This is a genomic window from Pseudodesulfovibrio hydrargyri (genome assembly GCF_001874525.1).
GTDB lineage: Bacteria > Desulfobacterota > Desulfovibrionia > Desulfovibrionales > Desulfovibrionaceae > Pseudodesulfovibrio > Pseudodesulfovibrio hydrargyri.
This window is the reverse complement of sequence record NZ_LKAQ01000004.1, coordinates 615,597-730,939: the sequence shown is the minus strand read 5'-3', so window position 1 is coordinate 730,939 and position 115,343 is coordinate 615,597. Positions and strand designations below refer to the sequence as shown.

The window sequence follows — 115,343 nt, the reverse complement described above, 5'->3', positions numbered from 1 at the left end:
GGGCAAGGACCCGGCGTGCCAGTGGTTTTCCGCCGTGCCCTTCGGCCTGAACGCCCAGGGGTTGAACGCCTGGTTCTACTCCGGCGGCGGCCTGGACCTGTGGGACGAGGTCTACGGCCAGTTCAACCTGATCGGCCGCCCCATGGGCAACACCGGTGTGCAGATGGCCGGTTGGTTCAACCGCGAGATCAACTCCATCGATGATTTCAAGGGCCTCAAGATGCGCATCCCCGGCCTGGGCGGCAAGGTCATCGCCCGCGCGGGCGGCACGGTCGTGCTCCTGCCCGGCGGCGAGATCTTCACCTCGCTCGAGCGCGGCGTGATCGACGCCACCGAATGGGTCGGCCCCTTGCACGACCTGCGCATGGGCTTCTACCAGGCCGCCAAGTACTACTACACCCCGGGCTGGCACGAGGGCGGCAGCTGTCTGGACGTCATGTTCAACAAGGACAAGTTCAACGCCCTGCCCTCGGACCTCAAGGCCATCTGCGAGTCCGCCGCGGCCCATACCAACCTGCAGGCCCTGTGCGACTTCGAGGCCCAGAACGGCGCGGCCCTCAGGGAGCTGGTCGAGAAGCACCACGTCGAGGTCCGCAAGCTCTCCCCCGAGATCCTGGCCGACCTGCGCGTCCTGGCCCGCGAAGTGGTCGCCGAGGAGGCCGCCAAGTCGCCCCTGGCCACCAAGGTCGCCAAGGGCTTCAACGAGTTCCAGAAGCAATGGGGCTCCTGGGCCGACGTCTCGTCGCGCACCTACTTCGACACCATGTCCATCGGGGCGTAAGTCCGGCGCATCGGCGCAAAAACAAGGCGCGGCTGCCCCTTCGGGTGGCCGCCGCGCCTTGTTTTTGCGCCTCGCGCCGGAGTGTCGGCTCCGGATAGCGGCGAATCTGCGCATTTTTCGAGGAAACGTCCGATCCTCACGTAGGAAGACTACGCTGCGGTCGGCCGCCCCCTCGAAAAATGCACATCTCCACCACTCTCCAAAGCCTCGGTACGGCGGTGGGGGCGTGCTGGCGGCACGGCGCTGCGCTGGCGCCGCTTGGGAGTGTGGGGTGGGGACGTTGCTGGCGCAACGTCCGGGAGGTTAGGCTCCCTCGACCTTGGCCGGGGTTCGTTGGGGGAGGAGGGCGGCGGCGGACAGGGCCAGGGAGAGGCCGACACCGGCGAAGCTGAAGACCTTGAGGCCGGTCCAGGCGGCGGCGATGCCCAGCGTGCCTCCGGCGAGCATGGCCAGGAGCATGGTGCGCGGGTTGATCGCCCGTTTGCCCCAGGCCAGGATGGCCACGAACATGGGCGCGACCACGCCGCAGACGTAGATGTCGTTGGCCGCCAGGAGCAGGGACAGGATGGAGCCGCCGGATTTGGCCACGACCAGCGCGCCCAGGCCGATGCCGAGCATGAGCAGGCGGCAGCGGCCCGTGCTTTTGCCGCCTATGAGGTCGTGTTCCAGGATGGTGGCCGCCGTGATCAGGCAGGAATCGGCCGAGGAGACGATGGCCGAGAGCAGGGCGAAGATCAGGGCGGTCCCGGCCCAGGCGGGCATGACCGAGGGCACGACCTGGGTCAGGATGGAGTCCGCGTCCGTCCCGGCCGGGGCCAGGCCGCGGGCGAACAGGCCGATGCAGACGATGAGCACGGCGGACAGGGCGATGCCCGCGCTGCCGAACAGGGCGCCCCGTCTGGCCTGGCGTTCGGTGCGGGCCGAGAAGAGCCGTCCGAAGAGCATGGGGCAGACCACGTAGCTGCCGCCCACGATGAGCATGAAATAGGTCCACTTGGACAGCGGGAAGGCCTCGTTGGTCCATTGCAGGTTCATGTCGGCCAGGGAGACCGGGGAGGCCGTGGCCGTGTAGTACAGGGCCAGGCCGAGCCCGGCCGCGACCAGGCCGTACTGGACCACGTCGCTCTTCATGATCGAGTTCTGGCCGCCGAGCAGGGTGTAGGCGGTGATGGCCGCCGCGCAGGCGATCAGCGCCGTGGAGTAGTCCATGCCGGACAGGGCGGTGGCCGCCTTGGCCGCGGCGATGTACTGGGCGGCCAGGATCGAGGCCCAGGCCGGGACGATGATCAGGGCGGTCAGCCTGCGCGTGGCGGGCGAGATGAATTTTTCGGCCATGTCGGGCAGGGTGCAGACCCCGCTCTTGCGCACCTTGGCCGCCAGCAGGGAGCCGAGCACGAGCAGCCCGGCCGCGCCCGAGCCGAGCCACCAGAAGGCGGGCGTTCCGGCGGAAAAGGCCAGGCCGGTCATGCCGATGGTCGCCGACGCGCCCACGCAGGAGGCCACGATGGACACCCCGACCACGCCCGCGCCGCGATGCCGTCCGGCCACGGCGAAGTCCTCGAAGTCCTTGCGCTTGGCGTATTCGTAAACGCCCATCCCGATGAACAGGGCGAAATAGAGGGCGAGCAGGGTCATGGCGGTCTCCTTACTGGTGGGCGCGGGCCGTGATGGCGTCGTGTATGGCCGCGCCCAGGCGGGCCGTTTCGTCCCGGTTGATGATGTACGGCGGCATGGCGTAGATGAGCTTGCCGAAAGGCCGCAGCCACACGCCGTGGTCCACGAAAAAGCGTTGCAGGTTCGGCACGTTGACCGGGTTCTCCATCTCGACCACACCGATGGCCCCGAGTACCCGGACGTCGGCCACGCCCGGCAGTTCGCGGCACGGGCCGAAACTTTCCTCAAGCCATCCTTCCACCGCGCGGACACGGGCTTGCCAGTCCGTGTCTCTGAGTATGCCCAGGCTGGCCCGGGCCACGGCGCAGGCCAGCGGGTTGCCCATGAACGTCGGGCCGTGCATGAACACGCCGCCGTCTTGCGAGATGGTCCGGGCCACATCATTGGTGGCCAGGACGGCGGCCAGGGTCATGGTTCCGCCGGTCAACGCCTTGCCCACGCACAGTATGTCGGGCGTCACGGAGCTCCACTCGCAGGCGAACAGTTTGCCGGTGCGGCCGAACCCGGTGGCGATCTCGTCCAGGATGAGCAGCACGCCGTGTTCGTCGGCCAACCGGCGCAACCGGCGCAGGTATTCGGGATGGTAGAAGCGCATGCCGCCCGCCCCCTGGACGATGGGCTCCACGATGACGGCCGCGATCTCGGCCTGCCGCTCCCGGAAGATGCGTTCCGTCTCCCGGAAGCGCTCGGGGTCGAACGGCTCGCGGAACGGGCAGTCCGGCACGGGCGCGAAAATCTGTTTGGGCAGCAGGCCGGAGAAAAGATGGTGCATGCCGTTGTCCGGGTCGCACACGGACATGGCCCCGCAGGTGTCGCCGTGGTAGCCGCCGCGCACGGTGAACAACCTGGTCCGCCCGGTCTCGCCTTTGGCCTGCATGTATTGCAGGGCCATCTTGATGGCCGCCTCCACGCTGACCGAGCCGGAATCGGCCAGGAAGACGTGGTTGAGCCCGTCCGGGGCCATGTCCAGGAGGTCACGGCACAGGCCGATGGCCGGGTCGTGGGTCAGGCCGCCGAACATGACGTGGGGCAGGCGGCCCAGCTGGTGGCGGGCGGCACGCAGGAGTTCCGGGCGTCCGTAGCCGTGGATGGCGCACCACCAGGAGGCCATGCCGTCGACCAACTCGCGGCCGTCGTCCAGGACGATGCGCGCGCCACGGGCCGAGCGGACCTTGTTCACGGGCAGCGGTTCCAGGGCCGAGGTGTAGGGATGCCAGATGTGGTCGCGGTCGAAATCGAGTCCGTCGTCCACTGGCCGTGGGCCGGGCAGGTATTCCAGGGCCCGGGCCGCGTGGGCCGTGATCTCGTCCACGGGAGCGCCGGAGAGGTGCGGGATGTCGGCCAGGATGGGCACGCCGCTCAGTTCGGCGATGGCCTTGACGTTGTCCCGGCGCAACCCTTCATCTCCTGCGGTCGGGGGCGTGGCGTTGGTCATGATCACCCCGGCCACGTCCAGGCCGCGCCCGCGCAGGACCTCCACGGTCATGAGCGCGTGGTTGACCGCGCCCAGCTTGTTGTCCGCGACCACGACGACCGGCAGGTCGAGCCGCGCCATCAGGTCGAGCATGGTCCGTCCGTTGCCGAGCGGTACGGCGCAGCCGCCCGCGCCCTCCACCAGCACGGTGTCGTAGCCGTGGGCGAGCCTTTCGACCCCGGCGGCGAGGTCGTCGGGATCGAGCGTCTCGCCCGCAGCCTCGGCGGCCAGGTGCGGAGAGCAGGCCGGGACGAACTTGCGGCAGCACGCCTCGGGGTAGCCGTCCGGGAAGTACGGCCCGGCGAACCGGGCGTAGACCGCAGGGTCTTCGGCCATGAGTCGGCCGTCTTGCCGAGGGCAGCCCGTCTGCACCGGCTTGAGCGCCACGGCATTGCGCCCGGCGTCCAGCAGCGCCCGGAGCAGGGCCGCGGTGGCCAGGGTCTTGCCGACGTCGGTGTCGGTGCCGGTGATGAAGTATCCGTTCATGGAAAATGGCGGTTTCGTGCCGGGAGGCGGTTCCCGGCGCAGGGGCGCAACCTTACACCGCCCTGGGGCTTTGGGCAAGCCGGGCTGAAAGTGTTTGATGCAAACAGCTGTTTATATTGATGTATGACGTGATAGGCAGGCGTCGCGGCCAGAAGAAAAAGCCCCTGTCCGCAAGGGACAGGGGCTTGAATATCCGGGGCGTTATTCGCCGAAGACCACCGAGGGGAGCCAGGTGGCCAGTTCCGGGAAGATGATCACCAGTCCCATGCCCAGGAGCTGGAGCAGGACGAAGGGGATGATGCCCTTGTATATCTGCCCGGTGCGCACGTACGGCGGGGCCACGCCCTTGAGGAAGAAGAGCGAGAAGCCGAACGGCGGGGTCATGAACGAGGTTTGCAGGTTGATGGCGAAGAGGATGGCGAACCACAGGGGGTTGAAGCCGAAGTCGTGCATGATCGGGGCCAGCACCGGGATGTGGATGAAGGTGATCTCGATGAAGTCCAGGAAGAAGCCGATGACGAAGATGATCGTCATGACGATGAGCATCACGGTCCATTTCCCGAAGGCCAGGTGGGTGATGTAGTCGCGGATGACGTGGTCGCCGCCCAGACCACGGAAGACCAGGCCGAACGCGCCCGCGCCCACCAGGATGATGAAGACCATGGATGTCAGCACCGTGGTGGTCATCATGGTCTCGCGCAGCCGTCCAAAGGTGAACCGGCGGTTGACCATGGACAGGACGACCGCGCCGGCCGCGCCCACGGCCGCCGCCTCGGTGGGCGAGGCCACGCCCGCGAAGATGGAGCCGAGCACGCAGGTCATCAGCAGCAGCGGCGGCACCAGGGCCTTGAAGACCCGCCTCCACAGCCCGGCGGCCAGGATCTCGTTCCATTCCTCGTCCGGGATGGTCGGGGCGCAGGCCTTGTTGAAGTGCGAATAGATGATGATGTAGACGCAGTACAGGCCGACCAGGAGCATGCCCGGGATGACCGCGCCCATGAACAGGTCGCCCACGGACACGCCGATGATGTCGCCCAGCAGCACGAGGACGATGGACGGCGGGATGATCTGCCCGAGCGTGCCCGAGGCCGAGATCACGCCCGTGGCCAGCTCGGTCTGGTAGCCGCGCCGCAGCATGGTCGGCAGGGAGATGAGCCCCATGGTCACCACGGTGGCCCCGACGATACCGGTGGACGCGCCGAGCAGCATGCCCACGATGACCACGGACACGGCCAGGCCGCCGCACATGCGCCCGAAGAGCAGGGCCATGGTCTCAAGCAGATCCTCGGCCAGCCCCGAGCGTTCGAGCATGACCCCCATGAAGATGAACAGGGGCACGGCCAGCAGGGTCTGGTTGGTCATGGTGCCCCAGATGCGCATGGGCAGCAGGTTGAAGAAGTCCCAGCCGAAACCGATGATCCCGAAGACCAGGGAGGTGCCGAGCAGGGTGAAGGCCACGGGAAAGCCGACCATCAGGAGCAGGGTCAGGACCCCGAACATGATCAGGGGGAGCGCTTCCATCATCTAGGCACCCTCCCCTTTGGCCGGTGCGGCCTCTTCCGTGGTCCCGGGGGCCGGTTCGTACGGCCTGCCGAGGATCTCCAGGAAGGCCTTGACGCCCATGGACACGCCCTGCAAGGCGACCAGGGCGAAGCCGATGATGATGAAGAACTTGAGCACGTACCTGGCCGGGAGCCCGCCGGGGTCGCCCGATCCCTCGTGGATGGCCAGGGACATGCTGAAGAACTTCCACGAGGTGTCCAGGACCAGGAAGCAGCCGGGCAGCAGGAAGAAGAGCACGCCGAGAAAATTGATCCAGGCCCGGGTCTTGCGGCTGAGGCGCTGGTAGACGACGTCCACGCGCACGTGTTCGTCCTTGAGCAGGGTATAGCCCGCGCCGAGCAGGAACATGGCCCCGAACAGGTGCCATTCCAGTTCCTGGACCGCCAGAAAGGTGGTATTGAACGCGTATCGCATGATCACGTCCCCGGTCACCACCACGACCATGAGCAGGGATAAGTATCCCGCCAGTTTGCCGACCCATTCGTTGAGCCGGTCGACGCTTCGCACCAAGCCGAGCAGAATCGCCATCGAAATCCTTCCTTGAAAAACGGCGACGGATCGCCGGATAACGAATTATATGAAAGCATTGCCCGGTGGCGCTCACGCGGGGCCGACCGCAATGCCCTAAGAGGTTGTGCAAAGAATGGTGCAACCTAGCAGAACCGCCGTGGGTTGTAAAAAGATAGAAAGGGGACCCGGCGGCCGGAAGCCAGACGCGGCGGGGGTTGCCGGGCGGTCCGTTTGGGCTCTCTTTTGCCCGGATTTTCGTTTTGCGCCCTTTGCGAGGGCCTGCGGCAGGGGGAAACCGTGCCCGGAACGGTTTTTCGGGCAAAAGGGCGAAAAAAAGCCCGGCCCGGCGGATTGCCGGACCGGGCGGTCTTTCGCTTCAGGGAAGTTCCTCCCTAGTACTGCAGGTCGTCCTCGGTGATGGCCGTGGCGAACCGCTTGTAGACCCAGGACTGGTAGCCGATGACCAGGGGCACGAAGATCACGGCCACCACGAGCATGATCTCCAGCGTCAGGGGGCTCGACGCCGAGTTCATGATGGTCAGGCTGTTGGCCGGATTCGGGCTGGACGGGATGATCGCCGGGAAGATGCCGACCACGCCGAACAGGGCCGTGCCGCCGATGTACAGGCCGCTGGAGGCCCAGGCCATCCAGTACTTGCCGGCGCCGAGGTAGGTGCGCATGAGCACCAGCCCGGCCACGGGCAGCAGCAGGATGACGAACAGCACCGGGTAGACCAGGTAGTTGGCGAACAGCTGCGTGGACATGGCCGTGTAGGCCAAAAACAGCACGGTCAGGACGACCACGCCGGGCCACAGCTTGGTGGCCACGGACTCGGCCCGCGCCTTGAGCTCGCCGGTGGTCCGGATGCACAGCCACAGTGCCCCGTGCATCATGAAGATGGTCACGAACAGGATGCCGCCCGCAATGCCGTACGGGTTGAGCAGGCCGAACAGCCCGGCCTGGGAGAACCCGGTCTCGTCGAGCGGGATGCCCTGGAAGATGTTGCCGAAGGCCACGCCGAGCAGCAGGGCGGGCAGGAAGGAGCAGACCGCGTGGGCGGTGTCCCAGGCCTTTCTCCAGCCCGGGCTCTCCACCTTGGAGCGGAACTCGAAGGACACGCCGCGCACGATCAGGGTGAACAGAAGCAGCATGAGCGCCAGGTACAACCCGCTGAACATCTGCGCGTAGGCGTAGGGGAAGGCGGCGAAAGTCACGCCGCCGGCCGCGATGAGCCAGACTTCGTTGCCGTCCCAGAAGGGACCGGTGGAATTGAGCAGGGCCCGTTTGTCGGTCTCGGACCGGGCCAGGAAGGGCAGCAGGGTGCCCACGCCCAGGTCGAAGCCGTCGAGGATGAAGTAGACGGCCCAGAGCACGCCCCAGAGGATGAACCAGATCATCGCCAGGTAGTAGTGCAGCGAACCGGTTTCCATCAAAGTAGTCATAGATTTTCTCCTTTATTCGCTGGGATTAGGCCTGGATGGGCGTATTGTCCTCGGGACCCTTCTTGGCCAGCTTGACCATCAGCCAGATGCCGACGGCGCCGAGCAGGGCGTAGAGCAGGGTCATGAGCACCAGGGTGAAGCCCACCTCGCCGGCTCCCACCGGGGAGACCGCGTCCGAGGTGCGCATGAGCCCGTAGACGATCCACGGCTGGCGGCCGACTTCGGTCAGCGTCCAGCCCGCCCACAACGCGAAGTAGGGCAGCGGGATACAGAAGGGCAGCGCCTTGAGGAGGCGGGGATATTGGTCCACCTTGTTGCGCACCAGGAATCCGAACCCGGCCAACAGGATGAACAGGGTGCCCAGGCCGACCATCAGCCTGAAGGAGAGGAAGGACAGGACCACGGGGGGCCGGTCTTCCTTGGGGAAGTCGCTCAACCCCTTCACTTCGGCGTTGAAGTCGTTGTAGGCCAAAAAGCTCAGCACGCCGGGCAGGGGCAGGGCCTCGAGCACGTTGCCGTCCTCGCCCGGAATGAGCAGGAGATACATGGGCGCGTTTTTCTGGGTCTCCCAGTGGGATTCCATGGCCGCCAGCTTGGCGGGCTGGGTGTCGGACAGGTTGTTGCCGTGGATGTGGCCCTCGGCCGCGGTGAACAGGGCGAAGACCAGGGCCACGGAGATGCCCAGGTTGAAGGATTTCTGGAAGAATTCGGTGTTGTTCTTGCGCAGCAGGTGCCACGCGGAGATGCCGACGATGAAGAACCCCGCCAGGAGCAGGGAGGCCGGAACCACGTGGAAGAATTCGAGCCAGGCGTACTTGTTGGTGATGACCGCCCAGAAGTCGGTCAGCTCGGCCCGGCCGTTGCGCAGGACGTAGCCCACGGGATTCTGCATGAACCCGTTGGCGATGAGAATCCAGATGGCCGACAGGTTGGAGGCTCCGGCCACCAGCCAGGCGGTGATGGCGTGGGCCTTGGGCGAGAGCTTGTCCCAGCCGAAGTGCCAGACGCCGATGAAGGTGGATTCAAGGAAGAAGGCCGCCGTGGCCTCGATGGCCAGGAGCGAGCCGAAGATGTCGCCCACGTACATGGAGTACCGGGACCAGTTGGTGCCGAACTGGAACTCCAGGGTGATGCCGGTGACCACGCCGAGCGCGAAGTTCACCAGGAACAGTTTCCCCCAGAACTTGGCCATTTTTTTGTACACCTCGTTGCCGGTGCGTACGTAGGCCGTTTCCATGCACGCGATGAGGACGGACAGCCCCAGCGTCAACGGCACGAAAATGAAGTGGAACATGGTGGCTGCGGCGAATTGCAGCCGGGAAAGCATCAGCACATCCATACAAACCCCCTTGTGGATATTGCTTTGACATACCTCATACCGATAAAAAAATGCTCAACATTCAGAGATGCATATATCCGGTTTGCGAACAAATCAAGAATAATTATTGTTCCTGCTTGTCATTTTTCATGGTCAACGGCTGGCCCGTGGATTCGAGCACGGCCCGCCAGTAGTTCGAACAGGTGCTGATCCGTTTCTTGCCCCGGGTGACCACAGCCATGGGAATGTGCACGTAGCGGCCGTTCCAGCGGGAGATGACCAGGCCGGTGCGGCCGGACATGCCCGCGTGGACCGCATGGATGCCCAGAAACGAGCAGTAGATGCGGTCGTTGGCGTTGGCCGGGACCGAGCGGATGATGTAGCTCGGGTCGATGTATTTGAGCGTGGCCTCGATGCCCTGTTTCCTGAAATGGTCGAGGATCTCCCGCTTCAGCAGGGCGGCGATGTCGCTCAGCTTGACGTTGCCCGAGGCGTCCTGCTTGCCCGAATCCTCCAGAAGATCCTGGCCCGCGCCCTCGGCCACCACGATGACCGCGTTGCCGCTCTTCTTCATGCGTTCGTCCAGGGCGGCCAGGAAGCCGTTTTCGCCGTGGATGTCGAAGGGGGATTCCGGGATGAGGCAGAAATTGACCTCCTGGCAGGCCAGGGAACTCTGGGCCGCGATGAAGCCCGCGTCCCGGCCCATGACCTTGACCAGGCCGATGCCCCAGGGCGCGCCCGTGGCCTCCACATGCGCCCCCCTGATGGCCATGGCCGCGGTCTCCACCGAGGTGTCGAAGCCAAACGAGGGCGAGACGTAGTTGATGTCGTTGTCGATGGTCTTGGGCAGGCCGACCACGGAGATGGACAGCCCGCGCTTTTCGATCTCGGCCACCACTGTGGAGGCGGCCCGCATGGTCCCGTCGCCGCCGATCATGAACAGGATGGAGACGTTCATGCGTTCCAGCGCGTCCACGATGGCCTCCGGGTCCTGGGGCCCGCGCGAGCTGCCCAGCACCGTGCCGCCGAACTCGTGGATGCGCGAGACGAAGTCCGGGGTCAGATCGACGACGTCGTAGCCCTGCTCGGGCACGAATCCGGCCAGGCCGTACTGGATGCCGAGCACGGACGGGACCCTGTATTCATGGTAGGCGGTCATGACGATGGCCCGGATGACGTCGTTCAGGCCGGGGCACAGCCCGCCGCAGGTGACCACCGCGCATTTGGTCTTGCTCGGGTCGTAGTATACCTTGTCGCGGGGGCCGGCGGATTCGAAATAGATGGGCTCGGGCTTCTTGCGGCTCTTGGGTCCGCCCTCCACGGACCTGCGGGAGATGTCCACCAGAACGGCGTCCTCCTCCTCCACGAAATTGCCGAACTTGATGGGGTTGGCGATCTTGGCCGTGCCTACGGTGGAAATCTCGGTGGATTTGGGTATGGGGCTTTCGAAATTACATGCTTTCATTGTCTCGACCTCTCAAATTCAGCAATAGTCCTTTGGCCTAACGTATTATAACGATTTCGTCCTGTGGGCAAACTGTATCTGTGTTTTTTCTCAATACTATAACGGGAAATCGCCGGATCGACGCTTGGCGGCGGGCAGGGAGGCGCATCGGGTCTTGACCTTTGCGGGCAAATCCCTATCTACTGGTTTCGCGATAATGCGCGTTGCCGGAGGATATCGATCATATGACCAGTCAGATCAAAACCCTGCTGCTTCTGGGCCTGCTCACCGGCCTGCTGATGGCCCTGGGCGGCGCCATGGGCGGACGCGCCGGATTGTTCCTGGCCTTCGGGTTCGCCATGCTCATGAACGTGGGCAGCTATTGGTATTCGGACAAGATAGTCCTGCGCATGTACAAGGCGCGGCCCTTGTCCCCGGGCGACGCACCGCACATCCACCGGGTGGTCGGCGAAATGGCCCAGGCCGCGGGCATCCCCAAGCCGCGCATCGTGCTCATCCCCCAGGACGCGCCCAACGCGTTCGCCACCGGCCGCAATCCGCAAAACGCCGTGGTCGCGGTCACGCGCGGGATAGTCGACATCCTGGACCCCGACGAGCTGCAGGGCGTGCTGGCCCACGAACTCGGCCACATCGTCAACCGCGACATCCTCATCCAGACCATCGCGGCCGTGCTGGCCGGGGCCATCGTGTTCATCGCCAACATGCTTCAGTTCACCGCCATCTTCGGCGGCTTCTCTCGCGACGAAGAGAACGGCAACCCCCTGGCCGCGCTGGCCATGGCCTTTCTCGCGCCCATCGCCGCCACCCTGATCCAGATGGCCATTTCCCGGTCGCGCGAATACCTGGCCGACGCCACGGGCGCGCGCCTGTCCAACCCGAACGACCTGGCCGACGCCCTGGCCAAGCTCGACTCGGCCGCCCAGCGGGTGCCGCTTGAGGGCAACCCGGTCACCGAGAACCTGTTCATCGTCAATCCGTTCAGCGGGCGGAGGGCCGCGTCCCTGTTCGCCACCCACCCGCCCATTGAAGACCGCATCGCGCGCCTCAGGGCCATGGCCCAAGGCAGGTAGCATGAATCGTACCGTATCCCTTTTCCTCCTTCTCCTTTCCCTTTTCTCCTTCGCCTCCGTCCCCGCCCAGGCCGCCGACCGCCGCACCCCGGTGGTCCGCGCCGTGGAAGCGGTCAGCCCCTCGGTGGTCAACATCACCGTGACCTCCACGGTCCCGGGCAACGGTTCGCCCTTCGGCGATCCCTTTTTCGACCAGTTCTTCAGGCAATATTATAACCAGCGTCCACGCCGCTCCCAGAGCCTCGGCTCGGGCGTGATCATCGACGGCAAAAAGGCGTTGGTCCTGACCAACGCCCATGTCATCGCCTCGGGCGGCGACATCGCCGTGCGCCTCAAGGACGGCCGGGAGTTCAAGGCCGACCTGGTCGGCTCGGACGCCGACTTCGACCTGGCCGTGCTCAAGCTTGAGAACGCCCACGATCTGCCCCAGGTCTCCATGGGCGACTCGGAGGGCATCTTCATCGGCGAGACGGTCATCGCCATCGGCAACCCGTTCGGCTACTCCAACACCGTGACCACCGGCGTGGTTTCGGCCCTGAACCGGCCCATGAAGACCGACGCCGGGGCCTACGGCAGCTTCATCCAGACCGACGCGGCCATCAATCCCGGCAACTCCGGCGGCCCGCTGCTGAACATCAACGGCGAGCTCATCGGCATCAACACCGCCATCCAGGCCCGGGCCGAGGGCATCGGCTTCGCCATCCCCATCAACAAGGCCAAGCACGTCATCGCCGAGCTCCTCGACGCCGGCCACGTCTCGCCCATCTGGCTCGGCCTGTTCGGCCAGGACGTGGACCAGGCCGCGGCCCGCTATTTCAATCTCAAGGACCTGAACGGCATGCTCGTCACCGAGGTCTATCCCGGCACCCCGGCGGCGGACGCGCTGATCAAGCCCGGCGACGTGCTCGTATCCTTCAACGGCCGGGTCCTGGCCAACAAGACCGACTACCTGACCCGGCTGTTCAGCGTGACCAAGTCCGAGTCCGTCAACCTGACCGCCCTGCGCGACGGGCAGGCGATCCGCCTGCACCTGAGACCCCAGGTCCTGGACAAGGCCATGGCCCTGAAGCTGGTGCGCTCCCACTGGGGGTTCGAACTGGCCGACCGGGGACAGGGAACGGGCGCGGAGGTGACCGGCGTGGTCCCGGGCTCGGCGGCGGCCAAGCTCGGCCTCAAGCAGGGCGACGTCATCCATCAGATAGGCAACCGCAGCCTGCGTTCGGGCATCGACCTGCTCAACGCGTTTCTGCGCAACCGCATGCAGAAGACGGTCATGATGCGCGTCCAGCGCGGGCGCGGCCTGTACACCGTCCAGCTGACCCTCTAGCAAGGAGCTTTCCCATTCCCCCCGACCAACAACGCTACTGGGCCGACAAGTGTGCGGCCAAGACCTTCACCACCCCGTTCCGGCTCGACGTGTTCAACGAGCACGTCCCGGACACGAAGGCGCGCATACTGGACTTCGGCTGCGGCTACGGCCGGATCATGGCCGAACTGGCCTCGGCCGGGTACACCGACCTGACCGGCATCGACTTCTCCGAGCCCCTGGTCGAACGCGGCCTGGCCGAACACCCCGAGCTCAACCTGGCCGCCTACCCCGGCGGTCCCCTGCCGTACGGCGACGACACCTTCGACGCCGCCGTCATGCTCGCGGTCTTCACCTGCATGCTCGAGACCCGCACCCAGGCCGAGGCCCTGCTCGAGCTGAGGCGCGTGCTCCGGCCAGGCGGCGTGCTCTACGTCAACGACTTCCTGCTCAACCGCGACCGCCGCAACCTCGACCGCTACCAGCTCGGCCAGGAGAAATACGGCCTCTACGGCGTGTTCGACGTGGACGACGGCGGCACCCTGCGCCACCATGACCGCAACCACATGGAGGCCCTGTTCTCCGGCTTCACGACCCTGGCCTTCGAAGAGGTCGTCTACGAGACCATGCACGGGCACCAGTCCAACGGTTTCTACGCGGTCGTGAAGATGCCCGGGTAGCGGGCGGGCTGGATAGGGAGAGCATCCGGCGGGCCGGTTGGCGATTTCGGGCGGAAGGGAGTGCCGTTCATTTCAGCAGCTCCAAAACCGAATATCACTGCCTTTTTCGCCGCAGGCGACACAAAAAGTTTGGGAGGGTCCAGGGAACCCTTTTCAAAGGGTCCCCTGGCGGGGTCTGGGGCAGCGCCCCAGCCGCCGGAGGCAACAAAAAAAGGGCTGCTCCGTCAGGAACAGCCCTTTTTTGTCAGCAACGAGCCGGACCTATTTCAGGATGTCCGGCCGGGCGATCTCGACCTGGGCGTTCTTGCTCAGATCGTCCATGAAGGCGGCCACGGCCTCGCGGCGGTAGTTCTGTCCGGCCTGGTCCAGCCAGAACTGCTTCTGGTCCTTCCAGTCGGCGTCCGAGGCCGGGATGCGTTCGTTGAGCCGGGCCACGACCGCGCCGCCGCCGGGCATGGTGTAGACGAGCTTGAGCCAGTCCTTGTCTTCGGCGTCGAAGGCGGCCTTGGCCAGGGGCTGGCTCTGCCCCAGGCCGGGGATGTTGCCCTGGCGGTTGAACGGCTTGGTGGTCTTGATGCGCGCGGCGTATTTCTTGGCCGCCGCCTCGGCGTCGGGACCGGTCAGGGCCGCATGGATCTTGTCGGCCTCGGTCTGGGCCAGTTCCGCGCCCTTCTGGTCCTTGAGGGTGTTGACGATGGTCTGGCGGACCAGCTTGAGGGCCATGATCGAAGGCGCGATGTCCTCGACCTTTTCCACGAGCATGTAGCCGCCGTTGATGGCCACCGGGCTCTTGTAGGCGGTGCCGGGGGCCAGGTCGGACACGGCCTTGGCCGTGTCCGCGGACATGCCGAAGGTCTGGGCCAGGTACTGGGCGGGCATGGGATCGGTGGTCTCGGTCTCGAGGGAGAGCTCGGAGGCGATGTCGGTCAGGGCCATGCCGGACACGAGACGGTCCGTGGCCTGGTCCAGGAGGTCGTTGGCCTTGTCGGACGCCTTTTCCTCGGCCAGGCGGTTCTTGATCTCGTCCCTGGCCTCCTCAAGGGTCTTGGCGGTTCCTTCCTTCTTGTCCTCGACCTTGATGACGTGCCAGCCGAACCGGGTCTTGACCGGCTCGGACACCTCGCCCTTGTCCAGGGCGAAGGCGGCCTTTTCGAAATCCGGGACCATGGCGCCCCGGCCGAACCAGCCCAGATCGCCGCCGTTGGGCGCGCTGGGGCCGTCGGAGTTCTCTTCGGCCAGCTTGGCGAAGTTCGCCCCGGCCCTGGCTTCCTTGTAGATTTTGTCGATGCGCTCCTTGGCCTTCTTCTGGGCGGCCTCGGAGTCGGAGTCCTTGACCGTGACCAGGATGTGCCGGGCGTGGATCTGTTCGGGCTCCTGCAATGCGTCCTTGTTGGCCGCGTAGTATTCGGCGATCTCGTCGTCGGTCACGGCCTGGAACTTGGCCAGGTAGGCCGGGGTGAAGGAGAGGGTCCGCAGGGTGACCTGGGCCGGGATCTGGAAGCGGTCCTGATTGGCCTTGTAGTAGGCCTCGATCTCGGCCTCGTCCACCTTCACGTCCTTGCGGAAGTCCACGGGCAGGACCTCGATGTAGTCGAGGCTGACCTGCTCGCCGATCCAGTCGAAGATCTGGCGGGCCTGGGCCTCGGACACGTCGGCCGAAGCGCCCACGGCGTCCTTGACCCGCTGCATGGTCAGGTCCTGACGGTAGTTGGCCTCGAACTCGGCCGGGGTCATGCGGATTCCTTGCAGGGCGGCGAGGTAGCGCTGCTTGTCGAAGTTGCCGTTGTCGTCCTTGAAGGCGGCCACCGAGGCGATGCCCTGGGCCACTTCCTGGTCCGAGGCGCGGATGCCGAGCTTCTGGGCCTGGTCGAGGAGGAGTTTCTCGCTGATCAGCTGGCCCAGGACCAGCTGCTTGAATTCCGGGGACCTGGTCTGCGCAGGGGGCAGGTCCGGGTTGGACCGGCGGAGGTTTTCCGCCGCGCGTTCATACATCTGCTGGTATTCGGCCCGGGAGATGACCTGGCCGTTCACCGTGGCCACGGTCGGGTCGCCCGAGTTGTTCAGCCCGGACATGCCGAAGGCGAACACGAAGATGAAGATGATGACGGCAAAGAGTATCTTGACGATCCAGCCGGATGCGTTGTTGCGCATTATTTCTAACATTTTTGCTCCGATAGCTATGATGAACAGGTTGCCTCCCCCGAAGGGGAGGCAACGTCGTGCCGATCTTAGGACTTGCCTTCCCGAACGGCGTTCAGGAGGCCACCTGCCTGGATAATCTGTAGTTCCTTTTCGGTCAAATCATTTGTGACCGCAACGGTTGCGCCGTTGCCCGCGACCATGTTCACGGTCCCGCCGGGGGTGATTTCCGAGGCCGGGATGGTCAGGTCGACGCCCTCTTCCAGCCGGTCGTAGTCGGACGGGTCGACCAGCAACAGAGGCAGGATGCCGAAGTTGACCAGGTTGGCCCGGTGGATGCGGGCCAAAGACTTGACCACCACGGCCTTGACGCCCAGGTGGCGCGGCCCCAGGGCCGCATGCTCGCGGCTGGAGCCCTGGCCGTAGTTCTCGCCGCCCAGGATGACGCCCTTGCCGTGCTCCTGCATGCGGGAGACGAACCCTTCGTCCACGCGGGAGAAGATGTACTGGCTGATGGCCGGGATGTTGGACCGCAGGGCCGTGATCTGCGCGCCCGCGGGCAGGATGTGGTCGGTGGTGATATTGTCGCCGACCTTGAGCAGGACCTTGGCCTCCACGGTCTCGGGCAGCTTGTCGAAGTCCTCCAGGGCCACGATGTTCGGTCCGCGCAGGACCTCCACCGAGGAGCCGTCCTCGGGCGGGAAGACGAACAGGTCGCGGATGGACGGCACGTCGTCCGGCAGGGAGACGCGGTCGGGCGCCGGGCCCCAGGTGGCCGGGTCGGTGAACTCGCCGTCCAGGGCGAGCTTGGCCGCCGTCTGGGCCGAGGCCAGGTAGACCTGGCCGTCCTGGGTGCCGGAGCGGCCCTCGAAGTTGCGGTTGAAGGTGCGCACGGACACGCCGGCCGAGACCGGGGAGCCGCCCATGCCGATGCACGGGCCGCAGGAACATTCGAGCAGGCGCGCGCCCGCGTCCAGCAGGGGTTCGATCAGCCCTTCGCGGGAGAGCATTTTGAGGACCTGCTTGGAGCCGGGGGAGATCATCAGGTCGGTCTCGGGCGGGGTCATGTGCCCGGCCAGGATCTGGGCGGTGTTCTTGAGGTCGGAGTAGGAGGAGTTGGTGCAGGAGCCGATGGCCACCTGGTCGATCTTCTTCCCGGCCAGGTCCTTGACCTTGCAGACCTGGTCCGGCATGTGCGGCTGGGCCACCATGGGCTCCAGATCGGACAGGTTGATGGTCACCACCTCGTCGTACTCGGCGTCCGCGTCCGCGACCAGTTCCGTCCAGTCGTCGGCCCGGCCCATCTTGGTCAGGAAGTCGCGGGTGGTCTCGTCGGACGGGAAGATGGACGTGGTCGCGCCCAGCTCGGCGCCCATGTTGGTGATGGTCGCGCGGTCGGGCACGGACAGCGAGGCCACGCCCGGACCGGCGTATTCGAAGACCTTGCCCACGCCGCCCTTGACGGTCAGCAGCCTGAGCAACTCGAGGATGACGTCCTTGCCCTGGGCCCAGCCGGTCAGCTCGCCGGTCAGCTCGACCTTGACCACCTTGGGCATGGGGATGAAGTACGCTTCGCCGGCCATGGCCAGGGCCACGGACAGGCCGCCCGCGCCCATGGCCATGGCCCCGATGCCGCCCGCGGTGGGGGTGTGGGAGTCCGAACCGATGAGCGTCGCGCCGGGCTTGGCGAAATTCTCCAGGTGGAGCTGGTGGCAGATGCCGGTGCCCGCGGGCGAGAAGACCGCGCCGGACTTGGCGGCCACGGTGCGCAGGAAGCGGTGGTCGTCCGGGTTGCGGAAGCCCATCTGCAGGGTGTTGTGGTCCACGTAGCTCACGGACAGGTCCGTGCGGACCCTGCCGATGCCGATGGCTTCATACTGGAGCCAGGCCATGGTGCCGGTGGCGTCCTGGGTCAGGGTCTGGTCGATGCGCAGGCCGACTTCCTCGCCGGGAACCATACTCCCGGAGACGAGGTGCTTCTCGATGATCTTGTGGGTGATGTTCTTGCCCATGGTCTCTCCTACAATGCGTTGGGTCTCTCTCGTGACCGTTCGGGGCGGCCTGTCCGGGTCTCTCACCTCCCGGCCCCGCCCCGTTCGGGATTGGTCCTTGTACCTATGATGCGAACGGCGCGGGGGTCAGAACAGAAAACCGTTCTTGACGCCCTCCGAGGGCTCCATGTCCCCGATGCCGAGCTTGATCCGGTTGATCTTGTTGGTCCGAAACTGGATCTCCACGTCCAGGCGCAGCTTGTCCTGCTGCGCCCGGAAGATCTCCTCGTGGCGGTACACGCCCTTGGCCGGGTCCTCTTCGTCCCGCAGCCGCCGGACGGCGTGCTTGGTCCGCTCCAGTTCCAGGGTCAGCTGCGCCACCTCCGCCTCAAGGACGTTGATGTCGTCGCTCAGCCGTTTGTCACCGGATTTTGATTCGTCTTCTCGTGTCATCCTTCTTCTCGCGTTCCGGTTTGGGTTTCATCTTGCCGGTGGGCAGGGAGTTGTAGAAGTTCCAGAACTCGGGCCAGGTGGCGGTCACCTCGCCGTGATTCTCGAGCACGATGCCGGGCACGGCGAAGGCGGCCAGGGCGCAGCCCATGGACCAGACCGGTTCCGGGCTGAACCAGGTGCCGTCCCACTGCGGGTTGCCGGGCTTGAGATGGATGACGTCGCCGTCGATCTCGTAGCTCGCGCCCATGCGGTCGAGCAGCTCCACGGCCACGTCGTTGTCCGCGCCGGACAACCGGGCGTCGCCCACCTTGAGCGCCAGGGCCAGGGCCAGGGGCATGAGGTCCGGGGACGCGCCCAGCGGGATGTCCGCCGATTCGGGCAACTCGTTCTCCATGACGGCCACCACGTTCTCGGTGGCCACGTCGACGCGCAGGCCGAGCGCTCTGAGCTGTTCGAGCACGCGGTCGGCCTGCTCGTTTCTGGGCCAGGCCCCTTCCAGGTTGATACGGCCGCCGCTCAGGACGGGCAGGGCCAGGAGCATGGCGTTCAGGGGCACGGACAGGGGCAGTTGCGGCTGCGGGTCGATGGCCGGGACGCCGTCGGACACGCTGACCGAGTCCTTGCCGAGTTCCGCCTTGATGCCGCAGGCCGTAAGCACGGCCACGGCCTCGGCCACCCGGTCGCGGGCCTGCGCGGTCAGCCCCTTGACGGTCAGCCCGCCTGGGAAGGACCAGGCGGCCAGGGTCAGGGCGGCCGCGAAGTCCGGGTCGATGCCGCCGGGCAGGGTCACGGATTCGTCCATGGCTCCGCCGCATTCCAGGCGCACGGGCAGGCCGGGGTTGTTCGGGTTCATGGGCACGACCCGCGCGCCGAGCGACGGCAGCACCTTGTTCAGCGAGGCCGCGTCGAGCAGCTGCAGGGAGGGTTTGCCCGTGAACTTGCATCGCCCGGCGTGGCCCAGGGCCAGGCAGAGCAGCATGTAGAAATTGAACTTGTCCTCGCCGACAAAGGCCATGTTGCCCTCGAACTCCAGGGTCCGGCCGCCGTCGTTGCGGATGAAGTCGTCGTCCCAGTGGATGGGCGCGCCGACCTGCTTGAGGGCCTTGGCCAGGTCCTTGTTCGGGGCGTTCATGGTCACCGGGGAAAGGGTCGCCCGCGCACCGGCGGACGCGGCCATGGCCAGCATCATCCGGGTGAAGCGGAAGGAGCGGGGACCGGCGATGCCCGCCGAAACCGGCTCCACGCGCGGGGCGAGCTTGTAGCCCTCGCCTTCGAACTTCTTGCGCGCGTCGGCCAGGGAAAACTGGTTGAGCAGGGTGAAGAGCTGCTTGGTCAGTTTGGCGTCCAGGCCCAACCGGCCCGCCGAGCGGTCGAACGCGCCGCGCAGCAGCTTTTCCAACTGGGGGTCCACCAGGGACTTCTGCCGGGACTTGCGCCAAGCCCCTTCCTTGCGAATCAGAAAGGCGCGCTTCTCGAGCAGGCCCAGGATCTGGTCGTCGATGTCGGCGATGTCGTTGTAGCGGTGGCCGGTGACCACCTCGGACTTGGACGGCGCGTCGTCGTCCACGGGCGGGGCCTCGGGCCTGCGCCCGAAAAAGTCGCGTCCGCCCCGTTTCGGGCCGCGCTTGTCGAACTTGCGCGGACCGCGTTTCTCGTCGCGCTGCGGGCGGTCGTTGTCGTATCGGGGGGTATTGTCGGGAGCGCCCTGTCCGGCGTCCCTGCGGGGGCGGTCCTCGAAGGGACCGTCGTCTTTGCGGATCTTGATCATAGTCTTTCCGTCTTCCTTATGTATGATATGGTTCCCGGCGGACCGGGAAAGGCTTCTCTAGCCCGAAAACGCGCGATATGCAAGGCCCGGTGGGCGGGCTCCGCCACATGGGCTTAAGGTTTCCGTACTGGACAAGCCGGGCCGCAAAGGGCACATTGGAATGAACCGGCCCGGCCTCTCTGCCTGGTCCGGCGAGGTTTCGCAAAGCACTTTAATTCCATGGAGGTAATAGCCATGAGGAAAGTACTGATAGCCGCGCTGCTGGTCTGTTTCGTGGCCGCGGGCTACGGCTGCGCCAACAAGGCCCAGCAGGGCGCCGGCGTCGGCGGCCTGGCGGGTGCGACCATCGGCGCCCTGACGTTCAAGAACAAGCTCCTCGGCGCGGCCGTGGGCGCGGGCGTCGGCACCCTGGTCGGCTACATCGTCGGCAACGAATGGGACAAGCACGACGAGGCCCAGGTCCAGCAGACCCTGGAGACCGGCAGGTCCGACCAGCCGCACGCCTGGACCAACCCGGACACCGGGGCCAGCTACACGGCCACCCCGAGCCCGCCGTACATGGCCGAGAAGAAGGTCTACCGCGACGTCTACATCAAGGACGAGAAGGACGGCGACACCATCATGGCCAAGGCTTGGCGCGACGACCAGGGCGTCTGGCACCTCAAGGAGTAGCCGCCGGACGGTACGACGGCCCACACGGACAAAACCGGGAACCCCGCTGCGGCGGGGTTCCCTTTTTTTTGCGCCCGGCGTCCGTCCGGAATGTTACGGGGCTTTATATTGTCGCCCGGGGTCGGGTATTGCCATGGACGGATTTCGAGAAGAATGGTAGGAGCGATTACGAAAATGCATATTTTCATCGATAATATCGGAATGTGAAAGGCGGGTGATGCTTTTTTTGTCAATACAGTGAGGGAGATGGACTGTGTCGAACGGGATTCAATACAAGGATGTCGAAATTCCGGCCGAACTGGCCGGGCTGATCAACCACATGGCCGATGTGGAGGGCTATCGCGAGGAACTCCATAATCTTGGTAACCAATGGGATTTATTGACTATACTTGGTCAAATGAGCGGGACCGGCACGGATATGACCGGTACCCGGCACGGCTTCCTCCGGCTGACCTCGGAGCTGCTCAGCCAGCTCGGGCTGGAGACGCTCAAGAAGACCGTCCAGGAGATCGCGGGCAAGGCGCAGGTCGCCGTGGACATCGTCATCCGCAACCTGTTCGAGCGCACGGCCGACATTGGCTTTCTGGCCACGGACGACGACATCCGCGAGTTCCTCCGGGTGGAGGCCGGGCTTGAGGCCCAACTGGCCGAGCTCGACCCGGTCTCGGAACAGGCCCGGGAGCTGGAGGCCGTGCGCGAGGGGCACGTGGAACGCATCGCGGCCCGGTTCCAGGAGTACGTGGCCAAGTATTCAGTGTATTTCAACATCATCCTCATGGACACCGAAGGGCGGGTGGTCGCCCAGCTGGACCGGGCCAACGACATCCGCGTCTCGTCCGACCCGCTGGTGGCCGAGTCCCTGACCACGTCCAGTGAGTACGTGGAGGTCTTCCGCAAGAGCGACCTGCTCGCGGACCAGGGGGATTCGCTCATCTACGCCTACCGCGTGACCGAGACCAACTCGGCCGACTCCGCCCCGCTGGGCGTGCTCTGCCTGTGCTTCCGCTTTCAGAACGAGATGGACGGGGTCTTCCGCAACCTGGGCAGCGAGAACGACTGGTCGGTCATGACCCTGCTGGACAAGACCGGCCGGGTCATCGCCAGCAGCGACGGGTACCACATCCCCCTGGGCGCGGTGCTCGACTTCGACGCCGAGGCCAAGTTCAAGGTCACCCGGTTCGCCGGGCGGCAGTACCTGGCCAAGACCTGCTCCACCAAGGGGTATCAGGGCTATTACGGCCTGGGCTGGTACGGCCACGTGATGATTCCGCTGGAGCACGCCTTCAACCAGTCCGGCTCGGATGGGCTGCACCAGCGGGTGGACCAGGCGATCCTCGAGGCGGTCATGAACGACCCCAGGCTCTTTTCCGAAAAGCTGCGCTCCATCCCGCTTCAGGCGGAGCACATCCAGCGCGAACTGGAGCGCACGGTCTGGAACGGCAACGTGCGCGAGAGCGACGCGCAGTCCAAGGTCCTGCTGTGGAACATCTCGGACGCGGGCGCACGGACCAAGATGGTCTTCGAGCAGTCCATCGGCAACCTGCACGAGACCGTGGTCTCCGGCATTCTCAACGACGTGGAGTTCCAGGCCGCCCTGGCCGTGGACATCATGGACCGCAACCTTTACGAGCGGGCCAACGACTGCCGCTGGTGGGCCCTGACCTCGGCCTTCCGCAAGATTTTGTCCCAGCCCGAGATCTCCACCCTGGACGCCGAGACCATCGGCTCCATCCTGGCCTACATCAACGGGCTGTACACGGTGTACACCAACCTGTTCGTCTACGACGCCCGAGGCACGATCCTGGCGGTCTCGGATCCGTCCCAGGCGCGTATCGTGGGCACCACCCTGTCCGACGACCTGTGCCAGTGGACCCTCTCACTGGAGGGCTCCCAGGACTACGCCGTGTCCCCGTTCGAATCCACCCGGCTTTACGACGGGCGGCACACCTACATCTACGGCGCGGCCATCACCGACATCGCCCGGCCCGGCCGGGTGGTCGGCGGCATCGGCATCGTCTTCGACGGCGAGCCGCAGTTCCGGGAGATGCTCCTGGACTCCCTGCCGCGCGGCGAGAAGGGCGAGGTCCTGGAAGGATGCTTCGGCGTGTTCACGGACCGCAAGGGGCGGGTCATCAGCTGTACCGGCGACCGCTTCGCCGTGGGCGACACCCTGAGCGTGGACGACGCCATCCAGCGGCTGCCCCGGGGCAAGGGCACCTCCAGGATCATCGAGTTCGACGGCTCCTACTACGCGGTCGGGGCCCGGGTCGGCGCGGGCTACCGGGAGTACAAGGTCGACGACGGCTACGTCAACGACGTCGTGGCCATGGTCTTCGTGCCCCTGGCCGAGGTCTCGGAAAAGCCCAAGACCGTGGTCCGCCGCCGCGAGATCGGCGTGGGCGTCAGCCATAAGCGGGCCAGCGGCATGGATTGCATCGAACTGGCGACCTTCTACATCGGCGACAAGTGGCTGGGCATCAACGCGGTGCACGTGGACGAGGCGGTCAACTCAGAGGGGCTGACCACCATCCCGGGTTCGCCGGACTATGTCATCGGCAAGTTCGTGTACAACGACGAACTGATCACGGTCATCGACATCCGCACCCAGTTGCGCCTGGCCCCGGTCCGGTTCGACCCCAACGCGCCCATCGTGGTGGTCCGGGCGGATTCGGCCCACATCGGCATCGTGGTCGACGCCCTGGGCGAGATCCCGGAGATCTGCATGGACCGCGTGGACAAGGCCAACTCCATGCTCGATTCGAGCAAGGGATACGTGGACTGCATCATCAAGCCCGAGCTGCACAGCGAGCAGAAGGAACTGCTGGTGGTCATCGATCCCACCCGGCTGGTCAAGGCCCTGATCATCAACGGGGCGGTCAACGGCAACGGCGACAAGGACGGCGCCCGGGCCGAAAGCGGCGTCAACGGCCGGGGGGCGAAAAAGTAGGCCGCCTGAGCGCGCTAAGCACGCCGCGCAGGGTGACGGCTCCGATGACCGCCACGCCCCCTGCCACTGCCCACGGGCCGGGCATTTCCCCGTAGCCCACGGCCACGAGCACGGGGTTGAAGATCGGCTCGAGCATCATGATCAGGATCGCCTCCAGCGCGCCGAGCCGCTTTATGGCCCAGACGTAAAGGGCCAGGGACACCCCCTGTTGCAGGACGCCGAGGTAGAGCAGTCCGAGCCATGCCTCGGCCGGAGGCGGGGCGGTGAACATGAAGGGCAGCCCGGCCAGTGCGGTCAGCCCGTGGCCGAGGATGACCGACTCCACGGGCGAGGCGTCCTTTTGTGAGCGCATGCACAAGGTGAAGACCGCGTAAGAGAGGCCGGTGCCCACGGCCACGACGTTGCCCCACAGCCCGGTGGCCGACAGCCGGTCCAGGAAGAACAGGGCCATGCCGCCCACGGTCACCGCGATGAACGCCCAGTCCGAGGGACGCGTGCGTTCCCCGAGCAGCCACGGCGCGAGCAGGGCCACGTAGACCGGCGCGGTGTAGGCCAGCAGAATGGCGTTGGCCGAGGTGGTCAGCTTGGTGGCCACCACATTGGTCACCAGCAGCCCCGCGTACCCCAACGCCGCAGCCCATTGCACCCGATTGAAGCGAAACGTCAGCCGTCCCCGGAAGAGCATGGCCAGGGTGGCCGCGGCCAGCGCGCTGCGCACCCCGGTGATGGCCATGGGATTCCACTGGACCAGCTTGATGGCCAGCCCCCCGGAGCTCCAGATGAGCGCCGTGGCCGCCATGAGCAGTATGGCCTTGGACTTCTCGGACATAACCGGTTATCTCTGCGGTAAAAAAAAGGCATTGGCAAGCGGGAAGCGCTGAGGCTTGTGATTAATCTCCCAAGCCCTGTTCCGCAGGCCGGAAAAGGGGAGTTGATGGAAGCCGGTTCAAGGAACGGAGGCGGCGTGGACCGCTCCCACGGGCGTACCCTGGCGCAGCGGGCGGTCTTTTGCCTCGGGCACCTGGCCATTGTCCTGTGCTGCGCCTGGCTGGTTTGCGGGGGATTGGAGCGGATCGGCGGCCTGTTCGGCCAAACGTGGGGCTTCACCCAAACGGGCCGGGCGGCCCTGCTGGTCGGCTGCGCCGCCCTGTACTGGCTGCGTCACGCGGTGACCCTCTTCTACCTGCTGGCGCGCCGGGTGGACTGGCCCGAGGTCTCCGGGCTGCTCGCGTTCTTCGTCCTGATCGAGCTGGGCCTGCTGCTTACGGGCGGCGGCCTGTTCACCGACGTCCCGCCCCTGTTTCGTCCCTTGGACTGGTGCGCTCTGGGCCTGGTCCTGATAGGCTCCTACCTGAACACGGCCTCCGAGACCCAGCGCAAACTCTGGAAACGCGACCCGGCCAACCGGGGCCGCTGCTACACCGACGGCCTGTCCAAATATTCCATGCACATCAACTACTTCGGCGACACGGTCATGTTCACCGGCTGGGCCCTGCTGACCGCCGCCCCGTGGGCACTCGTCCTGCCTGCCCTGATGGCCGCCATGTTCGTCGGCTACCACATCCCGGCCCTGGACGCCTACCTCGCCGCCCGCTACCCCGACGAGTTCCCGGCCTACGCCCGGACCACCAAGAAGTTCATCCCGTTCGTCTACTGAGCCGTCATTCCAAGAGCATATACAGCCAGTTTCCCCCCCCATTTTCTCGAGGCGAATCGGGTGCCACAGGCACCCGACAGCCCCCTGAAGCGCCTTTGGGGGCGGCACGCCCCAAACAGCGCCTCTCGACGCATCAAGGCGCGGAAGAGTGGGTCGGATGTGGATTTTTCGAGGGGGGATCCGACCGCAGCGTACTCCCTGTACGTGAGGATCGGAGCCCCCCTCGAAAAATTCGCAGACGGCCCGCTATCCCGCGCCGCCACCCGGTCGCGTTTTGCTGGCAAACGAAAAGGGGAGGTTGCGTCAGCAACCTCCCCTTGAGTGGTCAGCAAAACCGACCGGCGGGACTTACTTCATGTCCTGACCGGAAGCGGCCTTCTGCATCTTGACCTCGACCTTTTCGGTCAGGTTCTCGTAGTAGTCGCGGAGGATGACCAGGACTTCGTCGCGGCCGAAGTGATCCGGAACCTCGGCGCCTTCGGACAGGGCCTTGCGCAGCTTGGTGCCGGACAGGATGACGCGGTCTTCCTTGGTGTGCGGGCAGGTGCGCATGGAGGCCATGCCGTCGCACTTGTAGCAGTAGAAGGTCCAGTCGATGTTCATCGGCTGGCAGAGCAGGGCCTTGCCGGGCTCGGGGCAGGCTTCGGTGACGTAGGGGATCTTCTTGAAGATATCCTGGGCCTCGAACAGGCCGTAGAAGTCGCCGACACCGGCGTGGTCACGGCCGATGAGCATGTTGTTGATGCCGTAGTTCTGGCGGAAGGTGGCGTGCAGCAGGCCTTCGCGGGGACCGGCGTAGCGCATGTCCAGGGGGTAGCCGGCGTTGATGACGTTGTCGGCCACGAAGTAGCCGTCGATCAGGGTCTGGATGCACTTGACGCGCACGCTGCCCGGAATGTCGCCCGGCTTCAGGTTGCCGATCAGGGAGTGGATGACGCAGCCGTCACACACTTCGATGGCGATCTTGGCCAGGAACTCGTGGGAGCGGTGCATGGGGTTGCGCAGCTGCAGAGCGGCGACCTTGGACCAGCCGCGCTTTTCCATCTCGGCGCGGATCTGGGCGGGGGTCAGGTAGACGCCCGGGAAACGCTTGGCGTAGTCGCCCTCGGACAGGACCTTGACCGGGCCGGCCAGGTTGTACTTGCCCTGGGCCATGACCATCTGGACGCCGGGATGGTCTTCCATGGCGACTTCCCAGAACTTGTCGTCGGCGGAATCCTCGCCCTCGCCCTTGTAGACGAGTTCGCATTCCCACTTCTTGTCGGCTTCGGTCATCTCGTACTTCTCTTCGACCTTCATGGTGGCGTAGACCACGCCGTCCTTGGCCTTCAGAGCGACCTCGTCACCGACCTTGACGCTTTCGTCATCGGTGTCGAGAGTGATGGGGACCGGCCAGAAGGTGCCGTCGGCCATCAGGAACTTTTCGCAGACGCCGGCCCAGTCGGCCTTCTTCATGAAGCCGTTCAGCGGGGAGAAGCCGCCGATGCCCATCATGATCAGGTCGCCCTTGGCGCGATCGGAAATGTCGAGGGTCTTCAGGCCAGCGGCCTTTTTGATTTCAGCGTCGAGCTCCGAGCCTTCGAGCAGACAGCAGACGAGACCTTTACCACCGTGAGGTGCTACGAGGTTAGACATGTAAGCCTCCTAAATAGTTTGTCAGTGATTCCATTGCCTTAATTCATGGTGAGCCGCCTCGGCCGCTTGGATGACCATGAGTATTTCCCAATACTAGGGTCCGCCTTTATTGGCTGTTTGTGAAAGTCGTGTCAAGCGCTTTTTTCCGCCCGTCCCGCAACAATTTTCGCCCGATCGGGTGTCGGGAGGCGGCATAGACCTTCTCGGGAGAAAGTCTAGAGAAAAGGCCTATATTGGGCGTATTTTTTCATTGTTTTTTCAGCTGGTTGCACTGTCACCTGAATTACACCATATAAATTGAAAAAAGGCTTGCATTTGTTTGTTCGTTTACACTAAAACCGGTAAAGGTTTCATCAGGTCTTTTTTCACCGGCTGGAGCCGCCCCGCGCCCTGCCCGAACGCCTGTATTCCGGGCCTTGCCGGGCTCCCGCCCCAAAACCCGAGACACGGTTGACTATATACGCTTGTTCAAAAATTCACTTTCACGTTGACAAGGGTGTTTCGTCTTGCTAATCCCAAATTCCGCCCGCTTTAATTCGGACGCCGATTTTTCGTTTTAGGTAGAGGATGTCGGTTATTGTGAATAATAAAACCCTATTTAGGAGGAGAAGTTATGCCGACCTTTGTTAACCCGGAAAAATGTGACGGCTGCAAGGGTGGCGAAAAGACCGCTTGCATGTACATTTGCCCCAACGATCTGATGATCCTGGATCCCGCCGAAATGAAGGCCTACAACCAGGAACCGTCTGCCTGCTGGGAATGTTATTCCTGCGTGAAAATTTGCCCCCAGGGCGCTATTGAAGCCCGTCCGTACGCCGACTTCGCCCCTATGGGTGGTACCTCCATCCCGATGCGCTCCGCTGAAGACATCATGTGGACCATCAAATTCCGTAATGGCAGCGTGAAACGCTTCAAGTTCCCCATCCGCACCACCGCTGAAGGTTCCATCAAGCCCTTCGACGGCAAGCCCGAACCCGGCGACCTGGACTCCGAGCTCCTGTTCACCGAATCCGAGCTGAAGGCCCCCCTGGCCACCGCCATGGAAGAGGCTTCCGTCACCGACGCCGACCTGAAGAAAGAGTGGAAGATGGACGATTACGCCAACCTGGTCTAGTGCCGGTTCGCGAATCCTTGTCTGATTAGACTACTTGAATCACGTTAAATACTAGGAGAAATATTATGCCTCTGCTTCCCATCAAAGAAGCTTCCAAGGGTGTTGCTCTCGCCGAGCCGGAAATCATCGAACAGACCGTTGATATCCTCATGGTCGGCGGCGGCATGGGTAACTGCGGTGCTGCCTTCGAAGCCGTCCGCTGGGCCGACAAAGTCGATCCTTCCCTGAAGATCATGCTCTGCGACAAGGCCGCTCTGGAACGCTCCGGCGCCGTTGCCCAGGGCCTGTCCGCCATCAACACCTACTGCGGTGAGAACGACCCGGACGACTACGTCCGCATGGTCCGCACCGACCTCATGGGCATCGTCCGCGAAGACCTGATCTTCGACCTGGGCCGCCACGTTGACGATTCCGTCCATCTCTTCGAAGAATGGGGCCTCCCCGTCTGGGTCAAGAAAGACGGCAAGAACCTCGACGGCGCCAAAGCCAAGGCCGAGGGCCTGGCCATCCGCAAGGGCGACGCTCCGGTCCGCTCCGGCCGCTGGCAGATCATGATCAACGGTGAGTCCTACAAGTGCATCGTGGCCGAGGCCGCGAAGAACTCCCTGGGCGAAGACCGCTACGTCGAGCGCGTGTTCATCGTCAAGATGCTCCTGGACGCCAACGAGCCCAACCGCATCGCCGGTGCCGTCGGCTTCTCCACCCGTGAGAACAAGGTCTACGTCTACAAGTGCAACGCCGCCGTCGTCGCCTGTGGCGGCGCCGTCAACGTGTACCGCCCCCGCTCCACCGGTGAGGGTATGGGCCGCGCCTGGTACCCCGTCTGGAACGCCGGTTCCACCTACACCATGTGTGCTCAGGTCGGCGCCGAGATGACCATGATGGAAAACCGCTTCGTCCCCGCCCGCTTCAAGGACGGTTACGGCCCGGTCGGCGCCTGGTTCCTGCTCTTCAAGGCCAAAGCCACCAACTACAAGGGCGAGGATTACTGCGAGACCAACCGCGCCATGCTGAAGCCCTACGAGGATCGCGGCTACGCCAAGGGTCACATCATCCCGACCTGCCTGCGTAACCACATGATGCTCCGTGAAATGCGTGAAGGCCGCGGCCCGATCTTCATGGACACCAAGACCGCCCTGCTGAACACCGTCGGCGGCGACCTGTCCGGCCCCGAGTGGAAGCACCTCGAGTCCGAGGCTTGGGAAGACTTCCTCGACATGTGCGTCGGCCAGGCCAACCTGTGGGCCGCCACCAACTGCGCTCCCGAGGATCGCGGTTCCGAAATCATGCCCACCGAGCCTTACCTCCTGGGTTCCCACTCCGGTTGCTGCGGCATCTGGGTTTCCGGTCCGGACGAGCCTTGGGTCCCCGAGTCCTACAAGGTCAAAGCCGACAACGGCAAGGTCTACAACCGTATGACCACCGTCAACGGCCTGTTCACCTGCGCTGACGGCGTCGGCGCCTCCGGCCACAAGTTCTCCTCCGGTTCCCACGCTGAAGGCCGCATCGTCGGCAAGCAGCTGGTCCGTTGGTGTGTCGACCACAAGGACTTCACCCCGACCCTGAAGGAAAACGCCGCCGACCTGGCCAAGGAAATCTACCAGCCCATGTACACCTACCTGGAGAACAAGGGCGGTTCCACCGATCCGGTCGTGAACCCGGCCTACATCACCCCGCACAACTTCATGATGCGCCTGGTCAAGGCCACCGATGAATACGGCGGCGGTGTCGCCACCCTGTACATGACCTCCAAGGCTCTGCTGAACACCGGCTTCTGGCTGCTCGGCATGATGGAAGAAGACTCCAAGAAGCTCGCCGCCCGTGACCTGCACGAGCTGATGCGCTGCTGGGAGCAGTTCCACCGCCTGTGGACCGTCCGCCTGCACATGCAGCACATCGAGTTCCGCGAGGAATCCCGTTACCCGGGCTTCTACTACCGCGGCGACTTCATGGGCCTGGATGACTCCAAGTGGAAGTGCTTCTGTAACTCCACCTTTGATCCCGCCACCGGCGTGACCACTGTCTTCAAGAAGCCCTACGTCAAGATCATCCCCGACGCCTAAGCTGCTTAGGTAATGATCACCCCGAGAGCGCGGGTCCCCGGACCCGCGCTCTCTTTAAATACCGGGGCTAAAATGGTCTGAATCCGGGCCGGGAAAACCGCTCCCGGTCCGGGTTTAGGCCATTTATTGGCTTGAGCCTCAACTTTATTCGGGAGGAGTTAAGAGAATGTCGAATAACAGTATTCTCGTCGTAGGCGGAGGATTCGCAGGAATCACCGCCGCCCTCGAAGCCGCCGAAGTCGGCTACGAGGTGTACATCGTTGAAACCAATCCCTACCTCGGTGGACGGGTTGCGCAGCTGAATCAGTATTTCCCCAAGCTGTGTCCCCCCTCCTGCGGTCTGGAGATCCAGTTCCAGCGCATCAAGAACAACCCCAACGTCAAGGTCATCACCATGGCCGACGTCACGTCGGTTTCCGGCTCGGCCGGCGACTACGACGTGAAGATCACGCAGCGTCCGCGCTTCGTGAACGAAAAGTGTACCGCCTGCGGCGAGTGCGAGAAGGCCACTTCCACCAAGGTGACTTCCGAGTTCGACTTCGGCACCGGCTCCCGCGGTCTGGCGTACAAGACCCATCCCTTCATGTTTCCCATGCGCTACGTCGTGGACGCCGAGAACGCGTCCGAGACCGAGCTGGCGGCCATCAAGAACGCCTGCCCGTACGACGCCGTGGACACCGACGACGCGGCCAAGACCATTGATCTGGCCGTCGGGGCCATCGTCGTTGCCACCGGCTGGAAACCCTACGACGTGTCCAACCTGACCAATCTCGGCGGGGGCAAGCTGAAGAACGTGGTCACCAACATGCAGTTCGAGCGCCTGTGCGCGCCCAACGGCCCGACGGGCGGCAAGATAAAGAGGCCTTCCGACGGCGCCGAGCCCCAGAAGATCGCCTTTGTCCAGTGCGCCGGTTCCCGCGATCAGAATCACCTGAACTACTGCTCGTACATCTGCTGCATGGCTTCGCTCAAGCATGTTCGCTATGTCCGGGAACGTTCCGACGCGGCCGCGACGATCTACTACATCGACCTGCGTACCCCGGGACGATATGACAAGTTCAAGTCCATCACCGAGGCCGACGACAAGCTCAGCCTGGTCAAGGGCAAGGTGGCCGCCATCGTCGAGGACGGCGACGGCAACCCGATCGTCACCGTGGAAAACGCCCTGACCGGCATCAAGACCGAGGAGAAGTACGACATGGTCGTGCTGGCCACCGGCATGCAGCCCAGCTGCGCCGGCCTCCAGGTCCCGGCGGGCGCCATCGATGCCGACGGTTTCGTCATAGACGGCGAGGGCATCATCGCCGCCGGTTGCGCCAAGCAGCCTCTTGATGTCATGAAGACCGCCCAGTCCGGCACCGCCGCCGCGATGAAGGCGATTCAAACCGTGGTAGGGAGGTAACCAATGGCTGAAAAGCTTGGAGTATATATCTGTGGAGGCTGTGACATCGGGGCCAACCTGGATGTCGACGCCCTGGCCCAGTTCTGCGCCGACGGCAAACACTCCTCCGTCGTGGCCGTGGCCAAGTCCAACCCGGTGCTGTGCAGCCCGGAAGGCAAGGCCATGATCGAGGCCGACATCGCCGAGAACGGACTGGACGGCGTGGTTTGCTGCGCCTGTTCGCCCCGCGCCAAGTGGGACGTGTTCAAGTTCGGCGACAAGGTCCAGGTGGAACGCGTCTCGCTGCGCGAGCAGTGCGTCTGGTCCTACCAGGAAGACCCCAAATTCCCCGGCCAGATGGAAGTCATCGCCAAGGATTACTGCAACATGGGAATCACCAAGCTGACCAACAGCCGGATTCCCGCGCCGGAACTGCCCAATGCCTTCAAGACCGTGCTGGTCGTTGGCGGCGGCTTCACCGGCCTGAACGCGGCGCTCAACGCCGCCAGCCTGGGCTACCAGGTGATCCTGGTCGAAAAGAAGGAGACCCTGGGCGGCAAGGCCGCGACCATGTACAAGTCCTTCCCGCTGGGCGCGCCCTATTCCGAGCGCGAGCAGGAGGTCAGGATCAAGGACGTCATCGCCAAGGTCGAGGCCAGCGACAAGATCACGGTCATCACCGGCGCCACCCTGGATTCCCTGGCCGGAGCCCCGGCCCAGTACAAGGCCACCATCGCGGGCAAGGAATACGAGATCGGCGCGGTCGTCATGGCTACCGGCTGGGTGCCGGGCAAGGGCAAGTTCCTGGCCCCGCTCGGCTACGGCACCATCAAGAACGTGGTCACCGCCGCCGAGTTCGAGCACATGGCCCTCAACGGCGAGATCAAGACCGCCGCCGGCAAGACCCCGTCCTCCGTGGCCTTCATCGTCGACACCTCGCTGCTGACCAAGAACATCTCCTACGATGCCTGCGGCGAAGCCTGCGAGGCCCCCGAGGACATGCCCTGCAAGGAGAACGACGAGTCCGAATGCGCGGACGAGTGCGAGACCTTCCAGTACACGGACAAGGAATCCGCCAAGCACCTGGCCTACTCCTCGGAACTGACCTCCCTGGTCGCTCTGAAGCAGGCCAACTACGTGCGCGAACTCGCCCCCGACGCCGTGGCCTACGTGGTCTATGACCACATGATGGTCCCGGGCATCAACGAGAAATACTATCAGGCCGCCCAGGACGATCCGGGCGTCATGCTGACCAAGGGCACGGTCACGGAAGTCTCCGAGGCCGGTTCCTCCGTGGTCATCAAGGCCAAGAACACCCTGCTCGGCGCGGACGTCGAGCTGGTCGCCGACATGGTCGTGGTTCCCACCGCCATCGTCCCGACCACCGCGGCCGATCCGACCATGAACTTCGTCTACCGCCAGGGCCCGGCCTTCCCGGACCTCGAGCTGTTCGACGGGTTCGCGGATTCCAACTACATCTGCTTCCCGTACGAGACCCGCCGTACCGGCGTCTACGCCGCCGGTTGCGTGCGCCAGCCCATGGGGCTGGGCCTCGCGGCCGAGGACGCGGCCGGTGCCGCCCTCAAGGCCATCCAGTGCATCGAGTCCGCCAACCGCGGCGTGTCCGTGCATCCCCGGTCCGGCGACCTGAGCTTCCCGGAGTTCAACTTCACCCGCTGCACCCAGTGCAAGCGCTGCACCGAGGAATGCCCGTTCGGCGCCCTGGACGACGACGAGAAGGGCACTCCGATGCCCAATCCGACCCGCTGCCGCCGCTGCGGTACCTGCATGGGCGCCTGCCCGGAGCGGGTCATCAGTTTCGCCAACTACGGCATCAGCCAGATCGGCCAGGCCATCAAGGAAGTGAAGGTTCCCGACACCCTGGACGAGGGCGGACCCCGCATCATCGTCCTGTGCTGCGAGAACGACGCCTACCCGGCCCTGGACATGGCCGCCATGCGCGGCAAGTCCTGGTCCCCGTATGTCCGCTTCCTGCCGGTGCGCTGCCTCGGTTCGGTCAACGCCATCTGGGTCGCCGACGCCATGAGCAAGGGCGTGGACGGCGTGATGATGCTCGGCTGCAAGTACGGCGACGACTACCAGTGCCACTTCGTCAAGGGTTCCGAACTGTGCAACCGCCGCAAGGAGAACATCGCAGAGTCCCTGGGACGCCTCGGTGTCGAGCCTGAACGCGTCGAGCAGTACGAGGTCTCCATCGACATGTACGACAAGGTACCTGGAATGATCGATGAGTTCGTCGAGAACATCACCACCAACTTCGGCCCCAACCCGTTCAAGGGTTACTAGGAGGTACGGCATGTCCAATACCGTCAAGGTACAACCGGACCTTAAGTTCGTTAAAGAGTTGCAGGCCGTGGGCGGCGACTCCCTGAAGAAGTGCTACCAGTGCGCCACCTGTTCGGTGGTCTGTCCCCTGTCCCCGGCCGACAGCCCGTATCCCCGCAAGGAGATGGTCTGGGCCCAGTGGGGCCTCAAGGACCGCCTGGTCAACGACATGGATATCTGGCTCTGCCACAACTGCGGCACCTGTTCCGACCTGTGCCCGCGCGGCGCCAAGCCGGGCGACCTCCTGTCCGCCCTGCGCAACATGGCCTACCGCAACCTGGCCCCGCTGCCGATCATCGGCAAGTGGATGTCCAGTTCCAGCGGGCTGCTGCCCCTGGCCGTCATCCCGGCGATCATCTACGCGCTGATCTGGATCTTCCAGGCCTCGCGCCTCGGCTCCTTCCTGCCCACCTTCGAGTGGGATCACGCCGCCCATGCCTGGAAAGCGGTTCAGGACGGCGCGGTGGTCTTCGGCGGCCTGTTCGTCGGCGACTACTTCATCGACCCCATCTTCCTGCTGGTCTTCCTGTTCATGCTCTGGGGCTTCTATGCGGGCGTGCGCAACATGCTCAAGGCCTTCGACGCCCAGCCCAAGACCTTCATCGTGGGCCGCAAGAGCGAGCCGAGCTTCCTGTGCTGCCTGATCGATACCGTCCAGTACGAGATCCTTCAGCATACCCAGTTCCAGGACTGCACCGACGAGGAATCCGACGAGCTCGACGTCAAGCGCGCCTCGGGACACCGCTGGCTCATGTTCGCCTTCATCGCCCTCATGGTCGTCACCGGCATCGTCGCCGCGGGCCACTGGGGCGGCTGGTTCTTCCGGCAGATCGGCGTGGAAGGCCTGGGCGGCATCCTGTCCGCCATCGGTCACACTCCCATGCCCTGGTGGTCCCCGGTCAAGCTGCTGGCCTACGTCGGCGCCGGCCTGGGCATCTACGGCCTCATGGCCCTGACCAAGCGCCGGGTGAACCTGGACCAGTCCAAGCAGTCCTCCAGCTGGTACGACTGGTACCTGCTGACCCTGATCTGGACCATCTTCCTGACCGGGCTCTGCGCCTTCGTGTTCCGTCTGCTGGGCGTGGCCCTGTTGGCCTACCCGATCTACTACGTGCATCTTATCGGCGTGTTCATGCTGCTGGCGTACCTGCCCTGGTCCAAGCTGGGCCACCTGGTCTACCGCACCGTGGCCCTGTCCTACGCCAAGAAGATTGGCCGCATCCCCATGGGTGCCGACAAATAGTCGGCCTGGGTGAACATACAAAAGAAGCTTACTTAGTTAAGGAGGCATCAAATGGCTGAAGCTAAGGTATTCCCCATGAACGCGTTTGTGTCTGTGCTGCGCGGCGAGGCCGCCGACCAGGCTCAGCTCGATATGCTGGCTTACATCACCCAGGCTGAAACTCTGGACGCGGACGTCGCCCCCGTGGCGCAGGCCCTGTCCAAGGCCTGGATCTACGAACAGGAACCCGGCCTGACCGCCTACGCCGAGGGCGACATCTCCAAGCTCGGCAACCAGGTCAAGATCGAGGCCCTGCCCGAGTCCGAGGCCGCCCGCGCCAAGGGTGTCCTGGACATCCTGGCCGCGCTCAAGGCCGACAACGCGGCCCTCAAGGCCCAGGTCGAGAAGCTCGAGGCCGAGAAAAAGGAACTGGCCGACAAGATCGGTCCCATGGAAGCCAAGATCAAGACCGTGGACGCGGCCAACGCCGCCGGCGAGCAGAAGGTCACCGTGGCCTCCACCAAGCTCGACGAAATGACCAAGAAGCTCAACGACCTCATGGCCGAAGTGGAAAAGGTCAAGAGCCAGGGCGTGGTCGTGGCCGGTGTGGCCGGTGACGGCGCTGCCGCCGCTCCCGCAGCCGACGCTTCCGCGGATGGCCCGGCCGTCGGCGGCGAGCCCGAGGCCGATTTCGGTCTCGGTTCCGATGCGTTCGGCGGCGATTGGTAGCCCCGGACCATCCGACGCAAAAAACAAGGTCCCGCGCTCTGCGCGGGGCCTTTTTTTGCGCCGTCGGTCCGGGGACGGCGGCTGGCGATAGCGGGCCATCTGCGAATTTTCCGGGGACCGCTTTGATCCTCACGTACTGGGGTACGCTGCGGGCAAAGCGGCCCCCGGAAAATCCACATCTGACCCACTCTCCCCAGCCTCGGTGCGGGGAGAGCCGCGGTTTGGGGGCTTTGCCCCCAAAAGGCGCTCCAGGGGGAGGGGGGAGTGGCTGTTTGGCGTCTGGCGTACCCAAAGGTGCTTCTGGTGGGCTGTTTTGGGCGTTCCGCCCAAAAGGCGCAGTGGGAGGCGGGTGTTTTAAAAAATGTAAAGATGGGGAAAATGAGGGGTGTTTAGGGCGGTCTGGGGTTGTGAAGTGGATTGAAGGGAGGGTGATTGAGTCTCATACGGGGGTTAATGAGGGGAAAAAGTGGAGTTTTGCGTGGCGTGGCGGGGGGATGGGTGAAAATTTCCGGAGCGGTTCTTGCAAATGAACGGGATGGAGAAAAATTTACCCAGGGAGCGAATATGAATATCTCAGGTGATTTGACATCATCCCCGGTCGGATTTCTGGACCAGGTCACCAAGGCCCGCGAGGCGCGGGATGAAGGGATTTCCAAGGATTCCTTTGTCTCCATCGCCGCCGAAGAGGAGAGGCTGCGCCAGGAGGCGCGGCCCGGTTCGGCGGGCATACCGGGCGGGATGTCCGAGGAGGACAAGTCCAAGATCGAGATGCTCAAAAGCCGGGCCGAGGCTATTGCCGCTCAGGGCGAGAACGGGCTGACCTCGGGCCAGGAGGCCGAGATCCGGGATATCCAGAAGCAGATCAGCAAGATATCCAAGATGCCCATGGGCGAAAACCTGGTGGAAAAGGCCAAGGACCAGTCCGAGGCCAAGAAGACCGAGAAGCAGGCCTTCGGCGACCAGGACGACCCGGCCAACAACGGCCGGGGCGGCATGATGCCCGAGGACCCGGACCGGCTCGACATGGCCGATCAGCCCGGCAATCGGATGCTCCGGCAGAACGCCTTCGTCACCTCGGTCAAGACCGCCGGGGCCGGACTGGGCGCATCCGGCTTCAAGAGCAAGTCGTAATCTCGCGGAGCCCGCGCCAAGCCGCCGCATGCAAACCGTTCCGCGCTACTCGAACAGCGTACAGGCATGCCGCTCTCTCAATGGTGGAACGGCGAAAAAAGGCCCTCCCGAACCGGGAGGGCCTTTTGCATTGGGTCATGGGGACGGGGCTATTGCTCCTTTTCGGTGTTCAGGTTTTCCTGGCAGCTGGAGATCAGGCCCGAGTCGCCCGAGCCCTTGCAGGTCACCAGGTAGCCGAGCGACTGGGATTCGTTGCCGAGTTTCTTGTTCAGCCGGATGAGGTCCGGCAGGAGCAATTCCGGTTTGTCCAGGCTTGCATAGGCCGTGTCGGCCACGGCCAGGGCCTCTTTCGGCGCTTTCGCCTCATATTGGATCATCAGAAGCCGGTATTCCAGGAGCAGCGTATCGTCGCGCTGGCAGTCGGCCTCCAGGGTCTTCAGTTTGAGTTTTTTGTTCCGCGCCGCGATGTCGCGATCGAGATAGCGAACATAGGGGACATCCTGGATCAGCGTGCGGCACCGCTTGCCCCGTATGAGGGCCAGGGCGTCCTTGGGCTTGCCCGAGATGGCTGCCAGCTTGGCGTTGTCCATGTCGTCCAGTCCGTTGAAGTATTGGGCGACTTTCCCGGAGCCGAACACCGCCTGGTACGGCTCCGTCAGGAGCGCGTTGCGCGGCCTGCCCGCGTAGTGGGTGCGCACGTACTGCTTGACGGCCGATTCCCGGTCCTTGGCGGCGTAATGCTTCCTGCCTATCTTGTTCGTAGCCTTGCCCAGGTCCGCGAACAGCTTGTCCATGGAGAGCTCGTCCTTGCCGTCCTTGGCCGCCTTTCGGGCTTCTTCCTCGGCCTTTCTGATTTCTTCCTTGAGTTGTTCCTGCCGGTCCTCCCAGTCGGCCACCCGTTGCAGTAGGTTGACCATGCCCATGGGCGAGTACCCGGACAGGATCAGAAGGTCGGTTCCCAGCGAATCGGCATCCTCCTCGTTATCCCTGCTGAAGACCGGGATGAGGGCGTTTTGGCCCAACTTGTCCGCGGCGATGCTCAGGGCGGCGTCCTTGAGAAGGTTGTCCTGGTCCCCGCTGGTCCGGTATTTCACCGAGGCCGTGGTCTGGTAGAGGTCCACCGCGACGCCGAGCAGGGAGCTCCAGCTTTGCAGAGACTGGTGCCCGAGCAGGACGTGGGAATATTCGTGCGCCAGCAGGGCGGCCACTTCGTCTTCGCTCTCCAGGGTGCGGAGCAGGCCGTAATCCACGAAGACGGCGTGGTCCGCCGCAAAAGAGCCGAACTCGGGACTCGGTCGGAGGAAGACGTAGCTCGGCACCGGTTCACCGGGCCAGGCCCGCTGGAGTTTCTCCAATACGGAATTGAGATAGGCCTCGATAGCCTCGTTGCGGGCCACGCCGATGGTCAGCCGCTGGCCCGCAAGGGCCTTTTCGGGAATGGCGATGGTCGGCGCGGGAGCACCCTCCTCCACGTCCGGAGCCTTGGCGGCCACGGTGGCCGGGCCGGTTTCCGGGTCGGCTTCACACGGTTCGGGGGCGGGGTTTCGGAACTGGTCGATGAAGGGGGTGTCGGGCTCGTCCATGCCCACCCAGGACTTGGGGTTGGTGAGTTCCGGCGTCTTGCAGCCGAAGGAGAGGATCAGGACGAGGATGATGAGCGGTAGAGTGCGCAGCATGATTCACCTCGGAGTTGTCAGTTCTCGCCGATGCCCGGGGAACCGAACGGTTTCAGCCCCGGAGGGTTGCCCACGGTCTTCCGGCATTTGTCCGCCGTCTTCTGCGCGTCGGTCGCCACGTCCATGGGGTCGAACCATAATGGCTGCCCGTTGTGCTCGATCATCAGGTAGCCGCCGGGCTCCGCTTTGACCACGGGCACGGGTACGGGCGGCAGTTCGCTGACGGCCAGGTCTCCCCCCAGGGTGAACCCGTTGCCGGATTTGACGAAATAGGCCACCGGGTCGGTCTCGAATTTAGTGATGCATTGCCCCGTTCCCGCCGCCAGGAGCGGCAGGGGCAGCGCCAGGATGACGACGAGCGCGAAAACTGTTCGAATCATTGTTCCCTCCTCGTTGCCGGGGCCGGAGGCCGCCGGTTTATGGATACACACGTATCGGACGGCCCGGCCCCCCCGCTCAAAGCAGTAAAAGCGAGTGGCCGTAAGGCCGGAATACCCAGCTTCTCCCCGTCGGTGCATACCGCGTGGGGTAAAAAGGGGAGACGCCCGTTGGCGCGCCGGAAGACCTCCTAGGCATGCGCGTCCCCTATGCATTTTCTGATATCGGAAGCGGTCAGGCAGGGCGATTGCAATTTTGCCGCAAGGGTGGCGAGTAGCCAATAGCCCAGCCAGTTTGGCGGGGCCAGCTTGAATAGCCCGTAGGAACCGATCATCAAGCATAAAATGAGCACCCAGGACAGGCAGAGGTAACGGAGCCCCAACCTACCGTGATGGACATACATGGCGGCGGACAGGGCGGACATGAGAACGGTAATGGATAGGAACAGAAGGATGTTCTGGGGTGGGTTGGTGAAGTAGCGCGGGCCATAGTTGGTCAGGTTGTCGAGGGCCATGGCATGGTAATAGACGCCGGGCAACTGCCCGTTGACCGGGGTCTGGACCAGATCGTTGGAGCCGGTCAGGGCCGTGCCGATGAGGACCGCCCGGTCCGTGAGCAGGCCCCGGACCTTGTCCAGGTCCTGGGCCCTGACCGTGACAGCGTAGGGAAGCCGCTCCCGCGCCTTTTCCATCGAATCCCGGTCCAGCCCTACCAGGAGGCTTCGCCAGAGCAGCCCGCAGGCCCGAAGGAGCCGTTCCCCCCAGTTCGGGGCCACGAAAAACGCGCCCTCGGGCAAAAGGCCCTGGTCGCGCATGGTCGCCGAGACCGCGCAGCCCCATTGCACGGCCATGGGTTGCCCCCGGGCCGGGTCTACACCCTTGTAACAGCCCAAGGCCCTGTCCCGGGTGTCGCCGCAGAGATGGCGGTAGAGCTGGGGAGCCGGGGTGGGGGCGTCCGCCCTCGCGTCCCACAGGGGGTATTCGGGGGTGCGCCAGGACACCACCGCCGTGTCCACGCCCGGGACGTCGGCGAACAGGTTCGGGGCGTCCGGCCCGGAACGGGCCAGGATGACCGGTATGTCGAGCTTCATCCTCGTCAGCGTGGCGTGGGCCCGCTTGAAGGAGTCCTCGTCGCGCGGCCGGAGCCGTTCGAGCATGATATCCATGAACACGGCCTTGGGCTTTTGCCGCAGGACCCGGTAGAGCAGGGTGGTGTACCGGTCGTAGGGCGGGGGCCAGCCCACTTTCCACTCCTCCAGGGTGGAGTCGTCGATGAGCACCACGGCGATGCGGTCCTGTCCCGGGGAATCGTAAAAGGGCGCGGTGACCCGGTCGACGATCTGTTGGGAATAGGCCATCAAGGCCGCGTCCAAGCCGAGCGGATCGAGATACGACCAGATGATCGCGGTGAAGATCCACAGGGCAAAGGTGCCGAGGGCTATGTTGAAGCGGGGGCGGCGCTCAAGCCCGCGGGCCATTGCGTCCACGGATGGCCAGCGGCGGAGGCTCGTTCCCATCTTTTTTAGAAAACCGGGCCAACTAAAGAGGTCGCTACAGAGGTCGGTAAGTCCCTTGACGGTCGGTAACCGGCCCGGTTCGGACGGGGGGGAACTCGAGGGCGAGGACGTGTCTTGGGTGGGAATGCGAGCAACCTCTTTTAATGTGTGCGATATCTATAACAAGATATGTTCTGCCGCTCAAGCGTTAAAATGCGGATCGCCGCTTTATAATATCAGTACAGTGAAGATGTTGCATTGATGTAACCGATGCAGTGTCCGTTCCGGCCGTAGATGCGTCGCGCGGTCCTGATGCAGAAAAGGAAAATGGCCCGGACTGCGGAAGCAGTTCCGGGCCATTTGCCTGTGTGGCGGGTCGGATGCTGCCTTACTTGTCGCGCGAAACGGCGAACGGGGAGAAGGCCTGCTGCACGGGCATGACCTCCAGGGCGTTGATGTTCACGTGCGCGGGCAGGTTGGTGGTCCAGAAGACGCACTCGGCGATGTCCTCGGGGGTGATCGGGCTGATGCCCTCGTAGACCTTGTCCGCGGACGCCTTGTCGCCCTTGAACCGGACCACCGAGAACTCGGTCTCGCACATGCCGGGCTCGATGTTGGTCACCCGGACCCTGGTGCCGAGCAGGTCGGCGCGCAGGTTCTTGGAGAAGTGGTTGACGAAGGCCTTGGTGCCGCCATAGCAGTTGCCGCCCGGATAGGGGTAGGTTCCGGCCACGGAGCCGAGGTTGACCACATGGCCCGCGTTGCGCTCGACCATGCCGGGAAGCACGGCGCGGGTTATGTAGGTCAGCCCCTTGATGTTGGTGTCGATCATGGCTTCCCAGTCGTCCAGGTCGCAGGCCTGGGCGGGCTCCAGGCCCAGGGCCAGGCCCGCGTTGTTGACCAGGACGTCGATGTTCGCGAACGCGGCGGGCAGGGATTTGACGGCCTGCTCGCAGGCCGCGCGGTCGCGCACGTCAAAGTCCAGGGTATGCACCTCGGCCGGAGCCAGCTCGGCCTTGAGGGCTTCGAGGCGCTGGACGCGGCGGCCGGTGATGACGAGATTCCAGCCCTCGGCCGCGAAGCGGCGGGCCATGGCCTGGCCGAATCCGGCGGTGGCGCCGGTGATCAGTATGGTTTTTGCCATTGTTGAGCTCCTTTGTCTGTCTGAACACATGTGCGCAGGGTTGCGCACCGGGAAATCGGCCCCGATTCTGGCACGGTCGCGGCCGGAAGTCACGAATTCACAATAAAACCCACTTTTGCCTGCGCAATCACGGGATTGCAAAGAACAAAATTCATCATTTTTTCAATTTCGCCAAATTTTCACCTGACTATCCATAACTTAAGCGAGCATTAGACTTTTTTTGCCAAATAAGGTAAGTAGTGCCTGAATCCCAAAAGGGCCGTCATTTCAGACGATTGAAATGTCGAAAGGGGGGCTTTCACTCCGGTCCCGGTGGATGATTTCTACTATTTAATTAGGTAAATATGGCAAATCTCACTCTTGACGACATCTGTGTCCGCTTCGGCGGGTTGCAGGCCCTGACCGATGTGGCCTTTTCCGTGTCCGAAGGCGAGGTCGTGGGGCTGATCGGCCCCAACGGGGCGGGCAAGACCACGGTGTTCAACGTTATCACCGGGGTGTACAAGGCGTCCAGCGGTTCGGTCTCCTACGACGGCACCAGGATCACCGGGCTGCGGCCCTACCAGGTCCTGTCCATGGGCATCGCCCGGACCTTTCAGAACATCCGTCTCTTCCAGAACATGACCGCCCTGGAGAACTGCATGGTCGCCCAGCACAGCCGCTCCCGGTCGGGGGTGGTGGGCGCGATCCTGCGCAGCCCGGGCCAACGGCGCGAGGAGGAGCGGATCATCGAGAAGTCCCAGAAGGCGCTCGATTTCATGGGGTTGGGCCGGCGCACCGACGAGGTGGCCTCGAACATGCCCTACGGCCACCAGCGCAGGCTCGAGATCGCCCGCGCCCTGGCCAGCGAGCCGCACACCATCCTGCTGGACGAACCCGCCGCCGGGCTGAACCCGGCCGAATCCAAGGAGTTGATGGAGTCCATCGGTCGGATCACCGATCTGGGCATCAACGTGCTCATGGTCGAACACGACATGAAGGTCGTCATGGGCATCTGCAACCGCATCGTCGTCCTTGACCACGGCGTAATGATCGCCGAGGGGAGGCCTGAGGAGATTCAGAAAAACCCCGACGTGATCGAGGCATATTTGGGCCAGTAGAGAGAGGCTGGCAGAACCGCAACGAATGGAGAGAGTGTTTATGAAACGTTTACTGGTACTCGCAGTTGCCCTGCTCGCTCTGGGCCTGCTCCTGGCGGGCTGCGGCGGCGAAGAGAAAAAAGCCGAGCAGGTCCTCAAGATCGGCACCATGTCCCCCTTGACCGGCCCCTACGCCGCCGACGGCAACGACATCCGCCAGGGTGCCGAGATCGCCGTGGAAGTCGTCAACGAGGCCGGCGGCATCCCCGGCTTCTCCAAGATCGAAATCGTTTCCGAGGACACCGCCTGCGACCCGAAGCAGGCCGTCGCCGCAGCCAACAAGTTGATCAACGAAAAGGTCCCCGCCGTTGTCGGCGCGTACTGCTCCAGCTCGACCATCCCCGCTTCCGAGACCCTGGCCGAGGAGAACATCTTCATGCTGACCCCGGCCTCCACCAACCCCAAGGTCACCGAGCGCGGCCTGAAGTACATGTTCCGCACCTGCGGCCGTGACGACCACCAGGCCCCGGCCGCGGTCAAGTTCATGAAGGACGTCGAAGGCGTGAAGACCATCTTCATCGTGGACGACAAGACCACCTACTCCCAGGGCCTGGCCGAAGGCGTGGCCGCCGCCGCCGAGGCCGTCGGCATCCAGGTTCTCGAGCACGACCACGTCAACCAGGGCGACAAGGACTACTCCGCCGTGCTGACCAAGGTGAAGGCCGCCAACCCGGATCTGTTCTACATCTCCCTGCAGAATTCGGCCACGGGCGCGCTCATGGTCATCCAGGCAAAGCGCATGGGCATCGACGCCATCCTCATGGGCCAGGACGCCGTGTACCATCCGAAACTCATCGAGATCGCCAAGGGTGATTCCGAGGGCATGTTCTGCACCTTCGGCGCCATCGACAAGGACGCTCCCAAATACAAGGAGTTCCAGTCCAAGTACAAGGCCAAGACCGGCAACGAGCCCGGTGCCTACTCCGCCTACGCCTTCGACTCCGCCACCGCGTACCTGACGGCCGTCAAGGCAGCGGGCACCACCGAGCCCGCCAAGGTCCGTGAAGAGCTGCTCAAGCTCGACTTCACCGGCGCGTCCAAGCAGATCAACTACCAGGAGAACGGCGACTCCGGCTCCAACTACACCGTGTACAAGATCCAGGACGGCAAGTTCGTGCCCTACTGGAACTCCCTGACCGGCGAAAAGCTCTAGGCCTCAACCCGTCTAACCAACCGGGACCCCGCTTGAGCGGGGTCCCGGATACTGGAACAACATGGACTTTTTTCTGCAACAGCTGATCAACGGCATCACGCTCGGCGGGGTCTACGCCCTCATCGCCCTGGGCTACACCATGGTCTACGGCATCATCCAGCTCATCAACTTCGCCCACGGCGAGTTCTTCGCGGCGGGCGGGTACATGGGCGTGATCCTGATCTCCTATCTTTCCTCGCAGGGGGTGAACCCCTACGCCTGCCTGGCCATCTCCCTGGTCCTGTCCATGGGCTACTGCGCCCTGCTGGCCATGGCCGTGGAACAGCTCGCCTACAAGCCGCTCAGGCAGGCCTCGCGCCTGGCCGCGCTGCTGTCCGCGCTGGGCATGTCCATCTTCCTGCAGAACGGCCTGATGCTCACCCAGGGCGTGTACGACCGGCCCTATCCCACGGAGATAACCTCCGGCGGATTCGAGATCGGGGCCGTCTCCATCTCCTACATGCAGATTTTCATCGTGGCCCTGACCGCCTTCCTGCTGGTCGGCCTGAACATCCTGGTCTTCAAGACCCGGATCGGCCGGGCCATGCGCGCCACGGCCCAGGACAAGGTCATGTCCGCCCTGGTCGGCATCAACTCCAACCGGATCATCGCCCTGACCTTTGCCGTGGGCGCGGGGCTGGCCGCCGCGGCGGGCATCATGGTCGGGCTGTACTACGGCTCGGTCAACTACACCATGGGGTTCGTGCCCGGCATCAAGGCGTTCGCCGCGGCCGTGCTCGGCGGCATCGGCAACATCACCGGCGCCCTGGTCGGCGGGCTGATCATCGGCATGGTCGAGATCTTCGCCGCCGGATACATCTCCGGCGAGTACAAGGACGTGTTCGCCTTCATCATCCTGATCGGCGTGCTGTACTTCAAACCCACCGGCATCATGGGAGAGAACGTTGACGATACGCGAGTCTAAACGACTGTGGCTGGCCTGCGGCGTCGGGCTGGGCTGGTTCCTCCTGCTGCTGTGGCCCCTGCTCGGCATCAAGCCGGACACGCTGGAATTCGCCGCGACCTTCAAGGTCTTCGGCTACGTGGCCGTGGCCGCCGTGTTCATCATGTTCTTCTACCAGGTCAAGGAGGCGGGCTACCTCGACGCCGTGGGCAGGCCCGCCAAACAGGCGACCAACGCGCTGGGCAGGGCCTACGACAAGGCGCCCACCTGGCTGCTGCTCGGGATCGTCCTGGCCGCCGCCATCGTCTATCCCCTGGTCACCGGCCGCTACGCCCACGACGTGGCCATCAGCGTGCTCATCTACGTCTGCCTCGGCCTGGGCCTGAACATCGTCATCGGCCTGGCCGGACTGCTCGATCTCGGGTACATCGCCTTCTACGGCGTGGGCGCGTACACCTACGCCATCCTGAGCATCAACTACGGCCTGTCCTTCTGGCTCTGCCTGCCCATCGCGGCGGTCATAGCGGCCATCGCAGGCTGCATCATCGGCTACCCGACCCTGCGCATGCGCGGCGACTACCTGGCCATCGTCACCCTCGGTTTCGGCGAGATCGTCCGGCTCATCCTGAACAACTGGATGTCCCTGACCAACGGCCCCAACGGCATTTTGTCCATCCCCCGGCCCGAGCTGTTCGGCTATGAATTCCGCTCCCTGTCGAGCATGTACTACATCATCCTCGGGCTGGCCGTGGTGACCATCCTGGCGGTCTACCGGCTCAACTATTCGCGCATCGGGCGCGCCTGGGAGGCCATCCGCGAGGATGAGACCGCGGCCGAGCTCATGGGCGTGAACACCTTTCTGCTCAAGCTGCTGGCCTACGCCATGGGCGCGACCTTCGCCGGTTTCGCCGGGGCGTTCTTCGCCGCGCGCATGAAGTTCGTCGGCCCGGAATCCTTCACCTTCCTGGAATCCGCCATGGTCCTGGCCATGGTCATTCTCGGCGGCATGGGGTCCATCCCCGGCGTCATCCTCGGCGTGCTCGCCCTGGTGGCCCTGCCCGAGCTGTTCCGTGAATTCGAACTCTACCGCATGCTCGTGTTCGGCGGGGCCATGACCCTGATGATGCTCGTGCGCCCGGCCGGCATCTGGCCCGCCAAGCGCGTCGGCCGCCGGTCCGAGGAAGCGGATTAAGAAAAGAACCGGGGGAAAACTTTTGAAAAAGTTTTCCCCCCGGACCCCCTTTCCAAACTTTTTGGCGCGCCGCCAGGGAAGAAGGGGGACAGCATGAATCCATATGGCGGCGTGATGGGCGCAAGGCGCAGGCCTGGCTCAGAGAGAATAATACCGACAACCACCCTCCCCGCGAAGCGGCATAAAAAGTTTGGGAAAAGGAGGGGATGGGGGGCCGGGGTAAGGGGAGGAAAGAACCCTTTTCAAAGTGTTTTTCCTCCCCTTACCCCGGCCGCCGGAGGCAACCATACATGACAGAAAAAGCTCCCATCCTCGAACTGAAGAACGTGGTCTCGGCCTATGGGCGCATCCAGGCCCTGAAGGGCATCTCGCTCAAGGTCTTTGAAGGCGAGGTGGTCTCCATCATCGGGGCCAACGGCGCGGGCAAGTCCACCACGCTGATGACCATATGCAACATCGTCAAGGCGGTTTCGGGCGACGTCCTGTACCGGGGCGAGCGCATCAACGGTGTGAACTCGGACATCCTGCCGACCATGGGGTTGTGCCAGGTGCCCGAGGGGCGGCGCATCTTCCCGCGCCTGACCGTGCTCGAGAACCTGGACATGGGCGCGTTCTTCCGCCGCGACGCCGCCGGGGTCAAGGACGACGTGGAGCGCGTCTTCGACCTGTTCCCCAAACTGCGCGAACGGCGCAAACAGCTGGGAGGCACCCTGTCCGGCGGCGAGCAGCAGATGCTGGCCATGGCCCGCGCGCTCATGAGCCGCCCCAAGGTCCTGCTCCTGGACGAGCCGTCCATGGGCTTGGCCCCGCTCCTGGTCAAGCAGATCTTCGACATCGTCAAGATGATCAACGAACAGGGCGTCACCGTGGTCCTGGTCGAACAGAACGCCAACCTCGCCCTCCAGGCCGCCACCCGGGGCTACGTCCTCGAAACAGGCAACGTAGTCATGGAGGATGACGCTAAAGCATTGTTGGCGAATCCGGATATACGCAAAGCGTATCTGGGCGAATAGGCGTCCCTTTTATAGAGATCGTAGGTCCCCCGGAAGCCGTGCGCTTTCGGGGGGCTTTGCGTATGTCCGGCTTCGCAGGGGAGGGGGGCGGCTTCCGATAGCGGGCCATCTGCACATTTTTCGAGGGTCCGCCTGATCCTCACGTACTGGGGTACGCTGCGGTCAGGCGAACCCTCGAAAAATGCACAGCTGACCCACTCTCGAAAGCCTATTCCGAGCGCGGGGGAAGAGCCGCTGTCGGGTGCTGTGCACCCGAATCGCTCCAAGGAAGAAAAAGACGGGACCTCGACTCTTTGTTGAGTTGGAGGTCTTTTCTAGGCGCACTTACCCCGCGAAGCGGCGATAAAAAGTTTGGAAGGGGGAGTCCAGAGGGGGAAACTTTTTCAAAAGTTTCCCCCTCTGGCCGCCGGAGGCATGCCTTTAAAAAGAGGGCGGCCCGGTCCACTGGTGTGGGCCGGGCCGGGCGAAATGGGGTCGTGGGTCGGGTCAGGCGTAGTCGCCGCGGTTGAACTTGAACTGTTCGGTGGCGGCGAGGGTTTCCAACTCGTCGACAATGGACTTGAGTCCGGGGTGGGTGTTTTCGAGGTCCGGTTGTTCGGCCTTGAGGGTGGCCACGTCGTCGGCTATTTCGTCGAGGGTCCCGTAGGCGGACTTGAGCCCGGCCTGGGGGTCGGCGAGGGTGGCGGCGTAGTCGTCCCACTTGTCGAGGATGGATTCCACCTGGCCCGCGACCTGAGCGCCGTCCTCGGAGACGGGCTGCACGGCGGCGACCTGTCCGGCGGCGAGCAGGGGGTTCACGATCAGGGGCGGCGCGACGGGCTGCGATACAGCCTTCTCTCCCCGCGCGACTTCCTGATTGAGAAGATCCCCGAAGTCCGCGTCGGACTGCCGCGCCTTGTTGCGGCGCTGCGCTTGTTCCGATTGGACGCCCTCGATCTGATCAGGACGGATCTTCATGGTTCAACTCCTATCCTGTGGTTTGCCTGAAATGTTGCAAAGACCTTGCCAATGCCAGGCTATTGACAACTGATTGGAAAAGCTTATTCTTTTTACATGAAAGCCCGGCAATTTCTGCCGCCGGGGCGATCCGGCGGGTGCCTGGGCTCCCGGCAACCGTACTGGAGAAGAAAAGGGTTGTCTATCCGGGGCGGGAGAGGCATATAGAAATTAGGCAGGAATCATCGCTCTCCGCATTGGACGGAGGGGTAGACAATACGCAAGGAGGAGAAAACCATGCCCGAGATCAAGAAGATACTGTGTGCGGTCGATTTTTCTGATTACAGCCCCATGGTGGCCGACTACGCGAACATGATGGCCAAGTGCTCCGGGGCCCAGATTCTGGTGCTGTACGTCGCGCCGTCCCTGAGCCAGTACGTGGGCTTCCACGTGCCGCCCAGCTCCATCGAGAGCTTCGTGGGCGAGATCGTCACCGGCGCCGAAGACACCATGAACGCCTTCGTCAAGGAGAACTTCAACGATCTCAACGTGGAAGGCAAGGTCGTCACCGGCTATCCCGCAGAGGAAATCCTGGCCATCTGCGAGGCCGAAAAGTGCGACATGGTCGTCATGGGCACCCACGGCCGCAAGGGCATTGACCGCATCCTGTTCGGCTCGGTGGCCGAAAAGGTGGTCAAGAGCTCCAAGGCCCCGGTCCTCACCGTCCGGCCCAGCTAGTTCCTTTACGGACCGACCTAAACCATATAAAGGAACGGTCTCGACCGTTCCTTTTTATTGCGCCTGCGGCGCCCGGGGGAAGGGGAGAGAGGGCACCCTTTGGAAAAGGGCTTCCCTCTCTCCCCTTCCCCCCGGCCCCCCCAACCCCTCTCACCCTCCTAAACTTTTTGGGCGTTTCGCGGAGGCGAGGGGAAGCGGGGGGGATGTATCAAGGGGAACAAAAGGCACGGCAGCCCGCGTCCGCACGGCCCTGCCGAAGGCACACAAAAAGTTTTGGAGAGTCCAGAGAACCTTTTTCAAAAGGTTCTCTGGCGGGGTCCGGGACAGCGCCCCGGCCGTCGGAGACGCCCGCCGGCGAGGCCATTCTTTGAGGAGAGAGTGATGAGAGAGTTTACCGTTCGTCCGGAGATCATGGATTTCGCACCGTACGTGCCGGGTCTGACCATCGAGCAGATCCAGGCGCAATACGGTCTCAAGTCGGTCATCAAGCTGGCCAGCAACGAGAACCCGCTGGGCACGTCGCCGCTGGTCATGAAGGCCATCGAGCGCAACGCGGCGCGGGCCTTCCGCTATCCGGAGAACCATACGCCGAGGCTGACCCGGGCCGTGGCCGAGAACGTGGGCGTGCCCGAAGAGTGCGTGCTGGTGGGCAACGGCTCGGACGAGATCATCGACATGCTCTTCCGCATGAAGGCCGTGCCGGGCAAGTCCAACGTGGTTTTTTACGAGCACAGCTTCGCCATGTACGGCATGTGCGCCAAGCTGTGCGGCCTGGAGTACCGGGTGGTCCCGCGCGGCGAGGACTGCGCCCTGCCCCTGGACGGGCTGGCCGAGGCCGCGGACGAGAACACGGCCATGGTCGTGGTCACCAGCCCGGACAATCCCACGGGGCTGGCCGCCGGGGTGGAGGATCTGACCGTGCTGGCGGGCGTGCTGCCCAAGGACTGCCTGCTGGTGGTCGACGAGGCGTACATCGAGTTCGCCTGGCCGCCGGAGTCCTATTCGCCGGTCGAGGCCTTCGACCGATTCGAGAACCTGGTCTGCCTGCGTACGTTCTCCAAGGCGTACGGCCTGGCGGGCATGCGGCTGGGGTACGGGATCATGCCCGCAAACCTGGCCGCGCTGCTTCGGAACGCGCGCATTCCGTTCACGGTCAACCTGCTGGCCGAGGAGGCCGGGCTGGCCGCGCTGGAGGACGATACCTTCTTCAACGAAACCTTGAGCGTGGTCATGCACGGGCGCGAGTATTTCACCAGGGAGCTGACCCGGCTCGGGTGCAAGGTCTGGCCCAGCCAGTCCAACTTCGTCATGTTCCGGCCGCCCATGGACGCCAAGACGCTTTTCCAGACCCTGCTTGAGCAGGGCATCATCGTCCGCCACCTGGGCAGCTTCGGCCTGGCCGATTGCATCCGCGCGAACGTGGGCACGGACAGGGAGAACGAGCTGTTCATCAAGGCCGTGGGGGACATCCTCAATGGGTAACCCCCTGATCGTGACCATTGACGGCCCGGCCGGGGTGGGCAAGTCCACCATGGCCAAGCGGCTGGCCCGGCTGCTGTCCATCCCGTACCTGGACACCGGGGCCATGTTCCGGTCCGTGGCCTGGAAGCTCGGCAAAGGGGCCTGGGAATGGCCCGAAGCACGGCTGGAAGAGGCCCTGGCGGACTTCGAGTACGCGCTGTCCGGGGTGGGCGAGGATTCGGTCCTGTCCCTGAACGGCACGCCCATTGGGGACGAAATCCGCACCGAGGAGGTCGGCATGTGGGCCTCGAACGTGGCCACCCTGCCGGTCATCCGGACCTTCCTGAAGCACGCCCAGCAGGCACTGGGGGCGAAGTATTCCCTGGTGGCCGAGGGCCGCGACATGGGCACCGTGATCTTTCCGGACGCCCCGCATAAGTTTTTTCTGGACGCCTCGGTGGACGAACGCGCCCGCCGCCGGTTCCTGCAGCTGCGAGAGATGGACAAGCCCGCCGATCTCGGGGCGCTCAAGGAACAGATCGCCAAACGCGACGACCAGGACCGCAACCGGGCCGTGGCCCCGCTCAAGGCGGCGAGTGATGCGGCCGTCATCGACACCACGGACATGGACCGCGATCAGGTCCTGGCCGCCTTGAAAGAAGCCGTTGCCTAGGATACATCCTGTTTCGAAGCAACGTGAGGAGATATTTTAGTCATGCTTGATCTCAAACTGATGCAGAAGAATCCGGACCTGGTCCGGCGGAGCCTCGAGAAACGCCACTCGAAAATCGACGTGGCCGAATTCACCGAACTGGACGAGCGGCGCAAGCGGCTCATCGGCGAGGTGGAGTCCCTCAAGGCCGAGAAGAACGCCGTGGGCCCGGAGATCGCCAAGCGCAAGAAGGCGGGCGAGGACGCCTCGGACCTGCTCGAAAAAATGGGCAGGGTGGCCGAGCGGACCAAGGAGCTCGACCGCGAACTGGCCGAGGTGGAGAAGGCCGAACAGGACTGGATGATGGCCGTGCCCAACATCCCGCACGAGTCCGTGCCCGAGGGCGCGGGCGAGGAGGACAACCCGGTCCTGCGCTACTGGGGCGAGAAGCCGGTCCTGGATTTTACGCCCAAGGAGCACTGGGAGATCGGCACCGCGCTCGGCGGCCTGGACTTCGAGTGCGCGGCCAAGCTGGCCGGGGCCCGGTTCTCCATCAGCTTCGGCTGGTGCGCGAGGCTTGAGCGCGCCCTGGCCCAGTTCATGCTCGACACCCAGACCGGCAGCCACGGCTACACCGAGGTCCTGCCCCCGTTCATCGTCAACAAGAAGACCATGACCGGCACGGGCCAGCTGCCCAAGTTCGAGGAGGACCTGTTCAAGCTGACCGACGAGCGCGAATTCTACCTCATCCCCACGGCCGAAGTGCCCTTGACCAACATCTACGCCGACGAGGTCATCCCCGAGGAGAAGCTGCCGGTCAAGTTCTGCGCCCAGACCCCGTGCTTCCGGTCCGAGGCCGGTTCCTACGGCAAGGACACCAAGGGGCTCATCCGCCAGCACCAGTTCTACAAGGTGGAGATGGTCAACTTCGCCCATCCCGATCACTCCTACGAGGCGCTGGAGGACATGACCCGCTCGGCCGAACGCATCCTGGAGCTGCTTAACCTGCACTACCGGACCATCGCCCTGTGCACCGGCGACATGGGTTTTTCCGCGGCCAAGACCTACGACATCGAGGTCTGGCTGCCCGGCCAGGGCAAGTACCGCGAGATTTCCTCCTGCTCCAACTGCGAGGACTTCCAGGCGCGCCGGGCCAACATCCGGTTCCAGCCCAGGGACTCCAAGAAGAAGCTCTACCCCCACACCCTGAACGGCTCCGGCCTGGCCGTGGGCCGCTGCCTGGTGGCCGTGCTCGAAAACTACCAGCAGGCCGACGGCTCCCTGGTGATTCCCGAGGTGTTGCGTCCCTACATGGGGGGGCTGGAGGTGGTTACGCCTTAACAGGCGTGGTGTTTTCAAGACGACATGGGCCGGGAGAGCGAGTGCTTTCCCGGCCCTTTTGTTTTGGGGGAGGGGAGTAGCACTGGGGAATGGCCGCGCATCCGCGTCCGGACTATCGGCTGTCCGCCATATTTATGGATTTCGCCTTTACGGCGACTTCCTTTTTTGCTGGCGCAGAAAAAAGGAAGCAAAAACTGCGCTGTGGTGCTAGTGCGGCGGAAGCGGACCCAAGAGTCCGTAGGCGGCTTTCGCTGGCCGGATCGATTGTCTGCCGCGCAGACGCGATCCAGCCGACGCTTCGCCGCCTGAGACGGGCTCTAGGGTCCGCTTCCGATTGCAACCCTCCGTCTGTTAGAATCGCACTGCCGCGTTCGGCATGGCGTAAGGAACGGCAGGAACTCCATATGGCGTCATGGAGCGACTCGGACGCTTGCGTCCGACAGCGACTCTCACAGCCCCGCGTCGAGGTACACACTCCCGCGTCCCGCCGTCACTCTTCCTCGCACCGACTTAGCCCTTGAACGAAAGGTTAGAAGCTGACCGCGAGGGGCGGCGGCTCTTCGAATCGCCGCGAGCGCAGCGAGCCTCGATTCGGGAGCCGCCCCGAGCGGATCAGCTTCTTGCCTTTCGTTCTCCGGGCGGCCGCCCCACACTCCAAGGCCCATTTTTTCGTCTATTTTTTTGGGCCAGCAAAAAAATGGACCCCGCCGGGAGGGCATGGAGCAAGTGCTGGGGCTTTAGCCCCGCACAGCGGCTCTCAAGCGGCGCAGCCGCGCATTTTATCCCACGAAAAAAGCCGCCCCAAGGGGCGGCCTTCCTTATCTCTTCATCTCTTCTCTTCGCTTTCCGCAGAAGGTCTACACGAGACCTGAAAGGTCGTACGTGTCCGCCTTCTCGATTTCCACGTCGAGGATGTCCCCCAATTTCAGCCGGGTGTCGGGCGGAGCGCCGACATAGGTCACCCCGTCCACTTCCGGGGCCTGGAACCAGGCGCGGCCCACGTACAGGCCGGGCCATTCGTCCGACTCCCGCTCGATGACCACGGGCACGGTCTCGCCCACGTACCCTTCCAGAATCTCGGCGCTGATCCCGGCCTGGAGCTCCATAAGCCGGTCTTTGCGCTCAAGCTTGATCTCGTCCGGGACCTGGTTGTCCATGGCCGCGGCCGGGGTGCCCTCCTCGGCCCAGTAGGGGAAGACTCCGAGGTGGTGGAACCGGGTGCGGCGCACGAAGTCCATGAGCGCTTCGAAGTGGGCGTCCGTCTCACCGGGATAGCCGACGATGAAGGTGGTCCGCAGGGCCGCGTCCGGGAAGAAGGACCGCACCCGGTCCACGACCTTGTCCGGGTCGCGGGCGAACGGGCGGCCCATGGAGGCGAGCACGTCCGGGTGGGCGTGCTGCAGGGGGATGTCGAAATAGGGCAGGAAAGGCGCGCCCGTGTCGCGCAGCAGGCCGAGCAGGGACTCGGTCAGCCCCGCCGGGTAGAGGTACATGATGCGCAGCCATTGCAGGCTCGGGATGGCGGCCAGTCCCTTGATCAGGGCGGGCAGGTCGTTGCCCTGGCCGAGGTCCGAGCCGTAGGCCGTGGAGTCCTGGCCGACCACGATGATCTCGGACACCTGATCGGCCAGAAGCCGGGCCTCGTCCAGGAGGAAATCCACGGGCCAGCTCTTGTGCGGGCCGCGTATGGACGGGATGGTGCAGAACCGGCAGTTGTGCGAGCACCCCTCCGAGACCTTGAGAAAGGCGTAGGACGGGCCGGTGGACAGGTTGCGCGGGGTATCGCCCGGGAGGTTCAGGGCCAGGGCCTCGGCGGCCATGGCGGGCCACAGCCCGATCTGCTCGGTGTTCAGCCACAGGTCCACCTCGGGCAGGCCGCTCATGAGGTCCTGGCCGTAGCGCGAAACCAGGCATCCGGCCACGCAGACCACCGGCTTGCGCCCGGTTTCCGTGGCGACATCGGAGGCCTCGCCGACCACGTCCAGGATGGTGCCGATGGACTCCTCGATGGCGGGCTGGATGAAGCCGCAGGTGTTGACCAGCACCAGGTCCGAGCCGTCCACGGAGTCCGCCGGGACCATGTTCGATCCGAGCGCGCCGAGCAGCCGTTCGGTGTCCACCCGGTTCTTGGGGCAGCCCAGGCTGACGGTGTATGTTCGCACGGGAGTGGCTGAGGGTTTCGCCATGTCATTTCCTTTGATAACGTTTCCTGAATGGGGTAGTCTCGTACTGGTGGAAAGTCCAGCCGGGCTCGCCACATGAGCACAGGAAGGGGAGGAAGGTCAAATGATCGAAGGATCAGTCGTGGACAATAAACGATACATTATCGGGGTTATTGGCGACATTCCCGCCCTGCTCGCCCTCTGGGAGATGTTCAAGGACCAGAGCAACGACGAGACCCTCCGGGAGATCGGCGTGGTGGCCGTTGCCCTGCCGGGCGAGAGCGTGCTGCCCCAGGCCACGGACACGGGCCGCATCATTCCCACCTACGCGGGCTACAAGACCATGCTCGAGAAGCACCCCGAGATCAACATGGTCATCGAGGCCACGGGCCGCCCGGGCCTGATCTACGAGCTGCGCAAGTACCTGCCGCCGTCCGTCACCCTGGTGGAGCGCGGCGCGGCCAAATTCTTCATCAACCTCCTGGCCTCCAATCAGATGTGGGTGGCCTGCAAGGTGGACCTGCTGCACACCCAGACCATGCTCAAGACCATCATCGACCAGATGGACCAGGAAATCCTGTTCCTGGACCGGGACGGGCTGGTGGTGGGCATGAACCAGGCCGTGCTGAACCGCTCGGGTCTGCCCAAGCGGGTCCTGATGGGCAGGCATTACTGCGACATCTTCACCCGGTCCGGGGAAGGGGAGTGCGAGGAGTGGGACGACCCCTTTGTTAAGACCATGCGCACCCGCGCCCAGGCCGAGGCGACCACCAGCCTGGTGGATTCGGACGGGCGGGTCCAGTACTACCGGGTCTACACCAGCCCGGTGGCGGACGAGGACGGCGCGGTCAACCACGTGGTGGCCGTGCGCCGGGACATCACCCAGCGCAGGGCCATGGAGAACCGGCTGCAGCAGGCCGAACGGCTGGCCTCCATCGGCGAGCTGTCCACCTACATGGCCCACGAGATCCGCAACCCGCTCTTCTCCATCAGCGGCTTCGCCAATTCGCTCATGCGCGACAAGGACGTGGGCATCAAGGCGCGCGAGAAGCTGGCCATCATCCTGGACGAATCCCGGCGGCTGGACGAGGTCCTGCGCAGCCTGCTCAACTTCACCCGGCCCACCGAGGCCCAGGTGGCCGAAGTGGACCTGAACGAGGTGGTCCTGGCGACCATGAACGTCATGCAGTTGCCGTGCTCCAACCAGAACGTGGCCGCGCACATCTCCCTGGACGACGGCATGGCCAAGGTCCACGCCAACCCGGACCTGATCAAGCAGTGCCTCATCAACCTGGTCAAGAACGCCCTGGAGGCCATGGACTCGGGCGGCGGCAAGATATTCGTGACCACCTCCATGAACCAGGACATGGCCATGCTCGCCGTGGAGGACACCGGCGAGGGCATCCCCCTGGACATCCGCGACAAGATATTCAGCCCGTTCTTCTCCACCAAGGACAAGGGGGTCGGCCTCGGCCTGGCCCATATCCACAAGATCGTGGGCGAGCTGGGCGGCCGGGTGGACCTGGTCTCCATGCAGGGAGTCGGCACCAAGGTGACCCTCTACCTGCCGCCCATTCTGGCGGTTGAAGATTCGGACGACTCCGCGTAGGTTCTTCCCCCTGAAACAAACCACCGCAGGGGGACATATCCAATGGACACCATCGTTCTGGCGACCAACAACCAGGGCAAGATCAGGGAGCTTTCGGTCATGCTCGAGCCCTTTGGCGTGGCCGTGAAGAGCCTGGCCGAATTCCCGGAGATCGGCGACATTCCCGAGACCGGCGAGACCTTTCTGGACAACGCCTTCATCAAGGCGCGCACCGTGGCCGAACTGACCGGCCTGGTGGCCGTGGCCGACGATTCGGGCATCGAGATCGACGCCCTGGGCGGCCGCCCCGGCGTCTACTCCGCGCGCTACGCGGGCGAGCAGCACGACGACCGCGACAACAACGAGAAGATGCTCGCCGAGATGAAGGACGTGCCCGAGGACAAGCGCACCGGCCGCTACCGTTGCGTCATGGCCGCCTCCGCCCCCAACGGCGCGGAGATCACCGCCGACGGCTCCTATGAGATCACGGTCGGCCACGGCTACAAGGGCAAGGGCGGCTTCGGCTACGACGTCATCGTCATCGACCCCGAACTGGGCATGCACGTGGCCGAGCTGGACCCGAAAGTGAAGAACGGCAAATCCCACCGGGGCAAGGCCATGAAAAAACTGCTGGAGCAGTGGCCGGATTTCTGGGCGAAGGCCAGCAAGTAGGCGTGTGATTGGATTGTGATGCCTCCGGCGGCTGCTCGCCGCAGGGCGTCTCCGACGGGCAGGGCGCTGCCCTGCACCCGCCAGGGAGCAAGGCCCCCTGGACCCCCATGTCGCCTTCGGCGAAGTGCGTGCGAACGCCCCTCGCCGTGCCGGTTTGCGATTTGCGCAAGAAAAACGAGAAACGCCGTGCCATGATCGAATCATGGTGCGGCGTTTTCCTTGCGCAAATCGCGGGTTGTTTTTTTGGGGGGGGCGGCGGAGAGAAAGGGCCATCATTGTCGAAAGATCATAACCAGTTGTATTAAATATCTAGGCTAAAATCGACGAACCTCTTTGTGCCCGTGTCCAGTACCAGCCTCAAGGGTTATCTTGCTTACACTACTCATGTTGAGTATGAGGCTGTTGATGCTTTTGAAATGATGAACTGACAACACACTGGCGGTCCCATGATTACTTTTCTCAAGTCCATGCTCTTCTTCCCTATGATGTTCTTGCGCGGCATCCTTCAATGGGTTCTCAGGCTGTTCGCGGGACTTATGCTTCTTGGTGGAATCGGGATGCTTATCGCTGTCTACGGCTTCGATGCCAATCTTCAGTGGTATATCCCATGGATCATCTTGGGCTGGGCGTTTGTCTTCTTCTTGGTGGGCTGGTTCTACGATATCATCCTGCTGAAATTGAATCCTCATCCTGATACAGTTCTCTTTTTGGACTAGCCAACCTGCGGGATGGTATGGATTTCGATCTAACGAAAATTTCACTCCTTAACGTTATAACGGCTGTTGGTTCAACGGGTCTGGTATCAGCCATTTTCACTCATCCATAAGGCTGGCTTCGTGACAGAGGAAAGGACAAGAGGGCTAAAATGCAAGCTGCTTCATATGCTGCGCTCAGGTTGGCGATAATCATGGAGATATGTCATTTGGGGGGAAATTTGGCATAGAGCGTTCTTTGTGCAACGCCTGATTTTAATCGATTCAAAGGGATTGAATATGACACTGTTAGGAACGGCCAAGACCGCGTCGGCAAAGAAGATGATGCTGCTTGGCGGCGGCGAACTCGGTAAGGAAGTGGTGATTGAGGCGCAGCGTCTCGGCATCGAGACTGTTGTGGTTGATCGCTATGAGGATACCCCCGCCATGCAGGTGGCGCACCGCTCGTATACCATGTCCATGTTGGATGGCGACGCGCTCCGCCGGGTTATTACGGACGAGAAGCCGGACTATATCGTGCCCGAGATCGAGGCCATTGCCACGTCCACTTTGGTCGAGCTGGAAAAAGAGGGCTTCAATGTCGTCCCTACCGCCAATGCGACCAAGCTGACCATGGATCGCGAAGGCATTCGCCGTCTTGCCGCCGAAAAGGTCGGCCTGACCACCTCGCCGTACCGCTTCGCCGACACGGAAGAGGAATACCGGACGGCGGTGGCTGAAATCGGTATCCCCTGCGTGATCAAGCCGGTCATGAGCTCTTCCGGAAAAGGGCAATCCACGGTGAAAAGCGAGGCCGATATCCAAAAGGCCTGGGACTATTCCCAGTCCGGCGGCCGTACCGGCGAAGGGCGCATCATTATCGAAAAATTTGTCCCTTTTGACTACGAGATCACCCTCCTAACCGTGCGCCACGTCGATGGAACGACGTTTTGCGAGCCGATCGGGCACCGGCAGGAAAACGGGGATTACCGGGAATCCTGGCAGCCGCAACCCATGAGTGAGGCGGCCCTGGCAAAAGCGCAGGAATATGCGCGCAGGATCACGGACGCCCTGGGCGGGCGCGGCCTTTTCGGGGTCGAACTCTTTGTCAAAGACGATGATGTGATCTTCAGCGAAGTGTCCCCCCGCCCCCACGATACCGGATTGGTGACGGTCATCTCTCAGGATTTAAGCGAATTCGCCCTGCATGTGAGAGCCGTTTTGGGCTTGCCGATTCCGGGCATCCGCCAATACGGACCCGCCGCTTCGAGCGTGATTTTATCCAACGGCACATCGGACAAGCCCGCCTTTGACGGCGTTGATGTCGCCCTTCGCGAGGCGGATACAAAGGTCCTGATCTTCGGAAAAGGCGAATGCGCCGGAGTCCGCCGTCTTGGCGTCGCCCTGGCCCTTGCCGACGATGTCGAGAGTGCCGTGGAGAAGGCGAAAAGGGTTTCTTCCGCTGTAACTATTTCGTATTAGCGGCAAGTTAAACCGATCTCACTCAAATCGTCCACTTGAGAAAAGGGCCTTGATCGACAACGTGTCGGTCAAGGCCCTTGTTTTGATGCGCTGGTAGGCCTGTCCCGATTTACGGTTTTGGGCGGCAAGCCTAGAGGTCGGCCCCGCAAGCCTGTCCCGACGCGAACGCCCAATGCAGATTGAAGCCGCCCAGGTGGCCGGTCACGTCCAGCGTTTCCCCGATCACAAACAACCCCGGCACGTCGCGGGCCTCCATGGTCTTGGAGGAGATGCGGGCCGTGTCCACGCCGCCCACCGTGACCTCGGCCTTGGCGTAGCCCTCGGTGCCGGACGGGGTGATGGTGAAGCGGTGGATGGCCTCGCAGGCCGCCTCGATCTGGGCCTTGGACAGCTGGCTGACCGGGGTGTCGGCCAGGGGCGCGTCCAGGAGCAGGGGCGGCAGCCGCTTTGGCAGGATGCGGGCCAGCAGATTGCGTAGCTGCTGGTTGGAGGAGCGGTGTTCCTCGATGATGGCTTCCAGCCGTTGGCCGGGCAGGAAATCAATGGTCACGGGCCGGTTTTCGCGCCAGTAGCTCGACGCCTGGAGCACGGCCGGGCCGGATATGCCCCGGTGGGTGAAGAGCAGGGGATCGGTGAAGCGCGCGCCTTCGGTTTCGACTGTGGCGGGCAGGGCGTTGCCCGCCATCTCCACGCACATGGGTTGCCGCTTCTTCGGGAAAACCAGGGGCACCAGGCCGGGCCGGGTGGCGGTGAGCGCGAGCCCGAACTGTTCGGCCAGCCGGAAGCCGAGGTCCGTGGCCCCGACCTGCGGCCAGGACGGCCCGCCCAGCGCCAGGACCAGCTTGTCGGCGATGAGCCTTTGGCCGCCCGCCTCCACGGTGAACGGCCCGTTGCCGGACACCGTGTCGATCTCGCAGCCGGTCAGGATTTCCACGCCCGCCCGCTGGCAGCGTTCGACCAATGCCCCGGCCACGCGGCCCGCACCCTCCAGGGTGAAGAGCTGGCCGTGGTCGCGCTCCTCATAGGTGATGCCGTGCTCGCCCAGGAAGCCGACCACGTCCCACGGCGAGAGCCGGGCCAGGGCGGATTTCACGAAATGCGGGTTGGCGCACAGGTAGTGCCCGGGCGAGGCGTCCAGGTTGGTGAAGTTGCACATGCCGCCGCCGGACACGCGCACCTTGCGCGCGGTCTTCACCCCGTGGTCGATGACCACCACCCGGCGGCCGCGCGCCCCGGCGGTCATGGCGCACCACAGGCCCGAGGCCCCGGCTCCGAGTATCACGGCGTCCAATCGTTCCATGCGCCGGTTCTACGGCAAGGGGGCCGGATTGTCACGGAACCGAGTTGACAAAAAACAGGGTGGGGCTATGCTTTCAAAACCTGTAAAAACTCTACCTTGGAGGAAGCAAAATGGCAGCCAAGAAAATACTGATGCTCGTCGGCGACTTCGTGGAAGACTACGAGGCCATGGTTCCCTTTCAGATTCTGCTGATGGTCGGCCACACGGTGCACACCGTCTGCCCGGGCAAGAAGGCGGGCGAGACCGTGGCCACCGCCGTGCACGACTTCGAGGGACACCAGACCTACTCCGAAAAACCGGGCCACAACTTCGGCGTGACCACCACCTTCGAGGAGATCAAGGCCGAGGACTACGACGCCCTGGTCATCCCCGGCGGCCGCGCCCCGGAGTACCTGCGCCTCAACCCGGACATCATCAAGTGCGTGCGGCACTTCGCGGACGCGGGCAAGCCCATCGCGGCCATCTGCCACGGCCCGCAGATTCTGACCGCCGCTGACGTGATCAAGGGCAAGACCTGCACCGCCTACCCGGCGGTCAAGCCGGACATCGACGGCGCGGGCGGCACCTGGTGCGAGGTCAACGCCACGGCCTCCAACGCCTGCGCGGACGGCAACATCGTCACCGCCCCGGCTTGGCCCGCCCACCCCGAGTGGATGCGCGCCTTCCTCAAGGTGCTCGGCTCGACCATCGAGCCCTAGCCGGTCCCCGCAAGAACGAAAACAGGCGGCCCGGGGAACTCTCCGGGCCGCCGCTGCTTTTCATCCGCAGAGGATTCTGGTATGTGCATGAACACAACCGCTTAAATACGTGGAGGATGCGAGTATGATAGGGTATTTCTGGTTTTTCCTGGGGCTGTTCCTGACCATCGCCTCGCTGGTCATGATCAAGGTCAGCACCCCGAACGAGCGCTAGTTTTCGCCGCGCACGCGGCATGAGGGGAATCGGCAAAACCGGTTCCCCTTCGTTTTTTGGGGCCTCCCCGCGCCGAAGGCGCCAAAGAGGGATGCAAGGGTGCGAACCCTTGCCCGCCGGAGGCGAAATCACCCGACAACGCCGCGCAGCGGCTTCCAATCCCGACTTTGGAGACGCCATGATCATCTATTCCTGGAACATCAACGGCTACCGGGCCGTGCTCAAGAAGGATTTCCGCGACTGGCTGGACGGCTGCGGCGGCGACGTGGTCATGCTGCAGGAGACCAAGGTCGAGCCGGACCAGTTGGACCCGGACGACCGCGAACCGGACTCCTATTCCAACCACTACTGGAACTGGTCCAGGAAAAAGAAGGGCTATTCCGGCGTGGCCTGCTTCGCCAATCCCGAGCCGCTGTCCTGGGACACCGGCCTGCCCGACGAGCGCTTCCGCGACGAGGGCCGGGTGCTGCATCTCGAATACCCGGACTTCCACCTGTTCAACATCTATTTCCCCAACGGCCAGATGTCGGACGAGCGCCTCGATTTCAAGATGGGCTTCTACGACAGCTTCCTGGAATACGCCGAGGAGCTGCGCAAGACCAAGCCCATCGTGGTCGGCGGCGATTTTAACACCGCGCACAAGGAAATCGACCTCAAGAACCCCAAGGCCAACAGCGAACGGTCCGGGTTCCTGCCCGTGGAACGCGCCTGGATCGACAAGTTCATCGAGCACGGCTATGTGGACACCTTCCGCCTGTTCGAGGACGGGCCGCACCACTACTCCTGGTGGTCCTACCGCTTCAACGCCCGCAAGAACAACGCCGGGTGGCGCATCGACTACTTCTTCGTGTCCGAGGAACTCAAGGACAAGGTCGCCCGCGCCTGGATCGAACCCGACGTCCCGGGCTCCGACCACTGCCCCATCGGCATTGAGATAGACGTTTAAGAGTGCCCCCGGCCCCCCATCCCCTCTTCCTTCCTAAACTTTTTGGGTGCCTTCGGCAGTGGCGCGCGTTCGTGGGGATGCGTGCTTGTTGTTCAAGTGATGGTTTAATTATTTGGCGACGAACTCGGCCAGAGGTGTGTGGATGGCTCCCTCGGGTGCGAGGGCGCTCTGCCAGAAGGTGAAGAGGGAGACGGTGAAAGACGGCCATTTGTGGGCGGCCGCCGAGTCGAGGACCGGGGTCCAATCGCCGGGAGCGGGCTTGCGTACCCGGCCAAGGGTCAGGTGCGGGCGGAAGGGTTTCTTTTCGCGGGGGATGCCGACGGCGGCCAGCGCGTCCTCGATGGACCGGGCCAGGGTCGCGGCCTGGTCACCGCCCTCGGCCAGACCGAGCCAGAGGACCTTGGGGCGTCTCGCGTCCGGGAACGCGCCCGCGCCTCCGGCGCGCAGGGTGAACGCGGTGAAATCCACGGCGGTCAGGGCCGCTTTTACGGCCGGAATCCGCGCCTCGTCCGTCTCGCCCAGGAATTTCAGGGTCAGGTGCCAGGCGTCGGGCCTGGACCAGTTTACGCTGGCATCGGTAAGTCCGGAAAGTGACTTAATTAGTGGATTGAGAGATTGTCGGTAAGCGCCCGGTAATCCAATGCCGATGAACAGCCTGGGCACGGTTATCCGTCCTTTTCGTCCAGGGCCTGGCCGAAAATCGTCAGGTCGCCGAGCACGTCGGCCAGAGCCGCGCTCAGCTCCTCGGGCAGCCCATCGGCTTCGGCGATCTCCAGCAGTTGGTCCGGGTCGATGCCGTTTCTTTCGGCCAGCGCACGCAGTTCGTCGAGGGTGGTTTCGTCCATGGCAGGGAGCATAGGCGACAACGTCACCCCGCGCAACGGACGAAACCATGTTTAGGGCACATGCTGTTCGAGGTAGTCGATAACATCGTTGATGGTGCGCCATGCCTCGGCGTCCTCTTCCTTGACCTCGATGTTGAACCTTTCCTCCAAGACCATCAGATACTTGAACCGCTCCAGGGATTCGGTGAGGAGTTCCCCGGCCAACTCGGCCTCCGGGGAGATGGCCTCCCATTCCAAGGCCGCTTCCCCGGCGAGTTCTTCCCGGATGATGTTGAAAATTTCTTTCCGTTCCATGCGATTTTTCCTCTTTCGGGTTGCGTGCCTTCGGCGGACGGATGCGGCGAATCCGGCTTCCGCGCCTGTATTTCCCCCTACCCCCGAAGCCGGGTCTTGATCAAGGCGGGCGTTCCTTCGGGACGTGAAAAAGGCCGGGCGCATGGCCCGGCCTTTTTATGTGTTATGTGTATGGATGGGGCGGCTAGATGTCGTACCCGAAGGAGTCGACCACCAGCTTGGTGCGGGCCTTGGAGGCGGCCATGCGGGTTTCGAGGTCCTTGGCGTACTGGTCGAGGTCCAGCTGGATCTGGGCCACGCCGGTGTCCATGGCGGCCTTGGCCACGGCCGGGGCCAGCCAGGTGAGCACGCGCGGGTCCAGCGGTTTGGGGATGATGTAGTCGATGCCGTATTCGAGCTTGTCCACGCCGAAGGCGTCGCAGATGTCCTGGGAGACCGGCTCCTTGGCCAGGCGGGCCAGGGCGTCGGCGGCGGCGATCTTCATCTCCTCGTTGATGGTCTTGGCCCGGCAGTCGAGCGCGCCCCGGAAGATGAACGGAAAGCCGAGCACGTTGTTGACCTGGTTGGGGAAGTCGGACCGGCCGGTGCCCATGATGATGTCCGGGCGCACTTCCTTGACCGCGTCGTAGGTGATCTCCGGGTCCGGGTTGGCGCAGGCGAAGATGATGGCGTTGTCGGCCATGGTCTTGACCATGTCCTGGTTGATGGCGTCCTTGACGGACAACCCCAGGAACATGTCGGCCCCGACCATGCAGTCGGCCAGGGAGCCTTTGTCCTCGGCCTGGGCGTAGGCCTTCTTGAACTCGTTCAACCCCTCGCGCCCGGCGTGGATCAGGCCGCGCGAATCGAACATGAAGATGTTCTCGCGCTTGACGCCCATGTGCACGTACAGGTTGGAGCAGGCGATGGCCGCAGCGCCCGCGCCCGAGACCACGATCTTGATCTCCTCGATCTTCTTGCCCGAGATTTCGAGTGCGTTCATGATGCCGGCGGCCGAGATGATGGCCGTGCCGTGCTGGTCGTCGTGGAAGACCGGGATGCCCATTTCGGCCTTGAGCCGGGTCTCGATCTCGAAGCACTCGGGGGCCTTGATGTCCTCGAGGTTGATGCCGCCGAAGGTGGGCTCCAGCAGCTTGCAGAACGCGACCACCTCGTCCGGGGTCTTGGCATTGATGTTCAGGTCGTAGACGTCGATGTCGGAGAAGATCTTGAACAGGACGCCCTTGCCCTCCATGACCGGCTTGCCCGCTTCGGGCCCGATGTTGCCCAGGCCGAGCACGGCGGTGCCGTTGGACACGACCGCGACCAGGTTGCCCTTGTTGGTGTAGTCGTAGACCTTTTCCGTGTCCGCGTGGATGGCGCGGCAGGCCTCAGCCACGCCCGGGCTGTAGGCCATGGACAGGTCCTTCTGGTTCCTGCACGGCTTGATGGAGATGACCTCCAGCTTGCCCTTGCGTTTGCTGGAGTGGTAGTTGAGCGCTTCTTCCTTGGTGAACAATGCCATGATCAGGCCTCCCTTGATTCAGTTATGGCCCAGTCGTTGAAGAGCGGAAAAGTGGTGCGCGGACCGGCATGGCCCGTGGCTGACAACCTCCCGACAGACTGGTGTGACCGCAATACAGATTTTTCATAGTTACGAAGCTTTTTCAATCCCAGTCAAGCAGTATTTATCCTTGCACGGCAACGTGTTGTGGCGGACTCGCGGTCAGCTGGTTGAGCGCCCAGTCAAATCAGGGGGTTGGCTTGTCAGCACTGGTGCGGGGTGAAAAGGGGATCGCCTTACGGCATGAGAATGGCCGGGATCTCCAGCCGGTGTTCGGACCAGAAGCGGACCGCGCCGGGGTGCAGGGGGATGGACAGGTTGTCGATGCCGGTCTTCAGGCCCATGTTGCGGGCCGCGCCGTGCATGCGGCGCAACTCCTCGAGCCGCCTGGGTGTGAATACGGCCCGCAGGCTGTCGTACACGGTCCGGTTGTCCAGGCCGGGGCGGGCGCACCACAGGGCCGCGTCCTGGAAGGTGTTCACGGGCTCGGTCTGGCCCGGATAGGTCCCGGCCGGGATGGTGGCGTGCGAATAGAAGGGGTAGAGCCGGTAGAAGCCGGACGCCGTGGCCGCCTCGTGCAGGTCCAGGATGCGCACCGGGACCGAGGCCGCCGCCTCGATGACCGCGGCCGTGGGATAGCCCGCCAGGGTCCAGAATCCGTCCACCTTGCCGGCCGCGAAATCGGCCGCCGCCTCGCCGTAGCCCTCGGGCCAGTGCCGGAATCGGGTCCACAGCTCGAGGTGCCGGAAAAAGCGCTCCGCGGACAGGGCCGCGCCCGAGCCTGGATTGCCCACCGCAATGGTCTTGCCCCGCAGATCCTGGACCGCGCGGATGTCCGAGTCCGCGCGGACCACCAATTGGGCCGGTGCCCCGTACAGAAAGGCCAGGGCCCGGACCTTGGCGTATCGCTTGTCAGGGCAATGCAGCTTGCCGGCGCGGCCCAAAAAGGCGTCGCCCGCATTGACGATGGCCATGTCCGCCTCGCCCGCGCACAGTGCCAGGAGATTGGATACCGACCCTCCTGACTGCTTGGCCAGCACGCCCAGGTTGGGCACGTCCTCGGAAATGACCGCCGCCATCTTGTTGGCGAAATGGTTGAAGGTCCCGCCGCGCGGCCCGCCGTTGAAGGTCAGGGTCCGTGCCTTGGCCGGGGGCGCCTCCTTGCGCGCCTTTTCCGGCGCTTCCGAAGGACAGCCCGAAACCGCCGCCAGGGCCAGGCAGCCCAGTATGAGCAAGATGGAAGACGGACGCGGCATCGGACCTCCAGGGCCAAAGGCTCGGACGCGCCGGACAACGCGGCATCGTCCTGGGTGGGCGCTGTTTGCCATGCGCCTCCTTGTTATGACAACGCCCCCGGGGGCTGCTGGCAATTATTATAACGGCCCGTGGCGATCGTTTTATGGGCCGGGGAATGCCTCGGGATTCCGGCTGTCGGCGAGTCGTCGAGATTTACGGATGAAGGCGGCAGCGATCGGCGGGGCGGACTGAACGCGTGGAGTGGGTTTCGCGGCGTTTCGGGACGGTGGAGAAAGAAAGCACTCTTTCAGGTTCACGTCATCCGCGAAGCGGTCCAAAAGTTTGGTAAGGACGAGGGGTGAGAGATCGGGGGCAAACAAGCAAAGGGGGTGCCAAAGCGCTTCCCGTAAGTGTTGAAAAAATCCCCCAAGTTCATGGGAGGATTTTGGTTGAGCAACGGAGCGGTGATTTATCCTTGCGCGTGAAAATTTCTATCAGGTGTCGAGGAAGTTTATTACTTCTTGTCTGTATATTTTAAACGCAGAATATTTCTTATGCATGAAATAGCATCCCAGGCAGAATAAGATTAGAAACCCTATTACGTGCATCGTCCCCGCGCTCTGTCGTAAAACGCCACTGACAAACAAAGAGATAATGAGTGTCAGGGATAATGACACAAAGACAAGGCAACCGGCATTCGGTAATCCTGAAGCGTATGTCTGACTAGTTGTCAAATTAGTCATCTTGATTACGGATGGAGAATCTTTTGTCACACGATAATGTATTTTTACTTCGTGCCCATTGCGTAATGGAATAGTGGCAGGTTCTTTGAAGTACATTTCATTTCCATCATCCGCCTTAACCCAAAATTCAACATAATCAGTGTGTGTGGTCCTGATGGGAGAGTATGTGCTCTCGAAGCGGCTAGCTGTACCCTTTCCCCTTATTGATAGTCCCCAACCTCCGGAAACTGTTGTTTTGGTCGTTTTCTCAAGATCACAAATTTTGCCTTGGACGATGTCGAATTGGGCTTCCTTGTTCCCGTATTTTATTGTTTTCATATCCGTCCCATTCTCGGTTCGCGTGGGGGCTGCCAATACTCTGTATTTTTTAAGCCTTTCAACAACCAACTATACGTCTCTAATAGGTTAATTCCTCGGATGTCAATACGGGGAGACCACTCCCCCGTTCCACGGGGGGGCGGGGATGTGCGCTTTGGCAATCTGGGAGAAAACTTTGCCCATGAGAATCCCCCCCTGTTCGCGCTAACGTACAGGGGGGAGGTCTCGTTTTGGGTGTTCATCAACAGTTATGGAAAGCGCCTTGGTTTGCCGCCTGCCTTGTGCCTGTGGACCATTGCTTCCGGGCTCAGGCCGGGGCCATGCCGAGGAGGCGTTTGAGGGGGTTGATCCAGATGAAGCTGAGGAACCATGCGTAGATGAACACAGCCACGGTGATGGCGCAGAAGGAGATGAGGATGTTCTGCGTGGGGGCGTCCAGGGAGAAGGCCGGGACATAGGCGAAGATGAACGGGGCGAGGTAGAGGAACTTGGCGAACTTGAACGAGGTGAAGGCGGTGCGCCACATGTTGGCTCCGGCGATGGTCGCTCCGGCGAAGGCGGCGATGCAGACCGGCGGGGTGATGTTGGAGTCCTGGGACAGCCAGTAGACGATCATGTGCGCGGCCACCTCGTTGACGCCCAGGTGGGTCAGGGCCGGGACAGCGACCACGGCGGTGATCAGGTAGGCGGCGGTGACGGGCACGCCCATGCCGAGCACGAGCGAGGCCAGGGCGATGAGCAGGATGGTCAGGACGAGGTTGCCGTGGGCCAGTTCGATGACGATGTCGGCAAAGGTCAGGACCAGGCCGGAATAGGTCAGCACGCCGATGATGACGCCGATGACGCCCACGGTGGCGCCGATCTTGAGGGAATTGATGGTCCCCTCGCGCGCGGCGGCCACGAATCCGCCCAGTTCGTTTTTCAGCCCGGCCGCGGTCTGTCTGCGCCAGGCAAACAGCCCGGCCGAGACGATCAGGCCGTAGAGGAGCAGGATGCGCCCGGACAGGAACGGCCTGACGGCAGCGGCGGCCTGGGGCCCGCCGGTCTTGGCGACGAGTTTGACGATCCAGGGGCACAGGACCATGAAGGTCATGATCACGAGCAGGGTGGGGTCGATGCGCTGGCCCTCGTCCTTGAAGGACAGGCCGATGCAGGCGGCCAGGCCGACGATGGCCGAGTAGCCGGGGGAGTAGCCCGCGAGCATGAAGATGGTGATCAGGATGAGCGGCAGGGTGTAGAGCCATTCCTTGCGCAGGATCTCCATGGCCCCGACCGCGTAGCGCTCGCCCACGATGTTGTTCTTCTTGGCCTCGTAGTGGACCATGACGAAGACCGAGAAGAAGTACATGATCGCCGGGAAGATGGCGATGAGCATGATGCGGGAGTAGGGCAGGCCGGTCATTTCGGCCATGATGAAGCCGCCCGCGCCCATGATCGGGGGCATGAACATGCCGCCGATGGAGGCGGCGGGTTCGATGCCTCCGGCCACGTGGGGTTTGAACCCGGCCTTTTTCATCATCGGGATGGTGAAGGTGCCGGTGGACACGGTGTTGGCTATGGCCGAGCCGGAGATGGACCCGAACAGGCCGGACGCGATGACCGAGACCTTGGCCGGTCCGCCCACCTTATGGCCCACGGCGGCCAGGGGGAAGTCGATGAAGAACCGCTGGGCCCCGCATTTTTCCAGGAAGGCCCCGAAGAGCACGAACAGGATGATGTAGGTGGCCAGGACGTTGGCCATGATGCCGAACACGCCGTCCGAGCGGTAGAAGATGGACGTGCACAGGTCCGGGAAGCTCGCGCCCGCGTGGGCGATGAGTTCGGGCATGTGCGCGCCGTACATGCCGAACAGGAGCATGAGCACGCCGATGAGGACGAAGATGTTGCCGACCACGCGGCGGGCCAGCTCGATGCCGAGCAGCACGCCGATCATGGCCATCCACTTGTCCATGTCGGTCTCGATGCCGGTGCGGTAGTTGATGGCCTCGAAGTTCAGGATCCAGTAGCCCACCGAGACCAGCGAGGCGAGCATGAGCAGGTAGTCGATCATGCGCGGGATCAGGCGCCTGGACTTGTAGAGCAGGAAGACGAGGATGTACGTGATGATGACGTAGATGCCCCGGTGATATTGGGTTGCCGCCGGTTCGAAGATGGCCGACCAGGAGTAGAACAGGACCATGGCCACCGACAGGAAATCAAAGAGGAATCGCTCGAATCTGTTTAATTTGTCGTACATTGCGCGCTCTCGGCCGCCCTGAAGGGCGGCGGTTGAAAAATGTGCCGCGCCGTATGGCCGGATCGTATGCCGGACGCCCGTGACGGGAGACCGGACCCGGGTCCGTGCGGGGCGGATCGGTTCGATGCGCGCGGGCCCGGCTGGGACCGGGGGTCGCCGGGAACGCGCGAAACGGGCGGGCCGCGCGGCCCGCCCGTGCACGATTGCGGGAGCGGGGGCCTACTTCAGGACGCCCATTTCCTTCCAGAACTTCACCGCACCGGGGTGCAGGGGAGTCGCTTCGGGATTCACGCCCTTGAGGCCGTCGGCCACGCTCATGGCCTTGAAGGTCTTCTTCTGCTCGACCATGTGCTTGAGGCCGGCCTCGGACCAGACGGCCTTGAGCAGCTGGTAGACGTCCTCGGCCGGTACGTCGGCGTTGGCCACGAGCAGCGCGGAGTCGAAGAAGGAGGGGGTGTCGTGATCCACCCCGCGGTAGGTGCCCGCCGGGATGGTCAGTTTGCCGAAGTAGGGGTAGGCCTGGAAGTAGCCGGAGTTTTCCGCGTCCGCGCCCACGTCGACCAGGTCGATGTCGTTGGTCTGGGCGGCCATGATTACGGCCCCGGACGGATAGGCGGTCAGCAGCCAGAAGGCGTCGAGCTGTTCGTTGCCGAAGGCCTGGGCCGCGTCGTTGTAGCCCATGGCGTTGCGCTCGATCTTGTCCCAGATGCCCAGGTGGGTGAAGAACCGCTCGCAGTTGGCGAACGCGCCGGAACCGGCGTTGCCCACGCCGACCTTTTTGCCGGCCAGGTCCTTGGCGGACTTGATGCCCGAGCCCTTGCGGATGACCAGCTGGGCGGGCGCGCCGTAGAGGTAGCCCACGGTCAGGACGTTTTCATACGTGTTCGGGTCGCCGGTCAGCTTGCCGTTGCGGCCGAGGTAGACCTCGCCCGCGTACACGGTGCCGAATGCGCAGCGGCCCGCGTTGACCGTGCGCAGGTTCTCGGTGGAACCGCCCGAGGACTGGGCCTTGATGGAAAAATTCGGGTTGTTCTTGATGGGGCCGAAGACCTGGATGGCGTTGGCGACGATCTGGAACGTACCGCCGGCCGGGCCGCCGCCGAACACGTAGCGTTTTTTTGCCTGCGCGTTGAAGGACATGCCGAAAACTAGGGCAAGGGCAAAGACCAGGATGTAAATCCGTTTCATGTTTCCTCCTAAGGAACCACAGAAGTTAATAAGGACCGCAACTTTTTTTACCGTCAGCATGTGCATGCGCGGTAAAACACACCCCCGGGGGAAGGCTATTCCACCCGGTATCCCGTTGTTGCACAGAATGACAAATATTTCAACGCAATTCTCGGATACTGTGGTTCTCACTGCCTGATTTAATTATCTTTTATATAACCGGTTCTTATGTTTCCGGCGGTCGCGGCCCCGGCGGCCGGGGATCGCCGGACGGGCGATACGCCTTTTGACATCCCCGGGCGGTGTGGTACATGCCTCGTCGTCAACGCCCAAGGAGGGTTTCATGCTGGACAAGCTCGTGGTGGTTTTGTTCCGCCCCAAATACCCGGAGAACATCGGTTCCGCGGCACGCGCCTGCCTGAACATGGGCGTGTCCGAACTGGTGGTGGTCGATCCGTACAACTTCAACATGGACAAGGCCCTGCCCCTGGCCACGGCCCACGCCCGGCACATCCTCGAGTCCGCGCGCATCGTGGACACCCTGGAACAGGCCGTGGACGGATGCACCGCCGTGTTCGGGACCACGGCCCGCACCGGGGGCTGGCGCAAGGGGATCATGGCCCCGGACACCCTGGCGGGCGTGGTCGACGAGCGGCTGCGGACCGGCGGCCGGGTGGCCGTGGTCTTCGGCCCGGAGGACAAGGGGCTGACCAACGAGGAGACCTCCATCTGCTCGGGACTGGTGACCATTCCCACCAGCCGCGAGGGCACCTCCCTGAACCTGGCCCAGGCCGTGGTCGTGGTCCTGTACGAGTGTTTCAAGCGCTCCCTGGCCGAGCCGTTCGCCCCCGACGGCCCGCCCGAGGAGCGGCCGACCACGGTCAAGGAGCAGGAGGCGCTTTTCGGCAACCTCCAGGAGACCTTGCTGGCCATCGATTTCCTCAAGGACGACAACCCGGACTACTGGATGCTTCCGGTGCGCCGCTTCTTCAGCAAGATCAATTTGAAGCGCAACGAATTCAATTTGCTCATGGGCGTCTGCCGGCAGGTGCGCTGGTTCGTGGAAAAGTATGGCCCCCAAGGCGGGGGCGGCGCGCGATAGCGGCCGCCGGATCACGGCCCGCCCCGCGAAAACGCCCTGCCGGAAGAGATTCCGGCAGGGCGTTTTCGCGTTGTGAGGAAGGGCCCCGCCCTATTGGTCGGGCGGGCAGTTGCGGCGGGCCAGCGCCAGCTTCTCGCGGGTATCCTCGGCGGTCTTTTGGGTGCGCTGCTTGAGCAGGTCCTTGGCCTTGGCCGCGCTCATGGGCTCATGGAAATAGAACCCCTGGACCGAGTTGCAGGAAAGATTGAGCAGCGAGCAGAGCTGGTCAGGGTTCTCCACGCCCTCGGCCACCACGTTGAGGTCCAGGGAATGGCCCAGGGCGATGACCGCCTTGACGATCTCCATGTTCTCCGGGTCGGTGCGCATGCGCGAGATGAAGGTCCGGTCGACCTTGAGGGTGTCCACGGGCAGCTGCTGGAGCTGGGACAGGGACGAATAGCCGGTGCCGAAGTCGTCGATGGAGAAGCGCACCCCGGCCTTTCTGAGCCGGTTGAGGATGCGCAGGGAGGACTCGGGGTTGCCCATGATGGAGGACTCGGTGATCTCCAGCTTGAGGCAGGAGGGCGGCAGTCCGTATCGTTCCAGGGCCCGGACCACGATCTTGTCCAGGTCGGTGCGCGCGAACTGCTTGCTGGACAGGTTCACGCACATGAAAATGTCGTCCGTGCCGTCGGTTTCGTTGCGCCACCCGGCCAGGGTGCGCAGGGCCTGCACCAGGACCCACTCGCCCAGTTCGATGATCAGGCCGGACTCCTCGGCCATGGGGATGAACTCGGCGGGCGGGATGGCCCCCCGGTCCGGGTGGTCCCAGCGGGCCAGGGCCTCGAAGCCGATGATGTCCGACCCGGCCAGGTCCATGATCGGCTGGTAGGCCACGTGGAATTCGTCGTTGGCCAGCCCCCGGCGCATGTCGTTTTCCAGGGTGAGCAGGTCCACGGCGCTCTCGAGCATGCGCTCGGTGAAGACCTTGAAGCGGTTGCGCCCGGATTCCTTGGCGCGGTGCATGGCGATGTTGGCGTGCTGGAGCACGTCCGCGGCCTTGCCGTCCAGCACCGGGCTCAGGACGATGCCGAAGCTGGCCGTGGTCCGGACCTCGTTGCCGTTGAAGCGGAAGGGCTCGGTCAGCCGCTTGCGCACGCGCTTGATGATCCGGATGGCCTCGCCCGGGCTGGACAGTTCGTCCAGGAGCAGAACGAACTCGTCGCCGCCGAATCGGGAGACCGTGTCCAGAAGGCGCATCTCGCCGGTCAGGCGGATGGCCGTCTCGGTCAGGACCATGTCCCCGAAGCGGTGGCCCAGGGAGTCGTTGATGATCTTGAAGCGGTCGAGGTCCAGGAAGACCACCGCGAAGAAATAGTTCTCGCGCCGTTTGGCCCGGCGCATGGCCTGGCTCAGTCGGTCCAGGCACAGGGTCCGGTTGGCCAGGTTGGTCAGAGGGTCGTGCAGGGCCTGGTGGCGCAGCTGCTCCTCCATGGCCTTGCGGTCGGTGATGTCGCGGAAGCTCAAGCGCATGCCCAGCGGCTTGCCGCCGATGCCGGACACGGACCGCCCGACCACGCCGAGCCAGCGGGTTTTGCCGTCCGCGGTCAGGATGCGGAAGTCCAGCGAGTCTCCCCGGTCCGAGTCGGCCTCCACCAGGTAGGCGTCCCAGGCGTCCTGGTCGTCGTTGATGATGATCTCGCGGATCAGGCCGGGGTCTTCGAAGAACCGCTCCGGCGGGTAGCCGGTGATCCGAAGGCAGGCCGGGGAGCAGTAGTTGACGGTTCCGTCCGTGCCGACCCAGACCTCCCAGTCATAGCCGAAGTCCGCGATGGTCCGGTAGCGCTCCTCGCTTTCCTGGAGTACGCGCACGAGCTTTTCCCGTTGGCCCTGGATCCAGGCCTTTTTCTTTTCGATGACGCCGGCCTGGCGGATGACGTACAGCGAGAGCAGGGCGCTGAGCAGCAGGATGCCCAGAAAGATCAGGGCCACGTGATCGCGGTACACGCCGATATCCGAATGCACGTCGTCGATGTACAGGCCGGTGCCGAGGACCCAGCCCCAGGGGGCGAACAGGCGTACGTGGGAAAGCTTGCGGGCGATGCGGTCGGGCCGGTCCTGCCACTGCCAGTAGTAGTCCACGAAGGCGTCCGGGTTCTTCCTGGCCGCGAGCACGAACTCCATGAAGACCCGCTTGCCCTCCTTGTCCCGGTAGTCGGTCAGATCCTGGCCGTCCAGGTCCGGGCGGTAAGGGTGCATGACCATGCGCGGGGTCAGGTCCGTGATCCAGAAATAGTCCTTGGCGTCCGGCCCGTAGCGTGTCTCCCGGACGAACTCCGCGCCCAGTTCCTTGGCGTAGTCCAGAGTGATCTCGCCCCGTTCGGCCATCTCGTTCAGGTGGTTCAGGGTCCCGGTCACGGTGTCCGTGATCTCCACGACCTTTTCCTTCTGGGCGTCGAGCAGGGCCTCTTCGATGGACGGCAGCAGGTACAGGAAGATGGAACCGGCGAAGAGCAGCAGCATCAGCGCCGAGGGCAGCAAGACCCTGGTGGGGGCGTATTTGAGATAGTGCGCGGTCTTTTCCTGCGCCATGTTCATGGGCCGTCCTGTTCGCAGTGTCTGGTGATCGCACTCTCCATATAGCGTAGAACGGAGAAAAAAGGAAACCGATTAGAGCGGTTGTTTTCGTCTCGGCCGGATCGGCCCGTCGGAGGGGCCGGAATCAGCGGGGAGAGAGCTGGGCGCGGACCACGGTGACCTGGTTCCGGCCGCCGTTCTTGGACGCGGTCAGACCGGACTGGAGGCGTTGCAGGAAACTCTCCAGGGTGTCGTCCTCTCCGGCCTGGGCCACACCCAGGGAGAGGGACACGCGGATCTTGCCGCCGAAGATCTTGTGGCCCACGAGCACGCGCAGCTTTTCGGCCACGATGGCGGCGCGGTCGATGTCGGTGTGCGGGCAGAGGATGATGAACTTGCCGCCGTGCCAGCGGAACAGGAAGTCGTTGTTCCTGAGCTTGTCGTTCAGGAAATGGGCCATGTTGGCCAGCAGGCGGTCTCCGGTCGAGTAGCCGTGGGCCTGGTTGATGGACCGGAAGTCGTCCAGGTCGAGCATGATTCCTGACAGGTCAAGGGCATAGCGCCGCACGTTGCCCAGTTCCTGGGCCGCGATTTCCTCGAACTTGCCCCGGTTGTAGGCCTGGGTCAGGGAGTCCAGGACCGCCAGCCGCTCCATCTGCTCGGCCATCTCGTCGGCCCGGGCCGCGTCCTGGCCCATGCAGGCCATGACCTTCTTGTACACGAGCAGCGCCTGGGCCGCGAGGACGAAGAAACCGGCCACCATGCACAGGTAGGCCAGCTGCATCAGCCGGGCGTGGTCGCCGCCCGGATCGAGGCGCAGGGTGTAGACCATCCCGAAACAGACACACAGCAGCGCGGCCAGGGCCAGCAGGCTCGCCGCGTACAGCGCCTTGTAGCGCGCCTTCAGTCTGTGGGGAGCGGGGTGGTCCATGGTCGTGCCGGGCGCCGGGCTATTTCAGGGCGCCCTCAAAGGTGTAGTAGAGACTGCCCGTGTTCGAGTCGTTGTCGTAGTCGAGCTCGATGGAGAAGTCGGGCCACATCCAGCCGTAGCGGAAGCCGATGCCCCGGCCCGCGCCGTAGCGCTGCATGAGCATGTCCTTGAGGAAGAACTGGTTGACCCTGCCCTTGTAGGCGATGCCCACGCGGTAGAGCTTGTCCTTGTTGAAATAGTAGGCCACGGACGTGATCTCGGCCTTGCCGAAGGTCTTGGGCTCGTCGCGTTTGAAATAGGTGTCTTCGAAGCCCGGCTCCTGCACCGGGGCCAGCCCGGGAGCGTCGGACAGGAGGGTGCCCCAGGCCAGGCCTCGGAAGCCGGTGGGGTGGGCCACCTGGACATAGTCGGAGGCCATGGCCGGTACGGCCGCGGCCGCCAGCACGATCAGCATTGTCAGGGCGCGCAGTATGTTCATAGCCTGTATCTTCTCTTCTGGAGTAGGGGTACGGGAGCATCCAGACTGAGCGCATTGTACGGATTTACAGGTGAAAAGCAAGAAGGAGGAGCTCCCTTCCGTCGCCGTGGCGGGACGTCACGGCCTCCGCTTTCCGGGGCGTCTGCGGATTGTCAGTCCGCGACCGGTTGTGCTATCGGATGGCATGCGAAGGAGACGCCCATGAAACGATTGGCAGCATTCGTCCTAATCCTGGCCCTTTTCGCCTGCGGCGGCCCCTCCCCCGAGGCCGAACGGATCGACGCCCTGGAGGCCGAGGTCAAGGCCCTGCGCCAGGAGGCCGGGGAGCGCGATCAGGCGTTTCGCGCGGAGCTTGCCCAGGTGCGCGAGAACCTCGAGCACATTCGCTCGATGCTCGAAAAGGGGGCCGTCCCGGATGGGGCGGCCGGGGACGCCGACTCCGGCGCGCCCACGGACAAGGAGCTGGACGACAAGGCCAAGTCCTTTGTGGGCGAGAACCTGGACCGGCTCATGGAGCTGACCCGCAAACTTCTGGACAAGATGGAATCCGAGCTGGACGACAAGCCCCAGTCAACCGAGGAACCGCCCGTCAAGGGCGACCAAATCTGATGGAGACGATTCGATGAAGGCATATATGAAACGGGTACTGCCGGCGGCCTTGCTCCTGGCCTTGACCGTGGCCGCGGGCTGCGCCTCGGGCAACGCCATCAAGCTGAAATACGCCCTGATTTCCACCGACACCCCGTGCGTGGGCGAGATCACGGTCTTTCGCTTCGAGGACAAACGGCCTACCTCGGTGCTCGGCAAGACCACGGACAACGAGACCATCACCTCCCTGTCCGACGTGGCCGAGTGGGCTGGCTGGGCCCTGTTCGACGAACTCGAGAACGCCGGGTGCAAGGTCAGGTACCGGACCGCCATCACCGCCCCGGACGACGAGTTGCTGGTCACCGGCCAAGTCCTGGAGCTGGCCCTGAACCAGACCGGCGTGACCACCTACAAGGGCCGCGTCTCGGTGCGCATCGTGGTCTCGCGCGGCGATGCGACCCTGCACGCCGAAAAATATACCAGCGAGGTCGAGGACGTGGTCGTGCCCGGCTACTCCTCGGAGTCCGACATCCTGGCCGAGGCCCTGCGCGGGGTCATGTACGAGGCCATTCCGGCCATTGCCCAGGCGGCCAGGAAGTAGCCCGGACCCGTCCGTCGCCCGGTCCGCCGGGTCCCGTTCAGCCCCCTTTGAGGAGCACCTATGTTTGCCGACAAGGATATCTGCAAGCGCTGCGGCGCGTGCCGTGACGAGTGTCCTTTCGACCTCGTCGTCGAGGACCGCGAGGGCTTCCCCAAGCTCCGCCCAGCGGCCAAAAAGACATGCATCAACTGCGGCCACTGCGTGGCCGTCTGCCCGGTGGGGGCAGTGACCCTGCCCGAGATGCCCGCCGTGACGCCGGGCCTGGCCCCCGGCCAGTGCGGCCCGTTCGACCGCGGCCTCAGGCTGACCCCGGCCCAGGCCGACCAGTTCCTGTCCGGGCGCCGCTCGGTGCGCTCCTACCGGGACAAGCCCGTGCCCGAGGAGGTCCTGGCCCATCTTTTTTCCGTGTCCTCGTTCGCGCCCAGCGCCAAGAACGGCCAGCCAGCCCAGTGGATCGTCACCCGCACGCCCCAGGCCACCCGGAGGCTGGCGGGCATGACCGTGGAGTACATGGCCACCAACTCGATCATGCCCGGCGTGGTCAAGAACTGGGCGCGCGGTGTGGACAAGATCCTGCACGGCGCGCCCCACGTGGCCGTGGCCCACGCGCCGGAGGACGGTTTCAACCCGGCCGAGGACTGCGCCCTGGCCGCCGCCTACCTGGAACTCGCGGCCCACGCCCACGGTCTGGGCGCCTGTTGGGCCGGTTTCCTCATGGAGGTGGCCGAAGGCTGCTGCAACATCCGCAGGGAATTGGGCATTCCGGAAGGCCACGGCGTTTATGCCGCATTGATGTTGGGATATCCGAAGTATCGCTACAAGCGTATCCCCACGCGGCGCACTGTCGAGATTGATTGGCTGGATTAGCGGGGGGCGGCTTCCGATAGCGGGCCATCTGCACATTTTTTCCGGCCGCGCCAATCCTCACGTAGACGGCTACGCTACGGTTGCCGCGGCCGGAAGAAAATGCACAGCTGACCCACTCTCGAAAGCCTTGTGCTAGCGCGAGGGCGAGAGCCGCTGTCGGGTGCTGAAGCACCCGAGTCGCTCCAGGGTTTGGGCGGTGCGTCCACCTTACAGAAAGGCAAGTGCCTCGCTCGACTTAGTGTCGGGCGAGGCACTTGCCTTTTCCCCCCCCTCTTTGGAGCGATTTCGGGGCGGCACGCCCCGAACAGCGGCTCTCCGCGCTAGGGATAGGCCCGCTATCCCGAGCCGCTTAATCTTCGGGCGCAATAAAAAAGGCCCCGTGACGGGGCCCTTACTCGCGTGTTCGCTCGAACTAGATATCGAGTAGCGCCGCTTTAATGTTCTTTCGCCCGAACTCTTTCGCCCTCGATTCGTCCCACATGAAGATGTCGATGCGCTGGTGGTAGCGCTTGTTCATGAGGTCGTTGATCTCGAAGATGCCGAGGCCCTCGATGCGGACCTTGCGGCCGAAGACCCAGCCCTGGTCAAAGAGGTCGCGGGATACGGCGATGGTGCCGGAGCGGACCTTGCGCATGGAGGCGGCGATGAGCGGATCGTCGTCGCACTGTTCGGTGGAGGGGTTGTAGGCGGTCACGGTGACCGTGCGCACCGGGGACATGTTCTTGGCCTTCTGCAGGAGGCGGGCCTCCTCGACCATGATCTTGCGCGCTTCGGCGGTCTTCTGGACCAGCTCCAGGCGGTGGGTCAGGTCGTCGATCTTCTGCTGCTTGACGAACACAACCACGGCCATGATCACCATGGCCGCGCACAGGACCGGGGTGATGGTGTAGTTGAATAATATTCGCATGAGTGTTGCTTCCTTGTTGTTTTAGGTCCGAGGCATATAATGACCGCCCAAAACCTTGTCAACGCCCATGCCATTTCGATGCAGGGCGCGTGCCTTGCTTCTGTAATACATTGAATCAAAACAATAAATATTTGTATGGTTCACCTGGTGGGGTGGGTGCGCCCAGAGAGACGCCTGGAATAACAGCCCCTTGCGGGAGGTCATCTTTTCTCGGTAAAAGTATTACTTGATATAGAAAACCACTTTGAATATAGTGAACTCGAAAAATGAAAAGACAGTAAATTTCATTAAGGAAACAAATGGGTTCAACGACATTCAGAGTGCTTCCCGTGGACCGGGGGGAAGCCTGCCTGCTGACCACCCGGCGCGGGGCCTATCTCTTTGACGGGGGCGGTCTGGGCCGGGATCTGCCCAGGCTGCTCAGGGAACGGCGGGTGGGCAAATTGCGGGCCGTGGTGTGCACGGCCGCCTCGACCGACCGGCTCGGGGGGATTCTCGATCTCATGGACGAGGGCTACCCGGTGAGCGAATACTGGCTGCCAGAGGGACTCCGCGCCCTGGCCCGGGCGGCTCGGGGGTTTGACGGCGGGTTCCCGGACTGGCTGGTTCGCTGCGGTTGGCCCGTGCCGGTGGACGCCTCCTTTCCCGTGCCCGGCATCCGGCCGCCCGTGAGCACCGGTCAACCCCTGGCGGCTGCTGCGGAACTGGCCCTGCTCGGCGTGGCGGCGTGCACCGGCCGACTGCCTGACAAGCCACGTCCGATGACGCCGTCCGCGGTCTTTCCGGCTGTGGCGGGACTGCTTCTGGACCAGGTCGCGGAAGGGGGCGGGGGCGGCCTGTTGCCGCTTTGCCTCGACGCCCTTGCCCGTGGGGCGGCGGGCAAGGACGAGGATCGGGCCGTGCTCAGCGGCAGGCTGCTGGCCGACCGGGCCGAGGGGCTGACCGTGTCCCGGCACCGGGCCGCCCGCGAGGTGGCCGGAACCCTGGCCCTGGCCGTGGCCGCTGAGGGGCTGCTGGCCCGGGGCGGGGCCAGGGTGCGCTGGTTCCGCCAGACAGGGCGGCTGGAGGAGCATCTGGTGCCTCGCCACCCGGTCATGTGCCTGAACGGTCTGCCCGTTGCGGGGGAACCCGGTCCGGCGGGTCGTATCTCGGCGGCCGGGCTGTTCCAGGCCGTCCGGCGGCTGAACGCGCCCGGCAGCGGCCTGGCCTTCCGGTTCGGCGACGCGGACTGCGGCGTGCTGGTCTGCGGCACCTCCACCCTCGCCTTTCTGGGCAGGCGTGCGTTCCTTCCCCTGACCCGGCCCACGGTGGTCGCCGCCCCGCAGCAGGGCGGCCTGGGCGGGGAGCAGGCCTACGGGCGGATCCGGTCCGAGGCTCCTCAGGACGACGTGTGGGTACGCTCGCACGTCTCCTTTACCCGGCGGGTGGCAGAGGGGTTCCGGCGTCAGCCGGTCCGTTGCTGCCTGAGCGACTGCCGGGACCGGACCGTGCAGGAGATTCTGCTCGCCTTTGATCGGGGGCGGTGGAAACGGCTATCGGGCGCGGCCTGTACCTGCGATTAGCCGATCCTTCTCTGTTACAGACGCGTACGGGCCGGAAAACCACTTTCCAACCCCTTTCCCGGGTGTTAAGCTTACTATTCTAATGGAACCGAAGGGGGAGCAATGACGCGGGATTTGTTCGACACCGAGCAGTTCCTGGCCAGCCTGGCCTATGACAGGGACCTGGCCGTGGAGCTCATCGATGCCTTTCTCGAGGACTGCCCGGGGCGCGTGGCGGAATTGACGGAGGCGCTGGCCGCCGGAGACATGGCCAGGGGGACCAAGCTGGCCCATTCGCTCAAGGGCATGTGCGGCGTGGTCCGCGCGGACGCCCTGGGCCGGCTGGCCCTGGAAATGGAATACGCCGGGCGCAACGGGAAACCGGAGGTCCTGCGAGAGCGGCTGGACGACTTCAACAACAGCCTGGAGCAGGCCAGGGAACTCATGGTCCGCTTCCGGGACGACGGCCAGGCCGGAGTCTGAAACGAAAAAGGCCTGTCCACCATGCGGTGGACAGGCCTTTTCTTGCGTGTACGGCGCGGTTATTCCGCGTCTTTCTTCTCTGCGGGAGCGGCCTTGGCGGCGTCTTCGGCGGGAGCGGCCGGAGCCTCGGCCTCGGGGGTCTCGGCCTTGGGCGCTTCGGGCATGGAGAAGTCCATGGTCACGTTGTTCATGGCCGCCTCGATGTCCTTGGTGATGTCCACGGTCTCGCTGGACGCGATCACGGCCTGCTTGCTCAGGATCAGGGCCAACCCCTTTTCCTTGCGGTAGTTCTCGAGAATCTCGTTGAATTTGGCGTCGACCATGGCGACGATGCGCTGCTGCTCGGCGTTCATGGTGTTCTGCAGCTCGCCCATGGCCAGCTTGTAGGCGGCCACGGTCTCTTCGGTCTGGTTGGCCTGCATGGCCTTGTAGGCGGCTTCGGCCTTCTGCTGCAGGGGCTTGCCCATCTCCTGGAGGTGGGCCATGGCCTCGGTGGCCAGTTTGTTTTCCTTGAAGGCGGCGGCCTCGTCCACGACGCCGATCTTCATGGACTGCTCCTGGTTGCAGGCGCTCAGGCCCAGGGCCAGGATGGCGACGACGATCAGGGGAAGAATCCGTTTCATTACTATATCTCCATTGTTTCGTTTGGTGTCACTCTGAGTTCAAAGTCGCGCAAGCCTACGCGCGCCGCCGGTATCTGGCAAGGGAAAGATCGGTTGCGAGGGCTCCCCGCCCGGCCGCTCCGCCGCCGTGGCCCCCGGCCGTGCCGGGGACGGCCGGGACCGCCCTCCGGCAGGATGTGCCGCGCTCCGGCCGACCCTTTCCCTTTGGAAACATGAAGTTTTCTTAATGGCACACCCCTTGCTCTTTATCCTTCCGAGAAGGCGTCGGGAATTTATTGCCGGGAATGGGTATCCCGGTGGTTCCCGCGAATCCGGCCAGCGCCGGATCGGAGGAAGTATGAGTTTTGGAAGCATGTATGTGGGCGCCACGGGCGTGATAGCCCATAGCCAGGGCATGCAGGTCCTGGCCAACAACCTGGCCAACGTGGACACCATCGGCTACAAGCGCTCGAACATCCTGTTCGGCGATCTGATGAGCCAGCAGATGGCCTCGGGCAGCGCCAAGTACGATTCGGACGCCATGCGCATCAGCCAGATAGGCATGGGCGTGGGCGTGTCCGCCATTCGGGGCATCTTCACGGACGGCCCCCTGTCCTCGTCCACGGAGTCCACGGACCTGGCGCTTGCGGGCCAGGGCTTTTTCGGGATCAGCGACTCCTCGGGCGTCATGCGCTACACCCGGGCGGGCGGATTCCGTTTCAACAACGATGCCTATCTGGTCAACCCCCAGGGATATCGGCTGCAGGGGTTCGCCTACGACCGGGAGACCGACACGTGGGGCACATCCGTGTCCGACATCCAGCTGCCCTACGAGGACATCACCGTGGACGGCCAGACCGCCCGCGTGGTCCGGTCCGAGCCGCTGGCCACCTCCTCCGTGGAGATAGTCACCCAGCTCGACCACTCGGCGACCAGCCAGATTTCCAGTGAAAACAATCCGTTCTTCGCCATGGTCGAGGCGTATGCCGCCAACCAGAGCAACGCGGCCTCGCCGTTCGGCGACGCCCAGCCGCAATACTCCACGGCCATCGACGTGTACGACGAGAACGGCAACAGCCACGAAATGACCATTTATTTCGACCCGGTGTCCACCACGAACCTGTCCAACGCGGTGCCTGGCTACTCCTATTGGGAGTACGTCATCGCCATGCCCGGGGAATCGGACGGCTCGTCCGCCTACGGCACCTCGGCTGCCGGACTGGCCGCCATGGGGGTTTTGACCTTCAACGACAGGGGGGTGCTGGTCAACCAGTCGGCCTATGCCCTGGATCCCACGGCCACGTCGGGAGCGGGCGGCACCAGCCTGTCCTCCTGGGTTCCGGCGACCTTCAGCGAGGACGGCCTGGCACAGTTCGACTACACCTTTGCCAGCGGCGGCGGGACCCGGACCATCAGCTACGATTTCGGAATCAGTTCGAACAACGGGTCCTGGCGGGCCAGTGGCGGGGGCACGGCCGCATCCGTCGGCAACAACGTGGACCTGCTGCCCGAGATGGACGACATGGACCGCGACGCCCGCGTGACCACCAGTTACGACAAGCCGTCCTCCACCCTGTATCATATCCAGGACGGCTACACCTGGGGTTACCTCAATACCGTCAGCGTGGACGAGGAGGGCGTCATGAGCGGTCACTTCTCCAACGGACAGACCGAGGAAATGTTCAAGGTGGCCGTGTACAAGTTCAACAGTCCGTGGGGGCTCAAGCGCGACGGCGGGACCAACTTCATGGCCACCGACGCCTCGGGCGAGGCCATGCTGGGAGAAGCCGGAGACCGGGGACGCGGGACCATCAACCAGAACTCCCTGGAGGAGAGCAACGTGGACATGGCCAAGGAGTTCGCCACCATGATCGTCACCCAGCGCGGCTACCAGGCCAACACCAAGGTCATCACCACCTCGGACTCGGTCCTGAACACGCTCATCTCGGTCAAGCGCTAGCCGCTCATCCATCAACGCCTTGCAGGGCGCTGTCCGGTCGGTCCGGGCAGCGCCCTTTTTCGCGGGCCGCCTTGAATTCCCCGGGCAAACCGGATAGTCAGAGCGAGATTTGCCAACAAGGAGCATTCCGTGACGGATACACGCGACGACCGCAGCCCCGAGGCCATCCTGGACCTGGTCCGGGAGGTGGAGCGGGAGGCCCCGGGCGGGGCCGAAACCCTGTACATGGCCGCCATGCTGGCCGACGCCCCCCTGCCATACGACTTCGCCCTGTCCGTGGAAGGCACCCCGCACAACCCCGCCCTGGTCAATCCGGCCGCCGCCTTTTTCGCGGCCACGGCCCTCATGGACCCGCTGGTGGGGCGCAACCTGGTCGTGGCCGACGCCGACCACCAGGTCTTCGCCCTGCCCGCAGACGTGCGCGAGGCCCTGCGCGGCTCGCTTGGGCATGAGCAGGCCGCCGAGTGGGCCGGACGGGCCGTCTACGCCCTGAACCTGGCCCTGCCCGACGCCGACCCGCAGAACTGGCCCCTGGTCCAGTGGCTCATGCCCCACATCCTGGCCTGCCGCGACATGGCCGCCGAACTCGGCGTGAACACCGCCGCGGCCAACCGGGTCCTGCACCAGGCCGGATTCTCCCTCTATTATCAGCAGCGCCACAAGGAGGCCGCCGACCTCCTCGAAGCGGCCATGGTTGTGGACATAGCCCTCAAAGGCGGTAGCCATCCGGACATCGCCGCCGACCTCGAGGGGCTGGCCTCGGTTTATCTGGCCGGGCGGGACTTCGTCCGGGCCGAGGCCGCGTTCAAGGCCTGCCTGGACCTGCAACGCGCGATCTTCACCGAGAACAATCCGGCCACGGCCCCGGTCCTGAACGGGCTGGCCATGACCAAGCAGGCGCGCGGCGATCTCGCCGGGGCCGAATCCGCCCTGAACGACTGCCTGGCCGTGCTCCGCGCATCCGGCCAGGAGCGCCAACCGGCCGCCGCCTCCTGCCTGCACAACCTGGCCCTGCTCATGGACGCCGTTGACCGTCCCAAGGAAGGACTGAAACACGCCCTGGAGAGCCTGGAGCTGACCACCGAACTGTACGGCGAGCACCATCCGGAGACCGCGTCCAGTCACAACCTGGCCGGGCTGCTCCTGGAGCGGCTGGGCAAGGACCCAGAGGCCGAGGCCCATTTCCGCAAGTGCCTGTCCATCCATAGCGGCGCCTTTGGCGAGGACCACCCCGAGACCGGGCAGGCTTTGTGCAACCTGGCCCTGTTCCTGGACGGACGGGGGCGGACCGGCGAGGCCTTCGACTGTTTCGAGCGCGGTTTCGCCGCCTACGAGCGTTCGCTCGGGCCGGGCCATCCGTACATGGAACACGCCCTGGACAACCTGGTGACCTTTCTGGAACGGACCGCGTCCTCGGATTCGCCCCTGCGCGAACGGGCCCGGGCGCGGCTCAAGCTGATCGTGGAAAAAGCGGGGTAGCCATGCAGCCTATTCTCGCCGTGGGGTTGGGGGAAATCCTCTGGGACGTGCTGCCCGATACGCGCATGCTCGGCGGCGCGCCCGCCAACTTCGCCTATCACGTCAACGCCCTGGGCGGGGCCGGGGTGCCCGTGTCCCGCGTGGGCGACGACGACCTGGGCCGCGAGGCCCTGTCCCTGCTCGTCCGCCGGAGGCTGAACATCGACGCCGTGTCCCTGGACCCGGACCATCCCACCGGCACGGTGGACGCCCGCGTGGATGCGGACGGCGTGGCCACCTACGTCTTTCCGGACGACGTGGCCTGGGATTTCCTGGCCCTGGACCAGTCCGCCCTGACCCTGGCCGCCAGGGCCGACGCGGTCTGCTTCGGCTCCCTGGCCCAGCGCGCCGAGACCTCCCGCCGGGCCATCCACCGCTTCCTGGGCGCGGCGAACAAAGCGCTCAAGGTCTTCGACATCAACCTGCGCCAGGATTTTTACACCCCGGAAATCCTGTCCGCCTCCCTGGACGCGGCCGATGTGCTCAAGATCAACGACACGGAACTCGGCGTCGTGACCAGCCTCTTCTCCCTGCCCCCGGGCGAACGGCCCGCCCTGCGCGCCCTCATGGCGCGCCACCATCTCGATCTCGCGGTCCTGACCCGGGGCGGCAAGGGCAGCCTGCTCCTGTCGCCGGACGCGGTCTCCGACCTGTCCGGCGAACCGGTCGAGGTGGTCGACACCATCGGGGCCGGAGACGCCTTCACCGCCGCCCTGGTGCTCGGCCATCTCCAGCAGTGGCCCCTGGACCGGATCAACCGCTACGCCGCCAAGGTCGCGGCCCACGTCTGTTCCCAGCCCGGGGCCATGCCGGAAATGCCCGAGGCGCTGCGTCTGGCGTAGGCGGCTTGCCGACCTCTGAACAATTCTTAGGGCAATTCTTGCATCCGGTGCGCAGATTGTGGGCGCGTTCTTTGTGGTCATTGAGAAAAAACCAATGATATCGGAGTGTTTTACGTGGCATGGGCTATGCTCTTGTCTGTGCGAGAGCAAGGCCGAGCGGCCTGGAAACGTGAACGGGCCGCGAGGCTGCAAGGAGGATGAAACCATGAAGACCGCTTTTATGAAGACCGCCATATCGCTGGTGCTGATGCTGTCGCTGCTGGCCGGTTGCCAGACCACCCAGGCGCAGAACGGGGCCGGGATCGGCACTCTGGCCGGGGCAACCCTGGGCGCGCTGACCTTCAAGAACAAGGTGTCCGGCGCGGCCATCGGCGCGGGCGTGGGTATGCTTGCGGGCTACATCGTGGGCAATGAAATGGAAAAGGCCGACCGCGCGCAATTGTCCAATACCCTCGAGACCACGCCGTCCGGCTACACCACCGAGTGGGTCAACCCCGATACCCGCACCCGCTACGAGGCCATCCCCGAACCGCCGCGCGAATACCACGACGGCCGCGTCGAACGCGACGTGACCATCAACGCCCGCATGGCCGACGGCTCCACCCAGACCGTCTACGCCAAGGCCTACCGCCAACCCGACGGCTCCTGGCAGCTTGTCCAGTAGCCAGGGACGCAGGATAAACAAGCGGGACCGCTGGTGCGGTCCCGCTTGTTTGCGCCTCCGGCGGCCGGGGGAAGGGGAGAGGGAAACCCTTTGAGAAAAGGGTTTCCCTCTCCCCTTCCCCCGGGACCCCCCATCCCCTCTTCCTTCCTAAACTTTTTGTGTCGCTTCGCGAGGTGGCGTGTGCGCGGGGAGGCACCCGTTTTATGATTGTTTTGACACGCTGCCTTCTCTATTTGTCTTGGCCGACTTCCTTCCTGGCTGCGTGGGCTACCGTCCCGGCGCGAACCCTTCGGGACACCGTCAGGCCGCATCCGCCCAGTCCTCACGCGTTCCGCCCGCGCCGCAGGCGCAGCCGTGGGATGCAAGGGTGCGAACCCTTGCCCGCCGGAGGCGAAATCACCCGTCAAATCCGCCGAAGGCGGTATCTTTACTTCTTTTTCCCGAACAGCCGCCCAAGCGCCCAGGGCCGGAATCCGGCCACGCGGCGTTGGACGTAGAGGAGGGCGCAGCCGGCGAGCATGACGGCGTCCCGGAGAAAGGCGTGGAGCGGGCCGGTTGGGGCATTGTCGGTGTTTTGCGGATTGCCGAAGCAGCCGCAGTCGGCGTCGAGGCCGAGATACAGGGCGTAGAGCAGCACCACCATGAACCCCAACAACTGTGCGACAATGACCGCCAACGCGCCGCGCGCGTCGAGGACCAGGCCGAGGCCGGACAGGATTTCCACGCAGGGTATGGCGTAGGACAGGAATCCCGCCATCTTCCAGGAGACCAGACCGTAGATGTTGATGGTCACGGCAAACCCTTCCGGGTGCATGAGCTTGAGGGTCCCGGCATAGACGAAAAGCAGGCCGAGGATAACCCGGACGGCGGTGTAGAGGGCTTTGGAGGCGAGCGGCGCTTTCATGGTGTCCTTTGAGGCTTCTTGCGTGAGCTTCGCGACCATAAAGGGTTCCGCGTCCGAGCGCAAACCCGCGCAGGTGGTCCTATCTCTCTAAGAAAAGTCTAGAAAAGTTCAAGAATTTCAACCGCAACGAATTGCGGTTTGTTGCTGTCTTGGAAAAAACTTTGTGAAATGAGTATGATGAAGTCTGTTTTTTCTTGTTGAAATCCGCGAATTCCGGTACTCCAATGAAAAACAACAAGGACCGCAAGCAAGCCAAGGGAGTGTGACATGACTGGCAAGAAAGTCCTTTCCGTGGCCGAGATCGCCCGCGAGCTCGACCTGCCCGAATCCACGGTGCACTATTGGAAGAACCGGTTCGCCCAGCATCTGCCGAGCGTGGGGCGCGGCCGCCAGAAGCGTTTCAAGCCCGAGGCTGTGGAGATTTTCGCGAACATTTCCCGGCTGCTCAAGGAGGGCCACACGGCTCGCGACGTCATGGACCGGCTGTCGCAGGATTATCCGCTCCAGGCCGACGCCGTGCCCGCGACTTCGGGAGGTGGGCAGCCGAATCTCCAGGCGGTCGGGTCCATGGACCAGGTCATGACCATGGCCGCGGCCATCGGCATGGAAATCGCCAAGTCCGTGGGCGAGGGCATCCGTTCCGTGCTGGCCGCCGAGGGCGGGGGAGCGCCCGACGTGGCCGACATCCGCGAGGGGCTGGAGGAGACCGCCCTGCGCATCTCCACGGCCATGCAGGAGACCGAGGCGCTCAAGGCCGAGAACCGGGAGCTCAAGGAAAAGCTCGCGGTCATGGAGGCCGAGATGGTCCGCTTGCGCAAGGATCGGCGCGAAATGGAAAAATACCTGCTTGACAAGATCAAATCCGTATCTACTTAAAACCTGTTCCCGGGACGCCATTCCCGAACATACTCTCTCTATGAAAAAGTCCCGCCGGGTGCGCGAGAGCCGCGCATCCGGCGGGCGCGCATCTCACCCCATACGGAGGTATCTTTTCATGGGCAAGAAAACGACCCACAAATTCAAGGCTGAGGTCAGCCAACTCCTCGATATCCTTGTTCACTCGCTGTACACCAACAAGGAAATATTTCTCCGCGAGCTGATTTCCAACGCGTCCGACGCCCTGGAAAAGGCCCGGTTCAAGACCCAGGCTTCGGGCGAGACCGACGAGCTGGCCCCGGAAATCCGCGTCACCGTCGATGCCGATGCCAAGACCCTGACCGTGACCGACACCGGCGTGGGCATGACCCGCGACGAGCTGATGCGCAACATCGGCACCATCGCCCACTCGGGCACGGCCGAACTGGCCAAGCTCGCCGAACAGGGCAAGGAATCGCTGGATTCACTCATCGGCCGGTTCGGCGTGGGCTTTTATTCCGTGTACATGGTCGCCGACGAGGTCACCGTGACCACCAAATCCATGGACGCCGACGCCAGGCCCATCGTCTGGACCTCGGACGGCCGCACCGACTACAAGCTCCAGGAGCTGGACGAGGACCGTCCCCACGGCACCGAGATCACGGTCAGCCTGAAGGAGGACCTGGCCTCGCAGTTCACCAACGAGGCGCACCTCAAGCACGTGGTCAAGACCCACTCCAACTTCATCAATTTCCCCATCTACGTGGGCGGCGAGCGGGTCAACACCATCCAGGCCCTGTGGCGCGAGCCCAAGTTCCAGATCAAGGCCGAGCAGTACGCCGAGTTCTACAAGTTCCTGACGTTTGATTCGGAGGATCCCTTCGACACCCTGCACACCTCGGTGGACGCGCCGGTGCAGTTCAACGCGCTCATGTTCATTCCCAGGCACGGCAACGACCCGTTCGGCCTGGGCCGCGAGAACCGGGGCCTGGACCTGTACGTGCGCCGCGTGCTCATCGAGAAGCAGAACAAGGACCTGCTCCCCGAGTATCTGGGCTTCATCAAGGGTGTCGTGGATACCGAGGACCTGCCCCTGAACATCTCGCGCGAGACCCTGCAGGACAACCTGCTCATGCGCAAGATCAGCTCCACCCTGGTCAAGCAGGTGCTCGACCACCTGGCCAAGATGGCCAAGGACGACGCGGACCGCTACAACGAGTTCTGGCGCGCTCACGGCGAGCTCTTCAAGGCGGGCTACATGGACTTCCTGAACAAGGACAAGTTCGCCGGGCTGGTCCGCTTCAACTCCTCGAGCCTCGACGACGACAAGGGGCTGACCTCGCTGGCCGACTACATCGCCCGCGCCAAGGAGGATCAGAAGGAGATTTACTACGCCTACGGCCCGAGCCGAGAGGCGCTCGCCCTGTCCCCGCACCTGGAGGTCTTCCGGCGCAAGCACGTCGAGGTCCTGTACCTGTTCGAGCCCATCGACGAGTTCGTCATGGACGCCCTGCGCGAGTACGAGGGGTGCGCCCTGGTCTCGGCCGAGCACGCGGACATGGCCAAGCTCGACAAGTTCGAGTCCATGGAGAAGGAGGACAAGCCCGAGCCGCTGAGCGACGAGCAGAAGACAGAACTGGACAAGCTGCTTGCGCGCATGAAAGACGTGCTCGGCGACGCGGTGACCGAGGTCAAGGCGTCCACCCGGCTGTCCGAGTCCCCGGTCTGCCTGGCCAACCCGGACGGCAACGTGACCTCGTCCATGGACAAGATCATGCGCGTCATGAGCAAGGACACCTCCATCCCCAAGAAGATCCTGGAGATCAACCCGGACCACGCGCTCATCCGCAACATGCTGGCCATCCTGGAAAAGGACGAGAACGACCCGTTCATCGACCAGGCCGCCAACCAGCTCTACGAGTCCGCCCTGCTGCTCGAAGGCTACCTGACCGACCCCCACGCCCTGGTGGGCCGGGTCCAGGACCTGCTGACCAAGTCGAGCAGCTGGTACGTGGCCTCCGGCAAGTAGATCCGGCACGACATATCGAAAAAAGCGGATTCGGGCATTTCCCGAATCCGCTTTTTTTTTGCGTTCTTGCCCTGAGCGACCACCCCGGCCCAGATTATAACGGTGGAAAAAATTTCGGCGTGTTATGCAGAGGATAAGTGCGCGTGTCCCGTTCATGCCAGGCTTGGGGAAGAGACGGGCATTGCACCTCCTCACGCGAAGCGGCCGGTCCCGGAATCGTTCCGGCCCGGCCGTTTCCTCGCTGTTTTAGCGGTATCAGTACCCCAGCCCGAGGAACTTGCGGCACAGGTCCGTGGCGTAGTGGTCGGTCATGCCGGAGATGTAGTCCACGATGGCCATGATGATGAGATACAGGGAACGGATGTCCTCTCCGGGGATGATTTCTATGTTTTCGCGGTTCAGAAGGGCCAATACTCTTTCGTTAATGGGGCTTTCGCCTTTTGCGAATCTTTCCATATCCACCATGGTTTGTTCCAGGAGCAGACCCAGTGCGTTCTGGGCCCCGATTTCGAGGATGGTTTTTCGGCGTGAGAGAAAGAGCTTGTCGGAGATGCCTTTGTAAACATCATGGACAACGCGGCAAATTCCATCTTGGGATTTCTCCATCAGGCTTGAGTTTCTGTCGAACTCACCGGACATGATGGAGTCGTAGTGTTCCTGGAAAAGCGTTGCGGCCTCTTGCACGGCTCCATTGATGAGCTTGGCACGGATAAGGCTGTTCCGCTGCCGGAAATGGCAATCGTGTATCCACGCATAGCGTTCGCCCGGGCCGGATTCCAGGTTGAGCACCTTGGCGAATTTGTCGGCCATGAACGATTCCTCAAGGATGCCCAGTTCGGTTGCGTCCTCAATGTCGATGATCCTGTAGCAAATATCGTCGGCGGCTTCGGTAAGGTAGGCCAAAGGAGGTCGGGACCAAAGCCCGCCGATTCGGATGAGCCCCAGAGCTTCCGCCACGGTTCTCATGGCATCGGCTTCGGTCTGGAAAAAACTGAACTTGTCCTTTTCCGCCTGCGAGGACGTCCACGGGTATTTGAGGAGGGCCCCCAGGACCGCATACGTCGGGCTCATGCCGGTGTTGTTGAATCCCGTGCTGACCAAGATGCGGACGGACATGGCATTCCCATCGAACCGGGTAAAATCGTTCGCGTATTGTGGCGGCAAAAAGATGGGAACACTCGAACGGGCAAACCATTTCTTAATGGCTTCCTCGCCCCCGTGCCCAAAGGGCGGGTTGCCTATGTCATGGGCAAGGCAGGCGGCCTGCACGGCTTCCCCCACATCCTTGGGGGAGAGGGTGGAGGGCAATTCCCTGCGATCTTCCAGGAACACGCCCACCAACTCGCCCAGGCTCTTGCCTACCGAGGCGACCTCCAGGCTGTGGGTCAATCGGGAGTGGATGTGGTCGTTCTCGTTCAGGGGATGGACCTGGGTCTTGCGGGCCAGCCGTCGGAAGTGGTCGCTGAACAGGACGCGGTCGATGTCGCGTTGAAAGGGACTGCGGACGTCGCTTGATTCGCTTCCGCGTCCGTAGCGCGTGGCGTCGAGCAGCTTGTTCCAATCCATGCGGGGTGCGGAGCCCATGGTCATTCCTCCGGGGGCGTTGATGCGGTTCTTGTCGAGCCTCCACAACTCACCAGATTATCCCGGACCGGTCAACTCCCCGGAGTCACGGCAAAAGATAGGCGCGCCGCAGGCGCATGGATGGAACGCACGGGGGCGAACCCTATCGCTGCTGTCGCTATCTCTAAGGCTCGAAGACTCGCCTAAGAGCGAGCGCTGCCCGCCGGCAAATTCGCGGGACAGCGGATTTGGACGTTGCGGTCCTTCCGCAACGCCCGAAGGGGTGAGCCCCGGGGACGGGGCGAATCAAGGCGAAATCGTCCGACAACGCCGCGAAGCGGCAGTCAGAATCTGATTCCCCAGAACAAGCGGATATCGGCAAAACAGCGGAGCCGGGGCGGGAGTCATCCCGTCCCGGCTCCGTGTGCCGTTGAGTTGTTTTTCTAGAGCGTCGGGTCCATGGCCGAGGTCAGCAGCCTGGCGATGTCCATGACGTCGGGCTCGTAACAGCCGGCGTTCACCTCGGCCTTGAGCCGGGCGATCTTGTCGGCGCGCTCTTCGGCGCTGTCCCGGTGCCGCCCGGTGTCCACCTGGTCGAAGGCGTCTAGCACGCGCTCGGTTTCCATATGGGCCGCGGTCCGCCCGCGGCTGTCGTCATAACCCTTCATTAACCCCTCCCTGGGTTATTGAAGTCAACGGGAAGGGCGGCATGCGCCCTTCCCCAAGGTCTCCCCTCATCCGCTTGCAGCCCCGGCCGCATCCTTGCGACCGCGTCCTCCCGCTTGCCCGCGGAGATGTCTCCCGCCTCCCGGACCTGACCGGGAGTACTGGGTTGCTTCTCTTATCGGACGCGAGGCGTGAATGCTTAGGGTGGGAAGGGTGATTTTTCGTATTAATATTAGTTCGCAATTCCAGATGGATAGCTGGGGCGTAAAAGCCGCATACCCCCAGGGGAAGCCAGGTTTAGCAAGGGTTTGCGGACGGTTGGAGGGCAAAGCCCCGGCAGGTCCGCCACCGGATCGTCACCGGTTCGCCATGACGTGGCGGCGGGCTGTCAGGCATCTTGTCTCTAGACTTTCTCGTGAAAACTGGTCATGGTTTGCATGACTGGTTGAACCTAAGCGGAGGCATACAATGAAATTGATTCGCTGATTCCCGGCACGGGTGCCAAATCGTGAGATACCCTGGAATCAACATCAACCGCCGGACGGGGGATTATGGCCCAGAAGCATTTTGTCCTCGACACCAACGTCCTTATTGAAAATCCCAAATGCATCATCGCCCTGAGAAACGGGGTGGAAAACCAAATCTACATTCCCTACACCGTCCTGGGCGAGCTGGACGGACTGAAGAAAGACCCGCGCATCGGCCACATCGTCTCCCAGGCGGTGCGGGCCATCCTCGAAGACGAAGCCGTCAACATCTTCCCCCCGGACTTTGCCGAGACCCTCACGGACCCCGTGCTGGACGACCGCATCCTCAAGGAAATCCTCCACGTGGGGCCGGAAGAGGCGACGCTGATCACCAACGACCGCATCCTCCAGATCAAGGCCAAGTGCTACGGCATTCCGAGCGAGGAATACCGCGATTCCGATCCGTTCCGGTCCGAGTCCCAGCGCTACACCGGGTTCGTGGAGGAGGGCGAGGAGCCGGTGCGCAACTGTTTCCGCTGGGAGAACGGCACCCCGATCTTCCACGGCCCGGAGGGGCCCAAGGAGATCAGCTACACCCACGAGATATGGGGCGTGAAGCCGCGCAGCGTGTACCAGAACCTGGCGCTGGAACTGATGCTCTGCGAGGGCATCGACCTGGTCTCCATCCAGTCCGAGGCGGGCTACGGCAAGACCTTCCTGTCCCTGGCCGCGGCCCTGTACCTGATGCTGGAGCGCAAGGACAACCCGTACCGCAAGATCTACCTGGTCAAGCCGGTGGTCGAGATCGGGGCCAAGATGGGCTACCTGCCCGGCGACATCGAGGAAAAGATGCTGCCGTACATCAAGTACATCCAGGACCTGCTCATCAAGCTGCACGACATCCGGCCCGCCAACCGCATCTTCATGGACCCGACCAGCGACTCGTTCAAGTTCAACCCCAAGAAGTTCGAGGTCCAGCCCGTGGCCTTTTTGCGCGGCATGAACATCGAGAACGCGGTGGTCATCGTGGACGAGATGCAGAACCTGTCGCGCGGCGAGACCCGAGCCCTGCTGACGCGCATGGGCGAAGGCGTCAAGTGCATCTGCCTGGGCGATACCCGGCAGGTGGACAATCCATACCTCAACGAGTCGAACAACGGACTGAACTGGACAGTCCGCAAGCTCAAGGGGTACAAGAACTATGCGCACATGGTCCTCAAGGGCGACCGCTCGCGCGGCCCCATCACGGACATCGTGCTGAAATCGAAACTGTAATCGGCCCCGGGCAGGGGGCGTCCCCTGCCCGGCCCCGACGGGAGCATACATGCCCAGGCGGTACCTTGCTCTCCCGCTTGCGGCGGGAGTGATCCTTTTTTGTTTCGCGCTGCTCGCGCCCCTGCACGGCCCGGCCCTGGCCGGGGACGGGGACATCGAGATGCTCGCGCCCATGCGGACCGCAGCCTTCCCGTCGCTGGAATCCGCCATCCGTATCAAGGGACCGCTCTATTTCTGCGGCGAGTTCGTGCCCCTGCACCTGCCCGAGGTGCGCGAGCGGTTGGAAAAGGAACTGCTGCTCATGCTCTGGGACCGCGCCCAGGTCATCCTCTGGCTCAAGCGCACGGGCCGCTATTTCCCGCACATCGAGACCGTGCTGCGCGGGCGGGGCATGCCCGACGACCTCAAGTACGTGGCGGTCATCGAATCCGCGCTCAGGCCCGAGGCCGGGTCCAGCCGTGGCGCGCGCGGCATATGGCAGTTCATCGCCTCCACGGCCTGCAACTACGATCTGACCGTGGACCGCTTCGTGGACGAGCGGCGCAACTTCTATTTCGCCACGGGCGCGGCCGTATCCTATCTCAAGGACCTGCACGACCAGTTCGACTCCTGGACCCTGGCCTGCGCGGGCTACAACATGGGCGAGCAGGGGCTGGCCAGGCGGATCGGGACGCAGGAGGTCAGGGACTACTACCACCTCGACCTGCCCGAGGAGACCCAGCGCTACGTGCTCCGCGCCATCGCGGCCAAGCTCATCCTCAACGATCCGGCGCGCTACGGCTTTGACCTGCATCCCGAGGACTACTACAAGCCGCGCAAGTTCGACCGGGTCAAACTGCGGGCCAAGTATCCCACGCCCCTGACCCTGGTGGCCAAGGCCGCGGGCACCTACTACAAGGACATCCGCGACCTCAACCCGCAGCTGCTGGGCGAGGTCATCCCGCCCGGCCAGCACGACCTGTTTCTGCCCGAGGGCGCGGCCGAAGAGTTCGCCGAGCGCTACCATCCGCTCATGGCCAAGTACCGCGAGACCCTCAAGCCCGAGACCTACGTGGTCAGGAGCGGGGACTCCCTGACCGAGATCGCCCGCAGGCACGACATGAGTCTGTACCAGCTGTGCAAGATGAACAAGCTGACCAGGCGGTCGACCATCCACCCCGGCCAGAAGCTGCTGGTCCAGTGATCGCGGTCTTTGCGGAAAAGCCGCCCGGAGGGCAGGGCGTTTTCCGTCCGCGCGCCTCGGCATGACCAAGACAAACGAGAATCCCCCGAGCGTCCTGCCCGGGGGATTCGTCTTCAACGCGTATGGGGAGGCTCCCGTCTTTTGCCTGCCGCAATCTCGGGCGTCAGTGCGACGGGGACGTCCGCGGCCTGACGGTCTTGAGCGCCGCGACCAGGGCGATGGTGGCGGCCACGGAAGCGAGCAGGGCAAGGGAGAAGGCGGCGAATACCCCCAACCGGACCATGAATCCGTTGATCACGACATAGAACAGGATGATCCCGAGGGCGCTGATGGCGTTGCCGCGCACGGCCGCGACCATTTCCGTCCGTCCGCTCTGCTTGTGGAGAAACACCGTCAACGGCCAGGCGACCACCGGAATGGGGGACAGCAGGCCGCTCCAGTGCGGGCCGATCAGATGCGCGAGGGCGGTAACCACGAGCAGCAACGAGGTGGACGCGACCATCCGAAGGGGAATGCCCCACGAGGGGGCCTTGGGGGACGGCGCCGGCTTGGCGCCGGTCCTCTCGGTGCGGCGGATGATCGTCCAGATCAGTATCAGGTCCGCCGGTATGGCCCAGCCTGAAAAGGGTATCTGGAGGGTCAGCAGGGAACAGACTGCGAAAAGGGCCAGCGAGCTCAGGCAGCCCATGAGCACGGAGGCCATCTTCGAGACGTAAAGGTAGAAGAGGTAGGTCAGCAATACGGCCGCCAACCCGGACAATGCGGCCGACGCCGCCCCCTCGGCAAAGGAAGCCCCCTGCTCCACGGCCAGAAAAAACATGATGGGCGCCGACGTCAGGGGCAGGCCCGAGATGATCCCGCCGACAAAACCGCCCCATTTCCTGGCCGCCAACGACACGGCGAGCATCATCGTCGGGGTCACGGTGAGTTTTATCAGCAAAAGCTCAAGAGAGGACATGGCGCCCTGTGATGATAAAAGTATTCGGCATGTTGGATGGCCTGCGCAAAAGCCGTCCGAATTTCTACCCGCCGCGCCTTCCGAATGCAAGCGGCGGTCCCGGAGGCTACGCCTGAACCGGGCAAAGGAAAAGGCCCCGGTCAACGACCAGGGCCTTTATGCTTTGCGCCTCGTGAGAGGATGCTACATCTGAGCGAGCGCCTCTTCCGGGGTCATGGAATCGATGTTCAGGGCGGCGCCCACGGCCGGGCAGGTCAGCTTGCCGTCCCAGGTGTTCAGGCCGAGCGCCAGACCTGCGTCGTCCTTCAGGGCGTCGGTGCCCTTGGCGGCCAGGCGCAGGGCGTAGGGAGCGGTCTGGTTGACCAGGGCGAAGGTGGAGGTGCGGGGCACCGCGCCGGGCATGTTGGCCACGCCGTAATGGACCACGCCGTCGATGACGTAGGTCGGGTTGTCGTGGGTGGTGGCCTTGGTGGTCTCGATGCAGCCGCCCTGGTCCACGGCCACGTCGACGATGACAGAGCCTTCCTTCATCAGGGGCAGCATGTCGCGGGTGATCAGGTTCGGGGTCTTGGCGCCGGGCAGCAGGACCGCGCCGATGACCAGGTCGGCCCGCTGGACCATCTGGCGGATGTTGGGCTCGGTGGACATCATGGTGGTGATGCGGCCCTGGAAAACCTCGTCCAGGTACTGCAGACGCTGGTGGGAGAGGTCGAGGATGGTCACGCGCGCGCCCATGCCCATGGCGATGCGGGCCGCGTTGGTGCCGACCACGCCGCCGCCCAGGACGAGCACTTCGGCGGGGTACACGCCGGGCACGCCGCCCAGCAGGATGCCGCGGCCGCCCTGGGTCTTCTCCAGATAGTGCGCGCCCACCTGGGTGGCCATGCGCCCGGCGACCTCGGACATGGGGGTCAGCAGGGGCAGGGTGCCGTCCGCGGATTTGACGGTTTCATAGGCCACGCCGGTGGTGCCGGAGTCGAGCAGGGCCTTGGTCAGCTCGGGAGCGGCGGCCAGGTGCAGGTAGGTGAACAGGAGCAGGCCCTTGCGCAGATACTGGAATTCGGAAGCCAGCGGCTCCTTGACCTTGATGACCATCTCGGCGCCCCAGGCCTCGGCGGCGGAGACCATCTTGGCGCCGGAGGCGATGTACTCCGCGTCGGCCAGGCCGCTGCCCAACCCGGCGCCGGCCTCGACCAGCACCTCGTTGCCCTGGCGGACCAGGGATTCCACCGCGCCCGGAGTCATGGCCACACGATTTTCCAGCGTTTTGATTTCCTTGGGGATACCGATAATCATCTGATGCTCCTTTGCAAAGCTCTCCGCCCTCTCCGGCGGCTAAACGTTATTTGGTGAAGGTCTCGATCACGGCGTCGGGCAACAACAGCCACTTGCGCCGGGATTTCATGACAACGAACGATTCGGAGGCGTTGATGCCGCCCACCTGGGACAGGTCCCGGTCCAGGAACCGGTAGAGGTCGTCCATGCCTTCCTGGCAGACGATCTCCACGATGATGTCGTAGCGCCCGGTGACCGCGGCCGCCCAGTTGACCCGGGGCAGGGCCCCGATCTGGTCCAGCTTCTCGCCGAGCTGCTCGTGGCTCATCAGGCTGATGCCCACCAGGGCCACGGTCAGCCCTTTGACGCGCGTGGGGTTGACCAGCCCGGCCACCTTGAGCGCGCCCGCCTGCATCAGGTTCTTGAGCCTCGAGCGGACCGTGGGCGCGGTCACGCCCGTGGCCTCGCCGACCTTGCCGGGCGAGAGCTGTCCGTCGCGGGTCAGTTCGGCCACCAGCCGCTTGTCTTGCGAATCCAATGCGTTTTTCATTTTTGTCAGTCCATGTTTTCTTTTTGGAAAGCGTTGTGGGGTTCTTTTTACCTAAAAGTAAAAAAATTGTCAATGATTTTTTGCGAACACGAAATGCGGCGCAAGACGGCCCGTGCCGGGCGCGACCGGACCGGGGATGGGATTCGGCGAGCCTTGGTGAGAAGGAAATCAGGCGGTCAGCGAGCCGATGAGCAGGGCGGTGCCGAACAGGCCGATGGCGGCCGCGCCGCAGATGGACAGCCCGGCGTGGAGGTAGCCGAACAGGCGGCGGTTGCGGCCGGACAGGGTCAGGGCGGCCTTCCGGGCCGAGACCGCGAGCCAGGCGAACAGGGTGGTGGTCAGGCCCATGCCCAGGGCCATGACGATCAGGGCCGCCACTCCGGTCCAGAAGATGTTCAGGCCGATGGCGAAGGCCAGGATGACCGCCGCGCCCGGGCAGGGGATGAGCCCGGTGACGAAGGACACGGCCAGGATGGATTTGAGGTCGCCGCCCTCATCGCCGTCGTGGGCGCAGGCGTGGCTCGCGAGCAGGCCGCCCCGGCGCAGGTCGAGCACGGCCTTGACCAGCAGGAACAGTCCCATGAGGGCGAGCAGCCCGTATCCGGCGGGCTGGATGGCCCGGCTGGCGGCCGCGAATCCGCCCATGCCCGAGGAGAAGATCAGGTAGGCGGCACCCACGGCCAGGGCGGCGGAGCCCATGTGCACGAAGGTGATGGCGTTGCCCATGAGCGCGCCGCGAAGCAGCGAGCCGGGACGGCTCAAAAACCACGAGCAGACCACGGCCTTGCCGTGCCCCGGGCCCACGGCGTGGACCACCCCGTAGACGAAGGACAGGGCCAGGAACATCCACAGGGGCGCGCCCCACGGCTCGTCCTTGAGCCGGGTGCCGAACGCGTTCAGCCGTTTGGTCAGTTCCTTCTGGGTGGAGCGGACCATATGCATGATCCGGCCGGGCAGGCCCGCCTCCTGGTCCGCGCCGGTCCGGTCCGCCGCCACGGACGGCGCGGCGCCGGGCACGGCGGACACGGTCATGTGCACGGCCGACGGCACGATATATTGCCAGTATGTGTGGTCCTTGGCGGCCCGCACGGAGTGGCTGACCGAAACCCCGCCCCGGACGTCGAAGCGGATGCCGTTTTCGGCGTAGATCATGTCCGTGTAGTATTCCTTGTCGAACACGGCCATGCGGAAGTCGGACAGCCGGTCCACGGGCAGGGAAAGCGGCACGTCGAAGTCGTAGACGAACCGGTTGTCGGCAAGCCCGGCCCGAAAGCCCGTCACGGTTACGGGCACCGATTGTCCGCCGGTCTCGATCAGGGTGAAATAGTGGTAGTTTGACAGGTAGGCGAAGGCACCGTCGCGCACGGCCGCCTGCCCCTCCTGCGTGGCCAGGGCGGCCGCGTCCAGCCCGAGCTCGCTGAGGATCGCCCGGGTGAATATCTCATCGAAGAGCCAGGTCTGGTGCACGCTCGACAACCCCGAATCGTCCACGTGGAAGGTCAGGGAGACGTCCACGTAGACGTGCGGGTGGGCCTCGGCCCGTTGCGGGGCCGACAGGCACAGGGCCGTGAAGAGCAGGGCTACCGGGAGCCATGTGGTCAGGGGCGTGCGCATGGTCGGTTCCGGCACAGATAAGGGAGAGCCGGTAAGAAGGCAAGTTCCGCGCTCGCAAATCCGGCAACGCGTTGCTTTTTCAGAGGAGGCGTTATAGATTGCGCCATGCCCCATGGTTCGGTTCCATCCCTTCCGCGACCTCTCCCGCGACCGGTCCTGTTACTCGTCCTCCTGTCGCTCTTGTCGTGCCTTCCGGCCCTGGCCCAGGACCGGGAGCTGCGCATCGTGACCGTGGAACTGGGGGCGTGCGGCCGTCTGGAAGGGGGGCGGCCCGTCGGGTTCTGCTTCGAGCTGGGCAACGCCCTGGCCCGCGAGGCGGGGCTCGAGGCGGAGAACCGGCTCGTGCCCCTGGCCCGTGGCGTGGAGGAGGTGGCCACGGACAAGGCCGATCTGATCATCATCCCGCCCGAGGGCGGTATCGCCGACCTGGCCGAGGACATCGGCCCGGTCAAGGCAATCACCCTGGCGGCCTGGGCCCGGGTGGAGACACCCCTGCGCGACGCCCGGGACCTGGCGGGCAAGACCGTGGCCGTGGTCCGTGGCTCCCGCCACGAACGCGAACAGGCCGGGGAGCTGCACTTCATCCCCTTCCCGTGCAAGAATCACGAGTTGGCCTTCAAGATGCTCATGGCCGGGCGGGTGGACGCCGTGCTCGGGCCGCTGGAGGGACTGGCCGAGGCCGCGCGGCGGATCGGCCTGCGCCGACGGTTCCTGGGAGAGCCCTTGGTCGTGGAACGCGATTTCATGCGCGTCTACGTGTCCACGAGCGTGCCGTCGCCCGTCCGCGACCGCCTGCGCAGGGCATTGAACCGGCTCATCGAGGACGGGACCGTGGCCCGGCTTCGGGATCGTTATCCTATATAACTGTGATGACACGGTGCGGGGAGTCGTGTACAGCCTCTCAGGAGGATGCATGATTCGGGAGTTGTCCCCCATTTCCCTTTTTTCGGAAGACAGATGCGAGCAGACAAACCCAAGAGAAAACGGCCTCTCCTGACCAGCAGGTCCATCTCGCGGGACCTGACCTTCAGCCTGGTGGTGATCGTCATGATCATCGCCACGGCGCTCGGCGGTTTCATCTACTGGCAGCAGTCCCAGGAGATGTGGGACACGGCCGAGAAAAAGGGCGAGGACACCATATCCTCGGTGGCCGAGATCCTGGCCGTGCCCATCTGGAACCTGGACTACGACAACGCCCGGCTCATCGGCTCGGTCTACACCCACGACGACATGGTCCAGGGCATCCGCATCTACGGCTCGCGCAACGAGGTGGTCTTCGCCCACGAGAAGTTTTCGGGCGTGCCCGCGGACTTCAGCAAGGTCCGGCCGATCATCTTCGAGGGCCGCACCATCGGCCGGGCCGAGATCGACTTCACCCTGGCCCGCGAGAAGAAGCGCCTCGACGAGCAGATGTTCGTGTCGATCATCATCATCGTCGTGTCCATCTCCGTCATCCTGGCCATCACCGGCCTGCTTTTGCGCGTCTTCCTGAACAAGCCGCTGATGGTCCTCCAGTCCGGCATTGCCCGGGTGGCCAAGGGCGACTTCTCCTACGACTTCGGCGAGGTCTACCACGCCGAGCTCCTGGAGATCGCCAAACGGTTCCGGCGCATGTCCATCGAGATCGAGGGCCGCGAGAACAAGCTTCAGACCATGAACAAGACCCTCCAGGAAGCGGAGGAGAAATACCGGTCCATCTTCGAGAACGCCATCGAGGGCATCTTCCAGGCAACGCCGGACGGCGTGCTGCGCCGGGCCAATCCGGCCATGGCCCGCATCTTCGGCTACGACTCCCTGGACGAGTTTCTGTCCAACGTCCGCTCCCTGAGCTCCAGGATCATGGTCAACCCGGACCACATGCAGGGGTTCTTCGACCGGGTGCGCGACCAGGGCGAGGTCAAGCGGTTCGAGGCCGAGTACTACCGCCGCGACGGCAAGACCATCTGGGGCTCGCTCAACGCCCGTGCCATCCACGACGAGGAGGGCAACTTCGTGTTCGTGGACGGCATCCTCGAGGACATCACCGACCGCAAGAAGGCCGAGCAGGACCTGGCCGACCTGAACCGCCACCTGGAGCAGCTCGTGCGCGAGCGCACCGAGGACCTGGTCAACAAGGCCCGCGAGCTCGAGGAGGCCAACCAGCGGCTGCGCGAGCTGGACGAGATGAAGTCCGCCTTCCTGTCCTCGGTCTCCCATGAACTGCGCACGCCCCTGACCTCCATCCTCGGCTTCGCCAAGCTCCTGAACAAGGAGTTCACGCGCAACTTCCTGCCCCTGGTCAACCCGGACAGCTCCCTCGCCCGCAAAGGCAAGCGCATCCGCGAAAACCTGGCCATCATCAGCCATGAGGGCGAGCGTCTGACCCGGCTGATCAACGACGTGCTCGACCTGAACAAGATCGAGTCCGGCTCCATGGGCTGGCGCGACGAGGACCTGGACATGAACGAGGTCATCGAGGTTGCCGCCAGCTCGGTCTCCGGCATGTTCGCCCAGACCTCGCTGGAACTGCGCACCGAGATCGATCCCCGCCTTCCGCACATCCGCGCCGACCGCGACCGCATGCAGCAGGTGCTCATCAACCTGCTCAACAACGCCTCCAAGTTCACGGAAAAGGGCTCGGTCACCCTGCGCGCCTTTCCACGCTTCGGCCAGCTCCGCGTGGAGGTGGTGGACACGGGCACCGGCATCCACCCCGAGGACCAGTCCCAGATCTTCGAGAAGTTCCACCAGACCCACACCGACGACACCATGGTCAACAAGCCCAAGGGCACCGGCCTGGGGTTGACCATCTGCCGCGAGATCATCGAGCACTACGGCGGCCGCATCTGGGTCGAGTCCCAAGTGGGCGTAGGCTCCACCTTCATCTTCACTTTGCCTTCCATGGAATAAAAGCGGCTTGCGATAGCGGGCCATCTGCACATTTTCCGAGGGCCCGCCTGATCCTCACGTACTGGGGTACGCTGCGGTCAGGCGGACCCTCGAAAAATGCACAGCTGACCCACTCTCCCAAGCCTATCCATAGTGCGGTGAGTGAGCCGCTGTCGGATAGCTGCGCTCTCCGAATCGCTCCAAAAAATAAGAAGAATCCGTGCGCCCGCACGGCCTTGCCGCAGGCCTCCGAAGAACCATACAACATCGTCGGCCGAATCGTGCAGCGCAAGGTTGTTGCCTTGCAAGGAAAGGAGCGCGAGGCCATCCAGGTCGGCTGCTCCTATGCGGATCGGAACAAGCGGCGACAGCCTCTGGTCGCTGTTTGGTTCGTGGAGGGGCTCGGGCGGCTTTACGGGGAGTTATCCGACCCGATACGATGCAGACGGGACACGCCGGACGAGATGAAGGCGGCGCGGCGGATATTCGATGCCGACAAATGAGACAAGATGAGGCGGCTTTCCCGGTTGCAGGCCCGCCTCGACCATTACACGCAAGGCCCCCGTCCCGATGACTCGGGACGGGGGCCTTTCATTTTTTCATGTCCGGGGACGGCTATTCGTCGTATTCGTACTCGATGTCGATGTGGATGGACTTGTTGTAGCGCTTTTCCAGGTCGGCCAGGATGCCGCGCTTGTTGTTCAGCAGGTAGATGGCCAGCTCCTCCTCGCAGTCGAACTCGACCTCCTCGCCGCCGGGCTTGCGCAGGTCGCGGTGGATTTCCTTGAGGGCCTGCAGGGCCTGCCATTCCATGTTGCGGCGGATGCCGGTGCCCTTGCAGCAGGGGCACGGCTCGGTGGAGATGGCGATGGCCGAGGAGCCCAGCCGCTGGCGGACCAGCTCCATCAGGCCGAAGGACGAAATGCGCGAGACGTCGGTCCGGGCGCGGTCGTTCTTCATCTCCGCGCGCATGACCTTCTCGACCTCGCGGCAGTCCTTGGGGTTCTTCATCTCGATGAAGTCGATGACCACCTGGCCGCCGATGTCGCGCAGCCTGAGCTGGCGGGCTATCTCGCGGGCGGCCTCCACGTTGGTCTTGAGCGCCATCTTCTGGAAATTCTTCTCGCCGCCGATCTTGCCGGAGTTGATGTCCACGGCGGTCAGGGCCTCGGTGGCGTCGAAGACCAGCCGTCCGCCCGAGGGCATGGACGCCTCGCGGGAGTAGATTTCCTGGACCTGCTTGGTCAGGTTGAACCGCTCCAGCAGGGAGAGGTCGCTGTCCTCGTGCAGCCGGACCAGGTTGTTCTTGCGCGGGAAGGCCAGCTTCACGAACTGGTGGACCTGTTCATAGGTTTCCTTGTCGTCCACCCATATCTCGGTGATGTCCAGAGTCAGGTAGTCGCGCACGGCCCGGGCGGCCAGGCCGAGCTCCTTGTACACGATGGCCGGGGCCTTGACCTTCTGGGCGTTGGAGCGGATGTCGGTCCACAGCCGGTTCAGGTACTTGTAGTCGCGCTCCAGCGCGGCCTTGGATTGCCCGATGGCCGCGGTGCGGGCGATCAACCCCACGCCCTCGGTGGTCTCGAATCCTTCCAGGGCGGCCTTGAGGCGGCCCCGTTCCTTTTCGTCCTCGATCTTGCGCGAAACCCCGATCTGGCTGCGGCCCACGGTGTAGACGAAGCTGCGGCCGGGCAGGGAGAGGTAGGAGGTCAGAAACGCCCCCTTCTTGCCGGTGGGTTCCTTGACCACCTGGACCAGGACCTCCTGGCCGGGCTTGAGCACCTTCTGCATCAGCGGGAAGCGCTGGCCCTTCTTGGTGGCCGCGTCGTTGACGTAGTATTCGGGGTGGACCTCGTCGATCTGCAGAAAGCCGTTGCGCTCGGCCCCGTAGTTGATGAACGCGGCCTGCAGCCCGTTGTCGATGTTGTGGATGTAACCCTTGTAGATGTTGCCCTTGGTCTTGGCCTGGTGGACCATCTCAACGTAGTATTCGTTGACCTTGCCCTCTTCGGCGATGACGACCTCGACCTGTTCTCCCGGCAGTACGGAGATGAACATCTTCTGCCGTTTCTTCTTGGTCATAAAAACCTCGTGACGAGAAATGTGTGTGTCTGATCCCGGCGCGCCCTTCAGTCTTCGATGACATGGCCCGTTCCGTGGTAAAAAGTCTGCCCCCGGTCATCCCGGCGGGTAACGTCGCCCATCTTTTCCAGGGCTTCCACGGCCTGGCGGACCTTTTCGGGATCCGCTCCCAGGGCCTGGGCCAGCTGTTGCGCGGTCTGGGGCCTGCGGCCCAGGGAGGCGGCCACGGCAGCGGTCATCCGCTCCAGGCTCATCTCCTTGCCGCCGTCGGCCCGCCGCTCTTGCGTGCGGGTTTCCCCGCCTCCGAGCGCCAGGCGCCACCGGCTTAGAACCGCCCCGTCCACGGGGCGGACCCCCTTGACCGTTCCGGGACGGGTCAGGGTGACCACGTCCACTCGGTCGGGAGCAAGCCGTTGGCAAAAATCCTTCAGCCTGCCGAGGTTCTCGTCGGAATCGTTTATTCCTTCGGCAAGCAAAATTTCCAAAAATATCTTTCCCTTGAATTCATTTCTGAAGGCAAGGAGCCCCTCGGCCACGGCCTTGGGCCTGACGGCCTCGTCGGGCCGGTTCACCCGGGTGAATTCCGCTTCCACCAGGGCGTCGAGGCTGGGCAGGACCACGTCGGCGGCGCACAGTTCGCGGCGCACCTCGGGGTCGGTCATCAGGCTGGCGTTGGTCAGCACGGCCACGGGCGTCGCGGGAAAGAGCCGCCTGGCCCCGAGGATGACGTTTTCCATCTCCGAGTTCAGGCACGGCTCGCCGAGTCCGCCCAGGGTGATCATGTCCGGCGGCTCCAGCCCTTCCTCCTTCCACAGGGAGAGTTCCTTGAGGATGCCGGCCGCCGGGACGTACACCCTGCGTTCGCAGGTCCGTTCCCTGGTGGCCCCCACCTCGCAGTACACGCAGTCCATGGAGCAGATGCGGTCCCCGAGCAGGTCGAGTCCCAGCGAGCGGCCGAGCCGCCCGCTCATGACCGGGCCGAAGACGTATTTGTATGCCATGTCGCGTTGCGTTCCTTGGAAGGAGTCCTTAACTCTTGCCAGCTTATTAAGTACCTGCGCGGTTCTGTCAAGTTCGGCGGGCCGTTTCACGAAATCGGGAATTAATAATTGGTCGGTCCCGGGGCATGGGATAATGTTGCCTTGAGTCCCGTCTTTGCGGAGGAGCCGTACGTGTTGGAAGTCACTCTCGAGATCCTGAGATTTTTCGTTCTCGCCCTGGCGTTGGGACTCTTCATCCACGCCGACCGGTCCGTGTCCTACGGCCGCCGCGGTTTTCTGCTCATCAAGATCGGTTTCCTGCTCATCCTCTTCGGGGTCTTCATGGAGATCACCGACCAACTCGACATCCCGGGCTGGGGCATGGTCGCCGACGTCCACGTGAACTTCTATCTGGCCAAGGTCGTGGGCCAGCTGGCCGGGTCGGTCCTGCTCCTGGTCGGGCTGTGGTTCTGGCTGCCGTCCATCCGGACCATGGACGAGGTTCAGGAGGCCCTGGACCGGGCCCGCAGCGAGCTGGAGGAGCACTTCGTGGCCCGGACCCGCGAACTCGAAGCCGAAGTGGATCGGCGGTGCAAGGCCGAGGCCGAGGGGCGCATTTCCGACGAGCGCCGGCGCATCCTGTTCGAGAACAGCCCCATCGGCATCACCCACGGCTTCGTGGGCGGGCGGTTCGTGGAGCGCAACCGGGCCTACGCCCGCATGCTCGGCTACGACTCCCCCGAGGAAATGGCCCAGGCCCAGGCCCTGGCGGGCGACACCTTTTCCCACATCGTGGACCCGGCGGATGTGGAGCGCATCGTCGGCCAGGCCAGGAATGAGGATTACGTCAAGGACCTGATCGTGCGCATGCGGCGCAAGGACGGGGAGATTCGCTGGATACGCCTGGAAATGGCCATGGCCCGCGACCACCACGGGCGGAATTATTATTTTTACGCATTCGCCCTGGACGTGACCGAGCGCAAGGAGCGGTCCGAGGCCCTGGAGCGGTACAAGCGCCGTCTCAAGGGCATATTCGACTCCCTGCCCGTGGGCATCTTCGTGGTGGACAGGGAGACGCACACCATGGCCTGGGCCAATCCCGAGGCCCTGAGGATGAGCGGCTACACCCTGGACCAGATGATCGGCCTACCCTGCCGCGAGGCGCTGTGCGGGGACGCCTCGTTCTGCCCCTGGGGAGGGATAGAGGAGGGCGTCCCCTGCACGGACGAGAGCTTCCTGACCCGCAAGGACGGCACCCGGCTGCCCGTGCTCAAGAACATGGTCTCCACCGTGGTGGACGGCCGGGAGAGCCTGGTGGTCAGCCTGCAGGACATCTCCGAGCAAAAGCGGCTGGAGGAGCTGCGCGAGGACGTCAACCGCATCGTGACCCACGATCTCAAGGGGCCTATCATCGGCGTGATCAACGGGTGCAGGCTCCTGCTCCTGGAGGAGGAGAGCCTGGACGCCGAACTGAGCGAGATGCTCCACCTCATCGAGAACCAGGCGGAAAAGGCCCTGCAGATGATCGGCCTGTCCCTGGCCCTCTACAAGATCGAGGCCGGAACCTTCACCTACGAGCCCGAGCCCGTCGCCGTCATGGACGTGGTCCGGGAGACCCTCGTCAACCTGGGCGGCAGAATCGAGGACAAGAGGCTGGCCGTGTCTGTCCTGCTCGACGGCGGCCCGGATCCGGGGCTGGGGAGCCCGATGATCCCGGCCAACCCGCTCCTGCTGGAGACCATGGTCGCCAACCTGCTGCTCAATGCCGTGGAGGCCGCGCCCGAGGGCGGCGAGGTCTCGGTCGGCCTGGAGCAGGGCGATCCCGTGGTCCTGACCATGGTCAACGCGGGGGCCGTACCCGAGGCGCTGCGCGAGACCTTTTTCGAGAAGTACTCCACCGGCGGCAAGCCCGGCGGGACCGGCCTGGGGACCTATTCGGCCCGCCTGGCGGCCGGGGCCATGGGCGGCACCGTCGAACTGTCCGTTTCCGACGACGAGGACCGGACCACTCTGCGCGTGACCCTGCCCGGGGCGTGAGCCCGTTTTCCTTGACTTCCGGCCTTGCGGACCGTACTCAGGGCCATCTCTTTCAGGAGGCCTGAGAATCATGATCGAACCGGGACAACTCATTCTGCTCATCAGCCACAAGGGCAAACGCTACCTGCGCAAGCTCGAGGCCGGCGGCGAGGTCCACACCCATGACGGCAAGCTGCTCATGGACGACATCGCCGAGGCCGGCTTCGGCCAGTACGTCCAGACCCACCTGGGCAAGGCGTATCTGGTCCTCAAACCGACCCTGCACGACCTGATCAAGGGGGTGAAGCGCCAGACGCAGATCATGTACCCCAAGGAGATCGGCTACCTGATGATGAAACTGGGCATCGGGCCCGGCTCCACGGTCATCGAGTCCGGCACGGGCTCGGGCGGCCTGACCACGGCCCTGGCCTGGTTCGTGGGCGACACCGGCAAGGTCATCACCTACGAGCGCCGCGCCGACTTCTTCAAGCTGGCGGGCAAGAATCTGGAGCGCGTCGGCCTGTCCCACCGCGTGGAGCAGGTCAACCAGAACATCGAGGACGGCTTCCTGCACTCCGGCGCGGACGCACTGTTCCTGGACGTGCGCACCCCGTGGGAATATCTCCATTCCATCCCCAGTGCGGTCATCCCCGGGGCCATGTGCGGCTTTCTGCTGCCCACGGTCAACCAGGTGTCCGACCTGTTGCGCGGTCTGGAGGACGGCCCCTTCGCCGACCTCGAGGTCCTGGAAATCCTGGTCCGCCGCTGGAAGCCCGTGGCCGACCGGCTGCGTCCGGACGACCGCATGGTCGCCCACACCGGCTTCCTGGTCTTTGCCCGGTATATGGAGCCGCCCGCGGCCAGGCCCCGGCCCGAGGGGGTTGCCGACCCGGACGAGGCTCCGGCCATCGAGGACCTGCCCGACGCCCCGGCCACGGAAGATGTCGGGGACGACGCCGAATTCTGATTCCGAACCCGTTCAGGCCCGCTCCATGGAGCGGGCCTTTTTTCTTTTCTCGCCCGGCTTCGCGCGCGGCGGCTCCGGCCTCGGATTCCACTTTCCTGTAAGTCTGGTGACATACGCCTCTTCGGGGCGTCGTACAGCCGTTTGCACGGCGGTGCATTCATTGTGACAAATGGCCAACATGGGCCGCCCGGCTCGACAACGGGGTCGCGAAGAAGTATGGTTTGCGCCCGCATCCCGTGCGCCGTCCGCCCTGGGCGACACATGCGGAAATGGCCGTCGAACCACACCGCCCACCGAGGACAGAACGCTTGAAGAACCGCCGCACCACCCCTGAGGAACGCCTCCGGAAACGCGTCCGGGAACACGCCGCCCGCCTGCGGGACGGCGACGATCCCGTGGAGTTCTGGGCAACGTTCTGCGAGGCGCTTTTGGCGGAGTCGGCCGAACCCGGTCCGGCCGCCATGCGCGGAGCGGACGGCGGCTCGGCGGCCAGCCTGAGGGCGTCCCGGCTGAACACCCTGTTCCTGAGCCTGCGCACGCCGGTCCTGCTGCTCGACGCGGACTTCGCGGTGGAAGTCATGAATCCGGCGGCCTGCGAACTGACCGGCGCGGCCGACGTGGAGGCGTGGTGCCGGGGCGACCATGCCCCCGTGCCCTTGAAGGAGCTCGCCCCCTGGCTGGAGGGCCCCCTGGAGGCCGAGGGGCTGGGCGTGGAAGGGGTCGAGGCCTGCCGCCTGGACGTGCCCGTGGTCCAGCGCCATGGCGAGCGCCATTTCAGCGTCGCGGTCTCCCTGGCCGCCGATTTCCCCGACCGCCGCACCGGCTACGCAGTGGTTCTGGACGACATCACCGACCGGGTGGAGGGCGAGCGCGAACTGGCCGGGGAGCGCAACCGAGTGGCCCACTACCTCGACGTGATCGGGGCCATGGTCTTCACCCTGGATGCCGCGGGCAGGGTCGACATGGTCAACCGGACCGCCTGCCGCATGCTGGGCTACGCCGAGGAGGAGCTTCTGGGCCGGGACTGGGTGGACATTCTGGTTCCCCCGCCCCAGCGCGACGCAATACGCGACTGCCTGTACCTGGTCCTGTCCGGCCAGGTGGAGGAAGAGGACGAGCGTTCCTTTCCCGTGACCACGCGCGAGGGGTTCAGACGCATGATCCAGTGGCAGAGCCAGGTCCTGACCACCGAGGGCGGCCTGCCCGTGGGCATGCTCCTGTCGGGCACGGACATCACCGAGCAGCGGGTCATCGAGGAGACCCTGGCCGAAAAGGAATTGTGGCTGCGCAGCTCCTTCGTCGCCCTGGGCGAGGCCGTGCTCATCCTGACCCCGGAAATGACTATCCTGGACGCCAACCCGGCGGCCGAGGCCATGTTCGAGCGGTCCCAGGCCGACCTGCAGGGCGAGCCGGTCAGCGGGCTGCACGTCAACGCCGGGCACTACGAGGATTTCCTGGCCCGCTCAAAGGCCGCCTTCGAGGCCGGGGAGCGCGCCCTGTTCGAGCTGCCGCTCAAGCGGCGCAAGGGCGAGATATTTCCGGCCGACCAGTCGGTCTCGCTGATCAAGGGCGACGACGGGGCCACGCTGGGCGTGGTCAACGTCATCCGCGACATCTCGGACCGCAAGTACGCCGAGGCCGAGCTCAAGCGCAGCGAGGAGAAGTTTAGGCGCATCTTCGAGACCATCGAGGAGGGGTACATGGTCACGGACCTGGAAGGGACCGTGCTCATGGTCAACCCGGCCACCTGTCGGCTGCTCCAGTTCGAGGAGTCCGAGCTGGTGGGCCGGAACATCGACACCCTGTACCGGCAGGTCAGCGAGCGCGTCGGATTCCGCGAGGCCCTGCAGGCCAAGGGGGCAATCCGGGGGCTGCAGATGACCGCCCGGCGCAAGGACGGGACCGCCATCGTCATCGAGGCCAATGCCCACCAGGTTCTGAACAACCAGGGCGAGCCCGTGGCCATGGAGGGGACCTTCCGCGACATCACCAGGCGCATCGAGGCCGAGAGGGTCCTGCGCGAGAGCGAGAAGCAGTACCGGGCCTTTTTCGAGAACAACCACGCCATCATGCTCCTGACCGATCCCAAGTCCGAACGGATCATCGACGCCAACCCGGCGGCCGCGGACTTCTACGGCTACCCCATCGAGGTCATGCGGACCATGAACCTGAGCCAGATCAACGCCCTGGGTCGGGACGAGATGTTCTCCGAGATGCGCCGCTCCATGGACGAGGGGCGGACCTACTTCATCGTCCGGCACCGGCTGGCCGGCGGCGAGCTGCGCGACGTGGAGGTCTATTCCGGGCCGATCATGGTCCAGGGGGCCCAGCGCCTCTATTCGGTCATCCACGACGTGACCAAACGCATCGAGCTGGAACAGGAGATGAAGCTGCTGGCCACCACCGACGCCCTGACCGGGGCCAGCAACCGCCACCAGTTCTTCTCCCTGGGCGGGGTGGAGGTGCAGCGGGCCAAGCGCTACGACCTGCCCCTGGCCGTGATCATGCTCGACATCGATTATTTCAAGTCCATCAACGACACCTACGGGCACGCGGCCGGGGACCAGGTCCTCAAGGCCCTGTCCGGCGCGGTCTCGTCGCTGTTGCGCGCGCCGGACATCTTCGGCCGGCTGGGCGGGGAGGAATTCGCGGTCATCCTGCCCCAGACCGGGATCGACGAGGGCGTGGAGGTGGCCGAGCGGCTGCGCTCGACCCTGGCCGGGCTCGCGGTGGAGGTGGGGGAGGACACCGTGACCTTCACGGTGTCCATGGGCGTGACCCGGGTAAGCCCCGGGGACAAGACCGTGGAAGAGGTCCTGAACCGGGCGGACGAGGCCCTGTACAAGGCCAAGCGCATGGGCCGCAACAGGGTCGTGCGCGGCTGACGAGGGAGACGTTCCGCCGGAATTTTCCAAGGGGCCGTCAAGCCCTGATAACCCTTTTCATTGGCCGGTTTTTCCTTGAAAAAACCTTGACGTTTTCCCATGGGTTTGGAATATGGTTCTGAGTTTTACGTGATGATTTTCACTATCTATCAAAGGCCTGTCCGTGAAATGTCCGCCTGCGCCGAGAGGACCGGGTACGCAAGTGGGCCGATTCACGGATTGATGCGGGTTGTTAATGACTTTTGAATCCACGTTGGCCGAACGCAAGGCCGAGCTGTCGCAGAAGTGGGCGGAGTTGGTCCTGAGGACCTATCCCAAGGAAACCCAGAAAGTCTGGACCCGACAGAAGGATCGATTCCAGAACCCGGTGGGGGCGGCCATCATCGAGGCCACCGGGGAACTGTTCGACCACCTGATCGATTGGCGGGATGCCGAGGGTATGGCCAAGAGCCTCGACAAGCTCATCCGTATCAGGGCGGTGCAGGACTTCACCCCCTCCCAGGCCATCAGTTTTGTCTTTTTGCTGAAAAAACTCCTTCGCGACGAGTTTTTCCGGCCCATGAAGAAGGACGGCACCCTGGAGGAGCTGCTCCGGTTCGAGGCCAAGGTGGACAACCTGGCCATGATGTCCTTCGACATCTACAGCAAAAGTCGCGAAGAGGTCTTCCGGTTCCGCGTGGAGGAAGTGAAGCGCGCCCAGAGCAGTCTGCTCAGGAAAGCCGGAATGGTTGCGGACGTTACGGTCGATAAATCGGCCGATTAGGGACGCGCCGGGTGTGGCGCACGGTGCAAGCCGGGCGAAGTATGACAAGGGGGTGGGGGTTCCTTCCGCAAGGCAGGGAATCCTTCTTCGATGCATAGCTTCAAACATCTTTGCGCCGCCCCCTCCGGGGAGTCCCGAAAAGTGGCAGGCCGTCCAGGTAATCCCGGCGGTCCAACCTTCAAGCGAGGTGACGGTAGATGAATGCTCTTTACTCACTTCTGTTCGTCTTTCTCCTGGTGTTGATCCCGTTGTTCGGGGTTGATGCGGCACACATGAGGACTTTCTTCGGTGTCTGCATCCCGACGACGGCGTTCATCATCTTCATTATCGGCTTTGTATACAAAGTCGTCACCTGGGGCCGGAGCGCCGTGCCGTTCCGCATCCCCACAACCGGCGGCCAGTTCCAGTCCTTCGATCCCGAGCTGTTCAAGCAGAACAAGCTGGACTGTCCCCAGACCGGCGCCCAGACCTTCTTCCGCATGGTCCTCGAGGTCTTCGCGTTCCGCTCCCTGTTCCGGAACACCCAGGTGTCCCTGCACCAGGGCAAGGACCATCCGGTCGTCGCCTACAAATCGAGCAAGTGGCTGTGGCTCTTCGCCATCACCTTCCACTACTCCTTTTTCATCATCGCCCTGCGGCACCTGCGCCTGTTCCTCGAACCGATTCCGTTCCTCCCGGTGGGCGCGATCGAGTTCGTGGACGGCATCCTGCAGATCGGCGCTCCGGTCATGTACCTGAGCGACGCCGGCCTGGTGGCCGGCGTGCTGCTGCTGCTCGGCCGCAGGCTGGTTCTCCCCAGGATCAACTACATCAGCTACGTCTCGGACTACTTCCCGCTGCTGCTGATCCTGTCCGTCGCCCTGTCGGGCATCTACATGCGCTACTACGCCAAGGTCGACATCATCGCGATCAAGGAGCTGACCATGGGTCTGGTGACGTTCCACTACGTCGTCCCCGAGTCCATCTCCGCCTCCTTCTTCGTCCACGTCTTCCTGGTCAGCACGCTCATGGCCTACTTCCCGTTCAGCAAGCTCATGCACATGCCGGGCGTCTTCCTGTCCCCGACCCGCAACCTGCCGAACGACTCGCGCGCCAAGCACCACGTGAACCCCTGGAACGACCCCAATATCAAGGCCCACGCCTACGCCGACTACGAGAAGGAATTCGGCGTGCCCATGGCCGAGGCGGGCCTGCCCCTGGACAACCCCGAGAACGGGGTGCCCAAAGACGAGGCCGAGGCCTAGGGTTCACCACCTGGTGATACTTTCTTTATCCGAGGAGATAAGAATATGTCCGACATTCCCAAAGCAGACGAGCTCTTCAAGAGCATAGACTACAATCCGCCGCTCACCGGATGGATGGAAACCCCGGTGGACTTCTCGCCCGGCCATTGGTGCTACCCCGCCAAGCCCGAGAAGATCGCGTACATGGACAAGAAACTGCCCGGCCTGTGGGGCGAGCCGCGCCAGTGGGTCCCGTCCGACGTCGACTGGAAGCTGCCCGCCAACTGGAAGGAGACCGTGGTCAACGGTTTCCGTGAGCGGCTCAAGAAGTTCCGCTCCCTGCAGCTGTTCATGGACATCTGCGTGCGCTGCGGCGCCTGCGCCGACAAGTGCCACTACTTCATCGGCTCCGGCGACCCCAAGAACATGCCCGTGCTCCGCGCCGAGCTGATGCGTTCGGTCTACCGCGGCGAGTTCACCGTGGCCGGCAAGATCCTGTCCAAGTTCACCGGTTCCCGGGTCATGGAAGAGGATGTCCTCAAAGAGTGGTTCATCTACTTCTACCAGTGCACCCAGTGCCGCCGCTGCTCCCTGTTCTGCCCCTACGGCATCGACACCGCGGAAATGACCATGATGGCCCGCGAGCTCATGCACCTGGTCGGCCTGAACACCAACTGGATCATGGAGCCGGTCTCCAACTGCAACATCACCGGCAACCACCTCGGCATCCAGCCCCACGCCTTCAAGGACATCGTCGACTTCATGGTCGACGACATCGAGGAGGTCACCGGCCGGAGAGTCAAGGCCCCGCTGAACGAGAAGGGCCACGAGATCCTGTTCATCACGCCGTCCGGCGACGTGTTCGCCGACCCCGGCATCTACACCTTCATGGGCTACCTGCTCCTGTTCGACTACCTCGACCTGGACTACACCCTGTCCACCTACGCGTCCGAGGGCGGCAACTTCGGCTCGTTCACCAACAACGAGTCCATGAAGAAGCTCAACGCCAAGATGTACGCCGAGGCCGAGCGTCTGGGCTGCAAGTGGATCCTGGGCGGCGAGTGCGGCCACATGTGGCGCGTCATCCACCAGTACATGGACACCATGAACGGCGACACCCAGTGGTCCGGCATGACCACCCCGAAGTCGCCCATCACCGGCACCGTGTTCAACACCGCCGCGGCGACCAAGATGCTCCACATCACGGAGTTCACCGCCGACCTCATCAAGCACAACAAGCTGAAGCTGGATCCCAGCCGCAACGACCATCTGCGGGTGACCTTCCATGACTCCTGCAACCCGGCGCGCGGCATGGGCCTGCTGGAAGAACCGCGCTACGTGCTCAAGCACGTGTGCAACAACTTCTTCGAGATGCCCCCGGCGACCATCCGCGAGCAGACCTTCTGCTGTGCGGGCGGCTCCGGCCTGAACACCGACGAGATCATGGAGATCCGCCTGCGCGGCGGCCTGCCCCGCGGCAACGCCCTGCGCTACGTGCAGGAACAGCACGGCGTGAACCTGATGGCCTGCATCTGCGCCATCGACCGCGCGACCCTGATCCCGCTGGCCGACTACTGGGCTCCGGGCGTGACCATCTCCGGCACCCACGAGCTGGTCGCCAACGCCCTGGTCCTCGAAGAGGGCGAGGTCCGGACCATGGACATGCGCCAGGAACCCCTCCCCGGTTTCGAGGACGAAGACGACGACTGGACGCCCCCGACCAAGGAGGATGCATAAATGAAAATGTACAACGGATTTGCGATCGTCGCCGGGCTGGTCATCTTCTTCGCGATGCTGACCGCTCCCTTTGCGCTCGGCACCATGACCAAGCAATACAAGGAGCCCGAGCTCAAGCTGCCCAAGAACGAGAAGGAGTGCATCGAATCCACCGAGTTCATGCGCACCGAGCACATGCAGCTGCTGAACGAGTGGCGCGATTGGGCCCTGCGTGACGGCAAGAGGACCTATATCAACCACAAGGGCAAAGAGTTCACCATCTCCCTGCAGAACACCTGCATGAAGTGCCACGCCAGCAAGGCCGACTTCTGCGACAAGTGTCACAACGACGCGGGTGTCTCTCCCTATTGCTGGGATTGCCACGTTCAGCCGGAGGGTTTGAAATAATGAAGAACAGCAGAAGAACCTTCATCAAGCTTGCCGGTATCG

The 115,343-nt window shown here is 63.9% G+C and carries 94 protein-coding genes (2 of these 94 cut by a window edge); 53 read left to right on the top strand and 41 right to left on the bottom strand.

Features of this window, described 5'->3' with window-relative positions:
- A protein-coding gene (locus BerOc1_RS07795; RefSeq protein ID WP_071545152.1) for a TRAP transporter substrate-binding protein crosses the window boundary here: on the top strand, positions 1–781 show its 3' portion. It extends 365 nt beyond the left edge of the window; only the last 781 of its 1,146 coding nucleotides appear in the window; the start codon falls outside the window, past its left edge; the stop codon is at positions 779–781.
- Positions 782–1,084: 303 nt separating this feature from the next.
- Here the strand turns inward: BerOc1_RS07795 and BerOc1_RS07790 are convergent, their stop codons facing one another.
- The 7 genes from BerOc1_RS07790 to BerOc1_RS07760 all read right to left on the bottom strand — a co-directional run bounded on the left by BerOc1_RS07790 (position 1,085) and on the right by BerOc1_RS07760 (position 10,713).
- Positions 1,085–2,416, bottom strand: a complete 1,332-nt coding sequence (locus tag BerOc1_RS07790) for a sodium:solute symporter family protein (protein ID WP_071545151.1) — start codon at positions 2,414–2,416, stop codon at positions 1,085–1,087.
- Between the two features lie 10 nt (positions 2,417–2,426).
- Positions 2,427–4,415 (bottom strand): adenosylmethionine--8-amino-7-oxononanoate transaminase, encoded by a 1,989-nt coding sequence (gene bioA, locus BerOc1_RS07785; protein ID WP_071545150.1) that lies wholly within the window; start codon positions 4,413–4,415, stop codon positions 2,427–2,429.
- 201 nt (positions 4,416–4,616) lie between these two features.
- On the bottom strand, positions 4,617–5,939 hold the full coding sequence (locus BerOc1_RS07780; protein WP_207503299.1) for a TRAP transporter large permease: 1,323 nt from the start codon (positions 5,937–5,939) through the stop codon (positions 4,617–4,619).
- The gene (locus tag BerOc1_RS07775; RefSeq protein ID WP_071545149.1) at positions 5,940–6,506 is read right to left on the bottom strand and encodes a TRAP transporter small permease subunit; all 567 of its coding nucleotides are present in this window, start codon (positions 6,504–6,506) and stop codon (positions 5,940–5,942) included. It abuts the gene before it with no gap.
- Positions 6,507–6,880: 374 nt separating this feature from the next.
- Positions 6,881–7,930 carry a cytochrome d ubiquinol oxidase subunit II gene (gene cydB / locus BerOc1_RS07770; RefSeq protein WP_084641240.1) on the bottom strand — a complete coding sequence of 350 codons (1,050 nt, stop codon included), beginning with the start codon at positions 7,928–7,930 and terminating at the stop codon, positions 6,881–6,883.
- Positions 7,931–7,955: 25 nt separating this feature from the next.
- Positions 7,956–9,269 (bottom strand): cytochrome ubiquinol oxidase subunit I, encoded by a 1,314-nt coding sequence (locus tag BerOc1_RS07765; RefSeq protein WP_071545148.1) that lies wholly within the window; start codon positions 9,267–9,269, stop codon positions 7,956–7,958.
- 103 nt (positions 9,270–9,372) lie between these two features.
- Positions 9,373–10,713, bottom strand: a complete 1,341-nt coding sequence (locus BerOc1_RS07760; protein WP_071545147.1) for an ATP-dependent 6-phosphofructokinase — start codon at positions 10,711–10,713, stop codon at positions 9,373–9,375.
- 224 nt (positions 10,714–10,937) lie between these two features.
- Here BerOc1_RS07760 and BerOc1_RS07755 point away from each other — a divergent pair, with 224 nt between their 5' ends.
- The 3 genes from BerOc1_RS07755 to BerOc1_RS07745 all read left to right on the top strand — a co-directional run bounded on the left by BerOc1_RS07755 (position 10,938) and on the right by BerOc1_RS07745 (position 13,769).
- Positions 10,938–11,783 (top strand): zinc metalloprotease HtpX, encoded by an 846-nt coding sequence (locus BerOc1_RS07755; protein ID WP_071545146.1) that lies wholly within the window; start codon positions 10,938–10,940, stop codon positions 11,781–11,783.
- Between the two features lies 1 nt (position 11,784).
- Positions 11,785–13,110, top strand: coding sequence for a trypsin-like peptidase domain-containing protein (locus tag BerOc1_RS07750; protein WP_071545145.1), 1,326 nt, complete (start codon positions 11,785–11,787; stop codon positions 13,108–13,110).
- An 89-nt stretch (positions 13,111–13,199) separates the two neighbouring features.
- Entirely contained in the window at positions 13,200–13,769 is a 570-nt protein-coding gene (locus BerOc1_RS07745; RefSeq protein WP_084641238.1) for a class I SAM-dependent methyltransferase, read from the top strand.
- Between the two features lie 261 nt (positions 13,770–14,030).
- Here BerOc1_RS07745 and BerOc1_RS07740 read toward each other — a convergent pair whose 3' ends face one another.
- From BerOc1_RS07740 to BerOc1_RS07725, 4 genes are all read right to left on the bottom strand, one after another.
- Positions 14,031–15,932 (bottom strand): SurA N-terminal domain-containing protein, encoded by a 1,902-nt coding sequence (locus tag BerOc1_RS07740; protein WP_071545143.1) that lies wholly within the window; start codon positions 15,930–15,932, stop codon positions 14,031–14,033.
- A gap of 65 nt (positions 15,933–15,997) precedes the next feature.
- Positions 15,998–17,920, bottom strand: a complete 1,923-nt coding sequence (locus BerOc1_RS07735) for an aconitate hydratase (protein WP_071545142.1) — start codon at positions 17,918–17,920, stop codon at positions 15,998–16,000.
- Positions 17,921–18,046: 126 nt separating this feature from the next.
- Positions 18,047–18,352, bottom strand: a complete 306-nt coding sequence (locus BerOc1_RS07730) for a hypothetical protein (RefSeq protein ID WP_071545141.1) — start codon at positions 18,350–18,352, stop codon at positions 18,047–18,049.
- The gene (locus BerOc1_RS07725) at positions 18,321–20,120 is read right to left on the bottom strand and encodes a chorismate mutase (protein ID WP_071545140.1); all 1,800 of its coding nucleotides are present in this window, start codon (positions 20,118–20,120) and stop codon (positions 18,321–18,323) included. Before BerOc1_RS07725 ends, BerOc1_RS07730 begins: the two co-directional genes overlap by 32 nt.
- Positions 20,121–20,354: 234 nt before the next feature.
- Here BerOc1_RS07725 and BerOc1_RS07720 point away from each other — a divergent pair, with 234 nt between their 5' ends.
- On the top strand, positions 20,355–20,792 hold the full coding sequence (locus BerOc1_RS07720; protein WP_071545139.1) for a YMGG-like glycine zipper-containing protein: 438 nt from the start codon (positions 20,355–20,357) through the stop codon (positions 20,790–20,792).
- 253 nt (positions 20,793–21,045) lie between these two features.
- Positions 21,046–23,739, top strand: a complete 2,694-nt coding sequence (locus tag BerOc1_RS07715) for a chemotaxis protein CheW (protein WP_084641235.1) — start codon at positions 21,046–21,048, stop codon at positions 23,737–23,739.
- Here the strand turns inward: BerOc1_RS07715 and BerOc1_RS07710 are convergent.
- Positions 23,714–24,568, bottom strand: a complete 855-nt coding sequence (locus BerOc1_RS07710) for a DMT family transporter (RefSeq protein ID WP_071545138.1) — start codon at positions 24,566–24,568, stop codon at positions 23,714–23,716. The genes BerOc1_RS07715 and BerOc1_RS07710 overlap by 26 nt on opposite strands.
- A 105-nt stretch (positions 24,569–24,673) precedes the next feature.
- Between BerOc1_RS07710 and BerOc1_RS07705 the strand changes: the two genes are divergently transcribed.
- Positions 24,674–25,396: a DUF1295 domain-containing protein gene (locus BerOc1_RS07705; protein ID WP_071545137.1), complete on the top strand. Its 723-nt coding sequence runs from the start codon at positions 24,674–24,676 to the stop codon at positions 25,394–25,396.
- 348 nt (positions 25,397–25,744) lie between these two features.
- On the opposite strand, the gene sat is transcribed toward BerOc1_RS07705, so the two are convergent.
- Positions 25,745–27,031: a sulfate adenylyltransferase gene (gene sat, locus BerOc1_RS07700; RefSeq protein WP_071545136.1), complete on the bottom strand. Its 1,287-nt coding sequence runs from the start codon at positions 27,029–27,031 to the stop codon at positions 25,745–25,747.
- A 613-nt stretch (positions 27,032–27,644) separates the two neighbouring features.
- Between sat and aprB the strand changes: the two genes are divergently transcribed.
- The 7 genes from aprB to BerOc1_RS07665 all read left to right on the top strand — a co-directional run bounded on the left by aprB (position 27,645) and on the right by BerOc1_RS07665 (position 37,017).
- Positions 27,645–28,145, top strand: a complete 501-nt coding sequence (gene aprB / locus BerOc1_RS07695) for an adenylyl-sulfate reductase subunit beta (protein ID WP_071545135.1) — start codon at positions 27,645–27,647, stop codon at positions 28,143–28,145.
- A gap of 65 nt (positions 28,146–28,210) precedes the next feature.
- A complete protein-coding gene (aprA, locus tag BerOc1_RS07690) occupies positions 28,211–30,208 on the top strand; it encodes an adenylyl-sulfate reductase subunit alpha (RefSeq protein ID WP_071545134.1) in 1,998 nt (665 codons plus the stop codon).
- 121 nt (positions 30,209–30,329) lie between these two features.
- A complete protein-coding gene (locus tag BerOc1_RS07685; RefSeq protein ID WP_278248082.1) occupies positions 30,330–31,610 on the top strand; it encodes a CoB--CoM heterodisulfide reductase iron-sulfur subunit A family protein in 1,281 nt (426 codons plus the stop codon).
- A gap of 3 nt (positions 31,611–31,613) precedes the next feature.
- Complete coding sequence (locus BerOc1_RS07680) at positions 31,614–33,896, top strand: FAD-dependent oxidoreductase (RefSeq protein WP_071545132.1); 2,283 nt, start codon at positions 31,614–31,616, stop codon at positions 33,894–33,896.
- Positions 33,897–33,906: 10 nt separating this feature from the next.
- Positions 33,907–35,178 carry a quinone-interacting membrane-bound oxidoreductase complex subunit QmoC gene (qmoC, locus tag BerOc1_RS07675; protein ID WP_071545131.1) on the top strand — a complete coding sequence of 424 codons (1,272 nt, stop codon included), beginning with the start codon at positions 33,907–33,909 and terminating at the stop codon, positions 35,176–35,178.
- A gap of 51 nt (positions 35,179–35,229) precedes the next feature.
- Positions 35,230–35,886, top strand: a complete 657-nt coding sequence (locus BerOc1_RS07670; protein WP_071545130.1) for a hypothetical protein — start codon at positions 35,230–35,232, stop codon at positions 35,884–35,886.
- Positions 35,887–36,450: 564 nt separating this feature from the next.
- The gene (locus BerOc1_RS07665) at positions 36,451–37,017 is read left to right on the top strand and encodes a hypothetical protein (RefSeq protein ID WP_071545129.1); all 567 of its coding nucleotides are present in this window, start codon (positions 36,451–36,453) and stop codon (positions 37,015–37,017) included.
- Positions 37,018–37,166: 149 nt separating this feature from the next.
- On the opposite strand, the gene BerOc1_RS07660 is transcribed toward BerOc1_RS07665, so the two are convergent.
- From BerOc1_RS07660 to BerOc1_RS07645, 4 genes are all read right to left on the bottom strand, one after another.
- Positions 37,167–38,693: a M48 family metallopeptidase gene (locus BerOc1_RS07660; RefSeq protein WP_071545128.1), complete on the bottom strand. Its 1,527-nt coding sequence runs from the start codon at positions 38,691–38,693 to the stop codon at positions 37,167–37,169.
- Positions 38,694–38,710: 17 nt separating this feature from the next.
- The gene (locus BerOc1_RS07655) at positions 38,711–39,073 is read right to left on the bottom strand and encodes a hypothetical protein (protein ID WP_071545127.1); all 363 of its coding nucleotides are present in this window, start codon (positions 39,071–39,073) and stop codon (positions 38,711–38,713) included.
- Between the two features lie 188 nt (positions 39,074–39,261).
- Positions 39,262–40,548 (bottom strand): CHASE2 domain-containing protein, encoded by a 1,287-nt coding sequence (locus BerOc1_RS07650; RefSeq protein WP_071545126.1) that lies wholly within the window; start codon positions 40,546–40,548, stop codon positions 39,262–39,264.
- A 406-nt stretch (positions 40,549–40,954) separates the two neighbouring features.
- Entirely contained in the window at positions 40,955–41,710 is a 756-nt protein-coding gene (locus BerOc1_RS07645) for an SDR family oxidoreductase (RefSeq protein WP_071545125.1), read from the bottom strand.
- A 344-nt stretch (positions 41,711–42,054) separates the two neighbouring features.
- Between BerOc1_RS07645 and BerOc1_RS07640 the strand changes: the two genes are divergently transcribed.
- The 5 genes from BerOc1_RS07640 to BerOc1_RS07620 all read left to right on the top strand — a co-directional run bounded on the left by BerOc1_RS07640 (position 42,055) and on the right by BerOc1_RS07620 (position 47,150).
- Positions 42,055–42,810: an ABC transporter ATP-binding protein gene (locus tag BerOc1_RS07640; RefSeq protein WP_071545124.1), complete on the top strand. Its 756-nt coding sequence runs from the start codon at positions 42,055–42,057 to the stop codon at positions 42,808–42,810.
- Between the two features lie 40 nt (positions 42,811–42,850).
- Positions 42,851–44,002: a branched-chain amino acid ABC transporter substrate-binding protein gene (locus BerOc1_RS07635; RefSeq protein ID WP_071545123.1), complete on the top strand. Its 1,152-nt coding sequence runs from the start codon at positions 42,851–42,853 to the stop codon at positions 44,000–44,002.
- Positions 44,003–44,063: 61 nt separating this feature from the next.
- Positions 44,064–44,966 carry a branched-chain amino acid ABC transporter permease gene (locus tag BerOc1_RS07630; protein ID WP_071545122.1) on the top strand — a complete coding sequence of 301 codons (903 nt, stop codon included), beginning with the start codon at positions 44,064–44,066 and terminating at the stop codon, positions 44,964–44,966.
- Complete coding sequence (locus BerOc1_RS07625) at positions 44,947–46,137, top strand: ABC transporter permease subunit (protein WP_071545121.1); 1,191 nt, start codon at positions 44,947–44,949, stop codon at positions 46,135–46,137. Before BerOc1_RS07630 ends, BerOc1_RS07625 begins: the two co-directional genes overlap by 20 nt.
- A 290-nt stretch (positions 46,138–46,427) precedes the next feature.
- Positions 46,428–47,150 (top strand): ABC transporter ATP-binding protein, encoded by a 723-nt coding sequence (locus BerOc1_RS07620; protein WP_071545120.1) that lies wholly within the window; start codon positions 46,428–46,430, stop codon positions 47,148–47,150.
- 486 nt (positions 47,151–47,636) lie between these two features.
- Here the strand turns inward: BerOc1_RS07620 and BerOc1_RS07615 are convergent, their stop codons facing one another.
- Positions 47,637–48,107 (bottom strand): hypothetical protein, encoded by a 471-nt coding sequence (locus BerOc1_RS07615; RefSeq protein ID WP_071545119.1) that lies wholly within the window; start codon positions 48,105–48,107, stop codon positions 47,637–47,639.
- A gap of 276 nt (positions 48,108–48,383) precedes the next feature.
- Between BerOc1_RS07615 and BerOc1_RS07610 the strand changes: the two genes are divergently transcribed.
- From BerOc1_RS07610 to serS, 4 genes are all read left to right on the top strand, one after another.
- On the top strand, positions 48,384–48,824 hold the full coding sequence (locus BerOc1_RS07610; RefSeq protein ID WP_071545118.1) for a universal stress protein: 441 nt from the start codon (positions 48,384–48,386) through the stop codon (positions 48,822–48,824).
- A gap of 381 nt (positions 48,825–49,205) precedes the next feature.
- The gene (gene hisC / locus BerOc1_RS07605; RefSeq protein WP_071545117.1) at positions 49,206–50,306 is read left to right on the top strand and encodes a histidinol-phosphate transaminase; all 1,101 of its coding nucleotides are present in this window, start codon (positions 49,206–49,208) and stop codon (positions 50,304–50,306) included.
- Complete coding sequence (gene cmk / locus BerOc1_RS07600; RefSeq protein WP_071545116.1) at positions 50,299–50,958, top strand: (d)CMP kinase; 660 nt, start codon at positions 50,299–50,301, stop codon at positions 50,956–50,958. Before hisC ends, cmk begins: the two co-directional genes overlap by 8 nt.
- Before the next feature lie 42 nt (positions 50,959–51,000).
- Positions 51,001–52,278, top strand: coding sequence for a serine--tRNA ligase (gene serS, locus BerOc1_RS07595; RefSeq protein WP_071545115.1), 1,278 nt, complete (start codon positions 51,001–51,003; stop codon positions 52,276–52,278).
- Positions 52,279–53,135: 857 nt separating this feature from the next.
- Here serS and rimO read toward each other — a convergent pair.
- Positions 53,136–54,464 carry a 30S ribosomal protein S12 methylthiotransferase RimO gene (rimO, locus tag BerOc1_RS07590; protein ID WP_071545114.1) on the bottom strand — a complete coding sequence of 443 codons (1,329 nt, stop codon included), beginning with the start codon at positions 54,462–54,464 and terminating at the stop codon, positions 53,136–53,138.
- 100 nt (positions 54,465–54,564) lie between these two features.
- On the opposite strand from rimO, the gene BerOc1_RS07585 reads away from it, so the two are divergent.
- The 4 genes from BerOc1_RS07585 (at position 54,565) to purT (ending at position 58,874) form a co-directional block, all read left to right on the top strand.
- A complete protein-coding gene (locus BerOc1_RS07585) occupies positions 54,565–56,049 on the top strand; it encodes a two-component system sensor histidine kinase NtrB (protein ID WP_071545113.1) in 1,485 nt (494 codons plus the stop codon).
- Positions 56,050–56,091: 42 nt separating this feature from the next.
- Positions 56,092–56,700, top strand: a complete 609-nt coding sequence (rdgB, locus tag BerOc1_RS07580) for an RdgB/HAM1 family non-canonical purine NTP pyrophosphatase (protein WP_071545112.1) — start codon at positions 56,092–56,094, stop codon at positions 56,698–56,700.
- Positions 56,701–57,146: 446 nt separating this feature from the next.
- A complete protein-coding gene (locus tag BerOc1_RS07575; RefSeq protein WP_071545111.1) occupies positions 57,147–57,416 on the top strand; it encodes a hypothetical protein in 270 nt (89 codons plus the stop codon).
- A 276-nt stretch (positions 57,417–57,692) separates the two neighbouring features.
- Entirely contained in the window at positions 57,693–58,874 is a 1,182-nt protein-coding gene (gene purT / locus BerOc1_RS07570) for a formate-dependent phosphoribosylglycinamide formyltransferase (RefSeq protein ID WP_071545110.1), read from the top strand.
- A gap of 130 nt (positions 58,875–59,004) precedes the next feature.
- Here purT and BerOc1_RS07565 read toward each other — a convergent pair whose 3' ends face one another.
- Positions 59,005–60,174, bottom strand: a complete 1,170-nt coding sequence (locus tag BerOc1_RS07565) for a BaiN/RdsA family NAD(P)/FAD-dependent oxidoreductase (protein ID WP_071545109.1) — start codon at positions 60,172–60,174, stop codon at positions 59,005–59,007.
- Between the two features lie 110 nt (positions 60,175–60,284).
- On the opposite strand from BerOc1_RS07565, the gene BerOc1_RS07560 reads away from it, so the two are divergent.
- Both BerOc1_RS07560 and BerOc1_RS07555 read left to right on the top strand, forming a co-directional pair.
- The gene (locus BerOc1_RS07560) at positions 60,285–60,872 is read left to right on the top strand and encodes a DJ-1/PfpI family protein (RefSeq protein ID WP_071545108.1); all 588 of its coding nucleotides are present in this window, start codon (positions 60,285–60,287) and stop codon (positions 60,870–60,872) included.
- Between the two features lie 392 nt (positions 60,873–61,264).
- Positions 61,265–62,032 carry an exodeoxyribonuclease III gene (locus tag BerOc1_RS07555; protein ID WP_071545107.1) on the top strand — a complete coding sequence of 256 codons (768 nt, stop codon included), beginning with the start codon at positions 61,265–61,267 and terminating at the stop codon, positions 62,030–62,032.
- 108 nt (positions 62,033–62,140) lie between these two features.
- Here the strand turns inward: BerOc1_RS07555 and thpR are convergent, their stop codons facing one another.
- From thpR to BerOc1_RS07520, 7 genes are all read right to left on the bottom strand, one after another.
- Positions 62,141–62,695 (bottom strand): RNA 2',3'-cyclic phosphodiesterase, encoded by a 555-nt coding sequence (gene thpR, locus BerOc1_RS07550; RefSeq protein WP_071545106.1) that lies wholly within the window; start codon positions 62,693–62,695, stop codon positions 62,141–62,143.
- 2 nt (positions 62,696–62,697) lie between these two features.
- Positions 62,698–62,877 (bottom strand): type II toxin-antitoxin system HipA family toxin, encoded by a 180-nt coding sequence (locus tag BerOc1_RS19075; protein ID WP_165610799.1) that lies wholly within the window; start codon positions 62,875–62,877, stop codon positions 62,698–62,700.
- Between the two features lie 51 nt (positions 62,878–62,928).
- Positions 62,929–63,171, bottom strand: coding sequence for an acyl carrier protein (locus BerOc1_RS19070; protein ID WP_071545104.1), 243 nt, complete (start codon positions 63,169–63,171; stop codon positions 62,929–62,931).
- Positions 63,172–63,355: 184 nt separating this feature from the next.
- Positions 63,356–64,675, bottom strand: a complete 1,320-nt coding sequence (locus BerOc1_RS07535; RefSeq protein ID WP_071545103.1) for a malic enzyme-like NAD(P)-binding protein — start codon at positions 64,673–64,675, stop codon at positions 63,356–63,358.
- A gap of 275 nt (positions 64,676–64,950) precedes the next feature.
- Positions 64,951–65,970 carry a TAXI family TRAP transporter solute-binding subunit gene (locus BerOc1_RS07530; RefSeq protein ID WP_071545102.1) on the bottom strand — a complete coding sequence of 340 codons (1,020 nt, stop codon included), beginning with the start codon at positions 65,968–65,970 and terminating at the stop codon, positions 64,951–64,953.
- A 1,348-nt stretch (positions 65,971–67,318) separates the two neighbouring features.
- Positions 67,319–69,247, bottom strand: coding sequence for a TRAP transporter permease (locus tag BerOc1_RS07525; protein WP_071545101.1), 1,929 nt, complete (start codon positions 69,245–69,247; stop codon positions 67,319–67,321).
- A 219-nt stretch (positions 69,248–69,466) separates the two neighbouring features.
- Positions 69,467–70,435 (bottom strand): TAXI family TRAP transporter solute-binding subunit, encoded by a 969-nt coding sequence (locus BerOc1_RS07520; RefSeq protein WP_071545100.1) that lies wholly within the window; start codon positions 70,433–70,435, stop codon positions 69,467–69,469.
- A 322-nt stretch (positions 70,436–70,757) separates the two neighbouring features.
- On the opposite strand from BerOc1_RS07520, the gene BerOc1_RS07515 reads away from it, so the two are divergent.
- Positions 70,758–71,516 carry an RNA methyltransferase gene (locus tag BerOc1_RS07515; protein WP_071545099.1) on the top strand — a complete coding sequence of 253 codons (759 nt, stop codon included), beginning with the start codon at positions 70,758–70,760 and terminating at the stop codon, positions 71,514–71,516.
- Between the two features lie 90 nt (positions 71,517–71,606).
- On the opposite strand, the gene BerOc1_RS07510 is transcribed toward BerOc1_RS07515, so the two are convergent.
- The 3 genes from BerOc1_RS07510 to BerOc1_RS07500 form a co-directional block, all read right to left on the bottom strand.
- Positions 71,607–74,093 carry an EAL domain-containing protein gene (locus BerOc1_RS07510; protein ID WP_242652915.1) on the bottom strand — a complete coding sequence of 829 codons (2,487 nt, stop codon included), beginning with the start codon at positions 74,091–74,093 and terminating at the stop codon, positions 71,607–71,609.
- Between the two features lie 124 nt (positions 74,094–74,217).
- Positions 74,218–75,003 (bottom strand): GGDEF domain-containing protein, encoded by a 786-nt coding sequence (locus tag BerOc1_RS07505; protein WP_071545098.1) that lies wholly within the window; start codon positions 75,001–75,003, stop codon positions 74,218–74,220.
- A 19-nt stretch (positions 75,004–75,022) separates the two neighbouring features.
- Positions 75,023–75,481: a hypothetical protein gene (locus tag BerOc1_RS07500; protein WP_071545097.1), complete on the bottom strand. Its 459-nt coding sequence runs from the start codon at positions 75,479–75,481 to the stop codon at positions 75,023–75,025.
- Between the two features lie 201 nt (positions 75,482–75,682).
- On the opposite strand from BerOc1_RS07500, the gene BerOc1_RS07495 reads away from it, so the two are divergent.
- From BerOc1_RS07495 to BerOc1_RS07485, 3 genes are read left to right on the top strand one after another with little or no spacing between them, the layout of a single operon-like run.
- Complete coding sequence (locus BerOc1_RS07495; RefSeq protein WP_071545096.1) at positions 75,683–76,090, top strand: hypothetical protein; 408 nt, start codon at positions 75,683–75,685, stop codon at positions 76,088–76,090.
- Positions 76,091–76,115: 25 nt separating this feature from the next.
- Positions 76,116–76,670 carry a hypothetical protein gene (locus BerOc1_RS07490; protein WP_242652913.1) on the top strand — a complete coding sequence of 185 codons (555 nt, stop codon included), beginning with the start codon at positions 76,116–76,118 and terminating at the stop codon, positions 76,668–76,670.
- A gap of 60 nt (positions 76,671–76,730) precedes the next feature.
- On the top strand, positions 76,731–77,537 hold the full coding sequence (locus BerOc1_RS07485; protein ID WP_071545094.1) for a nitroreductase family protein: 807 nt from the start codon (positions 76,731–76,733) through the stop codon (positions 77,535–77,537).
- A gap of 412 nt (positions 77,538–77,949) precedes the next feature.
- Here BerOc1_RS07485 and BerOc1_RS07480 read toward each other — a convergent pair whose 3' ends face one another.
- Positions 77,950–78,444, bottom strand: a complete 495-nt coding sequence (locus BerOc1_RS07480; RefSeq protein WP_071545093.1) for a 3D domain-containing protein — start codon at positions 78,442–78,444, stop codon at positions 77,950–77,952.
- A 299-nt stretch (positions 78,445–78,743) separates the two neighbouring features.
- Between BerOc1_RS07480 and BerOc1_RS18830 the strand changes: the two genes are divergently transcribed.
- Both BerOc1_RS18830 and BerOc1_RS07470 read left to right on the top strand, forming a co-directional pair.
- On the top strand, positions 78,744–80,006 hold the full coding sequence (locus tag BerOc1_RS18830; RefSeq protein WP_129586500.1) for an MBL fold metallo-hydrolase: 1,263 nt from the start codon (positions 78,744–78,746) through the stop codon (positions 80,004–80,006).
- 102 nt (positions 80,007–80,108) lie between these two features.
- Positions 80,109–80,468, top strand: a complete 360-nt coding sequence (locus BerOc1_RS07470; RefSeq protein ID WP_071545091.1) for an Hpt domain-containing protein — start codon at positions 80,109–80,111, stop codon at positions 80,466–80,468.
- A 59-nt stretch (positions 80,469–80,527) separates the two neighbouring features.
- Here the strand turns inward: BerOc1_RS07470 and BerOc1_RS07465 are convergent, their stop codons facing one another.
- The gene (locus tag BerOc1_RS07465) at positions 80,528–81,091 is read right to left on the bottom strand and encodes an OmpH/Skp family outer membrane protein (protein WP_071545090.1); all 564 of its coding nucleotides are present in this window, start codon (positions 81,089–81,091) and stop codon (positions 80,528–80,530) included.
- Between the two features lie 337 nt (positions 81,092–81,428).
- Here BerOc1_RS07465 and BerOc1_RS07460 point away from each other — a divergent pair, with 337 nt between their 5' ends.
- The 4 genes from BerOc1_RS07460 to BerOc1_RS07445 all read left to right on the top strand — a co-directional run bounded on the left by BerOc1_RS07460 (position 81,429) and on the right by BerOc1_RS07445 (position 86,054).
- On the top strand, positions 81,429–83,030 hold the full coding sequence (locus tag BerOc1_RS07460) for a flagellar hook protein FlgE (RefSeq protein WP_071545089.1): 1,602 nt from the start codon (positions 81,429–81,431) through the stop codon (positions 83,028–83,030).
- A gap of 129 nt (positions 83,031–83,159) precedes the next feature.
- The gene (locus BerOc1_RS07455; RefSeq protein WP_071545088.1) at positions 83,160–84,509 is read left to right on the top strand and encodes a tetratricopeptide repeat protein; all 1,350 of its coding nucleotides are present in this window, start codon (positions 83,160–83,162) and stop codon (positions 84,507–84,509) included.
- Between the two features lie 2 nt (positions 84,510–84,511).
- A complete protein-coding gene (locus tag BerOc1_RS07450; RefSeq protein WP_071545087.1) occupies positions 84,512–85,390 on the top strand; it encodes a carbohydrate kinase family protein in 879 nt (292 codons plus the stop codon).
- A 205-nt stretch (positions 85,391–85,595) separates the two neighbouring features.
- Complete coding sequence (locus tag BerOc1_RS07445; RefSeq protein ID WP_084641220.1) at positions 85,596–86,054, top strand: RT0821/Lpp0805 family surface protein; 459 nt, start codon at positions 85,596–85,598, stop codon at positions 86,052–86,054.
- Positions 86,055–86,481: 427 nt separating this feature from the next.
- Here the strand turns inward: BerOc1_RS07445 and BerOc1_RS07440 are convergent, their stop codons facing one another.
- Positions 86,482–86,958, bottom strand: a complete 477-nt coding sequence (locus tag BerOc1_RS07440; protein WP_071547048.1) for a MauE/DoxX family redox-associated membrane protein — start codon at positions 86,956–86,958, stop codon at positions 86,482–86,484.
- A 267-nt stretch (positions 86,959–87,225) separates the two neighbouring features.
- On the opposite strand from BerOc1_RS07440, the gene BerOc1_RS07435 reads away from it, so the two are divergent.
- On the top strand, positions 87,226–87,834 hold the full coding sequence (locus tag BerOc1_RS07435; RefSeq protein ID WP_071545086.1) for a MerR family transcriptional regulator: 609 nt from the start codon (positions 87,226–87,228) through the stop codon (positions 87,832–87,834).
- 118 nt (positions 87,835–87,952) lie between these two features.
- A complete protein-coding gene (htpG, locus tag BerOc1_RS07430; RefSeq protein WP_084641217.1) occupies positions 87,953–89,842 on the top strand; it encodes a molecular chaperone HtpG in 1,890 nt (629 codons plus the stop codon).
- 255 nt (positions 89,843–90,097) lie between these two features.
- Here the strand turns inward: htpG and dgt are convergent, their stop codons facing one another.
- Positions 90,098–91,426, bottom strand: a complete 1,329-nt coding sequence (dgt, locus tag BerOc1_RS07425) for a dGTP triphosphohydrolase (RefSeq protein WP_165610798.1) — start codon at positions 91,424–91,426, stop codon at positions 90,098–90,100.
- A 422-nt stretch (positions 91,427–91,848) separates the two neighbouring features.
- On the bottom strand, positions 91,849–92,073 hold the full coding sequence (locus BerOc1_RS07420; protein WP_071545084.1) for a flagellar biosynthesis anti-sigma factor FlgM: 225 nt from the start codon (positions 92,071–92,073) through the stop codon (positions 91,849–91,851).
- 549 nt (positions 92,074–92,622) lie between these two features.
- On the opposite strand from BerOc1_RS07420, the gene BerOc1_RS07415 reads away from it, so the two are divergent.
- Positions 92,623–93,813 (top strand): PhoH family protein, encoded by a 1,191-nt coding sequence (locus BerOc1_RS07415; RefSeq protein ID WP_071545083.1) that lies wholly within the window; start codon positions 92,623–92,625, stop codon positions 93,811–93,813.
- A 49-nt stretch (positions 93,814–93,862) separates the two neighbouring features.
- A complete protein-coding gene (locus BerOc1_RS07410) occupies positions 93,863–94,996 on the top strand; it encodes a lytic transglycosylase domain-containing protein (RefSeq protein ID WP_071545082.1) in 1,134 nt (377 codons plus the stop codon).
- 163 nt (positions 94,997–95,159) lie between these two features.
- On the opposite strand, the gene BerOc1_RS07405 is transcribed toward BerOc1_RS07410, so the two are convergent.
- The 4 genes from BerOc1_RS07405 to BerOc1_RS07390 form a co-directional block, all read right to left on the bottom strand.
- Positions 95,160–95,954, bottom strand: coding sequence for a hypothetical protein (locus BerOc1_RS07405; RefSeq protein ID WP_071545081.1), 795 nt, complete (start codon positions 95,952–95,954; stop codon positions 95,160–95,162).
- A gap of 183 nt (positions 95,955–96,137) precedes the next feature.
- Positions 96,138–97,250, bottom strand: coding sequence for an alanine dehydrogenase (gene ald / locus BerOc1_RS07400; protein ID WP_071545080.1), 1,113 nt, complete (start codon positions 97,248–97,250; stop codon positions 96,138–96,140).
- Between the two features lie 46 nt (positions 97,251–97,296).
- Positions 97,297–97,779, bottom strand: coding sequence for an Lrp/AsnC family transcriptional regulator (locus tag BerOc1_RS07395; protein WP_071545079.1), 483 nt, complete (start codon positions 97,777–97,779; stop codon positions 97,297–97,299).
- Between the two features lie 168 nt (positions 97,780–97,947).
- Positions 97,948–99,393 (bottom strand): HoxN/HupN/NixA family nickel/cobalt transporter, encoded by a 1,446-nt coding sequence (locus tag BerOc1_RS07390; RefSeq protein ID WP_071545078.1) that lies wholly within the window; start codon positions 99,391–99,393, stop codon positions 97,948–97,950.
- A gap of 180 nt (positions 99,394–99,573) precedes the next feature.
- On the opposite strand from BerOc1_RS07390, the gene BerOc1_RS18825 reads away from it, so the two are divergent.
- Together BerOc1_RS18825 and BerOc1_RS07380 are read left to right on the top strand one after the other, a co-directional pair.
- Complete coding sequence (locus BerOc1_RS18825) at positions 99,574–100,257, top strand: substrate-binding periplasmic protein (RefSeq protein WP_071545077.1); 684 nt, start codon at positions 99,574–99,576, stop codon at positions 100,255–100,257.
- Positions 100,258–100,350: 93 nt separating this feature from the next.
- On the top strand, positions 100,351–102,282 hold the full coding sequence (locus BerOc1_RS07380; protein WP_071545076.1) for a sensor histidine kinase: 1,932 nt from the start codon (positions 100,351–100,353) through the stop codon (positions 102,280–102,282).
- Between the two features lie 594 nt (positions 102,283–102,876).
- Here BerOc1_RS07380 and BerOc1_RS07370 read toward each other — a convergent pair.
- Positions 102,877–104,343 carry an Rne/Rng family ribonuclease gene (locus BerOc1_RS07370; protein WP_071545074.1) on the bottom strand — a complete coding sequence of 489 codons (1,467 nt, stop codon included), beginning with the start codon at positions 104,341–104,343 and terminating at the stop codon, positions 102,877–102,879.
- Positions 104,344–104,390: 47 nt separating this feature from the next.
- Positions 104,391–105,344: a radical SAM protein gene (locus BerOc1_RS07365; RefSeq protein WP_071545073.1), complete on the bottom strand. Its 954-nt coding sequence runs from the start codon at positions 105,342–105,344 to the stop codon at positions 104,391–104,393.
- Between the two features lie 171 nt (positions 105,345–105,515).
- Here BerOc1_RS07365 and BerOc1_RS07360 point away from each other — a divergent pair, with 171 nt between their 5' ends.
- From BerOc1_RS07360 to dsrO, 8 genes are all read left to right on the top strand, one after another.
- Positions 105,516–107,360: a PAS domain-containing sensor histidine kinase gene (locus BerOc1_RS07360; protein WP_071545072.1), complete on the top strand. Its 1,845-nt coding sequence runs from the start codon at positions 105,516–105,518 to the stop codon at positions 107,358–107,360.
- A gap of 70 nt (positions 107,361–107,430) precedes the next feature.
- Positions 107,431–108,306, top strand: coding sequence for a tRNA (adenine-N1)-methyltransferase (locus BerOc1_RS07355; RefSeq protein ID WP_071545071.1), 876 nt, complete (start codon positions 107,431–107,433; stop codon positions 108,304–108,306).
- Positions 108,307–108,614: 308 nt separating this feature from the next.
- On the top strand, positions 108,615–111,191 hold the full coding sequence (locus tag BerOc1_RS07350) for a PAS domain S-box protein (RefSeq protein WP_071545070.1): 2,577 nt from the start codon (positions 108,615–108,617) through the stop codon (positions 111,189–111,191).
- A 235-nt stretch (positions 111,192–111,426) separates the two neighbouring features.
- Positions 111,427–111,954: an RsbRD N-terminal domain-containing protein gene (locus tag BerOc1_RS07345; RefSeq protein ID WP_071545069.1), complete on the top strand. Its 528-nt coding sequence runs from the start codon at positions 111,427–111,429 to the stop codon at positions 111,952–111,954.
- A 197-nt stretch (positions 111,955–112,151) separates the two neighbouring features.
- Positions 112,152–113,198: a sulfate reduction electron transfer complex DsrMKJOP subunit DsrM gene (gene dsrM, locus BerOc1_RS07340; protein WP_071545068.1), complete on the top strand. Its 1,047-nt coding sequence runs from the start codon at positions 112,152–112,154 to the stop codon at positions 113,196–113,198.
- Between the two features lie 45 nt (positions 113,199–113,243).
- A complete protein-coding gene (gene dsrK / locus BerOc1_RS07335; protein WP_071545067.1) occupies positions 113,244–114,914 on the top strand; it encodes a sulfate reduction electron transfer complex DsrMKJOP subunit DsrK in 1,671 nt (556 codons plus the stop codon).
- A 6-nt stretch (positions 114,915–114,920) separates the two neighbouring features.
- Positions 114,921–115,301 carry a sulfate reduction electron transfer complex DsrMKJOP subunit DsrJ gene (dsrJ, locus tag BerOc1_RS07330; protein WP_071547046.1) on the top strand — a complete coding sequence of 127 codons (381 nt, stop codon included), beginning with the start codon at positions 114,921–114,923 and terminating at the stop codon, positions 115,299–115,301.
- A protein-coding gene (gene dsrO / locus BerOc1_RS07325; RefSeq protein WP_071545066.1) for a sulfate reduction electron transfer complex DsrMKJOP subunit DsrO crosses the window boundary here: on the top strand, positions 115,301–115,343 show its start. It continues 728 nt past the right edge of the window; the window shows 43 of its 771 coding nt (coding positions 1–43); the start codon lies at positions 115,301–115,303; its stop codon lies off the right edge, out of view. Before dsrJ ends, dsrO begins: the two co-directional genes overlap by 1 nt.

Bases quoted from the DNA above. Each gene is read 5' to 3' on its own strand.
- BerOc1_RS07380 (WP_071545076.1), top strand. From the start codon at position 100,351: ATGCGAGCAGACAAACCCAAGAGAAAACGGCCTCTCCTGACCAGCAGG.
- BerOc1_RS19070 (WP_071545104.1), bottom strand. From the start codon at position 63,171: ATGGAACGGAAAGAAATTTTCAACATCATCCGGGAAGAACTCGCCGGG.
- BerOc1_RS07415 (WP_071545083.1), top strand. From the start codon at position 92,623: ATGGCCCAGAAGCATTTTGTCCTCGACACCAACGTCCTTATTGAAAAT.
- BerOc1_RS07530 (WP_071545102.1), bottom strand. From the start codon at position 65,970: ATGCCGCGTCCGTCTTCCATCTTGCTCATACTGGGCTGCCTGGCCCTG.
- BerOc1_RS07435 (WP_071545086.1), top strand. From the start codon at position 87,226: ATGACTGGCAAGAAAGTCCTTTCCGTGGCCGAGATCGCCCGCGAGCTC.
- BerOc1_RS07630 (WP_071545122.1), top strand. From the start codon at position 44,064: ATGGACTTTTTTCTGCAACAGCTGATCAACGGCATCACGCTCGGCGGG.
- purT (WP_071545110.1), top strand. From the start codon at position 57,693: ATGACACTGTTAGGAACGGCCAAGACCGCGTCGGCAAAGAAGATGATG.
- BerOc1_RS07780 (WP_207503299.1), bottom strand. From the start codon at position 5,939: ATGATGGAAGCGCTCCCCCTGATCATGTTCGGGGTCCTGACCCTGCTC.
- BerOc1_RS07520 (WP_071545100.1), bottom strand. From the start codon at position 70,435: ATGAAACGGATTTACATCCTGGTCTTTGCCCTTGCCCTAGTTTTCGGC.
- BerOc1_RS07660 (WP_071545128.1), bottom strand. From the start codon at position 38,693: ATGCTGCGCACTCTACCGCTCATCATCCTCGTCCTGATCCTCTCCTTC.
- BerOc1_RS07585 (WP_071545113.1), top strand. From the start codon at position 54,565: ATGATCGAAGGATCAGTCGTGGACAATAAACGATACATTATCGGGGTT.
- BerOc1_RS07790 (WP_071545151.1), bottom strand. From the start codon at position 2,416: ATGACCCTGCTCGCCCTCTATTTCGCCCTGTTCATCGGGATGGGCGTT.
- aprA (WP_071545134.1), top strand. From the start codon at position 28,211: ATGCCTCTGCTTCCCATCAAAGAAGCTTCCAAGGGTGTTGCTCTCGCC.
- dgt (WP_165610798.1), bottom strand. From the start codon at position 91,426: ATGGGCTCCGCACCCCGCATGGATTGGAACAAGCTGCTCGACGCCACG.
- BerOc1_RS07640 (WP_071545124.1), top strand. From the start codon at position 42,055: ATGGCAAATCTCACTCTTGACGACATCTGTGTCCGCTTCGGCGGGTTG.
- rdgB (WP_071545112.1), top strand. From the start codon at position 56,092: ATGGACACCATCGTTCTGGCGACCAACAACCAGGGCAAGATCAGGGAG.
- BerOc1_RS07480 (WP_071545093.1), bottom strand. From the start codon at position 78,444: ATGCGAATATTATTCAACTACACCATCACCCCGGTCCTGTGCGCGGCC.
- BerOc1_RS07710 (WP_071545138.1), bottom strand. From the start codon at position 24,568: ATGTCCGAGAAGTCCAAGGCCATACTGCTCATGGCGGCCACGGCGCTC.
- BerOc1_RS07405 (WP_071545081.1), bottom strand. From the start codon at position 95,954: ATGTCCTCTCTTGAGCTTTTGCTGATAAAACTCACCGTGACCCCGACG.
- BerOc1_RS07725 (WP_071545140.1), bottom strand. From the start codon at position 20,120: ATGATCAAGATCCGCAAAGACGACGGTCCCTTCGAGGACCGCCCCCGC.
- BerOc1_RS07665 (WP_071545129.1), top strand. From the start codon at position 36,451: ATGAATATCTCAGGTGATTTGACATCATCCCCGGTCGGATTTCTGGAC.
- BerOc1_RS07450 (WP_071545087.1), top strand. From the start codon at position 84,512: ATGCAGCCTATTCTCGCCGTGGGGTTGGGGGAAATCCTCTGGGACGTG.
- BerOc1_RS07370 (WP_071545074.1), bottom strand. From the start codon at position 104,343: ATGACCAAGAAGAAACGGCAGAAGATGTTCATCTCCGTACTGCCGGGA.
- cmk (WP_071545116.1), top strand. From the start codon at position 50,299: ATGGGTAACCCCCTGATCGTGACCATTGACGGCCCGGCCGGGGTGGGC.
- BerOc1_RS07355 (WP_071545071.1), top strand. From the start codon at position 107,431: ATGATCGAACCGGGACAACTCATTCTGCTCATCAGCCACAAGGGCAAA.
- BerOc1_RS07705 (WP_071545137.1), top strand. From the start codon at position 24,674: ATGGAAGCCGGTTCAAGGAACGGAGGCGGCGTGGACCGCTCCCACGGG.
- BerOc1_RS07505 (WP_071545098.1), bottom strand. From the start codon at position 75,003: ATGGACCACCCCGCTCCCCACAGACTGAAGGCGCGCTACAAGGCGCTG.
- BerOc1_RS07460 (WP_071545089.1), top strand. From the start codon at position 81,429: ATGAGTTTTGGAAGCATGTATGTGGGCGCCACGGGCGTGATAGCCCAT.
- dsrM (WP_071545068.1), top strand. From the start codon at position 112,152: ATGAATGCTCTTTACTCACTTCTGTTCGTCTTTCTCCTGGTGTTGATC.
- BerOc1_RS07565 (WP_071545109.1), bottom strand. From the start codon at position 60,174: ATGGAACGATTGGACGCCGTGATACTCGGAGCCGGGGCCTCGGGCCTG.
- BerOc1_RS07445 (WP_084641220.1), top strand. From the start codon at position 85,596: ATGAAGACCGCTTTTATGAAGACCGCCATATCGCTGGTGCTGATGCTG.
- hisC (WP_071545117.1), top strand. From the start codon at position 49,206: ATGAGAGAGTTTACCGTTCGTCCGGAGATCATGGATTTCGCACCGTAC.
- BerOc1_RS07645 (WP_071545125.1), bottom strand. From the start codon at position 41,710: ATGGCAAAAACCATACTGATCACCGGCGCCACCGCCGGATTCGGCCAG.
- BerOc1_RS07495 (WP_071545096.1), top strand. From the start codon at position 75,683: ATGAAACGATTGGCAGCATTCGTCCTAATCCTGGCCCTTTTCGCCTGC.
- BerOc1_RS07765 (WP_071545148.1), bottom strand. From the start codon at position 9,269: ATGGATGTGCTGATGCTTTCCCGGCTGCAATTCGCCGCAGCCACCATG.
- cydB (WP_084641240.1), bottom strand. From the start codon at position 7,930: ATGACTACTTTGATGGAAACCGGTTCGCTGCACTACTACCTGGCGATG.
- sat (WP_071545136.1), bottom strand. From the start codon at position 27,031: ATGTCTAACCTCGTAGCACCTCACGGTGGTAAAGGTCTCGTCTGCTGT.
- BerOc1_RS07620 (WP_071545120.1), top strand. From the start codon at position 46,428: ATGACAGAAAAAGCTCCCATCCTCGAACTGAAGAACGTGGTCTCGGCC.
- BerOc1_RS07730 (WP_071545141.1), bottom strand. From the start codon at position 18,352: ATGACACGAGAAGACGAATCAAAATCCGGTGACAAACGGCTGAGCGAC.
- BerOc1_RS07655 (WP_071545127.1), bottom strand. From the start codon at position 39,073: ATGATTCGAACAGTTTTCGCGCTCGTCGTCATCCTGGCGCTGCCCCTG.
- BerOc1_RS07345 (WP_071545069.1), top strand. From the start codon at position 111,427: ATGACTTTTGAATCCACGTTGGCCGAACGCAAGGCCGAGCTGTCGCAG.
- ald (WP_071545080.1), bottom strand. From the start codon at position 97,250: ATGATTATCGGTATCCCCAAGGAAATCAAAACGCTGGAAAATCGTGTG.
- BerOc1_RS07535 (WP_071545103.1), bottom strand. From the start codon at position 64,675: ATGGCATTGTTCACCAAGGAAGAAGCGCTCAACTACCACTCCAGCAAA.
- BerOc1_RS07670 (WP_071545130.1), top strand. From the start codon at position 35,230: ATGGCTGAAGCTAAGGTATTCCCCATGAACGCGTTTGTGTCTGTGCTG.
- BerOc1_RS07485 (WP_071545094.1), top strand. From the start codon at position 76,731: ATGTTTGCCGACAAGGATATCTGCAAGCGCTGCGGCGCGTGCCGTGAC.
- BerOc1_RS07500 (WP_071545097.1), bottom strand. From the start codon at position 75,481: ATGAACATACTGCGCGCCCTGACAATGCTGATCGTGCTGGCGGCCGCG.
- BerOc1_RS07515 (WP_071545099.1), top strand. From the start codon at position 70,758: ATGCTGGACAAGCTCGTGGTGGTTTTGTTCCGCCCCAAATACCCGGAG.
- BerOc1_RS07750 (WP_071545145.1), top strand. From the start codon at position 11,785: ATGAATCGTACCGTATCCCTTTTCCTCCTTCTCCTTTCCCTTTTCTCC.
- BerOc1_RS07465 (WP_071545090.1), bottom strand. From the start codon at position 81,091: ATGAAACGGATTCTTCCCCTGATCGTCGTCGCCATCCTGGCCCTGGGC.
- BerOc1_RS07610 (WP_071545118.1), top strand. From the start codon at position 48,384: ATGCCCGAGATCAAGAAGATACTGTGTGCGGTCGATTTTTCTGATTAC.
- serS (WP_071545115.1), top strand. From the start codon at position 51,001: ATGCTTGATCTCAAACTGATGCAGAAGAATCCGGACCTGGTCCGGCGG.
- BerOc1_RS07560 (WP_071545108.1), top strand. From the start codon at position 60,285: ATGGCAGCCAAGAAAATACTGATGCTCGTCGGCGACTTCGTGGAAGAC.
- BerOc1_RS07410 (WP_071545082.1), top strand. From the start codon at position 93,863: ATGCCCAGGCGGTACCTTGCTCTCCCGCTTGCGGCGGGAGTGATCCTT.
- BerOc1_RS07510 (WP_242652915.1), bottom strand. From the start codon at position 74,093: ATGAACATGGCGCAGGAAAAGACCGCGCACTATCTCAAATACGCCCCC.
- BerOc1_RS07635 (WP_071545123.1), top strand. From the start codon at position 42,851: ATGAAACGTTTACTGGTACTCGCAGTTGCCCTGCTCGCTCTGGGCCTG.
- dsrJ (WP_071547046.1), top strand. From the start codon at position 114,921: ATGTACAACGGATTTGCGATCGTCGCCGGGCTGGTCATCTTCTTCGCG.
- aprB (WP_071545135.1), top strand. From the start codon at position 27,645: ATGCCGACCTTTGTTAACCCGGAAAAATGTGACGGCTGCAAGGGTGGC.
- BerOc1_RS07525 (WP_071545101.1), bottom strand. From the start codon at position 69,247: ATGTACGACAAATTAAACAGATTCGAGCGATTCCTCTTTGATTTCCTG.
- BerOc1_RS07490 (WP_242652913.1), top strand. From the start codon at position 76,116: ATGAAACGGGTACTGCCGGCGGCCTTGCTCCTGGCCTTGACCGTGGCC.
- htpG (WP_084641217.1), top strand. From the start codon at position 87,953: ATGGGCAAGAAAACGACCCACAAATTCAAGGCTGAGGTCAGCCAACTC.
- BerOc1_RS07575 (WP_071545111.1), top strand. From the start codon at position 57,147: ATGATTACTTTTCTCAAGTCCATGCTCTTCTTCCCTATGATGTTCTTG.
- BerOc1_RS07390 (WP_071545078.1), bottom strand. From the start codon at position 99,393: ATGCGCACGCCCCTGACCACATGGCTCCCGGTAGCCCTGCTCTTCACG.
- BerOc1_RS07650 (WP_071545126.1), bottom strand. From the start codon at position 40,548: ATGGCCCGCGGGCTTGAGCGCCGCCCCCGCTTCAACATAGCCCTCGGC.
- BerOc1_RS07735 (WP_071545142.1), bottom strand. From the start codon at position 17,920: ATGGGCAAGAACATCACCCACAAGATCATCGAGAAGCACCTCGTCTCC.
- BerOc1_RS07470 (WP_071545091.1), top strand. From the start codon at position 80,109: ATGACGCGGGATTTGTTCGACACCGAGCAGTTCCTGGCCAGCCTGGCC.
- BerOc1_RS07755 (WP_071545146.1), top strand. From the start codon at position 10,938: ATGACCAGTCAGATCAAAACCCTGCTGCTTCTGGGCCTGCTCACCGGC.
- BerOc1_RS07365 (WP_071545073.1), bottom strand. From the start codon at position 105,344: ATGGCATACAAATACGTCTTCGGCCCGGTCATGAGCGGGCGGCTCGGC.
- BerOc1_RS19075 (WP_165610799.1), bottom strand. From the start codon at position 62,877: ATGGACGAAACCACCCTCGACGAACTGCGTGCGCTGGCCGAAAGAAAC.
- BerOc1_RS07680 (WP_071545132.1), top strand. From the start codon at position 31,614: ATGGCTGAAAAGCTTGGAGTATATATCTGTGGAGGCTGTGACATCGGG.
- dsrK (WP_071545067.1), top strand. From the start codon at position 113,244: ATGTCCGACATTCCCAAAGCAGACGAGCTCTTCAAGAGCATAGACTAC.
- qmoC (WP_071545131.1), top strand. From the start codon at position 33,907: ATGTCCAATACCGTCAAGGTACAACCGGACCTTAAGTTCGTTAAAGAG.
- BerOc1_RS07420 (WP_071545084.1), bottom strand. From the start codon at position 92,073: ATGAAGGGTTATGACGACAGCCGCGGGCGGACCGCGGCCCATATGGAA.
- BerOc1_RS07555 (WP_071545107.1), top strand. From the start codon at position 61,265: ATGATCATCTATTCCTGGAACATCAACGGCTACCGGGCCGTGCTCAAG.
- BerOc1_RS07615 (WP_071545119.1), bottom strand. From the start codon at position 48,107: ATGAAGATCCGTCCTGATCAGATCGAGGGCGTCCAATCGGAACAAGCG.
- bioA (WP_071545150.1), bottom strand. From the start codon at position 4,415: ATGAACGGATACTTCATCACCGGCACCGACACCGACGTCGGCAAGACC.
- BerOc1_RS07395 (WP_071545079.1), bottom strand. From the start codon at position 97,779: ATGAAAAACGCATTGGATTCGCAAGACAAGCGGCTGGTGGCCGAACTG.
- BerOc1_RS07720 (WP_071545139.1), top strand. From the start codon at position 20,355: ATGAGGAAAGTACTGATAGCCGCGCTGCTGGTCTGTTTCGTGGCCGCG.
- BerOc1_RS07740 (WP_071545143.1), bottom strand. From the start codon at position 15,932: ATGTTAGAAATAATGCGCAACAACGCATCCGGCTGGATCGTCAAGATA.
- BerOc1_RS07440 (WP_071547048.1), bottom strand. From the start codon at position 86,958: ATGAAAGCGCCGCTCGCCTCCAAAGCCCTCTACACCGCCGTCCGGGTT.
- rimO (WP_071545114.1), bottom strand. From the start codon at position 54,464: ATGGCGAAACCCTCAGCCACTCCCGTGCGAACATACACCGTCAGCCTG.
- BerOc1_RS07775 (WP_071545149.1), bottom strand. From the start codon at position 6,506: ATGGCGATTCTGCTCGGCTTGGTGCGAAGCGTCGACCGGCTCAACGAA.
- BerOc1_RS18830 (WP_129586500.1), top strand. From the start codon at position 78,744: ATGGGTTCAACGACATTCAGAGTGCTTCCCGTGGACCGGGGGGAAGCC.
- BerOc1_RS07760 (WP_071545147.1), bottom strand. From the start codon at position 10,713: ATGAAAGCATGTAATTTCGAAAGCCCCATACCCAAATCCACCGAGATT.